General features: G+C 63.2%; 104 protein-coding genes and 2 tRNA genes (2 of these 106 cut by a window edge). 44 read left to right on the forward strand and 62 right to left on the reverse strand.

All coding sequences use genetic code 11. The features are described from left to right. The 3 genes in view from OX462_RS27090 to OX462_RS27100 are tightly spaced (at most 46 nt apart) and all read left to right on the forward strand, a layout consistent with a single transcriptional unit that may run on beyond the window. Window positions 1–415: the 3' portion of a hypothetical protein gene (locus OX462_RS27090; RefSeq protein ID WP_409027428.1), read on the forward strand. 410 nt of this gene lie to the left of the window's left edge; the window shows 415 of its 825 coding nt (coding positions 411–825); the start codon falls outside the window, past its left edge; it ends in the stop codon at window positions 413–415. 31 nt (window positions 416–446) lie between these two features. Then, entirely contained in the window at window positions 447–1178 is a 732-nt protein-coding gene (locus OX462_RS27095; protein ID WP_409027429.1) for a hypothetical protein, read from the forward strand. Window positions 1179–1224: 46 nt separating this feature from the next. Next, window positions 1225–2490 carry a DUF6445 family protein gene (locus OX462_RS27100; protein ID WP_409027430.1) on the forward strand — a complete coding sequence of 422 codons (1266 nt, stop codon included), beginning with the start codon at window positions 1225–1227 and terminating at the stop codon, window positions 2488–2490. Between the two features lie 115 nt (window positions 2491–2605). Here the strand turns inward: OX462_RS27100 and OX462_RS27105 are convergent, their stop codons facing one another. From OX462_RS27105 to OX462_RS27195, 19 genes are all read right to left on the reverse strand, one after another. Continuing rightward, window positions 2606–3547: a LysR family transcriptional regulator gene (locus OX462_RS27105; RefSeq protein ID WP_070219038.1), complete on the reverse strand. Its 942-nt coding sequence runs from the start codon at window positions 3545–3547 to the stop codon at window positions 2606–2608. Between the two features lie 93 nt (window positions 3548–3640). Next, window positions 3641–4612, reverse strand: coding sequence for a glycoside hydrolase family 43 protein (locus tag OX462_RS27110; RefSeq protein ID WP_409027431.1), 972 nt, complete (start codon window positions 4610–4612; stop codon window positions 3641–3643). A gap of 4 nt (window positions 4613–4616) precedes the next feature. Continuing rightward, window positions 4617–5591, reverse strand: a complete 975-nt coding sequence (gene yjfF / locus OX462_RS27115) for a galactofuranose ABC transporter, permease protein YjfF (protein ID WP_070289435.1) — start codon at window positions 5589–5591, stop codon at window positions 4617–4619. Next, complete coding sequence (locus OX462_RS27120; protein ID WP_409027432.1) at window positions 5588–6673, reverse strand: ABC transporter permease; 1086 nt, start codon at window positions 6671–6673, stop codon at window positions 5588–5590. The genes yjfF and OX462_RS27120 overlap by 4 nt, the downstream gene beginning before the upstream one ends. Beyond that, on the reverse strand, window positions 6670–8211 hold the full coding sequence (locus tag OX462_RS27125) for a sugar ABC transporter ATP-binding protein (protein ID WP_409027433.1): 1542 nt from the start codon (window positions 8209–8211) through the stop codon (window positions 6670–6672). Before OX462_RS27125 ends, OX462_RS27120 begins: the two co-directional genes overlap by 4 nt. Window positions 8212–8220: 9 nt before the next feature. Next, window positions 8221–9195, reverse strand: a complete 975-nt coding sequence (locus tag OX462_RS27130; RefSeq protein WP_409027434.1) for an ABC transporter substrate-binding protein — start codon at window positions 9193–9195, stop codon at window positions 8221–8223. A gap of 161 nt (window positions 9196–9356) precedes the next feature. Beyond that, on the reverse strand, window positions 9357–10382 hold the full coding sequence (locus OX462_RS27135) for an arabinan endo-1,5-alpha-L-arabinosidase (protein ID WP_409027435.1): 1026 nt from the start codon (window positions 10380–10382) through the stop codon (window positions 9357–9359). A 65-nt stretch (window positions 10383–10447) separates the two neighbouring features. Then, a complete protein-coding gene (locus OX462_RS27140) occupies window positions 10448–11998 on the reverse strand; it encodes an alpha-N-arabinofuranosidase (protein ID WP_070219032.1) in 1551 nt (516 codons plus the stop codon). Window positions 11999–12206: 208 nt separating this feature from the next. Then, window positions 12207–12974 carry an SDR family NAD(P)-dependent oxidoreductase gene (locus tag OX462_RS27145; protein WP_070219031.1) on the reverse strand — a complete coding sequence of 256 codons (768 nt, stop codon included), beginning with the start codon at window positions 12972–12974 and terminating at the stop codon, window positions 12207–12209. A gap of 75 nt (window positions 12975–13049) precedes the next feature. Then, on the reverse strand, window positions 13050–14627 hold the full coding sequence (locus OX462_RS27150) for an aldehyde dehydrogenase (NADP(+)) (RefSeq protein WP_070219030.1): 1578 nt from the start codon (window positions 14625–14627) through the stop codon (window positions 13050–13052). Beyond that, window positions 14624–15616: an AraD1 family protein gene (gene araD1 / locus OX462_RS27155; RefSeq protein WP_409027436.1), complete on the reverse strand. Its 993-nt coding sequence runs from the start codon at window positions 15614–15616 to the stop codon at window positions 14624–14626. The genes OX462_RS27150 and araD1 overlap by 4 nt, the downstream gene beginning before the upstream one ends. A 12-nt stretch (window positions 15617–15628) precedes the next feature. Next, window positions 15629–17371, reverse strand: coding sequence for an IlvD/Edd family dehydratase (locus OX462_RS27160; protein ID WP_070289427.1), 1743 nt, complete (start codon window positions 17369–17371; stop codon window positions 15629–15631). 200 nt (window positions 17372–17571) lie between these two features. Then, window positions 17572–18642 carry an aldose epimerase family protein gene (locus OX462_RS27165; RefSeq protein ID WP_409027437.1) on the reverse strand — a complete coding sequence of 357 codons (1071 nt, stop codon included), beginning with the start codon at window positions 18640–18642 and terminating at the stop codon, window positions 17572–17574. A gap of 18 nt (window positions 18643–18660) precedes the next feature. Then, window positions 18661–19608, reverse strand: coding sequence for a glycoside hydrolase family 43 protein (locus OX462_RS27170; protein WP_409027438.1), 948 nt, complete (start codon window positions 19606–19608; stop codon window positions 18661–18663). A 24-nt stretch (window positions 19609–19632) separates the two neighbouring features. Then, window positions 19633–20985 (reverse strand): MFS transporter, encoded by a 1353-nt coding sequence (locus OX462_RS27175; RefSeq protein WP_409027439.1) that lies wholly within the window; start codon window positions 20983–20985, stop codon window positions 19633–19635. Between the two features lie 109 nt (window positions 20986–21094). Next, window positions 21095–23752 carry a TonB-dependent receptor gene (locus OX462_RS27180; RefSeq protein ID WP_409027440.1) on the reverse strand — a complete coding sequence of 886 codons (2658 nt, stop codon included), beginning with the start codon at window positions 23750–23752 and terminating at the stop codon, window positions 21095–21097. A 294-nt stretch (window positions 23753–24046) separates the two neighbouring features. After that, complete coding sequence (locus tag OX462_RS27185) at window positions 24047–24625, reverse strand: PIN domain-containing protein (RefSeq protein ID WP_409027441.1); 579 nt, start codon at window positions 24623–24625, stop codon at window positions 24047–24049. Further along, on the reverse strand, window positions 24625–25089 hold the full coding sequence (locus tag OX462_RS27190; protein WP_083287649.1) for a helix-turn-helix domain-containing protein: 465 nt from the start codon (window positions 25087–25089) through the stop codon (window positions 24625–24627). Before OX462_RS27190 ends, OX462_RS27185 begins: the two co-directional genes overlap by 1 nt. Window positions 25090–25284: 195 nt before the next feature. After that, window positions 25285–25360 (reverse strand) — tRNA-Arg (locus OX462_RS27195). Between the two features lie 199 nt (window positions 25361–25559). Here OX462_RS27195 and OX462_RS27200 point away from each other — a divergent pair. Continuing rightward, window positions 25560–26123 carry a c-type cytochrome gene (locus OX462_RS27200; protein ID WP_099408100.1) on the forward strand — a complete coding sequence of 188 codons (564 nt, stop codon included), beginning with the start codon at window positions 25560–25562 and terminating at the stop codon, window positions 26121–26123. 307 nt (window positions 26124–26430) lie between these two features. Here OX462_RS27200 and OX462_RS27205 read toward each other — a convergent pair whose 3' ends face one another. The 3 genes from OX462_RS27205 to OX462_RS27215 form a co-directional block, all read right to left on the reverse strand. Then, complete coding sequence (locus OX462_RS27205) at window positions 26431–28506, reverse strand: M13 family metallopeptidase (RefSeq protein WP_409027442.1); 2076 nt, start codon at window positions 28504–28506, stop codon at window positions 26431–26433. A gap of 243 nt (window positions 28507–28749) precedes the next feature. Next, window positions 28750–30825: a M13 family metallopeptidase gene (locus OX462_RS27210; protein ID WP_409027443.1), complete on the reverse strand. Its 2076-nt coding sequence runs from the start codon at window positions 30823–30825 to the stop codon at window positions 28750–28752. A 176-nt stretch (window positions 30826–31001) separates the two neighbouring features. Beyond that, on the reverse strand, window positions 31002–31223 hold the full coding sequence (locus OX462_RS27215; RefSeq protein ID WP_409027444.1) for a hypothetical protein: 222 nt from the start codon (window positions 31221–31223) through the stop codon (window positions 31002–31004). Window positions 31224–31590: 367 nt separating this feature from the next. Between OX462_RS27215 and OX462_RS27220 the strand changes: the two genes are divergently transcribed. The 3 genes from OX462_RS27220 (at window position 31591) to ybaL (ending at window position 36271) form a co-directional block, all read left to right on the forward strand. Further along, window positions 31591–33033 carry a carboxyl-terminal processing protease CtpA gene (locus OX462_RS27220; RefSeq protein WP_070289417.1) on the forward strand — a complete coding sequence of 481 codons (1443 nt, stop codon included), beginning with the start codon at window positions 31591–31593 and terminating at the stop codon, window positions 33031–33033. Window positions 33034–33230: 197 nt separating this feature from the next. Further along, window positions 33231–34352, forward strand: coding sequence for a beta-ketoacyl-ACP synthase III (locus tag OX462_RS27225; RefSeq protein WP_409027445.1), 1122 nt, complete (start codon window positions 33231–33233; stop codon window positions 34350–34352). 209 nt (window positions 34353–34561) lie between these two features. After that, window positions 34562–36271 carry a cation:proton antiporter domain-containing protein gene (ybaL, locus tag OX462_RS27230; protein ID WP_409027446.1) on the forward strand — a complete coding sequence of 570 codons (1710 nt, stop codon included), beginning with the start codon at window positions 34562–34564 and terminating at the stop codon, window positions 36269–36271. An 81-nt stretch (window positions 36272–36352) separates the two neighbouring features. Here the strand turns inward: ybaL and OX462_RS27235 are convergent, their stop codons facing one another. Continuing rightward, complete coding sequence (locus OX462_RS27235) at window positions 36353–38398, reverse strand: oxidoreductase (RefSeq protein ID WP_409027447.1); 2046 nt, start codon at window positions 38396–38398, stop codon at window positions 36353–36355. Between the two features lie 159 nt (window positions 38399–38557). Between OX462_RS27235 and OX462_RS27240 the strand changes: the two genes are divergently transcribed. Beyond that, the gene (locus OX462_RS27240) at window positions 38558–39139 is read left to right on the forward strand and encodes an SRPBCC family protein (RefSeq protein ID WP_409027448.1); all 582 of its coding nucleotides are present in this window, start codon (window positions 38558–38560) and stop codon (window positions 39137–39139) included. A gap of 1 nt (window position 39140) precedes the next feature. On the opposite strand, the gene OX462_RS27245 is transcribed toward OX462_RS27240, so the two are convergent. The 4 genes from OX462_RS27245 to OX462_RS27260 all read right to left on the reverse strand — a co-directional run bounded on the left by OX462_RS27245 (window position 39141) and on the right by OX462_RS27260 (window position 41713). Further along, the gene (locus tag OX462_RS27245; protein WP_034752899.1) at window positions 39141–39596 is read right to left on the reverse strand and encodes a hypothetical protein; all 456 of its coding nucleotides are present in this window, start codon (window positions 39594–39596) and stop codon (window positions 39141–39143) included. A gap of 42 nt (window positions 39597–39638) precedes the next feature. Continuing rightward, on the reverse strand, window positions 39639–40079 hold the full coding sequence (locus OX462_RS27250) for a DUF2721 domain-containing protein (RefSeq protein WP_070219003.1): 441 nt from the start codon (window positions 40077–40079) through the stop codon (window positions 39639–39641). 112 nt (window positions 40080–40191) lie between these two features. Then, entirely contained in the window at window positions 40192–41148 is a 957-nt protein-coding gene (gene pip, locus OX462_RS27255; protein ID WP_070219002.1) for a prolyl aminopeptidase, read from the reverse strand. 82 nt (window positions 41149–41230) lie between these two features. After that, on the reverse strand, window positions 41231–41713 hold the full coding sequence (locus tag OX462_RS27260) for an Lrp/AsnC family transcriptional regulator (protein WP_034783718.1): 483 nt from the start codon (window positions 41711–41713) through the stop codon (window positions 41231–41233). A gap of 153 nt (window positions 41714–41866) precedes the next feature. Between OX462_RS27260 and OX462_RS27265 the strand changes: the two genes are divergently transcribed. After that, window positions 41867–42487, forward strand: coding sequence for a LysE family translocator (locus OX462_RS27265; protein ID WP_409027449.1), 621 nt, complete (start codon window positions 41867–41869; stop codon window positions 42485–42487). On the opposite strand, the gene OX462_RS27270 is transcribed toward OX462_RS27265, so the two are convergent. The 5 genes from OX462_RS27270 to OX462_RS27290 form a co-directional block, all read right to left on the reverse strand. After that, window positions 42424–43869, reverse strand: a complete 1446-nt coding sequence (locus OX462_RS27270) for a tetratricopeptide repeat protein (protein ID WP_409027450.1) — start codon at window positions 43867–43869, stop codon at window positions 42424–42426. The genes OX462_RS27265 and OX462_RS27270 overlap by 64 nt on opposite strands. Before the next feature lie 118 nt (window positions 43870–43987). Continuing rightward, window positions 43988–44728: an acetoacetyl-CoA reductase gene (gene phbB / locus OX462_RS27275; RefSeq protein ID WP_070219113.1), complete on the reverse strand. Its 741-nt coding sequence runs from the start codon at window positions 44726–44728 to the stop codon at window positions 43988–43990. 144 nt (window positions 44729–44872) lie between these two features. Next, window positions 44873–46051, reverse strand: coding sequence for an acetyl-CoA C-acetyltransferase (locus OX462_RS27280; protein ID WP_071325828.1), 1179 nt, complete (start codon window positions 46049–46051; stop codon window positions 44873–44875). 222 nt (window positions 46052–46273) lie between these two features. Then, the gene (locus OX462_RS27285; RefSeq protein ID WP_099408111.1) at window positions 46274–46759 is read right to left on the reverse strand and encodes a phasin family protein; all 486 of its coding nucleotides are present in this window, start codon (window positions 46757–46759) and stop codon (window positions 46274–46276) included. 129 nt (window positions 46760–46888) lie between these two features. Then, on the reverse strand, window positions 46889–47797 hold the full coding sequence (locus OX462_RS27290; protein WP_099408112.1) for a LysR family transcriptional regulator: 909 nt from the start codon (window positions 47795–47797) through the stop codon (window positions 46889–46891). Between the two features lie 118 nt (window positions 47798–47915). On the opposite strand from OX462_RS27290, the gene OX462_RS27295 reads away from it, so the two are divergent. The 4 genes from OX462_RS27295 (at window position 47916) to minE (ending at window position 52182) form a co-directional block, all read left to right on the forward strand. After that, on the forward strand, window positions 47916–50099 hold the full coding sequence (locus OX462_RS27295; protein ID WP_409027451.1) for a 5-methyltetrahydropteroyltriglutamate--homocysteine S-methyltransferase: 2184 nt from the start codon (window positions 47916–47918) through the stop codon (window positions 50097–50099). Between the two features lie 227 nt (window positions 50100–50326). Further along, a complete protein-coding gene (gene minC, locus OX462_RS27300; RefSeq protein ID WP_070289408.1) occupies window positions 50327–51076 on the forward strand; it encodes a septum site-determining protein MinC in 750 nt (249 codons plus the stop codon). Between the two features lie 37 nt (window positions 51077–51113). Next, entirely contained in the window at window positions 51114–51929 is an 816-nt protein-coding gene (minD, locus tag OX462_RS27305; RefSeq protein WP_034752889.1) for a septum site-determining protein MinD, read from the forward strand. A gap of 1 nt (window position 51930) precedes the next feature. Continuing rightward, window positions 51931–52182 carry a cell division topological specificity factor MinE gene (minE, locus tag OX462_RS27310; RefSeq protein WP_034752886.1) on the forward strand — a complete coding sequence of 84 codons (252 nt, stop codon included), beginning with the start codon at window positions 51931–51933 and terminating at the stop codon, window positions 52180–52182. 3 nt (window positions 52183–52185) lie between these two features. Here the strand turns inward: minE and OX462_RS27315 are convergent, their stop codons facing one another. After that, window positions 52186–52689 carry a hypothetical protein gene (locus OX462_RS27315; protein ID WP_070313088.1) on the reverse strand — a complete coding sequence of 168 codons (504 nt, stop codon included), beginning with the start codon at window positions 52687–52689 and terminating at the stop codon, window positions 52186–52188. Window positions 52690–52857: 168 nt separating this feature from the next. Between OX462_RS27315 and OX462_RS27320 the strand changes: the two genes are divergently transcribed. The 7 genes from OX462_RS27320 (at window position 52858) to OX462_RS27350 (ending at window position 60453) form a co-directional block, all read left to right on the forward strand. Then, window positions 52858–53547, forward strand: a complete 690-nt coding sequence (locus OX462_RS27320) for a response regulator transcription factor (protein ID WP_046681910.1) — start codon at window positions 52858–52860, stop codon at window positions 53545–53547. An 80-nt stretch (window positions 53548–53627) separates the two neighbouring features. Continuing rightward, window positions 53628–54902 (forward strand): glutamyl-tRNA reductase, encoded by a 1275-nt coding sequence (gene hemA / locus OX462_RS27325; RefSeq protein WP_070313089.1) that lies wholly within the window; start codon window positions 53628–53630, stop codon window positions 54900–54902. An 88-nt stretch (window positions 54903–54990) separates the two neighbouring features. After that, entirely contained in the window at window positions 54991–56067 is a 1077-nt protein-coding gene (gene prfA, locus OX462_RS27330) for a peptide chain release factor 1 (protein WP_070289405.1), read from the forward strand. A 136-nt stretch (window positions 56068–56203) separates the two neighbouring features. Then, window positions 56204–56722, forward strand: a complete 519-nt coding sequence (locus tag OX462_RS27335; protein WP_306798479.1) for a disulfide bond formation protein B — start codon at window positions 56204–56206, stop codon at window positions 56720–56722. 10 nt (window positions 56723–56732) lie between these two features. Further along, window positions 56733–57563 (forward strand): peptide chain release factor N(5)-glutamine methyltransferase, encoded by an 831-nt coding sequence (gene prmC, locus OX462_RS27340; RefSeq protein ID WP_409027452.1) that lies wholly within the window; start codon window positions 56733–56735, stop codon window positions 57561–57563. A gap of 216 nt (window positions 57564–57779) precedes the next feature. Next, window positions 57780–59381: a glutamate--cysteine ligase gene (gene gshA, locus OX462_RS27345; protein WP_409027453.1), complete on the forward strand. Its 1602-nt coding sequence runs from the start codon at window positions 57780–57782 to the stop codon at window positions 59379–59381. 28 nt (window positions 59382–59409) lie between these two features. Beyond that, window positions 59410–60453: a histone deacetylase family protein gene (locus OX462_RS27350; RefSeq protein ID WP_070218992.1), complete on the forward strand. Its 1044-nt coding sequence runs from the start codon at window positions 59410–59412 to the stop codon at window positions 60451–60453. 43 nt (window positions 60454–60496) lie between these two features. Here the strand turns inward: OX462_RS27350 and OX462_RS27355 are convergent, their stop codons facing one another. Further along, window positions 60497–61279, reverse strand: a complete 783-nt coding sequence (locus OX462_RS27355; RefSeq protein ID WP_409027454.1) for a LytR/AlgR family response regulator transcription factor — start codon at window positions 61277–61279, stop codon at window positions 60497–60499. Then, the gene (locus OX462_RS27360) at window positions 61266–62531 is read right to left on the reverse strand and encodes a histidine kinase (RefSeq protein ID WP_070218991.1); all 1266 of its coding nucleotides are present in this window, start codon (window positions 62529–62531) and stop codon (window positions 61266–61268) included. Before OX462_RS27360 ends, OX462_RS27355 begins: the two co-directional genes overlap by 14 nt. Before the next feature lie 399 nt (window positions 62532–62930). Here OX462_RS27360 and OX462_RS27365 point away from each other — a divergent pair, with 399 nt between their 5' ends. Next, window positions 62931–63356 carry an organic hydroperoxide resistance protein gene (locus OX462_RS27365; protein ID WP_070289401.1) on the forward strand — a complete coding sequence of 142 codons (426 nt, stop codon included), beginning with the start codon at window positions 62931–62933 and terminating at the stop codon, window positions 63354–63356. Between the two features lie 58 nt (window positions 63357–63414). Here OX462_RS27365 and OX462_RS27370 read toward each other — a convergent pair whose 3' ends face one another. Next, the gene (locus OX462_RS27370) at window positions 63415–64248 is read right to left on the reverse strand and encodes a type 1 glutamine amidotransferase domain-containing protein (protein ID WP_409027455.1); all 834 of its coding nucleotides are present in this window, start codon (window positions 64246–64248) and stop codon (window positions 63415–63417) included. A gap of 107 nt (window positions 64249–64355) precedes the next feature. On the opposite strand from OX462_RS27370, the gene OX462_RS27375 reads away from it, so the two are divergent. Genes OX462_RS27375 through OX462_RS27385 form a run of 3 tightly spaced genes read left to right on the forward strand, consistent with a single transcriptional unit; the run spans window position 64356 to window position 66440 of the window. Then, entirely contained in the window at window positions 64356–65264 is a 909-nt protein-coding gene (locus OX462_RS27375) for a LysR family transcriptional regulator (protein WP_121670821.1), read from the forward strand. A gap of 40 nt (window positions 65265–65304) precedes the next feature. Then, window positions 65305–65772, forward strand: a complete 468-nt coding sequence (locus tag OX462_RS27380; protein ID WP_070289398.1) for a GNAT family N-acetyltransferase — start codon at window positions 65305–65307, stop codon at window positions 65770–65772. After that, entirely contained in the window at window positions 65769–66440 is a 672-nt protein-coding gene (locus tag OX462_RS27385) for a Dph6-related ATP pyrophosphatase (protein ID WP_409027456.1), read from the forward strand. Before OX462_RS27380 ends, OX462_RS27385 begins: the two co-directional genes overlap by 4 nt. A 64-nt stretch (window positions 66441–66504) precedes the next feature. On the opposite strand, the gene OX462_RS27390 is transcribed toward OX462_RS27385, so the two are convergent. Further along, on the reverse strand, window positions 66505–66966 hold the full coding sequence (locus tag OX462_RS27390; RefSeq protein WP_070218985.1) for an FKBP-type peptidyl-prolyl cis-trans isomerase: 462 nt from the start codon (window positions 66964–66966) through the stop codon (window positions 66505–66507). Window positions 66967–67134: 168 nt separating this feature from the next. Further along, window positions 67135–69012: a potassium transporter Kup gene (locus OX462_RS27395; protein ID WP_070218984.1), complete on the reverse strand. Its 1878-nt coding sequence runs from the start codon at window positions 69010–69012 to the stop codon at window positions 67135–67137. 237 nt (window positions 69013–69249) lie between these two features. Between OX462_RS27395 and rarD the strand changes: the two genes are divergently transcribed. Further along, the gene (gene rarD / locus OX462_RS27400) at window positions 69250–70134 is read left to right on the forward strand and encodes an EamA family transporter RarD (protein ID WP_070218983.1); all 885 of its coding nucleotides are present in this window, start codon (window positions 69250–69252) and stop codon (window positions 70132–70134) included. An 87-nt stretch (window positions 70135–70221) separates the two neighbouring features. Further along, the gene (gene ettA, locus OX462_RS27405; RefSeq protein WP_034752850.1) at window positions 70222–71889 is read left to right on the forward strand and encodes an energy-dependent translational throttle protein EttA; all 1668 of its coding nucleotides are present in this window, start codon (window positions 70222–70224) and stop codon (window positions 71887–71889) included. Between the two features lie 72 nt (window positions 71890–71961). On the opposite strand, the gene OX462_RS27410 is transcribed toward ettA, so the two are convergent. After that, the gene (locus OX462_RS27410) at window positions 71962–72543 is read right to left on the reverse strand and encodes a porin family protein (RefSeq protein ID WP_070218982.1); all 582 of its coding nucleotides are present in this window, start codon (window positions 72541–72543) and stop codon (window positions 71962–71964) included. A gap of 225 nt (window positions 72544–72768) precedes the next feature. Here OX462_RS27410 and OX462_RS27415 point away from each other — a divergent pair, with 225 nt between their 5' ends. After that, a complete protein-coding gene (locus tag OX462_RS27415) occupies window positions 72769–73350 on the forward strand; it encodes a putative pterin-binding protein (protein ID WP_070218981.1) in 582 nt (193 codons plus the stop codon). A 142-nt stretch (window positions 73351–73492) separates the two neighbouring features. Here the strand turns inward: OX462_RS27415 and OX462_RS27420 are convergent, their stop codons facing one another. Next, entirely contained in the window at window positions 73493–73855 is a 363-nt protein-coding gene (locus OX462_RS27420; RefSeq protein WP_070218980.1) for a hypothetical protein, read from the reverse strand. 224 nt (window positions 73856–74079) lie between these two features. Here OX462_RS27420 and OX462_RS27425 point away from each other — a divergent pair, with 224 nt between their 5' ends. Continuing rightward, window positions 74080–75576, forward strand: a complete 1497-nt coding sequence (locus tag OX462_RS27425; protein ID WP_409027457.1) for a sensor domain-containing diguanylate cyclase — start codon at window positions 74080–74082, stop codon at window positions 75574–75576. Here OX462_RS27425 and OX462_RS27430 read toward each other — a convergent pair. From OX462_RS27430 to OX462_RS27460, 7 genes are read right to left on the reverse strand one after another with little or no spacing between them, the layout of a single operon-like run. Continuing rightward, the gene (locus OX462_RS27430) at window positions 75573–76400 is read right to left on the reverse strand and encodes a Rossmann-like and DUF2520 domain-containing protein (RefSeq protein WP_070289392.1); all 828 of its coding nucleotides are present in this window, start codon (window positions 76398–76400) and stop codon (window positions 75573–75575) included. The two genes, OX462_RS27425 and OX462_RS27430, sit on opposite strands and share 4 nt — an antisense overlap. A 9-nt stretch (window positions 76401–76409) precedes the next feature. Further along, on the reverse strand, window positions 76410–76997 hold the full coding sequence (locus tag OX462_RS27435) for a DUF924 family protein (protein ID WP_409027458.1): 588 nt from the start codon (window positions 76995–76997) through the stop codon (window positions 76410–76412). 5 nt (window positions 76998–77002) lie between these two features. Beyond that, a complete protein-coding gene (locus OX462_RS27440; RefSeq protein WP_070313099.1) occupies window positions 77003–77743 on the reverse strand; it encodes an MgtC/SapB family protein in 741 nt (246 codons plus the stop codon). Next, window positions 77744–77998: a hypothetical protein gene (locus OX462_RS27445; protein WP_046681889.1), complete on the reverse strand. Its 255-nt coding sequence runs from the start codon at window positions 77996–77998 to the stop codon at window positions 77744–77746. Continuing rightward, the gene (locus OX462_RS27450) at window positions 77998–79821 is read right to left on the reverse strand and encodes an aminopeptidase P family protein (RefSeq protein WP_070218975.1); all 1824 of its coding nucleotides are present in this window, start codon (window positions 79819–79821) and stop codon (window positions 77998–78000) included. Before OX462_RS27450 ends, OX462_RS27445 begins: the two co-directional genes overlap by 1 nt. A gap of 46 nt (window positions 79822–79867) precedes the next feature. Beyond that, window positions 79868–81931 (reverse strand): DUF4132 domain-containing protein, encoded by a 2064-nt coding sequence (locus tag OX462_RS27455; RefSeq protein ID WP_409027459.1) that lies wholly within the window; start codon window positions 81929–81931, stop codon window positions 79868–79870. Beyond that, window positions 81918–82616 carry a Crp/Fnr family transcriptional regulator gene (locus OX462_RS27460; protein WP_070289386.1) on the reverse strand — a complete coding sequence of 233 codons (699 nt, stop codon included), beginning with the start codon at window positions 82614–82616 and terminating at the stop codon, window positions 81918–81920. Before OX462_RS27460 ends, OX462_RS27455 begins: the two co-directional genes overlap by 14 nt. Window positions 82617–82796: 180 nt before the next feature. On the opposite strand from OX462_RS27460, the gene OX462_RS27465 reads away from it, so the two are divergent. From OX462_RS27465 to OX462_RS27500, 8 genes are all read left to right on the forward strand, one after another. Further along, a complete protein-coding gene (locus OX462_RS27465; protein ID WP_409027460.1) occupies window positions 82797–84728 on the forward strand; it encodes an AMP-binding protein in 1932 nt (643 codons plus the stop codon). Between the two features lie 14 nt (window positions 84729–84742). Then, window positions 84743–85558, forward strand: a complete 816-nt coding sequence (locus OX462_RS27470) for an ABC transporter ATP-binding protein (RefSeq protein WP_029496076.1) — start codon at window positions 84743–84745, stop codon at window positions 85556–85558. A 25-nt stretch (window positions 85559–85583) separates the two neighbouring features. Next, window positions 85584–86480: a branched-chain amino acid ABC transporter permease gene (locus OX462_RS27475; protein ID WP_175444778.1), complete on the forward strand. Its 897-nt coding sequence runs from the start codon at window positions 85584–85586 to the stop codon at window positions 86478–86480. A 78-nt stretch (window positions 86481–86558) separates the two neighbouring features. Further along, complete coding sequence (locus tag OX462_RS27480) at window positions 86559–87617, forward strand: branched-chain amino acid ABC transporter permease (protein WP_034752817.1); 1059 nt, start codon at window positions 86559–86561, stop codon at window positions 87615–87617. Window positions 87618–87675: 58 nt separating this feature from the next. Continuing rightward, window positions 87676–88995 (forward strand): ABC transporter substrate-binding protein, encoded by a 1320-nt coding sequence (locus OX462_RS27485; protein WP_070218969.1) that lies wholly within the window; start codon window positions 87676–87678, stop codon window positions 88993–88995. A 137-nt stretch (window positions 88996–89132) separates the two neighbouring features. Continuing rightward, window positions 89133–89972: an ABC transporter ATP-binding protein gene (locus OX462_RS27490; RefSeq protein ID WP_070218968.1), complete on the forward strand. Its 840-nt coding sequence runs from the start codon at window positions 89133–89135 to the stop codon at window positions 89970–89972. Between the two features lie 90 nt (window positions 89973–90062). Next, entirely contained in the window at window positions 90063–91319 is a 1257-nt protein-coding gene (locus tag OX462_RS27495; protein WP_409027461.1) for a phenylacetate--CoA ligase family protein, read from the forward strand. Window positions 91320–91382: 63 nt separating this feature from the next. Then, the gene (locus OX462_RS27500) at window positions 91383–91964 is read left to right on the forward strand and encodes a hypoxanthine-guanine phosphoribosyltransferase (protein WP_086137290.1); all 582 of its coding nucleotides are present in this window, start codon (window positions 91383–91385) and stop codon (window positions 91962–91964) included. Window positions 91965–92085: 121 nt separating this feature from the next. Here OX462_RS27500 and OX462_RS27505 read toward each other — a convergent pair whose 3' ends face one another. The 3 genes from OX462_RS27505 to OX462_RS27515 form a co-directional block, all read right to left on the reverse strand. Beyond that, a complete protein-coding gene (locus OX462_RS27505; RefSeq protein WP_070218965.1) occupies window positions 92086–93039 on the reverse strand; it encodes an NAD(P)H-dependent flavin oxidoreductase in 954 nt (317 codons plus the stop codon). A 100-nt stretch (window positions 93040–93139) separates the two neighbouring features. Next, complete coding sequence (locus tag OX462_RS27510; RefSeq protein WP_409027462.1) at window positions 93140–94063, reverse strand: MBL fold metallo-hydrolase; 924 nt, start codon at window positions 94061–94063, stop codon at window positions 93140–93142. Between the two features lie 7 nt (window positions 94064–94070). Next, on the reverse strand, window positions 94071–94454 hold the full coding sequence (locus OX462_RS27515) for a DUF1289 domain-containing protein (RefSeq protein WP_306798480.1): 384 nt from the start codon (window positions 94452–94454) through the stop codon (window positions 94071–94073). Between the two features lie 127 nt (window positions 94455–94581). Here OX462_RS27515 and OX462_RS27520 point away from each other — a divergent pair, with 127 nt between their 5' ends. Further along, window positions 94582–94995 (forward strand): ribbon-helix-helix domain-containing protein, encoded by a 414-nt coding sequence (locus OX462_RS27520; protein ID WP_034752801.1) that lies wholly within the window; start codon window positions 94582–94584, stop codon window positions 94993–94995. Between the two features lie 54 nt (window positions 94996–95049). Further along, on the forward strand, window positions 95050–96321 hold the full coding sequence (locus OX462_RS27525) for an extracellular catalytic domain type 1 short-chain-length polyhydroxyalkanoate depolymerase (protein WP_409027463.1): 1272 nt from the start codon (window positions 95050–95052) through the stop codon (window positions 96319–96321). On the opposite strand, the gene OX462_RS27530 is transcribed toward OX462_RS27525, so the two are convergent. From OX462_RS27530 to OX462_RS27540, 3 genes are all read right to left on the reverse strand, one after another. Continuing rightward, window positions 96314–97465 (reverse strand): response regulator, encoded by a 1152-nt coding sequence (locus OX462_RS27530; protein WP_070218963.1) that lies wholly within the window; start codon window positions 97463–97465, stop codon window positions 96314–96316. The genes OX462_RS27525 and OX462_RS27530 overlap by 8 nt on opposite strands. A gap of 31 nt (window positions 97466–97496) precedes the next feature. Next, the gene (locus tag OX462_RS27535) at window positions 97497–100553 is read right to left on the reverse strand and encodes a response regulator (RefSeq protein WP_409027464.1); all 3057 of its coding nucleotides are present in this window, start codon (window positions 100551–100553) and stop codon (window positions 97497–97499) included. A 98-nt stretch (window positions 100554–100651) separates the two neighbouring features. Continuing rightward, window positions 100652–100849, reverse strand: a complete 198-nt coding sequence (locus OX462_RS27540) for a cysteine-rich CWC family protein (protein WP_070289374.1) — start codon at window positions 100847–100849, stop codon at window positions 100652–100654. 231 nt (window positions 100850–101080) lie between these two features. Here OX462_RS27540 and argB point away from each other — a divergent pair, with 231 nt between their 5' ends. Together argB and OX462_RS27550 are read left to right on the forward strand one after the other, a co-directional pair. Next, window positions 101081–101974, forward strand: coding sequence for an acetylglutamate kinase (argB, locus tag OX462_RS27545; protein WP_010393729.1), 894 nt, complete (start codon window positions 101081–101083; stop codon window positions 101972–101974). 65 nt (window positions 101975–102039) lie between these two features. Then, a tRNA-Thr gene (locus OX462_RS27550) sits at window positions 102040–102114 on the forward strand. A 255-nt stretch (window positions 102115–102369) separates the two neighbouring features. Here OX462_RS27550 and OX462_RS27555 read toward each other — a convergent pair. Then, window positions 102370–103239 carry a TraB/GumN family protein gene (locus OX462_RS27555; protein WP_230504296.1) on the reverse strand — a complete coding sequence of 290 codons (870 nt, stop codon included), beginning with the start codon at window positions 103237–103239 and terminating at the stop codon, window positions 102370–102372. A 90-nt stretch (window positions 103240–103329) separates the two neighbouring features. Between OX462_RS27555 and OX462_RS27560 the strand changes: the two genes are divergently transcribed. The 3 genes from OX462_RS27560 to pabB all read left to right on the forward strand — a co-directional run bounded on the left by OX462_RS27560 (window position 103330) and on the right by pabB (window position 106608). Next, entirely contained in the window at window positions 103330–104064 is a 735-nt protein-coding gene (locus OX462_RS27560; RefSeq protein WP_409027465.1) for a pyrimidine 5'-nucleotidase, read from the forward strand. Between the two features lie 102 nt (window positions 104065–104166). Next, the gene (gene slmA / locus OX462_RS27565) at window positions 104167–104742 is read left to right on the forward strand and encodes a nucleoid occlusion factor SlmA (protein WP_070313104.1); all 576 of its coding nucleotides are present in this window, start codon (window positions 104167–104169) and stop codon (window positions 104740–104742) included. Between the two features lie 21 nt (window positions 104743–104763). Next, on the forward strand, window positions 104764–106608 hold the full coding sequence (pabB, locus tag OX462_RS27570; RefSeq protein ID WP_409027466.1) for an aminodeoxychorismate synthase component I: 1845 nt from the start codon (window positions 104764–104766) through the stop codon (window positions 106606–106608). A 164-nt stretch (window positions 106609–106772) separates the two neighbouring features. Here the strand turns inward: pabB and OX462_RS27575 are convergent, their stop codons facing one another. Both OX462_RS27575 and OX462_RS27580 read right to left on the reverse strand, forming a co-directional pair. Continuing rightward, window positions 106773–107132 (reverse strand): DUF1428 domain-containing protein, encoded by a 360-nt coding sequence (locus OX462_RS27575; protein WP_070313106.1) that lies wholly within the window; start codon window positions 107130–107132, stop codon window positions 106773–106775. 117 nt (window positions 107133–107249) lie between these two features. Beyond that, a complete protein-coding gene (locus OX462_RS27580) occupies window positions 107250–107843 on the reverse strand; it encodes a glutathione peroxidase (protein WP_070219106.1) in 594 nt (197 codons plus the stop codon). A gap of 175 nt (window positions 107844–108018) precedes the next feature. On the opposite strand from OX462_RS27580, the gene OX462_RS27585 reads away from it, so the two are divergent. Then, complete coding sequence (locus tag OX462_RS27585; RefSeq protein WP_070218956.1) at window positions 108019–109143, forward strand: extracellular catalytic domain type 2 short-chain-length polyhydroxyalkanoate depolymerase; 1125 nt, start codon at window positions 108019–108021, stop codon at window positions 109141–109143. Window positions 109144–109149: 6 nt separating this feature from the next. Here OX462_RS27585 and gabD read toward each other — a convergent pair whose 3' ends face one another. From gabD to araD, 6 genes are all read right to left on the reverse strand, one after another. Beyond that, window positions 109150–110604: an NADP-dependent succinate-semialdehyde dehydrogenase gene (gabD, locus tag OX462_RS27590; RefSeq protein WP_070218955.1), complete on the reverse strand. Its 1455-nt coding sequence runs from the start codon at window positions 110602–110604 to the stop codon at window positions 109150–109152. 80 nt (window positions 110605–110684) lie between these two features. Continuing rightward, window positions 110685–111527: a PPK2 family polyphosphate kinase gene (locus OX462_RS27595; protein WP_121670809.1), complete on the reverse strand. Its 843-nt coding sequence runs from the start codon at window positions 111525–111527 to the stop codon at window positions 110685–110687. After that, window positions 111524–111946, reverse strand: a complete 423-nt coding sequence (locus OX462_RS27600; RefSeq protein ID WP_409027467.1) for a CoA-binding protein — start codon at window positions 111944–111946, stop codon at window positions 111524–111526. Before OX462_RS27600 ends, OX462_RS27595 begins: the two co-directional genes overlap by 4 nt. 64 nt (window positions 111947–112010) lie before the next feature. Next, a complete protein-coding gene (locus tag OX462_RS27605) occupies window positions 112011–112664 on the reverse strand; it encodes a bifunctional 2-keto-4-hydroxyglutarate aldolase/2-keto-3-deoxy-6-phosphogluconate aldolase (RefSeq protein ID WP_409027468.1) in 654 nt (217 codons plus the stop codon). A gap of 13 nt (window positions 112665–112677) precedes the next feature. Then, entirely contained in the window at window positions 112678–113571 is an 894-nt protein-coding gene (locus tag OX462_RS27610) for an SMP-30/gluconolactonase/LRE family protein (RefSeq protein ID WP_070218952.1), read from the reverse strand. Window positions 113572–113585: 14 nt separating this feature from the next. Beyond that, window positions 113586–114774, reverse strand: partial view of an L-arabinonate dehydratase gene (gene araD, locus OX462_RS27615; protein ID WP_409027469.1) — the 3' portion only. 542 nt of this gene lie beyond the right edge of the window; only the last 1189 of its 1731 coding nucleotides appear in the window; its start codon lies beyond the right edge, outside the window; the stop codon is at window positions 113586–113588.

Raw genomic sequence — 114774 nt, forward strand, 5'->3', positions numbered from 1 at the left:
TTGGCAGCTGCTGGGCCTGTCCGCGGACAGCCTGGAAAGCTTTGCCCGCGATGGCGGCAGCGGTTTTACCTCGGCCCAATTCTTCTTCCTGCTGGCCATTACCGCCTGCTGCGCCACCATGGCCAGCAACCACCCGAAAGCGGCGCTGGGCAAGTGCGCGCCGCTGCTGTTCATCGTCCTCCACAGCAGCTTGCTGTTCATCAAGATCAAGAGCGCCGTCAGCGACGCGGGCAACGCCATGGGCGGCATCATGGGCAGCCGCGCGGCCCGCATGGCCGAGCAGATGGCCAGCGAAATGCTGGGCCAAGTGTGGCAGGGACTCTCGTTCGGCATCGGCTTTTACCTGGTGCTGGCGGCCAGCATTGTCCTGGCCGCTTACGGCATCGGCGAATACAAACGTAAAACCATCGGCTAAGTCACCTCACACATTCACTAAAGGAAATATCATGAACCGTACCCTGCCCGCCCTGCTCGCCATCGCCGTGATCCTGTCCGCCTGCGGCAAGACCGACACCGCCACACCGGCCGCCTCCGCCCCCGTCGCCGCGAATGTCGCCGACATGGCCGCCAAGGCGCAAGTCAAGGCGGCCGCCGCAAGCCTGCCGCAAGCGGATGCTGCCACGCCAAACGCCAGCTATATCGACATCACCAGCGGCAACCAGCTGATGTACAGCTACATCGCCCTGTCCGGCGTGCCGCCCGACTACGCGGCCGTGGCGCAGCGCATCTCGCGCGAATATGCGGGCAGCAACGACGCCTTCCGCAAGCAGGAAGTGCTCGACGCGCTGAAACCGCAGATCGACGCCAAGGTCAATGAAGCCAAGACGAAACGCTACCTGCGCTACCAGATCAACGGCCAGGGCGCGCTGTCGCCGTACGCCATGGACAAGGCCGCCTTCCCCGCCAAGTTCGCCGACGCGGGCACGTATTACTACATGTACGACAACGGCGACTACAAGCTGGCATTTACCAACGGCGACGGCTACGCGCTGCTGAAGGTGGACCAGGAGGCGGCGCGCAAGATCGAGGCGGCCCGCAGCGGCTACAAGGACTTCGCCATCATCGTGTATGCCTACGCCCAGGAAGCGGACATGGCCAGCAACCAGGTCAAGGCGCAGATCGTCAAGGTGGCGATCAAGCTGAACGGACAGGAAATTCCTGTCAGCCAGGCGCTGTAGAACGAGCTCGGTTACACTGTTCGCCACATTGCATCGGGATAGCGACATGGGCGAACAGACACTGGCGGAACAACAGCTGGCCAAGGGCCGGCAACTGCAGCAGCAAGGCAAGCTGATCGAAGCGATCAACGCTTACCAGGCTGCTTACAAGCAAGATCCGGCCCTGGCCGAAGCGCAGCATTTCCAGGGCCTGGCGATGCTGGAACTGGGCCAGGGCGCCTTCGGCCTGGGCCTGTTGAAACTGTCGCTCAGGCAGCAGCCGGAGAACCCTCTGTTCCACTACAACCTCGGCAACGTGCTGCGCGGCACGGACAGCGAGGCGGCGCTGGCCAGCTACGCCATGGCGGCGCGGCTGGCGCCGCACGAACACGATTTCGCCATCAGCCATGCCGAATTGCTGATGGGGAAACAGCGGCTGATGGAGACCATCGCGGAACTGGAACGGGCCCACGCCCTGCGCCCCCAGCGCTGGCAAACCCTGCAAGGCCTGGCCGAGCTGTATTACCGCACGGGACAGCAGGAACTGGCCTTGGCCCGCTATGCGCAAGCCCTGGCGCTGCATCCGGCGCTGGCGCAAACGTGCTGCATTGGCTTTGCCAGTCCGCAAGCGGAACAGGCAGAAACATTGACGCCGCTCAATGTCGCAGATGACATACACGATTTTTTCCGTGAAACCGACCTGCACATCCTCGACGATTTCCTGCCCGATCCGGCCGCCTGGCGCGCCCAGGCGCTCAATTTACCGTTCGAGCAGCAGCGCTATGCGGGACAGAATTATCCGGGCAGCCAGACGGCGGGCCAGCCCAGCCAAGCCATCATGGAGCGCATCGCCACGGCGCTGGGCCGCCCCATCCGTTTCATCTCGCCCGACAATGGCTCGTATCGCCTCAGCTATGCGGACGCGATGGCGCGCACGGATATCCACGTGGACAACGAGACGGGCAACAATTTCAATTTCTATGCGGGCGTGCTGTATCTGAACCCGCCCGAACAGTGCCAGGGCGGCACCACGTTCTGGCGCCACCAGCCCAGCGGCTGGTACCGGCGACTGCCCGAGGCGGACGTCAAGGCGGGCGGCTACGCCAGCTTCAAGGATTTCCAGAAACGCTGGCTGCCGAACAGTAAAGTACAGAAATTCAACGACTTACAGGAACAGCGCGACAGTTGGCAAGCCCTGCTGGAAGTGCCGATGCGCCACAACCGGTTGATCGTCTACAAGGGCCACTACTTTCACTCGATCAGCAATGTGTTTGGCGACACGCCGGAAAATGGACGATTGGTGCAGCTGTTTTTCTTTGAGGTGCCGGATTAGGCGTAACGGGCAATTGTCGGATTACGCCCTGCGGGCTAATCCGACCTACCAGTCACCGGACCATGCGTAGGTCGGATTAGCGGAACGCGTAATCCGACACAACCACCGCCTCGGGTCAATACATGTCGGCGGCCGTCGCCCGTACCGCTTTCAACAGCATATCCGCCCCCGGAGACAGCAAATGATCCTGCTGGCGGATGATGCCGAAGGCATCCATCTTGCACGGCAGTTCGATGGGCAGAATGCTCAGCACGTTCAGCGACTCATAGTAATGGGCGACTTCCGTCGGCATCACGTGCAGCGAGTCCGTCTGCTGCAGCAATGACGTGATCAGCAGCAAGGCCGTCGTGTCGACCACGTCGACGGGCGGCTCCAGGCTGGCGCGGCGGAACATCATGTCGAAACGGTGGCGCAGGATGCTGCCTTGCGGCGGCAATATCCACGGCTGGGCCGCCAGGTCCTTCAATTGCAGATTCTTGCGCGACAGCAGCGGATGGCCATTGCGCGCCACGGCGCTGGCCGGCTCTTCCGTCAATTCTTCATAGATGAGGCCGGCGCTGCTTTCCTTTTCCAGGATGCGCCCGATCATGAAATCCAGGGTACCGTGCTGCAGCATGTCCATCAGGGTATTGCTGTGCTCCAGGTGCACGCCGATGCGCATCAGCGGCGCCTGCTGCTTGATGCGGGCAATCGCGCGCGGCAGCAAGGCCATGGCCGGCGTCATGATGACGCCCACTTCCACCTGGCCCGTCAGGCCTGATTTCAGGGCGACGATGTCGTCATGCGCCAAGGATAGACTCGTCAGGGCCATGCGCGCGTGGCGTATCATCGTTTCGCCGTAGATGGTCGGCTCCATGCCGCGCGGCAAGCGGTCGAACAGGCGCACGTCCAGCATCTCTTCCAGGTCCTTGATTTGCTTGGACGCGGCCGGCTGCGTCATGTGCAATTCTTCCGCCGCGCGATGGATGTTGCGCTGCTCGTCAAGGGCGATCAACAGCAGCAATTGCCGCGTCTTCAGGCGGGCTCGCAAGAACCAGTTGGGGTTGAGGGTATCCATGAATAAATCATATCATGATCGATATCAATTTCTCACTGAGATCGATCTTATTGATATCGGTCTGTCTCCTTTTTGTGCGTGGTCAACGAGCGGTCACGATGCCTTGCAGGCGGCGCTCGGGTTGGAGGCCGGACCAGCCGTTTGCTGAATGAATTCGATCGTGCCGTCCGGCTTGTATTTCAGCTCTTCCACGGCCACGGAACGCCGGTATTCTCCGCCGCCGGGCAACTTGTCGTTGTGATAGAAGATGTAGGACTTGCCGTTGAACTCGATGATGGCCTGGTGGATGGTTTTCACGACGGCATTCTTGTCCATGATGGCGCCGCGGAAATGCCATGGGCCTGTGGGCGTGGGCCCCGTCGAATATGCCGTTTCTTCCGGGAAGTTGCGCGAGTACGACAGGTAATACGTGCCCGCATGCTTGTGCATATAGGCCGCTTCCGTAAACGCATCCATGCCGAAGGTCAAAATCGGGCCATCGAGCTCCGTCATGTTGGCTTTGAGCTTGGCGTATTTCAAGACCGTGTTGCCCCAATAAATGTAGGCCTGGCCATCCGTATCGATGAAGACGGCCGGGTCGATGTCGTCCCACGGGATCGCCGTCTGTTTCGTCATGTCGTTCGTGACCAGGGCGCTGCCGCGCGCGTCGACGAAGGGGCCGGTGGGGCTGTCGGACACGGCCACGCCGATGGCCTTGCCGGGGATGGTTTTATGGTCGACGGTCGAGTAAAAATAATACTTGCTGCCGCGCTTGACGATGTCGCCCGCCCACGCATCCTTGCCGGCCCAGGCAAAAGTGGAAAAGCGCACGGGCGAGCCGTGGTCGGTCCAATTGGCCATGTCGCACGAGGAATACACGCGCCACTCGTGCATCCGGTAATCCGTATCCGTGGCGCTCGCTTCATCGTGGCCCACGTACAAATATACCCGGCCATTGTCGACCAGCGCGGCCGGATCGCCCGTGTAGATATTTTTCACGATGGGGTTGGCCGCCTGCGCGCCGCATGCCGCACAGGCGAGCACCGCCGCCATGCCAATGGCGGCACGTGTGTGTTGCTTGAACATCAGATTAACTCCCGTTGGTATTTTTCTGGCCCATGGCCATCAGTCTTTGCACGACGCAGAAGACGAACAGCAGTCCGCCGATGACGATCTTGGTCCACCACGAGCTGAGCGTGCCGTCGAAGGCGATCAGGGTCTGGATGGTCCCCAGCACCAGCACGCCGGACAGGGCGCCCGCTACATAGCCGTAGCCGCCGCTGAGCAGGGTGCCGCCGATGACGACGGCGGCAATCGCGTCCAGTTCCGTGCCTTGCGCATGCAAGCCATAGCCGGACAGCATGTAGAACGAAAACAGCACGCCGCCGAGCGAAGCGCAAAAGCCGCTGAAGGCATAAATGAAGACCTTGGTGCGGCCCACGGGCAAGCCCATCATCAGGGCCGACTGCTCATTGCCGCCGATCGCATACACGGCGCGGCCGAACGGCGTGGCGTGCGCCAGCCAGATGGCCAGCAGCAGGGTCAGCACGGCGATGACGACGCCGGGCGACACAAAACCGCCGAGGAATCCCAGCTGGGTCTGCGACATGGCGACGAACAGCGGATCGTCGATGGTGATGGAATTGATGCTGATCAAATAGCACAATCCGCGCGCCAAAAACATGCCGGCCAGGGTGACGATGAAGGGCTGCAACTTGAAATAATGGATCAACGCGCCCATGCCGGCGCCAAACACGGTGCCCAGCGCCAGCACGGTGACGATCACCAGGAGCGGCGGCCAGTGCGCCACGTTCAGCAGCCAGGCGGCGATCATGGTCGACAGGGCCAACACGGAACCGACGGACAGGTCGATGCCGCCGGAAACGATGACGAAGGTCATGCCGACGGCGATCACCAGCAAAAAGGCGTTATCGATCAACAGGTTAAAGATCACTTGCGTCGACAGCAAGCCCGGATAGGCGGCGCCGCCCAGGCCCAGCATCACCACCAGCAGCAAGACCGTGACGAGCGAGGTGAAATACGGGGTGTGCAGCAAGCCCTTCATGCTTTTCTCCGATGCAGCAATTGCTTGAATTCCGACGATTGCGACAGGCAGACGAGGAAGACGACGACCGACTTGACGACCATGTTCACTTCGGGCGGCACGCCGAGCGAATAGATCGTGTACGTCAGGGTCTGGATGATGAGCGCGCCTATCATGCTGCCGACCAAGCTGAACTTGCCGCCGGCCAGGGACGTGCCGCCCAGGGTGACGGCCAGGATGGCGTCGAGTTCCAGCATCAGGCCCGCATTGTTCGCGTCCGCGCTCTTGATGTTCGAGCTGATCATCAAGCCCGACAAGCCCGCGCAGGCGGCGCAAAACACGTAGACAAAGAAAATCAATGTCGCCGTCCGAATGCCGGCCAGACGCGCGGCGACGGGGTTGATGCCGACGGCCTGGATGAACAGGCCCAGGGCGGTTTTGCGCATCAGCAGGGCCGTGATGATAAACACGGCCGCGACGAGGAACAGGGAAAAGGGCAAGCCGAACAGGTAGCCGCTGCCGATGAAAAAGAACGGCTGATAGTAGACGGTGACGATCTGGCCATCGGTCAGCAATTGCGCCAGGCCACGCCCCGCCACCATCAGGATCAGGGTGGCGACGATGGGCTGCAAGCCCAGGCCCGCCACCAGCACGCCATTCCAGGCGCCGCACAGCAGGGCCGCGCCCAGCGCCGCCGCCAAGGCCCAGCCCATGGGGATGTTGCTGACGTAAGTGGGCACGCCGTTGTCCATCACCATGGTGCCGCCGATCAGCATGGCGGCCACGGTGCCGGACAGGGCCACGACGGCGCCCACGGAAATGTCGATGCCGCGCGTGGCAATCACCAGGGTCATGCCCAGGGCCGCCAGCATCAAGGGCGCCGCGCGGTTGACGATATCGATCACGCTGCCGTACAAATGGCCATCGCGGATTTCCAGGTGGAAAAAGCCGGGGATGGCAAAGAAATCGACCAGCAGCAGCAAGCACAGCGCGGCCAGGGGCCGGCTCAGGGGGTGGTGTAAAACGGTATGCACAATGGAAGAATCCGTGGTGGCAGCCGCCCGCGCCGCAGGGGCGGCGGGCGACGGTGTGGTCATGCTCATGCTGTCTCTCCGGCAATCACCTGCAGCACGGAACTGTCATCGAGCTCGCCGCGCGCATAGTCGCCGCAAGCCTTGCGGTCGCGCATGACGACGATGCGGTCGCTGCAGCGCAGCACTTCCGGCAATTCGGACGAGATGAACAGAATCGCCATGCCCTTGCGGCACAGCTTGCTGACATAACTCATGATTTCCTGCTTGGCGCGCACGTCGATGCCGCGCGTCGGTTCGTCGAGAATCAGCATGGCGGGCGACGTCACCAGCCAGCGCGCCAACAAGGCCTTTTGTTGATTGCCGCCCGACAGGCTGCCGATCGGCGTTTCGATGCTGGCCGTCTTGATGCCGAGCGCCTTCACGTATTCGTCGGCCAGCGCCTGCTGGCGCTTGAACGGAATGGCGCGCAGCAAGCCCGTGCGGGCTTGCAAGGCCAAAATGATGTTTTCGCGCACGGACAGCGACAAAATTGCCCCCTCGTGCTTGCGGTCTTCCGAGCAAAAACCGATATCGCGGGCAATCGCGTCGCGCGGCACATTGAAGTGGCGCGGCTGGCCCTGCATGGTGATCGTGCCCGAGTCGGCCTTGTCGGCGCCGAACAGCAAGCGCGCCAGTTCCGTACGGCCAGAACCGAGCAAGCCGGCCAGGCCCAGCAATTCACCCTGGCGGATGTGGAAATCCATGGGCAGCAAGGCGCCCTTGCGGCCCAGTCCTGTTGCTTCCAGCACAGTCGGGCCGAAGCTGGCGGCGCCCGCTTCTTGCGCCAGATCCAGTTCTTGCGCCTGCGTATCGGCCGCCACGCCGATCATCTTGTTCACCAGCGCCAGGCGCGACAGTTCGCTGCACGCGTATTCGCCTTCGCGCTCGCCATTGCGCATGACCGTGATGCGGTCGGAAATGGCGTAGGTCTGGTCGAGGAAGTGCGTCACGAACAGGATCGCCATGCCCTGCTCGCGCAGGCGGCGCAGCACGGAAAACAGCAGATGGACCTCCGCCTCGTCCAGGCTGGACGTGGGTTCGTCGAGGATCAGCACGCGGGCAGAAATGTTCAGCGCGCGCGAAATAGCCACCATTTGCTGGATGGCCAGCGGAAAGCTGGACAATTGCGCGGTGACATCGATATCGATCTGCAATTGCTGCAGCAAGGCACGCGCCTGCTGCTGCATGGAACGCCAGTCGATGGCCCCGAAGCGGCGCGGGTAGCGGCCGATAAAGATGTTTTCCGCCACCGACAGGTTCGGACACAGATTGACTTCCTGGTACACGGTGCTGATGCCGAGCGCCTGCGCGTCCGAGGTGGAGGCGGGGGCGATGGGCTTGCCTTCAAACAGAATCTGGCCGCTGTCGGGCGTGTAGACGCCCGTCAGCACCTTGATCAGGGTCGACTTTCCTGCGCCGTTCTGCCCCATCAAGGTGTGCACTTCGCCCGGATACAGGCGCAGGGCAACGTCGCTGAGGGCTTTGACGCCAGGAAAGGACTTGCTGATGCCGCGCAACTCCAGCAAGGGAGCTGGCGCGGCGTTGTGTTGCGCTTGCGTATTCATCATGCGGCAAGCTTAGTACTTACGGTTCGGGAATTCCTTGGCGGCCACCTCGGCAGGGAACACGCCTTCCACCGTTGTGATGCGCGCCGGCACGGGCTTGCCGGCCACCACGTCGCGGGCGATGGACATCAGTTGCGGGCCCAGCAGCGGGCTGCATTCGACGGTGACGTTCAGCTTGCCGGCGATCATGGCCTCGAACGCGCCTTTGACGCCATCGATCGAGATGATGATGATGTCCTTGCCCGGCTTCATGCCCGCTTCTTCGATTGCCTGGATGGCGCCGATGGCCATGTCGTCATTGTGCGCGTACAGCACGTTGATCTTCTTGCCTTCCGCCTTGAGGAACGCTTCCATCACTTCCTTGCCCTTGGCGCGCGTAAAGTCGCCCGTTTGCGAACGGATGATCTTCATCTTGGGATTCTTGCCGATGACTTCCTGGAAGCCTTCCTTGCGGTCGATGGCCGGCGCGGAACCGACCGTGCCCTGCAGTTCGACGATGTTCAGTTGCGCGTCCGGGGTTTTCTTGGCGTGCTCGAGCAGCCATTGACCGGCGCGGCGGCCCTCTTCCACGAAATCGGAACCGATGAAGGTCACGTACAGCGATTTGTCGGCCACGTTGACGGCGCGGTCCGTCAGGATGACGGGAATCTTGGCGGCCTTGGCTTCGCGCAGCACCGTATCCCAGCCCGATTCCACGACCGGGGAGAAGGCGATCACGTCGACCTTTTGCGCGATGAACGAGCGCAGGGCCTTGACCTGGTTTTCCTGTTTTTGCTGCGCATCGGCAAATTTCAGAGTGACGCCATCTTTCTTGGCCGCCTCCTTGATGGAGACGGTATTGGCGGTGCGCCACTCGCTCTCGGCGCCTACCTGCGAAAAGCCCATGACGAGGGGCTTGGCGGCAAACGCGGACGAGGTAGCGAAGGTGGTGGCGGAAGCGGCCAGCAGCATGGCGCTGGCGAGGAGTGTACGGCGTGTCAATTTCATTCTTGTCTCCAGTTTTTTTTTGGAATACCATCACAGCCGGATGCCGGATGGGCGGTTTTTTATGAACCCATGGTAGGAGAAAGCAACATAGCCATCCAATCAATTCTTTTTCGCTTGCGATACCGATTTACGTATCACCTGCCGCCCATCACCTGGTCCGCTTACCGTTTGGCGGCCGGCAATTCGCGGCTCTGGTAGCGGTTCAAGTCGCGCGGATCCACCTGCGGCCAGCCGTCCTTGTCCCACGTCATGGGCAATATCTTGAGCTTCTGCAAATAGTTGTCCGCCGTTTCGTAGGCGTGCAGCACCAGGTAATCCTTGCCGTCAAAAGTGTAGGCGCTGTTGTGGCCCAGGCCCCGCCAATCCTTGTCGCCTTTCAAGACTACCGTGCCGCCCCCCTGCGCCATGTCGCGGCCATCCTTGTCCAGATACGGCCCCGTCACGCTCTTGGCACGGCCCACGGCCAGGTGATACGTGCTTTTTTCCTTCTGGCAGCACAAGCCCCAGGAGACGAACAGGAAGTATTCATTGCCGCGCTGGAAGATGAACGGCGCCTCGATTTCCTCGGGCGCGGGCTTGAATTCGCCCGCCCGTGGCGGCAGCGGCGCGCGGCGCGCCAGCGAATGCCACTCTTGCGGTTCCGCAATGGTTTTCCAGTCCGCGTTGAGTTTCACCAGCTTGATGCCGTTCCAGAACGAGCCGAAGGCCATCCACGGCGTGCCTTTGGCATCGGTGACGATGTTCGAGTCGATGGCATTCCACTCGTCGCGCTCGGGCACCGATTGCAGCAGCATGCCCTGGTCGACCCAGCGGTAATCGGGCGAGCGGGGATTCAGGGTGGTGTTGACGGTTACGCCGATGCCGGAGGTGTTCTTGCCGAAGCCGGACACCGAGTAGTACAGGTAATATTTGCCGTCATGGAACTGGACGTCGGGCGCCCAGATATGGTCGTCAAACGACGGTGCGGCCGTCTTGGCCCAGGTCGGCTGGCCCGCGAACACGCGCCCTTCCGGCTGCCAGTCGCGCATATTCTTCGAGCTGTAGAAGGTGATGCCGGGACCCGTGCTGTACAAATAATACGTGTCGCCTTCCTTGGCCATCACGGGGTCGTGCACGCTGACCTGGGCCGCCTGGACGGGGCTGAACGCAAGCATGGCCGCCAAGGCCATCATTGTCGAAAATTGCATCGTGTTCTCCACATGGCCAGCCGGCCCGTCATGCGGGCCGGCTGGATACCTCAAAATCGGCAGGTTTACTCGACCGCCACCACCACCACCGCCTTGGCGGGCACCGACACGGTCAGCTTGCCGCCCTGCGCCTGGGCATTGAACGCCACCGGCTGCACGGCTTGCGGTTGCGCAAAGCTGTTGACGGCATCCATCTTGCCTGCGGTCAGCACGCGGCCCGTGACCTTGGCCGCCGGCTTGCCGGCCAGCGCCACGCTCACGTCGACGGCCTTGTGCGGATTCGTGTTGACCAGCGACAGATACACCTTGCCATCCCTGGCGCGCGCGGCCGAGGCGCTCACTTCAGGAATGCTGACCTTGCCCAGGCTGTACTTGCCGTTGCCTTGAATAGCGACCGGCAGCGAGGTGGCGTCCTGGAACGGCACGTACATTTCAAACGCGTGATACGTAGGCGTAAGGAAATATTTATCCTTGTCCGTGATGATCATGGCCTGCAGCACGTTGACCATTTGCGCGATATTCGTCATGCGCACCCTGTCCGCGTGGGCATGGAAGATATTGAAGTTCAGGGCGGCGACCAGCGCATCGCGCAAGCTGTTTTGCTGGAACAGGAAACCCGTGTTGGTGCCCGGCTCCACGTCGTACCAGGTGCCCCATTCATCGACGTACAGGCCCGTCTTTTTCGACGGGTCGTTCTTGTCGATGGCGGCGAGATTGTTCTTGATCAAGCTATCGATGCGCAGGGTGCGGCTCAGGGTGGAAATCCACTCGTTTTCGCCAAAGCCCGTGGCGGCGCCCTTCTTTTCCCACACACCGGTCGGCACCGTGTAGTAGTGGAAACTGATGGCATCCATCATGTTCGGCTTGATCTCGCGGCTCAGGGTGCTGGACCAGCTGGTGTCGTCGTCATTGCCGCCGCTGGCGATGAATTTCGGGCGCGCGCTTTCCGGCGTCTTCATGAAGGTGTGATAGTGCTTGTACAGGTCGGCGTAGTACTGCGGGCGCATGTTGCCGCCGCAACCCCACGCTTCATTGCCGATGCCAAAGTAATCGACCTTGTACGGCTGGGCGCGGCCATTCTTGCGGCGCAACTCGGCCAGGGTCGATTTGCTGTCCGAGGTCATGTATTCGAGCCATTCGGACATTTCCTGCGGCGTGCCGGAACCGAGGTTGCCGTTGATATAGGTCTGCGCGCCCAGCAACTCGGCCAGGTCGAAGAATTCATGCGTGCCGACGGCGTTCGACTCTTCCACGCCGCCCCAGTTGGTGTTGACCTTGGTCGGGCGCTGGGCGCGCGCGCCGATGCCATCCTTCCAGTGGTATTCATCGGCAAAACAGCCGCCCGGCCAGCGCACCAGCGGCACGTGCAACTGTTTCAGCGCACCCAGCACGTCATTGCGCCAGCCCTTGGTGTTCGGAATGCTGGACTCCGGCCCCACCCACATGCCTTCGTAGATGCCGGTGCCCAGGTGTTCGGCGAACTGGCCATACACGTTCTTGTTGATCACGGGACCAGGCCTGGCCACGTCGATGGTGACGCTGACGGGCGCGGCAAAAGCGCTGCCGACGGCCATGGCCAGGCTGAGGGCTACGATGCTGGTATGGATGAATTTCATGCTGTCTCCTGTTTTTTAGTGAAAAGCAAGGGCCGGGATCAAGCCGGCATTGGATGTGGCGATGCCTCTCCGGCTACGGAGTGGGAGGCATACACGAATGGGGTAAGGCGGGAAGGCCCGCGGCCGACAAAACGTCCAGGGCTAGGCGCCTTGCCGAAGACAGTACGACAGTACGGCTAGGCAAGGCAACAACGCCCTGGACGTTTTGTCAGACCCAGCCGGCATCGACGATGAATTCCTGGGAGGAGCACATCGCGCCGTCGTCCGACGCAAGGAACAGCACCATGGCGGCGATGTCCTGCGGCATCAGTTTATTGGGCAGGCACTGGCTTTTCTTGATTTCCACTTCCGCCGCGTCGTCGACCCACAGCTCGATCTGGCGCTGCGTCATGACCCAGCCGGGCGTGACCGTGTTGACGCGGATATTGTGAGCGCCGTAATCGCGCGCCAGGCCCCGCGTGAGGCCCACGACGGCCGCCTTGGTGGTGGCATACACAGGGTAGCCGCCCGACTTCATGTGCCAGGAAATCGAGCTGACGTTGATGATGGAGCCGCCGCCCTTGCGCTTCATGCCCTCGAAGACGGCCTGGCAGGTGAAGAACATGGGACGTTGATTGATCGCAATGCGCTCGTTCCAGTATTCCAGGGTGACGTCCTGCGCCTGGTGGCGCTGGTCGTTGGCCGCGTTGTTGACGAGAATATCGAAGTCGCCCAGCTTCTGCGCCAGTTCCGCCATGACGACTTGCAAGGATGGAATATCCGTGATGTCGCAATAGCGGAACAGGGGCGCCGTCATGCCCGCTTCAGCCAGGCGGCGGCACAGGGCCTCGCTCGCTTCCACGGCGATGTCGACAAACGCCACCAGCGCGCCCTGGGCGGCAAACTCCGCCACCAGGGATTCGCCGATGCCGCTGCCGCCGCCCGTGATGAACACGCGCTTGCCCTGCAAGCTGCCATATTTCGCCAATTGCTTCATCTTGTCTCCACCTGTTTATTTTTATGTACACGTGCACCACAGCGTACCGCATTCGATATGCGGCTCGCCGTGTTGTTATTCCTTGCCCAACACGCCGTCCTTGCGGCGCCAGATACTGAGCGGATTATCATCGCGCAGCGACTCCGGCAGCAAGTCCTGCGGCAGGTTCTGGTAGGACACGGGGCGCAGGAAGCGGTTGATGGCCGCCGTGCCCACGGAGGTGCTGCGGCCGTCCGACGTGGCCGGGAACGGGCCGCCGTGCACCATCGCCGTCGACACTTCCACGCCCGTCGGGAAACCGTTGGACAGGATGCGGCCCACGCGGCGTTCCAGCACGGGCAGCAAACGGCGCGCGTCTTCCAGATCGCCCGCATCCATCTGCAAGGTGGCCGTCAGCTGGCCTTCCAGGCTTTCCGTGATCGCCAGCATTTGCTCCATGTCGCGGCACGCCACCAGCAGGGAGGCGGGACCGAACACTTCGTCGCGCAGATCGTGCCTGGCCAGGAAGGCCTCGCCCGAGGTCACGAACAGGGCGGCGGCGCCCTTGCCTTCGTCGCCCGTGTTTTGCACCAGCGGCGTCACGTCCGCGTGCTGCGCCAGCGCGGCCACGCCCTTGGCATAGCTGCTGGCGATGCCAGCCGTCAGCATGGTGGCGGCAGGGGCCGGCGCCAGCGCTTCGGCGGCGGCGGCGGCAAACGCCGTAAAGTCCGGACCTTCCAGGCCCAGCACGAGGCCGGGATTGGTGCAGAACTGGCCCACGCCCATCGTCAGCGACGCGGCAAAACCGCTGGCAATCGCCGCGCCACGGGCGGCCAGGGCTTGCGGCAGCACAAACACGGGGTTGATGCTGCTCATTTCCGCATAGACGGGGATCGGCTGCGGACGTTCCGCCGCCACCTTCATCAGGGCGATGCCGCCCGAACGCGAACCCGTGAAACCGACAGCCTGGATGGCCGGATGGGCGACCAAGGCCTGGCCGATACCGTTGCCCGTGCCCGTCAGCAAGGCGAACACGCCTGCCGGCAGCTTGCAGATGGCAATCGCTTTCACAATCGCGCGCGCCACCAGCTCGGATGTGCCCGGATGGGCCGAATGGGCTTTCAGGACGACGGGGCAGCCGGCAGCCAGGGCCGAGGCCGTATCGCCGCCGGCCACGGAGAAGGCCAGCGGGAAGTTACTGGCCGCAAACACGGCGACGGGGCCCAGGCCGATCATGCGCAAGCGCAAGTCAGGACGGGGCGGCACGCGGTCCGGCAGCGGGCTGTCGATACGCGCATCGGTCCACGAGCCTTCGCGCAGCAAGCCGGCGAACAGTTTTAATTGACCGACGGTGCGGCCGCGTTCGCCTTCCAGGCGCGCGCGAGGCAAGCCGCTTTCCGTCATGGCGCGCACGATCAAGTCATCGCCCAGTTCGCCGATTTGCGCGGCGATGGTGTCGAGGAAGTCGGCGCGCTGCGCATCGCTGGTGGCGCGGAACGGGTCGAACGCGGCTTGCGCCAGACGGCAGGCTTCGTCGATTTGCGCTACGTCAACCATGTGGAAGGCGGGCGCGATGTGTGCGCGCGCGGCCGGGTCCCACGCTTCGAAGGAGCCGCCATTGCCCTTGACGGCGACGCCGCCGATCAATGCATCACCGGTGATATTGAAACTCATAATGTGCTCACTTTCGCAAATTCGGTTGGGAAGACGTCGAGGCGGTTGCGCAAGGCAGGGCCAAAGGCCGGCGCTTCGATTTCAAAGGTTTCGCCCGGCGCCACGCTCACGCCATCGGCAAAGCTCAGGGTGGCCGTGCCGAAGAAGTGCACGTGCACGTCGCCAGGGCGCTTGAACAGCGGATACTTGAAGTGATGGTGCTCGAGGTTGGCGATCGTGTGCGACATATTGTCTTCGCCGCTGACGAACGCTTTTTCCCAGCGCACATTGCCGGCCGTATCGAGCACGCGCGAGGTGCCGGCTATATGCGCGGGCAATTCGCCCACCAGCAGGGCCGGGCCCACGCTGCAGACGCGCAGCTTCGAGTGGGCCAGGTACAGATAGTTCTGGCGTTCCGTCACGTGGTCCGAGAATTCATTGCCGATGGCGTAGCCGACCCGGTAGGGCTGGCCGTCATCGCCGATCACGTACAGGCCGGCGATTTCCGGCTCTTCGCCGCCATCGAGGGCAAAGTCCGGCATGCGCAGGGGCTGGCCGCCAGCGCGCACGATGGAGCCGTCGCCCTTGTAGAACCACTCGGGCTGGGCGCCGGCCGTGCCGTCGGCCGGCTTGCCGCCTTCCACGCCCAGGCGGAACATTTTCATCGAGTCGCTCAGCGATTCGGCGTCGCCGCCGATCTTCTTGTGCATGGCGTCGCGCGCGCCGGCGCTGCCCAAATGGGTCAGGCCCGTGCCCGTCACGTAGCAGTGCGCCTCGTCCGCATGGTCGAGCGGCGCCAGCAGGCGGCCGCTGGCGGCCACGTCCGCATACGCATGCGTGGCGTTGCCGACGCTGGCGTTCACGAGTTCCGCCAGGTTGACCTTTTTGCGGATGGCGTCTTGCGCCAGCGCATAGGTCGTGTTGTAGCCTTCGATGACGCGGATGACGTCATCTTGCAGCAGGCCGACGAGGCGGCCGCCATGTTCATTCGTAAATTGCAGCAACAGCATGGGATTCTCCGCTTAGTGTGAGTGGCGCGGCACGGCGGAACCGCGATTGCCGACCAGGAAGTCGAAATCGCAGCCTTCATCGGCCTGCAACACGTGTTCGATGTACAGCTGCTGGTAGCCGCTCTTCGGTCCGGGCGCGCTGCCCAGCTCGCGGGCCGCCAGGCGCTCGGCGATTTCCGCGTCGCTGATGTCGATATTCAGGCTGCCGGCGTGGCAGTCAAGGGCGATCATGTCGCCGTCCCTGACGATGCCCAGCGGGCCGCCCGCCATGGCTTCCGGCGCCACGTGCAGCACGACGGTGCCATAGGCCGTGCCGCTCATGCGCGCATCCGAGATGCGCACCATGTCGGTGATGCCTTGCGCCAGCAGTTTCGGCGGCAAGCCCATGTTGCCCACTTCGGCCATGCCCGGATAGCCTTTCGGGCCGCAATTTTTCATCACCAGCACCGAGTTCGCGTCGACGTCGAGGTCCGGATCGAGGATGCGCGATTTATAGTGCTCGAAATCCTCGAACACGACGGCCTTGCCCCGGTGCTGCATCAAATGCGGCGAGGCGGCCGATGGTTTCAGCACGGCGCCGCGCGGTGCCAGGTTGCCGCGCAGCACGCAAATGCCGCCATCGGCCAGCAATGGATTGTCCAGGGTGCGCACGACTTCGTCGTTGTAGATCGGCGCTTCGACGCAGTTGTCCCAGATCGACTTGCCGTTGACGGTCAGCGCATTCTTGTGCGGCAGCAAGTCGCCCTCGCCCAGGCGGCGTATGACGGCCGGCAAGCCGCCCGCGTAGTAAAACTCTTCCATCAGGAAACGGCCCGACGGCAGCAAGTCGACGATGGTCGGCGTGCCGCGGCCCGTTTTCGTCCAGTCTTCCAGCTCCAGGGGCACGCCGATGCGTCCGGCAATCGCCTTCAGGTGGATCACGGCATTGGTCGAGCCGCCGATGGCCGCGTTGACCTTGATGGCGTTTTCAAATGCCTCGCGCGTCAGCACTTTCGACAGGCGCAGGTCTTCGTGCACCATTTCAACGATGCGGATGCCCGACATGTGCGCCAGCACGTAGCGGCGCGAATCGACGGCTGGGATGGCCGCGTTGTGCGGCAAGGACGTGCCCAGCGCTTCGGCCATGCTGGCCATCGTCGAGGCCGTGCCCATGGTGTTGCAGGTACCGGCCGAGCGCGACATGCCCGATTCGGCCGACATGAACTGGTGCAAGGTGATCGATCCCGCCTTCATTTGCTCGTGCAACTGCCACACGGCCGTGCCGGAACCGATGTCCTTGCCATTGAGTTTGCCGTTCAGCATGGGGCCGCCGCTGACGACGATGGTGGGAATGTCGACGCTGGCCGCGCCCATCAGCAATGCCGGTGTCGTCTTGTCGCAGCCGACCAGCAGCACGACGGCGTCCATCGGGTTGCCGCGGATCGATTCTTCCACGTCCATCGAGGCCAGGTTGCGCGTCAGCATGGCTGTCGGGCGCAGATTCGATTCGCCGTTCGAGAAGACGGGGAATTCCACTGGGAAACCGCCCGCTTCCAGGATGCCGCGCTTGACGTGTTCGGCCAGCTGGCGGAAATGCGCGTTGCAGGGGGTCAGTTCGGACCAGGTATTGCAGATGCCGATGATGGGCTTGCCGTGAAATTCGTGGTCAGGTATGCCCTGGTTCTTCATCCAGCTGCGGTACATGAAGCCGTTCTTGTCCTGCGAGCCGAACCACTCGGCCGAGCGCAGGGCTACCTTCTTTTTTGTCTCAGACATGCCATTCTCCTGGTTGTGCCATGCCGGATCTAAGGTCGTCGGCCCGGGCAGCGATGTTGGAATACTAAAGAATCCTGCCATGCCTTTCCAATCAATTTTTAATGCGTTCCGATATCGAAAACGATATCGGCATGCCCCAATGAAAACGCCCTGCGGGCGCATGGCGGCAGGGCGTGGAAGGTTTTTGGGGTCTGCGACGATTATTCTGCGGAAAACCGATAGACCGTTTCCGTCTGATACACCTCGCCCGGGCGCAAAATGGTGTTCGGGAAATGCGACTGGTTCGGCGAATCCGGGAAATGCTGGGTTTCCAGGCACAGCGCGCCGCGGTAAAGGATGGGGCCCTGCTTGCCGTGCTGGCTGCCGTCGAGGAAGTTACCGGAATAAAACTGGATGCCCGGCTCCTGCGTGTACACCTGCATCACCCGCCCCGATTGCGGCTCGCGCACGCTGGCGGCCAGGTTCAGCAACTGCCCCGGCTTTTGATTCAGCACGAAGTTATGGTCGTAGCCGCGGCCGATGCGCAGCTGTTCATGCGGCAAGGCGATGCTGTCGCCGATGACAGTGGGCTGGCGCAAGTCGAACGGCGTGCCGGCCACGTCCGCCAGTTCCCCCGTGGGGATAGACCCCGCATCGACGGGCAGGTAGCGGTCCGCGTTGACGGACAGCGCGTGGCCGAGGATAGTGCCCTGCCCCGCCAGATTGAAATAGCTGTGGTTAGTCAAGTTGATGGGCGTGGCCTGGTCCGTGACGGCGTGGTAGCGCAGGCTCAGCGCATTGTCGTTGTCCAGTGCATAGGTCAAGGTGACGTCGAGCTTTCCCGGGTAGCCGTCTTCGCCGTCCGGGCTGCTGCGCGTGAACGTGATACCGACGGCGTCGTCCCTGGTGAACGGCGCGGCTTGCCACATGGCCTGGTGAAAGCCCTGGTTGCCGCCATGCAAGTGATTGGGCGGGTTATTCACGGCCAGCTGATATTCCTTGCCGTCGAGGCTGAAACGGCCCTCGGCGATGCGGTTGCCGTAACGGCCGATGACGGCGCCCAGGAAAGCGCTGTTGTGCAAATACGGTTCGAGGCGATCGAAACCGAGCACCACGTCGGCAAAGCGGCCGTCGCGGTCAGGCACGTGGATTTCGCTGATGATGGCGCCAAAGTCGAGCACTTTCACCTGCATGCCCTGGCGGTTCGTCAGGGTAAAGGCCGTCACTTGTTGGCCATCGGGCAGGATGCCGAACGGCGCTTGCGTCACTGAAACAGAATCAACTGGGGTCATGGCGTCGGGTCCGGAACGTTACAGGGTCGATGAGCGGCCAAACACGGGCATGCCTTGCGCATCCCAGCGCAGCGGCTTCACAAAGGTGTGACGATCCGGGTTCCACAGCGGGTCGCCGACGATTTCCGTGTACGTGCGGGCATGGTACACCAGCAACACGCCATCGCCATCGGCGGCCGTCGTGAAACTGTTGTGGCCGGGGCCATAGATACCGTGCTCGTAGCAGGTGGCAAACACGGGATCAGGCGACTTGGTCCAGGAAAACGGGTCGAGCAAGTCGGCGGACTCGTCAGCCCACAGCAGGCCCATCGCATAGTTTTCATCGGTGGCGCTGGCCGAGTAGCTGATGAAGATCTTGCCATTGCGTTTCAGCACGGACGGTCCCTCGTTAACCCAGAAGCCGCGGATTTCCCAGTCGAATTCCGGCTTGCTCAACATCACGGGCGGGCCGGCCAGCTGCCACGGCGTGGCCATCGGTGCGATGTAGAGGTTCGAGTTGCCTTCGATGGCCACATCCTTCTGCGCCCACAGGTAGTACAGCACGCCGTCGTGTTCGAACGTGGTGGCGTCCAGGCAGAAGGTGTCGATGCCCGTGTCGATCGATCCCATGAATTCCCATTCGCCTTCCAAGGGGTTGGCGTTGGCATTGCGGATCGCATACATGCGGTGCTGGAACAGCTTATGCTTGATTTCGCGGCTCGGCGCGGCGGCGAAATACACATACCAGGCGCCCTGGTTGAAATGCAGCTCGGGCGCCCATACCAGCTCGCTGTACGGTCCCGTGTCCGGCTTGTGCCACACGTCAACTTTTTGCGCATCGGCCAGGCCCGCGATGCTGGCGGCGCGGCGCAATTCGATGCGGTCGTACTGGGGCACCGAGGCCGTAAAATAATAATAGCCGTCGCTGTGGCGGTAGATATGCGGGTCTGCGCGCTGTTCGATCAGCGGTTTCAAGATGTCTGCCATGTTGCTTGCTCCATTCAATTATTCTTACGCGGAGACAAAACCGCGCTTGTGCATTTCCGACTTCACGCCCGTGTAATAACTGTCGCTGATGCGGTACTTGAACATCAGCAAGCCCATCAACAGGTGGAAGAAGCCGGGGATGATCGACAGCATCAGGGCGATGCCGTTCAGGGCGAATTGCGTTTGTTCATGGTTGGGCTGGTAGTCGAAATACGCGAGCAGCACGCCCACCAGGCCGCCCGCCACCGCCATGCCTGCCTTCTGGCAGACGGAAATGCCGCCAAAGGCGAAGCCGGAGACGCGCTTGCCCGTCTTGACTTGACCGTAATCGATGGTTTCCGCGATGGCCGACCAGAACACGGGCGCGTGCAAGTCCACGACAAAGGAGAGCAGGAAATACAGGGCGAAGGCCAGCACGGTGTCGCTCGGCTTCACGAAGAAATAGATCGCCAGGCTGATCAGTGCGACGCCGATCTGCGTGTAGCGGAACAGCTTGACCTTGCAGTAAAACTTGGTGATCCAGGTCGAGGCGATCATGGCCAGGATGGCGGCCACCACGCCCGTCGTGAGGAAGGCGGCCACCGTTTCCGTGCTGCCGCCCAGATAGTATTTCGCGTAATAGATGGCAACGGAGCCGCGCACCACGTAGCCGATGGTGCCCGTGACGCACACACCGCACAGCACCAGCCACTGGTCGTTCTGCAGCAGCACTTTCAACTGCGCCAGCAACGATTGCTTTTCCACCACGTGCACCACGCGCTCGGTGGTGGAGAAATAGCAGAACAGGAACAGGGCCACGCCCATGACGGCCATCACGGCCATGGCCGCCTGGTAGCCGACGGCCGGGTTGCCGCCGCCCCAGCGCTGCGACAGGATAGGCACGACGATGGTCACCATGAAGGCGCCGATCTTGGCGAAGAACAGGCGGTAGCCGTTGGCCGACAGGCGGTCCTGGGGGTCGCTGGTCAGGCCGCTGATCAGGGAAATGTAGGGAATGCCCACGCCAGCCGTCATGATGGTCATCAAAATATACGTCGAATATGCCCAGATCAGCTTGGCGTCATACTGCCACTCGGGCGTGCTGAAGACGAAGAAGACGCTGACGCCGTACGGCACGGCCAGCCACAGCAGATACGGGCGGTAGCGGCCCGAGGCAAAGCTGTAGCGGTCGGTGATCTGGCCCATGACCAGGTCGGCGATGGCGCCGATGACTTTCACGGCCACGAACAGCAGGGCAAGATCCGTGGTTTTCAAGCCATAGATATCGGTATAGAAAAAGGTGATGATCAGCATCATCGACGAGATGACGACATTGAGCGCCATGTCGCCGGCGCCGAAGCCGACCTTTTCAACGGTGGATAATTTTTGCGTCTCCATGCTTTCCGTCCATTCTTTTGATGATGAATCGTGCGTGACTGCCCAACTGACACGGGCGCTGCCGGCCGAAACCATGGCAACGCCCTTGATTTTTTACGATGTGATCAACTTACATTTTCCAGCGCAGTGATACGCCAACGGTCCGGTCATAGCGCCGCGTATCGCGCGCATACACGCCCGGCTCGTTCCAGTAATCCTTGAACTTGGTGTCGAGCAAGTTATTGCCATCGAGAGTCACGGTGAACTGCTCGTTGATCTTGTACGACAGCGAACCGTCGAGCTGGGCCGTCGGCGCCACTTTCAAGTCCAGGCCGGGACCGCCCTGGTTGTAGCTGTCGATGAATTTCGAGCGCCAGTTGTAGGCCAGGCGGCCCGACCAGGCATCCTTTTCGTACAGCACCACCAGGTTGTAGGCATAGCGCGACACGCCCGTGATGGCATGGCTGCCCGTCTCGTCGTCGGTGGTGCCGCTCATGTAGGTGCCGTTCGCCTGCAGGCCCAGGCCGCTCAGGATACCGGGCAAGCCGTCATAAAACTGCTGGTAGCCGATTTCCAGGCCTTGCAGCTTGCCGGCGGCCGTGTTGTACGGGCGGTCCACGTCGTAGGCCTTGCCACCGATGGTTTCGCTGGCAATGCGTTGCTGGATATAGCCGTCGAACTTATGGTGGAACACGGTGGCCGTGACGGAACCGGCCGGCGCGAAATACCATTCCAAGGCCGCATCGACATTGTCGCCCGTCACCGGTTTCAAATTCGGATTACCGCCCGCGCCCGTCGCCTTCACCGTTTCCGTCGAGTTGACAAGGGCCACGCCCGGGTTCAACTGTGCAAAGCCGGGACGGCTGATGGTGCGGCCCGCAGCGAAGCGGCCGACCAGGTCGGAGCGCAGCTTGATTTTCAGGGCCACGCTCGGCAGCACGTCGGTGCTGGCCGTGTCGCTGATGACGGACGTGTAGACGCCATCCTGCGAACTGTTGCCTTGCAGGCTTTGCTCCGTGCGCACCACGCGCACGCCCACGGTGCCATCGACGGGGTAGACGCCCAGCTTGAAGGCGACCTTCGCCTTGGTATAGATCGAATACGTCTTTTCCGTATCCTTGAAGAACGAACCCGGGTCCATGGCGCGCGCCGCGCTGCTGCCCGTGACGGCCTGGCGCACGGTGCCCGTGTTATTGAGCAGGAAGCTGGCGCACGGCGTGTACCACTGCTTCAAGCCATAGTCGGGGCCGCCGCCGGACATCGATTCCGACAGGCAATTGAGGCCCGGGATCGAGGTCACGTTCTGGCGACCGAACGGAAATGCGGCGCCGGACACGTCCGGTGCTTCCGCATTGCCCTCGAAACTCTTGATCGATTCGGCTTCGCGCTTGACGCCGCGCACGCCGACGCTGATTTCCTTGAAGATGCCGCCGGCGCTCGGCGTGTACGCCAGGTCGGCGCGCACATCGTTCGAGCTGCCCTGGTCCTTGCCGTAGCGGTCGAAAAAGCCCTTCAGATAGTAGTTCGACGGGTCTTGCAGATCGATGCCCGTGTAGTCGACGTGCAGGGTGCCGTTCTGGTTGGTATTGATGGTGGCGTTCGGCACGACGGTGATGGCGTCGAGAATCGGATTGCGCCAGTTATAAGTGCTTTTGGTGCTGGCCACTTCCGACGTGAAACGCCATTCCGGGTTGATATCCCACAAGCCGCCCACGGCAAACTGGTGCGTCTTCGTCTGGTTCTTGTTCGCCTGCGTCGACATGATGGTGTTGACGTTGGTCGAGGTCAGGGTTTGCAGCTGGTTGCTGCCGGGAATCTTGGTCGCCGACACGGGTGTGCCCCACCACGGCAAGCCGACAAAGTAATCGGACTCGGCGTCGAGCAGGAAGCGCGTCGCCATGCCTTCGGCATACAGTTCGACGTCGGCGTTCGGACGCCATTGCAGCACGGCATTGGCGGTCGTGCGGCGGCGGTCGCCCTTGATCGGCAACAAACCCACCTGGTCCGGCCCCGTCAAGCCCGGCGACAGGAAACTCTTATCCACCGGCGTGGTACTGAACGCGCGTTCCTCATGGTAACGATGCTGCTGCTGCGACAGACCCAGCAGCGCACCCACTTCGCCGATGCCCGTCTTCCAGCGGTTCGCCACCATGCCGCTGATGTTCGGGTCCGTGGCTTTCGATTTGTCGCTGTAGACGGCGCGCGTGTTGACGCTGGCCGTGAAATCCTTGAAGTCGAACGGGCGATTCGTACGCACGTCGATGATGCCGGCCACACCGCCTTCGACCTGGTCGGCGCCCTGCGACTTGTACACGTCCACGCGCTGCAGCATGGTGGCGGGAATGTCGGCCAGGTTGACATAGCGGCCCGTGGTGGTGAACAGCTCGCGGCCGTTGAGCAGGGTCGTGACATCGCGCAAGCCGCGGATCATGACGGCGCTGGCTTCGCCCGAATCGCGGCGGATCTGGATGCCGGAAATGCGCGCCAGGGTCTCGGCCACGTTGTTATCGGGGAATTTACCGATGTCGTCGGCGACGATGGAATCGATGACCTGGTCCGAGCGCATCTTGATCTGCTGCGAGTTCTGCGCCGAGCGGCGCACGCCGCTGACGGTCACGACAGCCACTTCCGCGGCAGGCTCGGCACTGGCATCGGCCGCCACCGCCTCCTGCGCCCACACCGAAGCCGTGCTCAGCAAGCCGATACCGGCCAATGCCGCAACGGCTGCCTTCAACATGAATGGACGAGGGAAAGTGGCCGCGAGCGGGCCGGTGGCGTTGCGCATCATGAATCTCCAGATATTGTATTGATATTTTTTGTGCTGCTTGCATGTCGTTCGCATGCTCGGCGTTTATCTTAGGGGCTGGGCGATAATCTCTCCAATCAATTTTTCCACTGTTTCGATATCAATTTTGATATCGATGGCTGGGTGACTTTGGAGGTTGTAATGCGACAACGGCAGGGGCGCCAGGGACATTTCAGGCGTGATCACGCCTAAAAAAACGGCAGTACACGATCCTGGACAACGGAGGCATGTCTTTCAAGCGGGGGAGCAACTCTTGCCCGGTTGCCGAAGCAGACGCTAGGGCAAGGCAATTGCGGAATGCAGCAACTTCCCCAGTTGCGGCAAGCCTTGCGCTTCGTAGGTGGCAATCAATTCGGCAGCGGATCTGGGCGGTTTGCGCAATCGCGCCCGGTTTTCCTTGACGACACTGAGCATGCGTATCGGGGCCAGTTCATACTGCGCCACCAGAAAATCATCGGGATGCAAGACTTCAATGTTGTGCCCTCGCATGATCGCGTCCGGGAAGTCTTTAAGATTGAACGTGACGATGGCGTCCGCATGCCCCACGATGGCTGCCGCCAGCACGTGCCGGTCGTCGGCATCGGGCAAGACCAAGGCATCAATCAGGTATTCATACGACTCGATCACGCCGTCTTCGACCGCCTCGGCCATCAGCGCGCTGGTGCGCGCCAATGCCGAAGGATCGAGATCAGGCCGCTTGAGTAGCAAATTGCGTTGCCACTCTTCCTGTATCCGTGCTGTCCAGCGTGCGCTGAAAATACCGTCCGCCGCCAAACTCAGCAATAGATCGCGCAAGGGGGCCGGATACAACACACAGGCATCGAGGACGGCAGTGTAACGGTAGTATCCAGCCATCAGTACCCCAGTTCAAGCTCCTGCGCCTGATCTGCCAAAGCCTGCAAGGCCTGTTGCGAACGCCGTTTGCGCTCATCCTTGTACTGCACCACATCCTCAAAGCGCAGCCGCCTGTGCGTACCCACCTTATGATGGGGAATCTTCCCTGCCTCAAGCAGGCGCACCAGGTAGGGACGTGACATGTTCAGGTACATGGCCGCTTCCTGTGTCGTCACGTCATGTTCCTTCGGCATGACTGTCACGGCCTTACCTTGGGCCAAGGTACCTAAGACATCGGCAAACAGGCGCAACACATTCGGCGGCAAACGCAGCAAGGGTGCATCACCCAAGTCCTGCGCGCCCTCTTCCAGAACGGCAATCTGCACGGCACGAGAATGATCAAGCGCACTCACCAGGCAGCGCTGCGCCGCCTTCGCCAGTTCCAGGTCTTCTTTATTGTCCAGACGATCAAGCACATTCGACATGGCATCCTCCCTACTTTCCATTGAAGCTTACGAAGCAAACGCAATAAACGCAACCAAATTAGTATAACAATTTGTGCAAGGACAAGTACGACACGACGTTTTAACGGCAAGGCGAACAGATACAGGCCGACAGAAAGCCAGTGCCATCAACCGCGACATGGTGGAGAAATGATCTGGAAACGATGAGGAAAATCTTGGTGCGGCTGGCGGGGATCGAACCCACGACCCTTGGCTTCGGAGGCCAATACTCTATCCACTGAGCTACAGCCGCGTAGGGGGAATTTCTGAAGTGATGCGAAGGATACCGTTTTTCTTTACCTACGTCTACGGAAACTGTCGTATCGCTGGCAATTGCATGTCACTGCTCAATTTTTGTGCCTATAATTGTGGGTTTCATAAAGGTTTACATACAAGCATGTAAAAATGCTACCTTACACGGCCATCAGTTTCAAATCTGGACTAAGGACATCATGAGCGACGCACATAACGAACAACAATCAGCGATCAAAACGCCTAAACAATTGCTTGCCGCCGTAGCGGGCTTCTTCCTCATCACCGTCATCGGCATCATCCTGCTGGTGCAGTTCGTCACGGCGCAAAAACTGACGGGCGCCGGGACGGACAGCCAGTCGCCGGAAGCCATCGATGCCCGCTTGAGCCCGGTGGCCAATGAAGGCTTTACCTTCAAGGATGCCAGCGGCCCGAAAGTGCTGCAAAGCGGTGAAGCCGTCTACACGGCCACCTGCGTGGCTTGCCATGGCGCCGGCGTGGCCGGTGCACCGAAATTTGGCGATGCGGGCAGCTGGTCGGCACGCCTGGCCCAGGGCTACGATACGGTCCTGAAACACGCGATCGAAGGCTTGCGCGCGATGCCGGCCAAGGGCGGCAATCCCGACCTCGACGATGTGGAAGTGGCGCGCGCCGTGGTCTATATCGCCAACGCGTCGGGCGGCAAGTTCAAGGAACCGGAAGTGCCGGCACCGGCCGCAGCCGCTGACGGCGCCAGCGCACCAGCCGCCGAGCCTGCCAAGTAAGCAGCGCAGCACCCGTATCGAGGAACCGCCCGCAAGGGCGGTTTTTTTTTACCCGCCGTTGCGTTACATCCGGCCGTAAAAAAGCCGCCCGGCTTGCGCGGGGCGGCTGGCAACTTATGCCTTGAACTAAGTAACCCCCAATAAATTATTGTGATTTCTGACTTCTATAACCGGCGCTCTGCAAGGTGGCCGACGAGGCTTGCTCGCTGCTAGCAGTGCTCGCGCTGCGTCGCAGCGAGCGCCTTGCATAGCATCCGGTTCTATTCGTCATAAATTCACACTAATTTCCCGAGGATTACTTAGCGTCTTACCACATGATGACGCGGTCTTTCGGCGGCAGATACATCTTGTCGCCCGGTTTCACGTCGAAGGCTTGATAGAAACCTGGCTGGTTGCGCATGGTGCCGTTGGCGCGGAACTGGCCTGGCGAGTGCGGATCCGTTTTCAGCAAGACCAGTTGCTGCGCTTCACGCATCTTCATGCGCCATACCTGGGCAAAGCCCGCGTAGAAGCGCTGTTCGCCCGTGAAACCATCGATGACGGGGGCTTGCTTGCCGTTCAGCGACAATTTATACGCTTTGTAGGCAATTGCCACGCCGGAATTGTCGGCGATGTTCTCGCCCAGGGTCAGCTCGCCGTTGACGAAGTGGCCTTTCACCGGACTGAAGCTGTTGTACTGCGCCACCAGCTGCTTGGTCTTCTTGGCGAAGTTTTTATGGTCGGCCTTGGTCCACCAGTCGCGCAGATTGCCGTCGCCGTCGTACTGGGCGCCCTGGTCGTCGAAGCCGTGGCTGATTTCATGGCCGATCACGCCGCCGATGGCGCCGTAGTTGACGGCGTCGTCCGCCTTGGCGTCAAAGAACGGTGCCTGCAAAATGGCGGCCGGGAAGACGATTTCGTTCAGTTCCGGGTTGTAATAGGCGTTCACGGTCTGCGGCGTCATGCCCCACTCGTCGCGGTCGATAGGCTGGCCCAGCTTGTTCAATTCGCGGTTGTAATTGAGCAGGTGCGAACGCTGGATGTTGCCGATCAAATCATCGGGCGCCACCGTCAGGCCCGAGTAATCGCGCCATTTGTTCGGGTAGCCGATCTTGGTGGTGAACTTGGCCAGCTTGATTTGCGCCTGTTTCTTGGTGACAGGGCTCATCCAGTCGAGCTTGTCGATGCTTTGCTTGTAGGCCGTCATCAGGTTTTTCACCAGCGCTTCCATGCGCACCTTGCGCTCGGCCGGGAAATACTGCTCGACGTACAGCTGGCCCACGGCTTCGCCCAGCGCGCCTTCGACGGCGCCCACGCCGCGTTTCCAGCGCGGACGCATTTCCGTCACGCCCGTCAGGGTGGTGCCATAGAAGGCGAAGTTTTCATCGACATACGCTTTCGGCAGGTAGCCGGCGTTGGCGTGCAGCAAGTGCCATTGGAAGTATGCTTTCCACGTTTCCAGCGGCGTCTTGTTGGCGATCTCGGCGAAACCCTTCAGGTAGCTGGGCTGGCTGACGATCACATAATTGACCTTGCCGGCGATGCCCGTGTCCTTCAGGTAGCGGGCCCAGTCGTAGCCGGGCGCCACGGCGGCCAGTTTCACCAGTTCCACCTTGTTGTAGGTCTTGACGGGATCGCGGTTCTGCACATTGCTCCATTGCGCCTTGGCCAGCTCCGTTTCCAGCGCGAGGATGGCTTTCGCATTCGCGGCCGCGTTCGCGTCGCCGGCCAAACTGAGCATTTTTTCCACGTGGGCCAGGTATTTGGCGCGCGTATCGGCCTTGCCCTCTTCCAGGTAGTAATCGCGGTCAGGCAGGCCCAGGCCGCTTTGCACGATGTCCGCCACGTATTTGGTGGAATCCTTGGCGTCCTGGTGGATGCCGAAGTCGTACGGCGAGGTCACGCCCAGCTTGCTGAAGTGGGCGATCACGGCAGGCAACTCCGCCTTGTCCTGCAGCGCGGCGATCTTCGCCAGTTCCGCGTTCAGGGGCGTCAGGCCCAGGCTTTCCAGCTTGGCTTCATCCATGAAGCTGTTATAGAAATCACCGATTTTCTGCGCATTCGAACCGGCCGCGCGGGCCTTGTCGGCGGCAGCGCCTTCGACGATGCCGCGCAGCTGCGTTTGCGTATCGTCGGCCAGCTTGGCAAAGCTGCCCCAGCTCGACTTGTCAGCAGGAATCACGGTTTCCGCCAGCCATTTGCCGTTCAGGTGCTGGAACAAATCGTCCTGCGCGCGCACGGCAGGGTCGACGTATTCGATGGCGATGCCGGAGGTCAGCGCGGCCGATGCGGCGGCCGTGGCGGGCGCGGCAGCAGCTTTCTTGGCCGCATCAGCGGCGCCAGCCATGCCGGACACGCCAGCCAGCAAACTCAGGGTCAATGCACTTAACAAATAACGATTCACGGTTGTCCTCTATATTGTATTGTGTGAAATATAAGGGTCAGAAGGCCCTAGGCTTCTGGCCCGGTTTTTGACTGTAGCATACCGGCTGAAATGACAGAAAGAACTTTGACAGAAATACAAAAGAGACCACGCGCGGTGGTCTCTTTTGTTGTGACAAGATAACGTTTACATGACGTAGGTCGGCTTAGCCCGGAGGGCGTAAGCCGACAACATGGTGAGCGCCATCGGTATGTCGGATGACACTTACCAGATGATCACGCGATTTTCCGGGGCGACATACATCTTGTCGCCCGGTTGCACGCCAAACGCTTCATAGAAGCCAGGCTGGTTGACCATGGTGCCGTTCGCGCGGTACTGGCCCGGCGAATGGGGGTCGGTCTTGATCTGCACGATCTGCTGCGCTTCGCGCATCTTGCTGCGCCACACCTGGCCAAAGCCCATGTAGAAGCGCTGGTCGCCCGTCAGGCCGTCCAGCACGGGCGCCGGCTTGCCGCCCAGCGAGATCTTGTACGCTTTATAGGCGATCGCCACGCCCGAGTTGTCGGCGATGTTTTCGCCCAGGGTCAGCGCGCCGTTGACGTGATAGCCCGGCAATGGGCTGTAACCATCGTACTGCTTGGTCAGCGCGTCGGCCTTGGCGGCGAAGTTCTTGCGGTCGGCCGGGGTCCACCAGTCGCGCAGGTTGCCGTCGCCATCAGACTGGCTGCCCTTGTCGTCGAAACCGTGGCTGATTTCATGACCGATGACGGCGCCGATGGCGCCATAGTTGACGGCATCGTCCGCGTTGGCGTCAAAAAACGGCGGCTGCAGGATGGAGGCCGGGAAGACGATTTCATTCATCGTCGAGCTGTAATAGGCGTTCACCGTTTGCGGCGTCATGCCCCACTCTTCGCGGTCGATCGGTTTGCCGAGCTTGGCCACCTGGCGCGCGGAACCGAAGTTGGCGGCGCGCATCATGTTGCCCACCAGGTCGCCCTGGACGATTTGCAGCTTCGTGTAATCGCGCCATTTGTTCGGATACGCGATCTTCGGCGTGAACTTGGCCAGCTTGGCTTGCGCTTCCTTCTTGGTCTCCGGGCTCATCCAGTCCAGGGTGTCGATGCTGTCCTTGTAGGCGGCCAGCACGTTTTTCACCAGGTCCTGCATGTGCGCCTTGCGCTCGGCCGGGAAATATTGCGCGACATACAGCTTACCGACGGCTTCACCCAGCACGCCTTCGACGGCGCCCACGCCACGCTTCCAGCGCGGCTGGTTTTCCGTCACGCCGCTCAGTACCGTGCCGTAGAAGGCAAAGCTCTCGTCGACGAAGTTTTTCGACAGGTAGCTGGCATAGCTGCGCAGCAACTGCCATTCGAAATACGCTTTCAGGGTGTCCAGGTCGGTGGCGGCCAGCACCTTGTCGTAGCCGGCCAGGTAGCTCGGCTGGTTGACGATGACGTAATCGACCTTGTTGGCGATGCCCAAGGCGGCCAGGCCCGACTTCAGGTCGTAGCCCGGGGTCAGGTCGTTCAGTTTATTGATGTCGGTCTTGTTGTAGCGTTTCACAGGGTCGCGGTTCTCGACCTTGGTCCATTGCACTTCGGCCAGAGCCGTTTCCAGGGCAACGACGGCCTTGGCGCGGGCGGCGGCGTTCTTGTCGCCCGCCATGGCCAGCATTTTTTCCACGTGCGCCTGGTATTTTTCCTTCACGCCAGCCTGCTTGGCTTCCAGGTAATAGTCGCGGTCGGGCATGCCCAGGCCGCTTTGGCTCACATACGCCGCATATTTGGTCGAGGCACGCGCATCCTGGCCCACATACACGGCATACGGGGTCGACACACCCGTCTGGCTCAGGTGGGCGATCAGGGCGGGCACGCCCTTCTTGTCGCGCAGCGAGCGGATGCGGTTCAGTTCGCCGGCCAGCGGCTTCGTGCCCAGCGCTTCGAGCTTGGCTTCATCCATGTAGCTGGCGTACAGGTCGGCAATCTTCTGCGCTTCGGAACCGGCCTTCTTGTTCTTGTCCTGTTGCGTGGACTCGATGATGCCGCGCAACTGCGGCGTCGTGTCGTCGCGCAGCTTGGCGAACGAACCCCAGCTCGATTTGTCGGCAGGAATCTCGGTCGTGGCCAGCCACTTGCCGTTCAAATGGGTGAAGAAGTCATCCTGCACGCGCACGGCGGGGTCGATGTACTGCACATCGATGCCGGAAACGACGCCGGCGGCGGCAGGCGCGGCGCTCGGGGCTACGGTCGGCGCGGCCACGGCGGATACGGGTTCGGCGGCATGGGCAAACGCAGCCAACAGGGTCAGGGTCAGACTGCTTAAGAGATAGCGATTCACGAATTGTCCTTATGGGGCATGTCAAAAAGACCGGGCAGATAGCTGCGGGCGGATAGCCCGTCGCGCCGGGCGCTATGGGAATGTAGCACGCGGCCATGCCATTTGACCATCCTTGCCCCGGGAACTGCCCGGGAATCGCCGCTCAGTTCGGCCAGGCTCAAGGTATATTCACACGTTTATCCATACAGATACAGCAAGTCGTCGATCAGCGCCCGCTCCTGTTGCGTGAACTGCGTGTCGTTGAACTGTCCGATATCTTCGAGCACACCCCGAATCGGCACTTGCCGTGACGGATCCTGAACGATGTCGATCAGCAGGCCGGCATCGGGATACCGCCCCCGCAGATACTTTTCAATCAGCGCTGTGAGCGCGGCACGTGCCTGCAAATCAGTTAACATTTTTTATCCGCTGCCAAGGAAGAAGCGCCAGTCTAAATGAGCTTGAACCCGCCGACAAAAAAAAGCCTGCGTCCGCGGACGCAGGCAAAACCACTTCGGGTCGAGAATGCGAGTCCACTATAGGGCCGCCGCACACGCTTTTTTTCGACTCTTACAAATGCTTACTCCCCTCAAGACCCCCTATACATCGCATACAAAACCGCAACATATGGCAAGCTGACAGCCCCGTTTTCGCGCGTAGACTGGGCCAAGGCATGCTTTTTCCGCGGCCGGCCCGCGCCGGCAGAGATTCAGGTCTATACTTTCAACAAAGCGCCGCTCCACGGGGACTGGCGCTTGTGCAAGACACGCTAGCTGCAAAGGTGCAATGATGGGCAAACTCAAAAATACCGGCTTGATCGGCCTGGGCGTGGTGGCCGGCGTCGCCGTGTCGCTGCAATTTTCCGCCATGGCGCAAAAAACCGTCGAGCCGCCCCTGCCGCTGGAAGAGCTGCGCCAGCTGGCCGACGTGTTTGGCCTGATCAAGTCCGATTACGTCGAGCCGGTGGAAGACAAAAAACTGCTGGAAGACGCCATTGCCGGCATGGTCGCCTCGCTCGACCCCCATTCCGCCTACCTGGACAAGAAAGCCTATGCCGAGCTGCGCGAAGGCTCCGAAGGCAAGTTCGTCGGCCTGGGCATCGAAATCGGCCTGAGCGAAGATGGCTACATCAGGATCGTCTCGCCCATCGAGGATTCGCCCGCCTACCGCGCCGGCATCAAGGCCGGCGATTTGATCACCCGCCTCGATGGCCAGCCCGTGAAAGGCGTCAGCCTGGACGATAACGTCAAGCGCATGCGCGGCGAACCGGGCACCAAGGTGTCGCTGACCATTGCCCGCAAGGATGAACCGCAGCCGCTGGCGTTCACCATCACGCGCGAGGAAATCCATCAAAAGAGCGTGAAGGCGAAGATGGTCGAACCCGGCTACGCCTGGCTGCGCGTATCGCAATTCCAGGAACCGACCGTCGACGACATGGCCGCGCAGATCACAGCGCTATACCAGCAAGACCCGAACATCAAGGGCATGGTGCTGGACCTGCGCAACGATCCGGGCGGCGTGCTGCAGGGCGCCATCGGCGTCTCGGCCGCCTTCCTGCCGAAGGACGCGGCCATCGTCTCGACCAACGGCCAGTTGCCGGACTCGAAACAGGTGTTCTACGGCCGCGCCGAATACTATACCTTCCGCTCGGAAGGCGACGCGCTGGCGAAATTGCCGGCCGCCATCAAGAAAGTACCGCTGGTGGTGCTCGTCAACACGGGGTCGGCCTCGGCCTCGGAAATCGTCGCCGGCGCCCTGCAGGATTACAAGCGCGCCACCATCATCGGCACGCAAACCTTCGGCAAGGGTTCCGTGCAAACCATCCGCCAGCTGACGGCCGACACGGCCGTCAAGCTGACGACGGCCCGCTACTACACGCCGAACGGCCGCTCGATCCAGGCCAAGGGCATCGTGCCCGACCTGCTGGTCGATGAGAATGCGGACGGCGACGGCTTGAACGGCTTGCGCATCCGCGAAGCGGACCTGACCAAGCACCTGAGCAACGACCGCGACCAAGAAAGTGCCAAGGCGGCGCCCGTCAACGACGAGATGGAAGAGCAATTGCGCATCATCGCCCTGGAAAAGACCCGCAAGCCACTGGAATTTGGCAGCCAGGACGATTTTCAATTGCACCAGGCGCTGAACCACCTGAAGGGCTTGCCGGTGCAGCTGGCCAAGGCCGAACCGGTGGTGGTGCAGGCCGACGTCAAGAAAGAACAGAAAAAGTAGGCAGTTTGGGGTCAGACCCGCCGGGTCTGACCCCATCACACGCAATACCCCCAGCACCCGTCCACGCGACAAAAATCAATCTTCCGCCACACTTCCCCCTCCCCCGCAACACGAAACTCTCTACAGTCGAGCCCGTTTGTGTAAAATTTGCTTCACTTATCGGCGCCGCGCCGATTGCCAAATTTGAAAGTTTAACCATGAAACAAGTCGTCATCAGCGGTACCGGACTGTATACGCCGCCCTTTTCGATCTCCAACGAAGAGCTGGTCACCTGCTTCAATGCCTACGCGGAAAAGTTCAATGCCGATAACGCCGACGCGATCGCCGCGGGCGAGGTGACGGCGCTGGAACTGTCGAGCGTGGCCTTCATCGAAAAGGCGTCCGGCATCAAGTCGCGCTTCGTGATGGAAAAGGAAGGCATCCTCGACCCGGCCCGCATGGTCTCGCGCATTGCGGAACGGGGCGATGACGAACTGTCCTTGCAGGCGGAAATGGCCGTCGCCGCCGCCAAAGACGCCCTGGCTCGCGCCGGCCGCACGCCGGCCGACATCGACATGGTGCTGGTGGCCTGCAGCAACATGCAGCGCGCCTACCCGGCCATGGCCGTGGAAGTGCAGGATGCGCTCGGCATCGACGGCTATGGTTTTGACATGAACGTGGCGTGCTCGTCCGCCACCTTCGGCATCCAGCAAGCCGTGGCCGCCGTGCAAAGCGGCCAGGCGCGCGCCGTGCTGGTGTTGAATCCGGAAATCACCAGCGGCCACCTGAACTGGCGCGACCGCGACAGCCATTTCATTTTCGGCGACGCCTGCACCGCCATCATCGTCGAAGCGAAGGACACGGCCGTCTCGCAGCACCAGTTCGAGATCATCGGCACGGAACTGAAAACGCGCTTCTCTAACGCCATCCGCAACAATTTCGGCTTCCTCAACCGTTTTGACGAGTCCGGCGTGGGCAAGGCCGACAAATTGTTCCGCCAGCAAGGGCGCAAGGTCTTCAAGGAAGTGTGCCCGATGGCGGCCGAGATGATCAAGGCGACCCTGGCCAAGGCCGGCGTGGAAGTGGCGCAAGTCTCCCGCTACTGGCTGCACCAGGCCAACCTGAACATGAACCTGCTGATCGCGCGCCTGATCCTGGGCCGCGACGCGCAAGAGAACGAAGCGCCCGTGATCCTCGACACCTACGCGAATACCTCGTCGGCCGGTTCCATCATCGCCTTCCATAAATATCAGGATGACATGGCGGCAGGCAGCACCGGCGTCATCTGCTCGTTCGGCGCCGGCTATTCCATCGGCTGCGTGGTCGTGCGCAAGCTCTGAGCGCATGGGTGTAACATCGCCTGACTGCTGAATTAGGCGATGTTCGTGACGGATAGGCATGCGTTCGCGGCCACCTGGACGAAGATATAGCACAGGTTTTTTGCGATAAAGCCGCAGGAACATTCCGGCAAGGGCTTTGATGCGTTTATACTTGGCCGCTGAGCAACATCTTTTTCTACCCGCACGTCCCCATAAGGAACCCCACACGCATGCCCCATGACATCAGCCTGATCACCACCATCGCCGCCGCCCTCGGGTTTGGCCTCATCTTCGGCTTCATCGCCGCGCGCCTGAAACTGCCGGCACTGGTCGGCTATCTGGCCGCCGGCATTATCATCGGACCGGCCACGCCCGGTTTTGTGGCGGACGCGGAAATAGCGGGACAATTGGCGGAAATCGGGGTGATGCTGATGATGTTCGGTGTCGGCCTGCACTTTTCCATCGAAGATTTGTGGGACGTGCGCAAGATCGCGCTGCCCGGCGCCATCCTGCAGATCGGCGTCGCCACGGCGATGGGCATGGGCCTGGCCCACTGGTGGGGCTGGACCCTCGGTGGCGGGCTGATCTTTGGCCTGGCCCTGTCCGTGGCCAGTACCGTGGTGCTGCTGCGCGCGCTGGAAGAACGGGGCATCCTCGACTCGCTCAATGGCCGCATCGCCGTCGGCTGGCTGGTGGTGGAAGATCTGGTCACCGTCTTGGTCCTCGTGCTGCTGCCGGCGTTCGCCAGTGTGCTCGGCGGCAAGGTCGCGCCCAATGCCGAAGCCGTCAGCCTGTGGCAAACCCTGGCCGTGACCCTGGGTCAAGTGGCCGGCTTCATCATCTTCATGCTGGTCGTCGGCCGCAAGCTGTTCCCGTGGATACTGTGGCAAGTGGCGCGCACCGGTTCGCGCGAACTGTTCACCCTGTGCGTGATCGCCGCCGCCGTCGGCATCGCCTACGCCTCGACCAAGCTGTTCGGCGTGTCGTTCGCGCTGGGCGCCTTCTTCGCCGGCATGGTACTGCGCGAATCGGAACTCAGTCACCGCGCCGCGGAAGAGTCCCTGCCCTTGCGCGACGCGTTCGCCGTGCTGTTCTTCGTGTCCGTCGGCATGCTGTTCGAGCCGACCATCCTCATCGACAAGCCCCTGCAAGTGCTGGCCGTGTGCGCGATCATTATCTTCGGCAAGTCGATCGCCGCCTTCCTGCTCGTGATGGCGCTGCGCTATCCGCCGAAAACGGCCATCATCGTCTCGGCCAGCCTGGCGCAGATCGGCGAATTCTCGTTCATCCTGGCCGCCCTGGGCCTGTCCCTGGGCCTGATGCCGCAGGAAGGGCAAAGCCTGATCCTGGCCGGCGCCATCCTGTCGATCGCCCTTAACCCGCTCGTCTTCAGCATGGCCAAGCCGCTGCTGCGCGTGATCGGCAACAGCGATTTCGCGCGCAAGTTCGAACGCACCACGGACCCGCTGGCCGAGCTGCCGATGACGGTGCCGCAGGAAAAACTGTCGGGCCAGATCGTGCTGGTCGGCTATGGCCGCGTGGGCCGGCGCATCGCCGCCGCCCTGATGGAGCGGGGCATCCACTTTGTCGTGGCAGAGGAAAACCGTGAGATCGTCGATCAGCTGCGCAAACAGGGCATCCCGGCCGTGGCCGGCAATGCGGGCGAACCGGCCGTACTGATCCAGGCGCACATCACGCACGCCACCATGCTCGTCATCGCCACGCCGGACACCTTCCACGTGCGCGCCATGATCGAGACGGCGCGCGCGCTGAACCCGCACATCCTGACGGTGGTGCGCACGCACAGCGAGGAAGAGGCGGAATTGCTGCGCGCGGAAAACGCGGGCAAGGTGTTCATCGGCGAGCACGAACTGGCCAATGGCATGGCCGAGCACGTGCTGCAGAGTTTTGAGACGGCCAGCAAGGGACATGGCCATTAAGGCTCTTTGATGCCGAATCTGTGACCCATGCAAATGCCGGGGTCGGACCCTGAGGGTCCGACCCCAGTTTTTTTTTCAGAGTTACAAACGCGCCGCCAGCTCCGCCCCTTCCCGTATCGCCCGCTTGGCGTCGAGTTCCGCCGCCAGCGCGGCGCCGCCGATTTTATGAAAACGGGGGCCGCCCGCGAGCAGCGGCTTGCCATCCTTGTCCGTTTCCGGCATGAGTTCCGTCAAACTGTCCTGGCCCGCGCAGATGATGACGTTGTCCACCGCCAGCAGGCGCTGCTCGCCGCCCACGGTGATGTGCAAGCCTTGCCCGTCGATCTTGTCGTAAGTCACGCCGGCCAGCATGGCCACGCCGTTGCGCGCCAGCGCCGCGCGGTGCACCCAGCCCGAGGTCTTGCCCAGCCCCGCGCCCACTTTCGACGTCTTGCGCTGCAACAGGAAGATCTGCCGCACGGGATGGGGCGCTGCGGGCGGCACCAGGCCGCCGCCCGTCGCCGCATTCAAGTCCACGCCCCACTCGCCCGCCCAGGTCGATACAGGCTGCGGCAGCGGGTGCGCCGGGTCGTGCAGCAAATACTCGCCCACGTCGAAACCGATGCCGCCCGCGCCGATGATGGCCACGCGCGCGCCCACGGGCTTTTTGGCTTGCAGCACATCCAGGTAGGACAGCACTGTCGGATGGTCGATGCCGGGAATGGCAGGCAGGCGTACCTTGATGCCGGTGGCGATGATGACGTCGTCATAACCGCCGGCCAGCAATTGCTCGCGCGTGACGCGCTGGCCCAGGCGCAGCTTGATAGTCGACAAGGCGATGCGGCGGGCAAAATAGCGGATGGTTTCCGTAAATTCTTCCTTGCCCGGTATCTGCATGGCCACCTTGAACTGGCCACCCACGCTGTCGCTGCTGTCGAACAGGGTCACCTCGTGCCCGCATTCGGCCGCCACGGTGGCGGCCGACAAGCCGGCCGGCCCGGCGCCGACGACGGCCACGCGGCGCGGCACGGCTTTTTTCGCATAGACCAGTTCCGTTTCATGGCAGGCGCGCGGGTTGACCAGGCAGCTGGCGCGCTTGTTGGCAAAGGTGTGGTCGAGGCAGGCCTGGTTGCAGCCGATGCAGGTGTTGATCTCGTCCGCGCGGCCCGCGGCCGCCTTGGCGACAAAATCAGGGTCGGCCAGGAAGGGGCGCGCCATCGACACCAGGTCGCAGTCGCCCCGCTCGAGGATGGCATTCGCCTCGTGCGGCATGTTGATGCGGTTCGACGCCACCACGGGAATGGTGACTTCGCGGCGCAGCCGGCCCGCCACGCTGGCAAACGCGGCGCGCGGCACCGAGGTGACGATGGTGGGGACTCTTGCCTCATGCCAGCCGAAGCCGGTATTCAGAATCGTTACGCCCGCCTGTTCCAGCGCCTTGGCCACCGTCACCACATCGTCCCAGGTATTGCCGCCCTCGACCAGGTCGAGCAGGGAATGGCGGTACATGATGATGAAGTTGGGGCCGACGGCGGCGCGGATGCGGCGCACGATCTCCACGGGCAGGCGCATGCGGTTCTCGATCGTGCCGCCCCAGCGGTCCTGGCGCAGATTCGTGCGCGCGCACAGGAACTGGTTCAGCAGATAGCCTTCGCTGCCCATCACTTCGATGCCGTCGTAGCCCGCCTTTTGCGCCAGGCGCGCGCAGCGCACGTAGTCGCAGATGGTGCGCTCGATACCCCGTTCCGTCAGGGGACGGGGGCGGAACGGCGAGATCGGCGATTTTTTGGCCGACGCCGAGACGACGAACGGCTGGTAGCCGTAACGGCCCGCATGCAGGATCTGCATGACGATCTTGCCGCCCTCCTCGTGCACGGCGCGCGTGACCTTGCGGTGGTTGGGCACGTCGCCAAGGAAATTCAAGGTGCCGCCGAACGGCAGCAGCCAGCCTTGCCGGTTCGGCGAGATGCCGCCCGTGACGATCAGGCCCACGCCGCCGCGTGCCCGTTCGCGGTAAAACGCGGCAAGCTTGCCATAATGATAAAAGCGGTCTTCCAGGCCCGTGTGCATGGACCCCATGATGACGCGGTTGCGCAAGGTGGTAAAACCCAGGTCGAGCGGGGCCAGCAGATGGGGGTAGGCAGTCATGGTGATCGGTCCGGTAAGGTGGTTGCAGGCCGTACGGTAGCAAGCATTGCCGCTCGCCGCAGCGACTTTCTCTAGACCGGGAGTTCTAAATCGCCCGGCGCGCCCGCCGGCGATGCGTACAGCTTGTGCCGGGCGGTACTTTCCCGTAGGCTAGGTGGCATGAAGCGACTCTTCCTCTGCCTGTTGATGCTGTGCGCCGTCCCCGCTACCGCGCCGGCACAGGCGATACGCCTGGACAAGCTGAAGGTCGAGGTCAAGCGCATCGAGGTCGACGGGCAGCGCATGTATGAAGTCGATGCCAGCGGCAGCGTGCAGGCGCCGCCGGCCTCCGTGTGGAAGACCCTGACCACCTACGAGCGCATGAGCGAATTCGTGCCCGACCTCAGTTCCTGCCGCGTGCTGTCGCGCAACGGCAATGAAGTCATCATCGAGCAGCAGGGCATGGCGCGCTTCCTGTTCATGAACCACCCCATCCACCTGGTGGTGCGGGCCACGGAAACGCCGTTGACGGCCATCGACATCGCCCTGATCTCGGGCGACATGCGGCATTACGAATCGCGCTGGAATCTGTATCCCGTGCCCGAGACGGGCGGCACGCGCATCGTCTTTTCCAGCCGGCTGATGCCGGGCTTCTATGTGCCCGGCATGCTGGGCACGACCATGATACGCGGCGATATCGAACGCATGATGGCGGCCGTACTCACCCGCATCGACAGCCAGTACGCGGAAAAGGCAGGTTAAATCAAGCCAGATAGGTATCGCGGTCGCGGATTTCCGCGAAGTTTTCCAGGCTGCCCAGTTTTACGGTGACGGGGTTGAGGCTCGCTTGCGGCTGCATCGAGCGCCAGGCGAACAGCCATTCCTGTTCGGGCGCTTCGGCACGCGTCTTGGTGAAGGCGGCGCCCAGGGCTGCGCGCTGGCCGTATTCGACCAGGCCATCGATGCCGGCCCAGCTGGGCAAGGTGCGCTGCACGGCGCGGTGCAGGCGTTCGCCGAATTCTTCCGTATTGTGGATGATCAAACAAGCGTCGGCCGGGGCAAACAGGTCGAACAGTTGCTTGTCCCACACTTGCGAAAAACTCAGGGTCAAACAATTGCCCGCTGGCGCCAGGCGGAACTGGCCCAGGCTCAGCGCCAGCTCGAGTTCGCTGCGCTGGCCGTAGCGGTGCAGGGTGGGGGGACGTTTGTAATCGTGCATGCTGGACTCGTTCTTCAATAGTAGGGTAAACCGGCGCGCCGCCTAGCGGGGCGGGCGGATATGGCGCCGGATGCGCTGGGCCCTGGCAGCCAGGTAAATTTCGCGCAGTAAATAAATAAAACAGCCGATCAGGCAAATCACGGCCAGCACAAAGAAGGCCGCGATGTATTTGTCCAGGGTCAGGTTCAGAATATCGCCCAAAAACAGCATGGCGATGATGACGCAGACGAAGAAACCGCACGCCGTGCTCAGCGAAATCGAATAATTGATCAGATGGGTACGCCGATACAGGGTATCTAGCTCATCCATATAGAAATCGTTGTAGCCGATGTCGAGCCGGTCTTCCAGCACGCGCGTGCGGTCGATGATGCGGCCCAGGCGGTTGGTCAGTACCACCAGCATGGTGCCGATACCGGTCAACAGGAAAACCGGCGCAATCGCCAGCTGGATGATATGGCCGATGTCGCCGATCTGTATGTTCATGGATAAAAAGTCGTGGGTTCACACCGGCGCCCGACCCTGGCGCCAGCACAGGCCATAGTGTAGCAGGTGGCGCACGCCGGCTGGCCGCTTTGCCAACCGGCGTGTTGCAAGGTCATGCGAAGCCGCGCCCCGGCACAAAGCGCTCGGTGGCGCGCACCAGCGCCGAAGCGATGCCGTGCTCGAGCGCGCCATGGCCCGCGTCGGGAATCATTTCCAGCTGGGAACCAGGCCAGGCTTGCTGCAGGCGGTAGGCCGACAGCGGCGGGCAGATGGCGTCGTAGCGTCCCTGCACGATGACGGCCGGCAAATGCGCGATGCGTCCCATGTTGCGGATCAGCTGGTCTTCCTCGAAGAAACCGAGATTGGCCATGTAATGCGATTCGAGCCGGCCCACGCCCAGGTCCAGCGCATCGTTCGGCGCGTCTTCCGGCTGCGGCATCAGGTACACGCGGCGGCCTTCGAAGCGGCTCCAGGCGCGCGCGGCCGGCCAGTACACGGCCGGGTCGCTGCTGAGGATGCGTTGCACGTAGGCCGCCAGCAGGTCGCCCCGCTCCTCGAGCGGAATGGGGGCGGCGAATTCCTCGTACAGTTCCGGATAAAACCAGCGCACGCCTTCGATGAACCAGTCGATTTCCGCCTGCGTACACAGGAAAATACCGCGCAGCACGAAACCGAGACAGGCCGCCGGATGCGCCTGGCCATATGCCAGCGCCAGGGTCGAACCCCAGGAGCCGCCAAACACCAGCCATTGGGCGATGCCGAACTGGGCGCGCAGGCGTTCGATGTCCTCGATCAGCAGCTGCGTCGTGTTGTTGCGCCATTCGCCCAGCGGCGTGGACTTGCCGGCGCCGCGCTGGTCGAACAGGATCACGCGGTAGCGCTGCGGGTCAAAAAAGCGGCGGTGCTGCGGCGACAGGCCCGCGCCCGGGCCGCCATGCAGGAACAGCACGGGAATGCCGTCGGGGTTACCGCACTCTTCCCAATAAATGGTATGGATGTCATCAACGGCCAGCATGCCGTGCCGGTTCGGCGTCAGGGCGGGAAACAGGGGTGACAAAGAATCGGGCATGGCGAGCGGTCCTTGGAATGGCGGTCAGGGCGCCAGGCATGAGGCCTGGCAACTGTTCCAATTATAGTGCGCCGCCGCCGGCTCAGGCCAGCAGCAAGGGCAGGCGGTTCGACGACTTGATTTCGCGCATCGACAGGCTGGACTGGATTTCCGCCACGCCAGGCAGGCGGCGCAGCACGGTCGAGACGAATTCGCCATACGCTTCCAGGTCGCGCGCCACCACTTGCAGGAAATAATCGGCTTCGCCCGCCACATTGTGGCATGACAGAATTTCGGGAATCGTCGCGATCGCTTGCTCGAACTGCGACGGCTGCTCACCGCCATGGTTGGCAAACACGACGCGTACGAACGCCACCAGGCCGATGCCCAGCTTCTTGCGGTTGAGCAAAGCCTGGTAGCCGGTAATAAACCCTTCCTCTTCCAGGCGGCGCAGACGGCGCCAGACGGGGGTTTCGCTCAGCTTCAAGCGCTCGGCCAGGCGCGCATTCGACAGCCGTCCTTCATCCTGCAACAGCCTGAGTATCTGCAAATCGGTGGCGTCGAGGCTAACTTCTGGAATTTTCATCTAATTTTTGTTTTGATACGAGTGGAATCTACCCGAATACTAGGGCATGCAGGGCAGGAAAAGCAAGCACATTTCATCGCGTCAAGAACATAATGGGGCCCGGCGAGCAGGCTGCAGCGTGCGCATGCTCCCGCTTTTCTTTTCGACTGAGCCATGTCCGATTCTACCTTCCTGATGTACCTGCTGGCACTGGCCGGCGCCTTTTTATTGCCGGGCCCCGACATGGCGCTGGTGCTGGCGACGGGCGCCGCGCGCGGCGTGGCCACGGCGCTGGTGACGGCACTGGGTATCGCCGGCGCGCGCGCCGTGCACGTGGCGCTGTCGGGCGCGGGCCTGGCGGCGCTGATGGTCACGCATCCGCAAGCCTTGCAGTGGGTCAAATGGGCGGGCGCCGCCTACCTGCTGTACCTGGCGCTGCGCCTGCTGCAGTCAGCCCTGTCGGCCAAAACAACGGAGGAAAAAGCCGCCCCCGCCACGGCGCACAGCGCCCGTGCCAGCCTGGTGCGCGGCTTCCTGACGAATCTGCTCAATCCGAAGGCACTGCTGTTTTGCAGCATGTTCCTGCCGCAATTCGTCATGGGCAGCGACAGCGTGGGCCTGCAATACCTGCGCCTGGGCGCCATCCTGGTGCTGGTGGGATTACTGTTCGATGCCATGTACGCCGTGCTGGCCGCGCGCCTGGCGCGCCGCCTGCGCGGCAAACCTTCGCCTTACGGCAAGTTCGTACTGCCCACCGTCTTCGTCTTGCTGGCCGGGCGGCTGGTGCTGGGCTGAACTGTCGGCGGCAGCGGCGCCCCGCCGGCAAAGAAGGCGGGGTAATCGTTCAGCAGGCTGCGCTCGAGGTCGTTGACCTTGCGAAATTGCCGCAGCGCCGGCGCCATCGCCCGGCCCGCATCCCAGCTGCGCCATGCATTCGGCGCATCGAACTGCGCCAGCAAGGCGTCGCCCAGGTCCTGGTACACGGCCGCCATCTGCGGTTTTGCCTGCAGCACTTGCAGATACAAGGCCGTCGCTTGCGGCCATTGCCCCAGCTTGGCGCGCAAATTCCCCTCGAACAAGGCCAGCACGGGCTGCGCCATCCCCGTTTGCGTCCTTAACTCTTGCACGGTGGCCAGCGCGGCTGCGATGCCTTCATGGTCCTTGGCAAGCAATCCCCGCGTCAAATCGTGGATGGGCTGGCATTCCTGCATGGCCTGCTGCTGCCGGGGCGTGAGCTTTTCCACCAGCGCGCCCGTGGAAAAATGGTCTTCCAGCATGGTCAAGAAAGCTTCGAAAGGCTGGTCGGCGGCAAACAGTTTTTCCGCTTCGGCCCGCAGCGCAGGGTGTGCCTGAGGCGCCTGGGGTCCCGGCGGCGGCAACAGCGCCGCCTGCGCCAGCACGCGCTCGAGCGGGGGCGCATCGGCCGCCAGCGGACGGGGCCGGTAGGCGGACAAGGTATAGGTGGCCGGTGCGCCCGCCGTCATGGCGCTGATGCGGAACCGCCGCGTCACCGTGCCGCCCACCTCCTGGTAGTGCAAGGTGAAGTCGGCGGGAACGCGCTTGCCATCGGCCAGCATCTTCAGCAGCAGCGGGTGGCCACCCCAGGTGTAGCGCAGGTACTGGGCAAAGGCCGTGGCGTCGTCGCCGCTGACGGGGCTGCCCGCGATGCCCAGGCGCAGCAGGGGCTGCCCGTCGAGCGACCACAGCACGGCGCCGTCGAGCACTTGCGGCTGCAGAGCGCCGCGCCGCTTGTTGTCCAGCACCGACAAAGCCTGCTCCTCATACACGCGAGGCGTTGCGTGCTGCTCCAGGCCGCCCGCCTTCAGCATGCCGCCAAGCCCCTGCCGGTGGCGCAGCTCGGCGGCGCGAAAGCCCACCACGTCGAACAGCGAATACGTGTCGTAGGTGGACGCCGCCGTATCGATGACGTGGCGGCGGCGCGTGGCAAAGTCGAAGACGGACAGAATGCGGCCATCGCGTACGCTCAGGTAATGCGGTCCCAGCACGACATCGCTGTCCTGCGTCTCGCGCGCGGGCAGGCTGGTTTTTACGCCGGGCTGGTTGACGCGCTCGGTAACCACCGTGATGTGGAACGCGACGCTGGCCTGGGCCGCGGAAGTACCCAGAAGAAGGATGGCGGCCACGCTGGCGCGGCGCAAGGCGGGAACAAGGGTCATGGAGATGATGCAGTGGAGAAATACTGATTCTAAGGCAAATCCGGCGATCTCCTTGTTTTGCTGGCAAGCATAAAAAAAGACAGCCGCAGCTGTCTTTTCTGTTTTACCTCAATACCGATTACGACATGTGCTGGCCGCCGTTGATCGAGATATTCGCGCCCGTGACGAACGCTGCCTCATCGGAAGCCAGGTAGGCCACCAGGCCGGCCACTTCTTCCGGCTTGCCCAGGCGCGCCATCGGAATTTGCGGGATGATTTTGCTGTCGAGCACTTCCTGCGGAATCGCCATGACCATCTTGGTGCCGATGTAGCCTGGCGAAATGGTGTTGACGGTGACGTTCTTGCGCGCCACTTCCAGCGCCAGCGACTTGGTGAAGCCATGCATGCCCGCTTTCGCGGCCGCATAGTTGGTCTGGCCGAAAGCGCCCTTCTGGCCGTTCACGGACGAGATATTGATGATGCGGCCCCAGCCGCGTTCCACCATGCCGTCGCAGACGGGCTTGGTCATGTTGAAGACGGAATCGAGGTTGGTGCTCATCACGGCATCCCAGTTCGTCTTGTCCATCTTCTTGAACGTCATGTCGCGCGTGATGCCGGCGTTATTCACCAGCACATCGACAGGACCGATTTCCGCTTCCACTGCCGCCACGCAGGCAGCGGCCGAATCGTAGTCGGCCACGTCGCACGGATATGCCTTGAAGTCGTAGCCCATGTCCTTGGTCGTCGCCAGCCATTCCTCGACCTTCGGATTGCCTGGGGAATATGTGGTCACCACGCGATAGCCAAGCGCCGCCAGCTTGAAACACACCGCTTCGCCCAGACCACCCATGCCACCAGTTACCAATGCAACTCTTGCCATTTTCATCCCCTCAGTGTCGTTCTATTGCCAAAAAGTTAATTATTTAGTGAAAGCAACCCAGTTCCGCCGAGAATTACAGCGGCGTACCGCCGCGAACCCCGCCGTCACGCACTGCGCGCGACGGCGGGGTTCGGTGCCAGCTACTTAATCGCGCTCGATCGCTAAAGCGACACCCATGCCGCCACCGATGCACAGCGCTGCCAGGCCTTTCTTGGCGTCGCGGCGTATCATTTCGTGGATCAGGGTGACCAGGATGCGCGCGCCCGAGGCGCCGATCGGGTGGCCGATGGCAATCGCGCCGCCGTTCACGTTGATCTTGCTGGTATCCCAGCCCATTTCCTTGTTCACGGCAATCGCTTGCGCGGCAAACGCTTCGTTGATTTCCATCAGGTCCAGCTCTTCATGCGTCCAGCCGGCTTTTTTCAGGCACAGACGCGATGCGGAGACGGGGCCCATGCCCATGACAGCCGGGTCCAGGCCCGACGAGGCATAAGCCTTGATGCGCGCCAGCGGCTTCAAGCCCAGTTCCTTCGCTTGCGAAGCGGACATCATGATCACGGCGGCGGCGCCGTCGTTCAGGCCCGATGCATTGCCGGCCGTGACGGTGCCGTCCTTGGCGAACGCAGGGCGCAGGCCGGCCAGCGAATCCAGGGTCGAGCCGGGCTTGATGTATTCGTCGCTGTCGAAGACGACCGTGCCTTTTTTGTTGGCGATTTCCAGCGGCAAGATTTCATCCTTGAACTTGCCCGCTTTTTGCGCCGCTTCCGCCTTCAGCTGCGACTGCAGCGCGAATTCATCCTGCTCGGCGCGCGTCACTTCGTATTTCTTGGCGACGTTTTCCGCCGTGATGCCCATGTGGTACTGGTTGTACACGTCCCACAGACCATCGACGATCATGGTGTCGATCATCTTGAAGTCGCCCATGCGGAAACCGTCGCGCGAACCGTTCATCGCGTGCGGCGAGGCGCTCATGTTTTCCTGGCCGCCGGCGATGATGATGTTGGCGTCGCCGCACTTGATCGCTTGCGCCGCCAGGTGCGTGGCCTTCAGGCCGCTGCCGCAGACCTTGTTGATGGTGAATGCCGGGATGGAACTGGGCAGGCCAGCCTTGATGACGGCCTGGCGCGCGGCGTTCTGGCCGACGGCGGCCGTCAGCACCTGGCCCAGGATGGCTTCGCCGATCAGGTTCGGGTCGATGCCGGTTTGTGCCAGCAAGCCCTTGATTACATGCGCGCCCAGTTCGGACGCAGGAATCTTGGCCAGACTGCCACCGAATTTGCCGACTGCGGTACGGCCGGCGGCCACGATTACGACATCATCCATTTATTTCTCCGATATGCTGGCCACGAGGGCCAAGGTCAAGGTGCTAATAGAATCCAATTGGAATCCAGTGAATCCGGGAAGACACAGCAAGCTGCGTTTCATTCTAGCGCGGCATGCGCCGCAGTTCCAGCGCCGCACCGCTGGCGGCGGCGATGACAGCCTGCTTGCGGTGGCGGCGGGCAACCTGGCGCGGCGGATAGCCGCTGCCGGGCCGCAAAACGCTTAGGCCTGGCGAGCAGGACGCGTGTTTTTATTTTTATCATACCCTTCATCGGCACCGCCGAAAGTGGTTTTTAGAAAATTATTGAAGGGAATAATCAGGGGCACGGGTGTTTGCTTTACCACCTGCAACAGCTCGCCAAATTTTTGACGCGATGCAGCAAACTCACCCTTTGTCACAGTCTCAAATTTCTCCTGGGTTTCTTGAGCAACATCCTTTGCCTGGCGGCCATATGCACCGATGCGTTCGATGGCCAGTTGCGACTGGGTGCGCGACAGTTGCAGCAGCGCTTGCGTATCCTTCACGGACAGCAGCTGATTGCCCGCCACCGTAGCGGCAGCCAGGGCCTCGCGGGCCGCATCGAGCTGCAACTCCAGCACGCTGGCGCCGCTGTCGACGGCAGCCTGGGCATACGCTTGCGCGCTGATCAATTGCGCTTCCACCACGGCCTTGCCGGCCAGTGCCCATTGTTCGGAAAATGAAAACATGTCGTTCCTCCCCAAAGAGTAGGCGACGCCATGTTGCGCCGCACAGTACTCAACTGTAAGCGGTGGTTCATTGCTGAACCTTGATATTTATCAAGCTTTGCTGTTGGTTTGTTTCCAACTCAACGTTGATCAGGACAACAACTTGATACCGTCGAGCGTAGCCGCGCACTGTTCGCGTATCACGCTGACGAAATCGCGCACATAGGCCTTGTCCTGCAACGGCTCCGGCACGGACACATACAAATCGCTCCACAAGCCGTGCTCGCCCACCGGGCGCGCCACCACATAATCGTAATCGACGTAATTCTTGATGGCCCAGTTCGGCAAGGCGGCGATGCCGCGCCGGCTCGCCACCAGTTGCAGCACGGCCACCGTCAATTCGGCCGTGCGGCGTTCAAACTGGATGCCGGCCGGCCGCAGCACTTCACGGATCAGGTCGATGCGCTCTTCCGGCACGGGATAGGTAATCAAAGTCTCCCCCGTAAAGTCGCTCGCCGCAAGGCGGCGCTGCGCCTGCAACCGGTGCTTCTGCGCCATCACCACCAGCATTTCAAAGCGGAACAGGGGAAACACGGTGAAATCGGGGCCATACGGCGAGCCAATGACCAGATCGGCCTCGCCCGAGCGCAGCAAGTCGGCCGGTTCGCTGTGAAAGCCGGAGACAAGATCGATCTCCACTTCCGGCCAGCGCTGGCGGAACGCATCCATCACGGGCATGAGCCAGTCGAAACAGGTATGGCATTCGAGCGCCACCCGCAACTGCCCCTTGTCGCCCTGCGACAAACGCGCCACGTCGCGCTCGGCCAGTTCGATCTCGGGCAACAGCTTGTCGGCCAGCTCGAGCAGCCGGCTGCCCGTGGCCGTGAACGCGATCGGCATCGACTTGCGCTCGAACAAGGGCGCCTTGTAGCGCTCTTCCAGCAAACGGATCTGGTGCGACAGGGCCGACTGGGTCAGGTTGAGCAGCTGCGCGGCGCGCACCAGGCTGCCGGAGGAACGCAGGGCACTCAGGGTGCGCAGGTGGCGAATTTCTAGCATCGGGGAAATGACGTCTGCAGGTGAATTATTTTCATGTTATTCGGCAAAATGTTTCGTTTTGATTATAGACCAAGTTGCCGCACACTCTAGCGCATTCACATTAAATCTCGATGACATCATGCCCATTCGTACGCACATCCTTGGCTTTCCCCGTATCGGCGCCACGCGCGAACTGACACTGGCGCTGGAAAGCCACTGGCGCGGCGAGCTGTCCGAGGCGGCGCTGGAAGCGACGGGCCAGCAATTGCGCGCGCGCCACTGGGCCGTGCAAAGGGACGCGGGCCTGGCCTACGTCACCGTGGGCGACTTCGCCTTCTACGACCACGTGGCCAGCCATATCCAGCTGCTGGGCTGCGAGCCGGCGCGTTTTGATTTCGGCGCGGAACAATCGCCGCTGTCGCGCTATTTCACCATGGCGCGCGGCGGTACCAGCCAAGCGGAGCATTCCGGCTGCCGCCACGGCAATGCGCTGGAAGTGAGCAAGTGGTTTGACACCCATTACCATTACCTGGTGCCCGAATTGTCGCCGCACACCCGCTTTTCGCTGGCGTGCGAGCGCCTGCTGGCGGAGGTGGCCGAGGCGCAGGCGCTCGGTCACCAGGTCAAGGCGGCCCTGATCGGCCCCCTCACCTTCCTGTGGCTGGGCAAGGAAAAGACACCGGGCTTCGAGCGCCTGGCGCTGCTGGAACAATTGCTGCCCGTCTACGGCGCCCTGCTCGACCGCCTGAAGCAGCAAGGCGTGACATGGGTGCAGCTCGACGAACCGATCCTGGGCCTGGACTTGCCCCATGCCTGGCGCAACGCCTTCGAGAGTGCCTACTGGCAGCTGAACCAGGTGGGGGTGGACATCCTGCTGGCCACGTATTTCTCGCCGCTGGAAGAAAACCTCAGTCTGGCATGCCGCCTGCCCGTGGCCGGCCTGCACGTGGACGGCATCCGCGCGCCGCATGAATTGATCAGTGTCACGGACTGGCTGCCCGCGCATAAAGTCTTGTCGATCGGTATAGTCGATGGCCGCAATATCTGGCGTACCGACCTCGACGCTGCCCTGGCCGTGCTGCAGCCGCTGGCCGCCAAGCGCAAGGGGCACCTGTGGCTGGCGCCGTCGTGCTCGCTGCTGCACGTACCGTTCAGCCTGGAAGCGGAGACGGACCTCGATGGCGACATCAAGAGCTGGCTGGCGTTTGCCACGGAAAAACTCACGGAACTTGCGCTGCTGAAAGACGCACTGGAAGGCCATCCCGACGATACCGCGCTGGCGAGGTCCCGCCGGGCCATCGCCAGCCGCCGCGCCAGCCCCCGCGTGCACCGTGCGGCGGTCGCGCAGCGCCTGCAGACGCTCACGCCCACGGTCGACCGCCGCGATTCCGGCTTCCCGTTGCGCCAGGCCGCGCAGCATGCACGCCTGCGCCTGCCCGACTTCCCGACGACGACCATTGGCGCCTTCCCGCAGACGCCGGCCATCCGCGCCGAAATCGCCCACGCCGTGGGCCGCCAGGAAGCGCTGGGCCTGGACGTGCTCGTGCATGGCGAAGCGGAACGCAAGGACATGGTCGACTACTTCGGTGAGCAACTCGACGGTTTTATCTTCACGCGCCACGGCTGGGTGCAATCGTACGGCTCGCGCTGCGTCAAGCCGCCCATCATCTACGGCGACGTGCAGCGTCCGGCCCCCATGACGGTCGCATGGACGGTCCATGCGCAAAGCCTGACGAGCAAACCGATGAAGGGCATGCTGACGGGCCCGGTGACGCTCTTGCAATGGTCGTTCGTGCGCGACGACCAGCCGCGCGCCGCCACGGCGCTGCAGCTGGCCCTGGCCATCCGCGACGAAGTGCAGGACCTGGAAACGGCCGGCATCGGCATCATCCAGATCGACGAGCCGGCCATCCGCGAAGGCTTGCCGCTGCGCCGCTGCCAGCGGGACGCCTATCTGGACTGGGCCACGCGCGCCTTTCGCATCGCCGCGTCCGTCGTCAGCGACACGACGCAGATCCATACCCACATGTGCTATGCCGAGTTCAACGACATCCTGCCGCAGATCGCCGCCATGGATGCCGACGTCATCACGATAGAGACGAGCCGCTCGGACATGGAACCGCTGACGGGCTCAGGCCAGTTCCAATACTCGAACGAAATCGGCCCCGGCGTGTACGGCATCCACTCGCCGCGCATCCCCACCGCCGTCGACATGGTGACGTTACTGCAAAAAGCCAGCGGCTTGAAGACACGTGGCTGGGTGGAAACGGAAACAGCGTTGCGTCATATGGTCGAGGCGGCACGGCAGATGCGCGCGGCGTAATCGGACATGGCGCCTGAGGGCGCATGGGCGGCGGCTTTCGGGGCGGCGCACCGGTTTTCCGGGGCGCCGCCCGTTTTTTTTGACATGAAGTAGGTATTGCCCTGCGGAATAGCATGCGCCAGGCCCCTGACGCTGATTTTTTTGCAGTAGAATGCAAGAAATTTACTGCTCCCATTGTTGCCGTACGGAACATCTGGCCTGCCGCAGTTTCACTTTGATAAATGTTTATGTCCAAAAGCCCGTCGCAGAAGCCTATCGAAATCAAGATTTCCACCGTCGTTGCTGTCTCCGCCATTCTGCATAGCGCCGATACGCAGGCACTCGATGCCGCCTTGCGCGACATGACGGGAGGCGTGGCGGACTTTTTCGAGGACGACCTGGCCGTGCTGGACGTGGCGGCCTTACCGCCCGGCAGCGTGCCCATCGACTGGGCCGCCCTCGTGGCCCTGCTGAAAAAATACCGTTTGAATGCCGTGGCCGTGCGCAATGCGCCGGCCGACATGCATGACGCCATCCTGGCGCAAGGCTTGAGCCTCGACAGCGGCAAGACGCGCGACGATGCGCCGCCCAAGGATGGTCCCAAGGATACACCCACGGCGGCGGCCCAGTCGGGCGCCGACGCCCAGGTGATGGTGATCGACACGCCCGTGCGGGCCGGCCAGCGCATCTATGCGCGCGGCTGCGACCTGATCATCACCGCCGTCGTCAACAATGGCGCCGAAATCATCGCCGACGGCAGCATCCACGTGTATTCCTCGCTGTACGGCCGCGCGCTGGCCGGCGCCTCGGGCAATCCCCAGGCGCGCATCTTCGCGCTGGCCATGGAACCGGAACTGGTCTCGATCGCGGGCGTGTACCGCACGTTCGAGGATGGTTTCCCTGCAGAAATGGCGCGCGGACCCGCGCAAATTCGTTTGGCTGGAGACAGAATCGATATACACTCTGTCAATCCGGTCACTCCCGTGAACCGCTCTTAAGCTGCACAATTCAAGAGATATCTGAAAAGGATTATTTGTGGCAAGAATTATTGTTGTGACGTCCGGCAAGGGCGGTGTCGGCAAGACGACCTCTAGCGCCAGTTTTTCCACTGGCCTGGCCATGCGCGGCCACAAGACAGCCGTGCTCGATTTCGACGTGGGCCTGCGCAACCTCGACCTGATCATGGGTTGCGAGCGCCGCGTCGTGTATGACTTGATCAATGTGATCAATAAAGAAGCAACCCTGAACCAGGCCCTGATCAAGGACAAGCACTGCGACAACCTGTTCATCCTGCCCGCCTCGCAGACGCGCGACAAGGATGCCTTGTCGGAAGAAGGCGTGGAACGCGTGTTGAACGACCTGATCAACATGGGTTTCGAGTTCATCATCTGCGATTCGCCGGCCGGCATCGAGCATGGCGCGCTGATGGCGCTGACGTTCGCCGACGAAGCCATCATCGTCACCAATCCGGAAGTGTCGTCGGTGCGCGATTCGGACCGCATCCTCGGCATCCTGCAAGCCAAGTCGCGCCGTGCGCAGACGGGCGGCGAACCGGTCAAGGAACATTTGCTGATCACCCGCTACTCGCCGAAACGCGTGGAATCGGATGAAATGCTGTCCTATCAGGACGTGCAGGAAATCCTGCGCATCCCGCTGGTGGGCATCATCCCGGAATCGGAGCAAGTGCTGGCCGCCTCGAACCAGGGCAATCCGGCCATCCATTTCACGGGCACGGACGTGGCGCAAGCCTATGAAGACGTGGTCTCGCGTTTCCTCGGCGAAGAGGTCGAGTTGCGCTTTACCAACTATGAAAAGCCTGGATTACTCCAGCGCATTTTTGGGGCGAAGTGATATGGCCTTGCTTTCTTTCCTCTTCCCCCCCAAGCCGAAGACGGCCACCGCGGCCAAGGAACGCCTGCAGATCATCATCGCCCGCGAACGCAGCGGACGCGATGGTCCGGACTTCCTGCCCGCCCTGCACAAGGAATTGATCGCTGTCATTTCCAAGTACACCAAGGTGAATGCCGACGACATCAAGATCTCGCTGGACCGCCAGGGCAACCTGGAAGTGCTCGACGTCAACGTGGTGCTGCCGGACGCGTAAGGTTTACTCCGGCCTGACCGTGAGCAATTCCTGCGCCACCGCGGCGCAGGCGTTCACGTGCTGGTTGCCGATCTGGCGGAACACGGCGTAGCCGATGGCTGCCGCCACCGCTTGGCCGGCGAACGGCACGAAGCGCGCCACCTGCTTGGTGGCAATCTTGACGCCACTGCGCTTGAGCAGGTGGAGGATCAGTTCGCGCGACACCAGCTTTCCTACCAGCATGCCTCCCATGCCCACCGCCGCGCGGTAGGCCATCATCTTGAACTGCGGGTTCAGGCGCTCGATCTGCTCGGGCGTCAGGCCGAATTCGTGGTTGATATCGTTGATCAACATGGAAAACAGACCCACGTCGGACATCAGGTCGATGCCGGGAATGGGGATGGCCGAGGCGCCCGCCGACATCATGGCGCGCCGCTGCACCAGGCGCCGGCAACGCTCGCGCACTTGCTCGATTTCGGCACGACTGGCCGGTATCAGTGTCCAATCGGTAGTGCTCTTGTCTGGCATGGCCGCTTCTCCGCTAGTAGGGGTAGATGAACAAGTGTAACGTAAAGGATCTGCCCTCCGATTTCACTGGACACAGTTGCAATCTCTGTTATATTTCACTTGAGCATTCCTTAACATTACGATAAGCAGAGCAGGTCGTCTGTTTGTTGCTACACACTCCAGCCAATTATGCGAATTGCCGTACTCGATAGCGACCATAGCCAGGCAGAACTGATATGCCAGGTGCTCACCGCCGCCGGCCACGCTTGCCACGAGTTTCAGAGTGGCAAGGAAATGCTGGGGCAGCTGCGCAAGGACAGTTGCGACATGCTCATCCTCGACTGGCATGTGAGCGATCTGGACGGTGCGGAAGTCTTGCGCCGTGCCCGGGAAAAACTGGCGCCGAAGGCGCCCGTGTTGTTTATGACCAACAGTTCCGGCGAAGACGACGTGGTGGCGGGCATGACGGCAGGTGCCGACGACTACATGATCAAGCCCCTGCGGCGCAGCGAACTGACCTTGCGCACCCAGGCGCTGCTGCGCGTGGCGTACCCGGCCCAGAATGGCGCCGAGTACTTGCAATTTGGTCATTACACGTTTGAAACCCGTCCCGGCCGCCTGTTGCGCGATGGCGAAGTGCTGGATGTGACGCACAAGGAATTCGCCCTGGCGCTGCTGTTTTTCCGCAACCTGGGCCGTCCCCTGTCGCGCGCCTACATCCACGAAGCCGTGTGGCAGCGCGACACGGCCCTGCCCTCGCGCACCATGGATACCCACGTCTCGCGCGTGCGCAACAAGCTGCAGCTGAAACCGGAACACGGCTACAGGCTCGTGCCCGTCTACAGCTACGGTTATCGCCTGGAAAAACTGGGCGGCTGAACGGCGGCAAACGGCTGACCTGCTCAAAGCGCGGGCACAAAGCGTTATAATGTCGCCATAAGTCATCCAACAGCCCTGAAATGCAACTGCTCGCCGTCGGCCTCAACCATACCACCGCCCCAGTGTCGCTCCGCGAACAGCTGGCGTTTGCGCCTGAGCACTTGGGCCAGGCGGTGATGGCGGCGCGCACCTGGTTCCAGCGCATCGACTTGCGCGACAACGACGAAGCGGCCATCCTGTCGACCTGCAACCGCACCGAGCTGTATGCGGCCAGCCATGTGCCGAACCCGCTCGACGCGGGTGCGCATTTCCTGGCCGACTACCACCAGCTCAACTACAGCGAGCTGCGCCCCCACTTGTATATGCTGCCGCAGCACGATGCCGTGCGCCACACCTTCCGCGTCGCCTCCGGGCTCGATTCGATGGTGCTGGGCGAAACGCAAATCCTGGGGCAGATCAAGGACGCCATCCGCACGGCCGACGAGGCGGGCGGCCTGGGCACCTATCTGCACCAGTTGTTCCAGCGCAGCTTTTCGGTGGCCAAGGAAGTGCGCAGCAGCACGGAAATCGGCGCCCACAGCGTATCCATGGCGGCGGCCGCCGTGCGCCTGTCGCAGCGCATCTTCGACAAGATCGCCGAGCAGAACGTGCTGTTCATCGGCGCCGGCGAAATGATCGAATTGTGCGCCACGCACTTTGCCGCGCAAAACCCGAAAAGCATCACCATTGCCAACCGCACCATGGAACGGGGCGAGGAACTCGCGCACCGTTTCAACGGCAAGGCGATCCGCCTGGCGGATTTGCCCGAGCAGCTGCACCAGTTCGACATCGTCATCTCGTGCACGGCATCGTCCTTGCCGCTGCTGGGCCTGGGCCTGGTCGAGCGCGCCATCAAGGCGCGCCGCCACAAGCCCATGTTCATGGTCGACCTGGCCGTGCCGCGCGACATCGAAGCGGAAGTGGGCCGTTTGAACGACGTCTTCCTGTACACGGTCGACGACCTGGGCAAGGTCGTGCAGACGGGCCTGGAAAGCCGGCAGGCGGCCGTGGCGCAAGCCGAAGCCATCATCGAGACGCGCGTGCAATCGTTCATGAGCTGGGTCGACGACCGCGCCATGGTGCCCGTCATCCAGCATCTGCATGAAAACAGCGAAACCTTGCGCCTGCTGGAAGTGGAACGGGCGCGCAAGATGCTGGCCAAGGGCGCCGACATCGACGCCGTGCTCGAAGCGCTGTCGAAAGGCTTGACGGCCAAGTTCCTGCACGGCCCGCAGCAAGCGCTGCACCACGCGCAGGGCGACGAGCGCAAGCAGCTGGTCACCCTGCTGCCGAAACTGTTCCGCCCCCGCCGTTAGCGCAGCCCCGCTGGCCGCCCGCGCGCGGCCCCCCCCTGCCCGCCTGCCGGGCTTGCATCATTCCTACACTCTTTTACCGCGAATCGCTATGAAACCATCCATGCTGGCCAAACTCGATCAACTGGCGAACCGCCTGGTCGAACTCGACGAACTGCTGATGCATCCGGACGCCACGTCGAACATGGACAGCTACCGCAAGATGACGCGCGAGCACGCCGAGCTGGGCCCGCTGGTGGCCCTGTACCGCTCCTACCAGGAAGCGGGCAACGACATCGCCACGGCGCAAGAGATGCTGGCGGACCCGGACATGAAGGAATTCGCCCAGGAAGAGATCGAGGCGGCCAAGGCCACCATGGCGCGGCTCGAGCGCGAACTGCAGACCATGCTGCTGCCGAAGGACGTCAACGATGAGCGCAATATCTTCCTGGAAATTCGCGCCGGCACGGGCGGCGATGAATCGGCCCTGTTCGCCGGCGACCTGCTGCGCATGTACACGCGTTTTGCCGAACGCAACCGCTGGCAGGTGGAGCTGGTGTCCTCGTCCGATTCCGACCTGGGCGGCTACCGCGAGGTGATCGTGCGCGTGGTCGGCAATGGCGCGTATTCGAAGCTGAAATTCGAGTCGGGCGGCCACCGCGTGCAGCGCGTGCCGGCCACGGAAACGCAGGGCCGCATCCACACCTCGGCCTGCACGGTGGCCGTGATGCCGGAAGCGGACGAGGTGGAAGACGTCAACATCAACCCGGCCGACCTGCGCATCGACACCTACCGCGCCTCGGGCGCGGGCGGACAGCACATCAACAAGACGGATTCGGCCGTGCGCATCACCCACTTGCCGACCGGCATCGTCGTCGAGTGCCAGGATGACCGCAGCCAGCACAAGAACAAGGCGCAGGCGATGAAAGTGCTGGCCGCGCGCATCAAGGACGTGCAATTGCGCGAGCAGCAGTCGAAGGAAGCGGCCACGCGCAAGAGCCTGATCGGCTCGGGCGACCGCAGCGAGCGCATCCGCACCTATAATTTCCCGCAGGGCCGCCTGACGGATCACCGCATCAATCTGACCTTGTACAAGCTTGACTTCATCATGGATGGGGATTTGACGGAGCTGACGAATGCGCTGGCGGCGGAGCACCAGGCGGAACTGCTGGCTGCTTTAGGCGACTAAACGCTGGCTCCGTTGTGTCGGCTTACGCTGCGCTAAGCCGACCTACGCCGACCTACGCCGCAATTTGTAGGTCGGCTTGGCGCGCAGCGCGTAAGCCGACAGCTTTAAGTAGCGGCTAAGCAATAAAAATCGGCCCTTGTGCGAAAATGACCAGCTCGATTCCATCCACCTCACCGTGTCGCCCATGAAAAATTCACGCACCGTCCTCCTGTTGACCGCCGCCCTGTGTTTCCTGATGCTGGGCGTGGCCATGTATTTGCAGCATGCCATGAACATGGCGCCGTGCCCGCTGTGCGTGATCCAGCGCTACCTGTTCCTCGCCATCGGCATCGCCTGCCTGGCGGGCGCCGCAGCCAACCGTCCGAAGATCGGCGCCGGCGTCGGCTTGCTGGCGGCCTTGGGCGGCATGGGCGTGGGCGCCAAGCATTTGTACGTGCTGGCCAATCCCGGCTTCTCGTGCGGCATCGATCCGGTGGAAACGGCGCTGAACAAGGTCTTCACGGCCGAACTCATGCCCTTCATGTTTGAATCGTATGGCGCCTGCGAAAATGCCGGCGAGCCGTTTTTCGGCCTGTCGATTCCGCAATGGGCATTCATCTGGTTCGCCATCTTCGCCATCACCATGTTGTGGACTTTGCTGCGCCGCAAACAATAATCAATTATCTATGCCAGAAACACTGATCCCCGCCGGCAGCACTGTCGGCGCCCTGCAAATCCGTCCGCTGCTCGACCCGCTCGACAACCGCATCCTGCTGGGCCATGCGCTGGGCCTGTCGCGCGTCAGCTTGATCACGCAATCGCAGCGAGTCCTTACTCCTGATGAAACCGAGCGGTTATCGGGCTTGCTGGCGCGCCGTCTGCAAGGCGAACCGATCGCCTACATCGTCGGCCAGCGTGAATTCTTCGGCTTGCCGTTCGAAGTGAACGAGGCCGTGCTGATTCCCCGCCCCGACACGGAAGTGCTGGTGGAACTGGCGCTCGAGCGCCTGCCGCCCGGCGGACGGGTGCTCGACATGGGCACGGGCAGCGGCGCCATCGCCGTCGCGCTGGCGCATACGCGGCCCGACGCCGTCGTCACGGCCCTGGACGTGAGCAGCACGGCGCTGGCCGTGGCGCGCCGCAACGCCAGCGCCAACGGCGTCAACATCACCTTCATGGCCAGCGACTGGTTCGAAGCGCTGGGCACGGAAAAGTTCGACCTGATCGTCTCCAATCCCCCCTACATCGCCAGCGGCGACCGCCACCTGGCCGAAGGCGATCTGCGCTTCGAGCCGGCGGGCGCGCTGACCGACCATGCGGACGGCCTGTCGGCCCTGCGCACCATCGTTGCCGGCGCCGCGCGCCACCTGGCGTCGGGCGCCTGGCTGCTGATGGAACACGGCTACGACCAGGCGGCATCCGTGCGCGAGCTGCTGGCCGCTGCCGGCTACAACAAGGTGCAAAGCTGGCGCGACCTGGCCGGCATCGAACGGGTCAGCGGCGCCCGCCTGGGCTGACCGTTGCCACCTGTGCAAAGCTTGACCCGGCGGCGCGCCAGATCCCCCCGCAGTTTGTTAAAATATCAAGCGAATTCCTGACCGAAGCGCCGTCCCCGTTGCCCGGGGCGGACGCTGGCGACGCGGCGTTTTTTGGGCCGGCGCCGACGCATTTGCCAAAATTCGGTTAATCTCAGCACAAATTATTTATATGCTGCACAAGAAAGGAAGCTCAAATTGCCCAACCTGTTGACTCGCCGCCTGGCATTGCTGACCGAAGATGCCAACCGCGCGCTGCTGGGCGGCTTGCGCGGCATCGAGCGCGAAACCCTGCGCGTCGACCACGCCGGCCATCTGGCTTCCACGCCCCACCCCGCCGTCTTGGGCTCGGCGCTGACGCACCCTGAAATCACCACCGACTACGCCGAAGCGCTGCTCGAATTCATCACCCCGGCCGAAGCCGACATCGCCGTCACGCTCGACAAGCTCGATACCGTGCACCGCCATGCCTACAGCCGCATCGGCGACGAGTTGCTGTGGAGCCAGTCGATGCCCTGCCAGCTGCCGCCCGAAGCGGACATCGAGATCGCCAACTACGGCACGTCGAACATGGGCATGCTCAAGCACGTCTACCGGCGCGGCCTGGCATTGCGCTACGGCAAGGCCATGCAATGCATCGCCGGCATCCATTACAACTATTCGCTCGACGAGCAGCTGTGGCAAGTGCTGGCCAGCCATCCGGACACCAGCGCCAGCCCCACGCACGCAGCCGCGACGCCAAAAGACGTGCAGTCGGAAAGCTACCTGGCGACGATCCGCAATTTCCGCCGCTACAGCTGGCTGTTGATGTACCTGTTCGGCGCCTCGCCGGCCCTGTCCGCCGGATTCCTGCGCGGCCGCGCGCACAAGCTCGACACCTTGTCCGACGATACCCTGTTCCTGCCGTACGCGACCAGCCTGCGCATGAGCGACCTCGGCTACCAGAACGACGCCCAGTCCGGCCTGCGCCCGCACGAAAACAGCCTCGATGATTACGTCAACGCGCTCACGCACGCCGTCAACGACCCGTATCCGCCGTACGCGGCGTTGGGCACGAAAAAGGATGGCGAGTGGATACAGTTGTCCACCAACGTGCTGCAGATCGAAAATGAATACTATTCGACCATCCGCCCGAAACGCGTGATCCGCACGGGCGAGCGCCCCATCCAGGCCCTGTGCCTGCGCGGCGTGCAATACATCGAAGTGCGCTGCATGGATGTCGACCCGTTCGAACCGGTGGGCATCAGCCTGGAAACGGGCCGCTTCCTCGACGCGTTTTTGCTGTTCTGCGCGCTCGACGACAGCGCGCCGATTTCTGCCGAGCAAAGCGCCTGCTACACGAACAATTTCGCCCGCACCGTCAAGGAAGGCCGCAAGCCGGGCCTGAGCCTGCGCCGCGATGGCGAAGACATCACCCTGCAAGCCTGGGGCGAGGAATTGCTGGCGCGTATCGCGCCCGTCGCGGCCCTGCTCGACGCGCGCCAGGGCGGCACGCAGCACGCGGACAGCCTGGCCGCGCAAGCCCGTAAACTGGCCGACCCGGACACGACGCCATCGGCCAAGGTCTTGGCCGAACTGCGCGCCAACGGCGGCTCGTTTGCCGCCTTCGGCCTGCGCCAGAGCGAACGCCACGCTGCCTGGTTCCGCGCGCAGCCGCCCCCCCCCGGGCAAAGCGCGTATTTCGACGAGATGGCCGCCAGCTCGCTGGCCGAGCAGCGTGCCATGGAAGCGGCGCCGGCCGGCAGCTTCGACGATTTCGTCGCCGCCTACCGCGCCAGCACCCTGTGTTCGCACACCTGATCCTGCCTGACTTTTTGCCTGGCGCCCGATGCTGACCTTCTACAATGAATTGCACGGCCAGCACCGGGGCCGCTTCGAGATGTTTCGCGGCACCATGGTGCCCTGCTTCGAGACACCGGAGCGGGCCGACATGGTGGTGGCCGAGCTGGGGCGGCGCAACCTGGGCCGCATCGTCACGCCGCACGGCGTGCCGCTGACCTCCTTGGAGCGCATCCACACGCCCCGCTACCTGCATTTCCTGCGCCATGCCTGGCACGACTGGCTGGCGCTCGACCCCGACAACGGGGGCAAGGATGCCTTGCCGTCCGTGTGGCCCGTGCGCACCTTGCGCAGCGATATCGAACCGGACGACTTCACGGCCAAGCTGGGCCTGTATTCGATGGACAATGGCACGCCGCTGACGGCCGGCACCTGGACGGCGGCCAAGACGGGCGCCGACTGCGCCGTCAATGCGGCGCACGCATTGCGCCTGGGCGAACGGGCCACATTCGCCCTCACGCGCCCGCCGGGCCACCATGCGGGCAGCGATTTCTTTGGCGGCTACTGTTTTCTGAACAACGCGGCCCTAGCCGCGCAGCACCTGCTCGACGACGGCGCGCGCAAGGTCGCCATCCTCGACATCGATTACCACCACGGCAACGGCACGCAGAGCATTTTTTACGGACGCGACGACGTGCTGTTCGCCTCCATCCACGCCGACCCGCGCAGCGAATATCCGTTTTACCTCGGTCACGCCGACGAAACGGGCAGCGGCGCGGGGCTCGGCTACAACGTCAATCTGCCGCTGCCGGCCGGCACGTCCACGGCCAGCTGGTTCGCCGCGCTGGAAACGGCTTGCCTGCGCATCAATATGTATGCGCCCGACGCGCTGGTGGTCTCGCTCGGTGTCGACACCTTCGTGGGCGACCCGCTGTCGCATTTCTCGCTGCAAAGCGGCGACTACCTGCGCGTGGGCGAACGCCTCGCGCATCTGAACCTGCCCACCGCCTTCATCCTCGAAGGCGGTTATGCGGTCAAGGAAATCGGCATCAATGTGGTGAACGTGCTGGAAGGTTTTGAGACGGCGGAGTAGGCCGGTGGTGATGTCGGCTTACGCCCTCGCGGGCTAAGCCGACCTACATATTCCGAAACAAACTCATGAACGGCTGGCTCACGGCCAGGGTTTCCGGCCGCGTCTTCAGGCGCAGGGCGCCGCGTCCCACCTCGTCGCGCGTCACCGACGCCACCATCTTCATGTTGACGATGGTGGAGCGGTGGATCTGTTTGAAAATGGCCGAATCGAGCACGTCGAGCAGTTCGCGGATCGGCTTGCGCAGCAGCGCCTCGCCGTCGGCCGTCATGACGGCCGTGTACTTGGTGTCGGATTGAAAATAGGCGATGTCTTCCACCATGATCAGACGCGTATCCTTGCCGCTGCTGGCCGTCAGCCACACCAGCGGCGGCGACTTGGCTGCCGCCGGCAAGGCGCTGCTCAATTGCTGCAGCAGGCCGGCCAGCGCGCCGTCGTCCGCCCGGGCCTTGCCGGCCCGTGCCCGCACGCGCTGCAGGGTCGCCTGCAGGCGCTCGCGTCCGATCGGTTTCAATAGATAATCGACGGCGCCCTTGTCGAAGGCATCGATGGCGTACTGGTCGTAGGCCGTGACGAACACCACCTGCGTGCCGGGACTCGCTGCGAGCGCGCCGGCCGCCACTTCCAGCCCCGTCAGGCCCGGCATGCGGATATCGAGAAAGGCGACGTCGGGCTTGTGCGTGGCGATGGCCTCGAGCGCCGTGCCGCCGTCGTCGCAGGCGGCGACGATGCGCAGTGCCGGCCACTCTTCGGCCAGCAGGGCCACGAGCGCATCGCGCAGCAGGGTTTCATCTTCGGCGACGACGCAAGTCATTTCAGGCGGATGCATACGACACTCCTTGCGCCGTGCTGTCCGGCACCGTGATGGTGGCCGTCACGCCATCGGGGAAGTTGGCGACGATGGCAAACGCGGCGGCATTGCCGTAGGTCAGGCGCAGGCGCTCGCGCACATTGCGCAGGCCGATGCCCGTGCCGGCGCCGTCGTCGCTGAAACCCTTGCCGTCGTCGGCCACCGTGACGATCACCGTGCCATTGCCGCTGCGCGCCATGATCCAGATGGTACCGCCGCCGCTTTTCGGCTCCAGGCCATGCTTGATGGCGTTTTCCACCAGCGTTTGCAGCATCATCGGCGGCAGCTCCACCTGGCGCAGGTATTGCGGTACCTCGATCTGCAGGTTCAGGCGCTCGCCCATGCGGATTTTCAGGATGTCGAGGTAGGCGCGCGCCCGTTCCAGCTCCGTGCCCAGGGTCGACATGGCTTGCTCCGTGCGCGGCAGCGAGTGGCGCAGGTACAGGATCAGGTTGCCCAGCATCGCGTCGGCGCGCACGGGGTCGCTGCGCGTGAGGAGCTGCGCGCTGGCCAGCGTGTTGTACAGGAAGTGCGGCTCGACCTGCGCATGCAGCAGGCTCAGTTTGGCCACCGTCAGTTCCTTTTCCGTCACCGTCTGGCGCGCCTCGGCCTGCTCGCCGCGGCGGCGCTGCGCCACCCGGCGCGTGATGGCCCGCGTCACCGCCTCCGCGTTTTCCAGGTTGCTGCCATGGTCGACGAGGAACCAGTCGGTCCACGCATTGCGCGCCGGCTCGCAGATCAGGGTCACGCTGCCCGCCTCGCCATTCGGCGTGACGGTGGCGAGGATCTGATTCGGCCGCGGCTCGAGGAAACCCAGCACGCGCATGCGGGGCAAGCCCGTATGCGTGTACGGCGCCGCGCGGCGCACGCGCGCCTGCACCTGCAGGCTGTCGCGCGCGCTTTCCACCACTTCGCTGCCCGGCAGTTCGCGGATGGCCGCATCGACCATGTCGAACGCCTCGCCCGCCTCGAACGGAATCTCGATCTGGCGCCGCTGGCGGCTCGACAGGGTGGCGGCATTGACGGCGCCGGCGATCAGGCGCACGCGGCGCACGTGCGAAAACGCATTCGTGACGACGGTGCAGGCCAGCAAGGCGCCGATGATGACAAAGAAGCCTTCCGTATTCCCAAAGAGATAGCGCAGAAAGTTCTCGACCAGGATCGCCGTGGCGATGATGTACGTGAGCATCGCGGCCAGGGTGAGGCGCAGGATAAAGAAAAGGCTGGTCATGATTTTTCCTTGGGTATTGAAGTGAGGCCAGCATAATCATCGGCCCCGGCAGCGGTGGCCATTATGCGATGGAAGCCCGGTAGTGGCGACAAAGGCATCAAAATAAAGGTTCAAGACACCTGACCAAACCTGCTGCGCGTCGGTACAGGTGGCCTGCGATGCTCACCGTACTCAAAGTACGGTTCCGCGTCTCGACCACCTCTCCCTTCCGCTCGCAACGGTTTTGTCAGGTGTCGTGACTTCATGAATAAAATCGCTTGCAATTAAATAGCGCACGATATATATTGCACACATGGACGCCGGATTTACTTCTTCAGACGGGCATCCTGGGGCCACGGCCCGCGAAACAAGTAGCACACTATTTAGTAGTCACCTATTTATCTACCTAAAGGAACCATCATGTCGATCAAACAAGTCCTGTACCGCGCGCAAGCCACCGCCACCGGAGGCCGCGAAGGCCGTGCCGTGTCATCCGACAATGTGCTCGACGTCAAGCTGACGACGCCGAAAGAACTGGGCGGCAATGGCGCCGTGGGCACCAATCCGGAACAACTGTTCGCCGCCGGCTACTCGGCCTGCTTCATCGGCGCCATGAAATTCGTCGGCGGCCGCGACAAGATCGCCGTGCCGGCGGACCTGTCGATCGAAGGCAACGTCGGCATCGGCGCCATCGAGACGGGCTTCGGCATCGAAGTGGAACTGAAAATCTCGCTGCCGGGCATGGACCGCGCCGCCGCCGAAGCGCTGGTCGCCGCCGCCCACATCGTGTGCCCCTACTCGAACGCCACGCGCGGCAACATCGACGTCACGCTGACGATCGTGTAATCCACGCTGCACGCACTGTAACTCCCCGGCCGCGCCTTGGCGCCGCCGGGGCTTTTTTTTAGCGCAGCGCCTGCAGCAGCTTGTCTGCCAGGGCCGGCGCCGAGGCGGGATTCTGTCCCGTGATCAACTCGCGGTCGACCACCACATTGCTGGTCCACGGCGCCTGGTTCTGCACATATTGCGCGCCGGCCGCCTGCAAGCCCGACTGCGGATAGAACTTCATCAATCCGCCCTTCAGCGCACCCTGCGCCGCCAGCTCCTCCTCATTGCTGATCACCGTCATGCGGTAGCCCTTGTAGATCCAGTCAGCCGGCGTGGGCGGCGTCCGGCCCGCTTCCAGCGCGGCCGTAAACTGGGCCGCCTGCGGCAGGGCCGACAACAGGGCGATGGGGCCATGGCACAGCAGCGCCGTCGGCTTGCCGTCCGCGTGGAACTGGCGCAGCAAGGCGCCCAGGCTGGCGTCCTTCAATAAGTCCTGCATGGGCGCATGGCCGCCCGGCACCAGCACGGCCGCGTAGTGGGCATAGCCGATCTGTTCCACCCGTTTCAGGCTGATCACGGGCGAGCGGCCCGGCACCGTCAGCGCCAGCTGCTCGAGCAAGGCCTTGTGCGCCGCATGGGCCACCACGTCGCCGCCAAAATACGCGTCCGTATCGGAGCTGGCGTCCAGGGCCGGCGCCTGGCCCTGCGGCGTGGCGAACGTCACCGTGTGGCCCGCGTCGAGCAGCTTTTTCACGGGCTGCATCAATTCGTTCAGATAGAAACCGGTCGAAAAGACCTTACCGTCGCGCAAGTCGAGATGATTCGCATCCGACAGCACGACGAGGACGTCGGCCGCCTGGGCGGTGGAAAAGGCGGCGAGCAACAGGCTGCTGATGAGTAATTTTTTCATGGTGTGGCCTTTCTGTAGAGAGGACACCAGCATATTCCGAATCAAAATACGGAAAAATGATGAATAATGCATAGCACTGATGCGGAATACGACTGAATGGAGCGGGGATGGATAAATTGCAGGCGATGCAGCTGTTTCGCCGCGTGGCCGAGCTGGGCAGCTTTCGCCGCGCGGCCGATGAACTGGACTTGTCGGCCTCGTACGTGAGCCGGCGCATCGGCCAGCTGGAGCAGGAACTGGGCGGGCGCCTGATGACGCGCACCACGCGCCAGCTGGCCCTGACGGAAACGGGCGCCGCCTATCTCGAGCACTGCCGCAAGCTGCTCGATGAGCTGGCGCAGGCGGAGGACATGGTGGCCCATTCCACGGCGCACGTGACGGGCCGCCTGCGCATCAACGCGCCGCTGACATTGGGCGTGGGCGAGCTGGCCGAGGGCCTGGCCGATTTCATGGCCGACTGGCCCGCGCTGCGCCTGGACGTCGACCTGAAGGATGAATATGTCGACCTGGCGGCCGCCAATTACGACCTGGGCTTTCGCGTCACCACCGCGCTCACCGATTCGAGCTATGTGGCGCGCCACATCCACGACTACCGCCTGCACATCTGCTGCGCGCCCGCCTACCTGGAACGCCACGGCCCCTTGGCCGAACCCACGGACCTGACGCGCCAGCGCTGCTTCATCTACAGCCACGCCCTGTTCGGCAGCCGCTGGCCACTGCGCCATGCGGGGCCGCACAGCGATATCGAAGTGCCGAACTGGGTGCGCACCAACAACACGCTGTTCATGCGCAGCCTGATCCTGCGCGGCCTGGGCATCGGCATCCTGCCCACCTTTGTCTGCCGCGAGGAACTGGCCAGCGGCGCCCTGGTCGAGCTGTTTCCGGAAATCGAGCGCCCCAGCCTGGCGCTGTTCGCCATCTACCCGTCGCGCCAGCTGGTGGCGCCCCGCGTGACGCGCTGCATCGAGCACCTGAAGCAGTGGTATGCGCAGCGCTATCCCACGCCGGGGGCGTGAAGCCGGTAAAATCACGGCCACTCTCAATCAAGGATGAACCATGATCAGCTGGCAATGGAACACGTTCGACGAACTCGGCCCCCACGATTTGTACCAGGTGCTGGCCTTGCGCCAGCGCGTGTTCGTCATCGAACAGCAGTGCATTTATCCGGACCTGGACGGCCATGACCAGCAGGCGATGCACTTGCTGGGCTGGCAAACGGCCGATGGCCAGCGCCGGCTGGCCGCCTACCTGCGCGTGCTGGCGCCGGGCGCCAAGTATGTGGAAATGTCGCTGGGCCGCGTGCTGACGGCGCCCGAGGCGCGCAGCAGCGGCGCCGGCAAGCAGTTGTTGCTTGAGGGCATCGCGCGGGCCGAGCGCCAGCATCCGGGCCACGCCATCCGCATCGGCGCACAGCACTATCTGGAACGCTTTTATCAATCGTTCGGCTTTGTCACCGTCAGCGCGCCGTATGACGAAGACGGCATCCAGCACGTCGACATGCTGCGCGCGGAGCCAGCGGCATGACGACGGCCTTGATTTCCTGGAGCGGCGGCAAGGATTCCTGCCTAGCCCTGTGGCGCGCCCGCAACGCCGGCATGGACGTGCCGCTGTTGATCACGGCCATGGATGAAGATGGCCGCAAGTCGCGCTCGCACGGCGTGCCGCCCGAGTTGCTCGAAGCGCAGGCGGCCAGCCTGGGCGCGCGCCTGCAGCGCTATCACGCCAGCTGGGCCAGCTATGAAGAACAGTTCGTCGCCACGCTGCGCGCGGCCAAGGCCGAGGGCATCGAGCACGCCATCTTCGGCGACATCGACCTGCAGCCGCACCGCGACTGGGAAGAAAAAGTCTGCGCGGTCGCCGGCCTGACGGCGCACCTGCCGCTGTGGGGCGAAGCGCGGCGCGCGCTGGTCGACGAATTTCTCGCCGCCGGCTTCAAGGCTATCGTCGTGTGCATCAATGGCCAGCATCTGCCACGCGAATTCTGCGGGCGCGAGTTCGACGCCGCCTTCCTGGCCGACCTGCCGCCCGGCGTCGATGCCTGCGGCGAAAACGGCGAATTCCACACCTTCGTCTACGACGGCCCCGCCTTCAGCGCCCCCGTGGCGCTGCGCCGCACGCAAGTGCTGCAATATGACGCGCCGGCCAAGCTGGGCGGCGCCACGTATTACTTCCAGGAGCTGGCGCCCGTTTAAACCGGCCAGCAAAGCAAAAAGGGCGATTCCGTGGAATCGCCCTTTTCATGTGCCCTGCGCGTGCTTATTTTTTCGTCACGCTCACCAGCTTGATCTCGAACAGCAAGCCGGCGTAGCCAGGAATCTTCGGCGCGCTGCCGGCCTTGCCATAACCGAGGTCATACGGAATGGCCAGGGTGCGCGTGCCGCCGACCTGCATGCCGACCAGGCCGCGGTCCCAGCCCAGGATGACCCGGCCGACACCCAGAGGGAAAGTAAAACCGCTGCCTGCCGGGCTCGCATCGAACTGCACGCCCTTGTTGCCCGGCTTGCTTGCGTCATACAGCCAGCCCGTGTAAGTCACCAGCAAGGTGTCGCCCGCTGCCGCCGCCGTGCCGGTGCCGGTCACCGTATCGGTAATGGTCAGTTCTTTCACTTGCGTATTCGGGTCGAGCACGACCGGTTTCTCGGTGTTGGCAGCGGCACCGCAAGCGGTCAGGGCCACGGCGCAAGCGAGGGTGGCGATCATTTGAAATACCGATTTCATGGTTTCCCTTTAAATATTGGTGTGTGGCTCAGCCCGTACGGTGCGGACCAGTGCGAGCAGCAGTTTAACAGGAGTCGCGCAGCCAATTTGTAAGCAGACGTAAGCAGGGCGGAAGATTGCGCAACAATACAACATTGTCACAACAACCATTCCGCCGCACTGTCGCGTCTAGATTTCCACCTGCGTGCCCAGTTCGATTACCCGGTTGCTCGGGATCTGATAGTAGTCGGCCGCCGTGCGCGCATTGCGCGACATGGTGACGAACAGGTGCTCGCGCCACGGCATCATGCCGGCGCCCGGCGTCGAGATGATGGTCTGGCGCGCGATAAAGAACGACGTTTCCATCATCTCGAAGTCCAGTCCCTGCTGCGCGCACTGCGCCAGCGCAGCCGGAATGTCCGGTTCATCCTTGAAGCCGTAATGCACGTTGACCTGGTAGCACTGGTGGCCCAGCTCCACCACGCGCACGCGCTCCGATGGCGCCACCCACGGCTCTTCATGCATGAAGACGGTGAGGAAAATCACGCGCTCGTGCAGAACCTTGTTATGCAGCAAGTTATGCAGCAGCGCATGCGGCACGCCATCCGTTTCGCCACGCAGGAAGATGGCCGTGCCGGGGACGCGCAGCGGCGGCGCGATGAACAGCGACGAAAGGAAATCGTTGAGCGGAATCGCATGCTTTTCCAGGTTCTGGAACACCAGCTGGCGGCCCCGTTTCCAGGTCAGCATGACGATGAACAAGATCGAACCCAGCAGCAGCGGGAACCAGCCGCCGTGGAACAGTTTCAAGGCGGTCGCCGACACCAGGTTGATGTCGATGATCAGGAAAAAGCCCGTGGCGGCCCAGCACAGGGCCAGGTTCATCTTCCAGCGGTAACGGATGACGAAGAAGGTCAGGATGGTGGTCGACAGCATCGTGGCCGTGACCGCAATGCCGTAGGCGGCGGCCAGGTTTTCCGAGGAGCCGAAGCCGACGACGGCCAGCAGCACGACGGCCAGCTGCAGCCAGTTCACGGCGGGGATGTAGATCTGCCCGATTTCGCTTTCCGACGTGTGGCGCACGCGCATGCGCGGCAGGAAACCCAGCGCGATCGCTTGCTTGGTCATCGAGAAGGTGCCGGAAATGGTGGCCTGCGACGCGATCACGGTAGCCATGGTCGACAAAATCACCAGCGGATACACGCTCCACGCGCCCAGCTGCTGGTAAAACGGATTCGAGACGGCTTCGGGATGGGCCAGCAGCAAGCCACCCTGGCCCAGGTAGTTCAGCGCCAGCGCGGGGAAGGCGATCAGGAACCAGGCCAGGCGGATCGGTTTCTTGCCGAAGTGGCCCATGTCGGCGTACAGCGCCTCGGCACCCGTCAGCGCCAGCACCACGGCGCCCAGGGCGACGAAGGCAACGAAGCCGTTATTCATCAGGAAGGTCGCCGCGTGCAGGGGATTGAGTGCGGCCAGGACGGCGGGCGACTTGATGATGTTGACCACGCCCATGCCGGCCAGCGCGGCAAACCACAGCACCATGACGGGGGCAAAATAGCGGCCGATGCCGGCCGTGCCGTGCGACTGCACGGAATACAGGCCCACCAGCACGGCGATGGTCAGCGGCACCACGTAGGGACTGAAGGCGGGCGTGGCCACTTCCAGGCCTTCGATCGCCGACAGCACGGAAATGGCCGGCGTGATCACGCTGTCGCCATAGAACAGGGTGGCGCCAAAGACGCCGATCACCATCAGCGGAAAATGCCAGCGCGACAGGCGGCTGACGGACGACAGCACCAGCGCCATCAGGGCCATGATGCCGCCCTCGCCGCGGTTGTCGGCGCGCAGCACCAGGGTCACGTACTTGAGCGAGACGATCAGCGTCAGGCCCCAGAAGATCAGCGAAACGATGCCCAGCAAATTCTCGGGCGAGAGCGCCAGGCCGTGGGCCGGGTCGAAGACCGTCTTCAGGGTGTACAGCGGGCTGGTGCCGATATCGCCGTAAACGATCCCGACGGCCGCCAGCGTCAAGCCGGCCAGGCCGCTTTTTTTATGTTCCGACGTCAAGATTGCACCCGTTTTTGTTTTGTTGCATCGCACAATATGATAGGTATTAGCAAATAGCAAGAGTATTTTTGCATGGTTACGGGCTGCCCCAAAGTCGTGGTTTTGTGCCGCTCCGCCTTGCTGCGCGGGCTTGCGGCCATTGATTTGTTGCCATTCTACGCTTCGCCAGCGGCGCCGGGCAGCCCCCGATGTTTTCAGCCATAATGACAGACTGTCTACTCTCCAGCGAAGCCCATCATGAATCCAGGCATGCTCTACGCCTCCCTCGCCTTCCTGTGCTGGGGCCTGTTTCCCCTGTATTTCCACGCCATCGGCGAGATTGCACCACAGGAAATCCTGGCGCACCGCATGGTCTGGTCGCTGTTGTTTCTAGGCATCGTACTGACCGTGCGCCGCCAGTGGAGCTGGCTGGGCGCCCTGAAAGGCCAGCCGCAGGTGGTGGCCAGCTTCGTCGCCAGCGCGTTTTTGCTGTCCGCCAACTGGTTCATCTATATCTGGGCCGTCAACAACGGCCACGTGGTCGACGCCAGCCTCGGCTACTTTATTACGCCCCTGATCAATGTCATGCTGGGCTTTTTGCTGCTGCACGAACGCCTGCGCCGCCTGCAGTGGCTGGCCATCGGCCTGGCCGCCTGCGGCGTGGCCTGGCTCACTTGGCAGGCGGGGCAAGTACCATGGATCGCCCTGCTGCTGGCCGCCACCTTCGGCGGCTATGGCTTGCTGCGCAAGACGGCCGCGCTGGGCGCGCTGGAAGGCTTGTCGTTCGAAACCCTGATTTTATTTCCCCTGGCGCTGGCCTACATGCTGTGGCTGGCCTGGCATGGCCAGAGCGGCTTCGTCAATACGGATTCCACCGCCACGCGCGCGCTGCTGCTGGCGTCCGGCCCCATCACGGCCATTCCCCTGCTGCTGTTCGCCGCCGGCGCGCGCCGCCTGCCGCTGGCCGTGCTGGGGCTATTGCAATACATCGCCCCCACGGGCCAGCTGCTGATCGGCGTATGGGTCTTCCACGAATCGTTCACGCCCGAACGCATGCTGGGCTTCCTCGTCATCTGGACGGCGCTGGGCCTGTATGCGGCCGAAGGCCTGTGGAGCAGCCGCCGCGCGCGCCTGGCCGCCTGATCGGTCCGTCCCGGCAGCGCACAGCGCTGGCCGGAAGCGGGCGTTTACCGTATCCTGTCCGTCTTTGTATATCACCCGAGATTTCTAATGGCAAATTACGTCTACACCATGAATCGCGTGGGCAAAATCGTCCCGCCCAAGCGCCAGATTCTGAAAGATATTTCCCTCTCCTTCTTCCCAGGCGCGAAGATCGGCGTGCTGGGCCTGAACGGCTCCGGCAAATCGACCCTGCTGAAAATCATGGCAGGCATCGACACCGACATCCAGGGCGAAGCCGTGCCGATGCCGGGCCTGAACATCGGCTACCTGCCGCAGGAACCGCAGCTGGACCCGGCAAAAACCGTGCGCCAGGAAGTCGAGTCGGGCCTGGGCGAAGTGTTTGAAGCGCAAGCCAAGCTGGAAGCCGTGTACGCCGCATATGCCGAGGAAGACGCCGATTTCGACGCCCTGGCCACGGAACAGGCACGCCTGGAAGCGATCATCTCGACCTCCGACGGCGGCAATCTGAATCTGCAGCTGGAAATGGCCGCCGACGCGCTGCGCCTGCCGCCGTGGGACGCCACCATCGGCGTGCTGTCCGGCGGTGAAAAGCGCCGCGTGGCGCTGTGCAAGCTGCTGCTGTCGAAACCGGACATGCTGCTGCTCGACGAGCCGACCAACCATCTGGATGCGGAATCGGTCGACTGGCTGGAACAATTCCTGCTGCGCTTCCCCGGCACCGTGGTAGCCATCACCCATGACCGCTACTTCCTCGACAACGCGGCCGAGTGGATCCTGGAGCTGGACCGCGGCCACGGCATTCCATGGAAGGGCAACTACTCGACCTGGCTGGACCAGAAGCAAGCCCGCCTGAAGCAGGAAGAAGCGACGGAATCGGCGCGCCAGAAAGCGCTGCAGAAGGAATTGGAATGGTCGCGCCAGAACCCGAAAGCGCGTCAGGCCAAGTCGAAAGCCCGTCTGGCCCGCTTCAACGAGCTGTCCGAGCACGAATACCAGAAGCGCAACGAAACGCAGGAGATCTTCATTCCCGTGGCAGAGCGCCTGGGCAATGAAGTCATCGAGTTCAAGAACGTGTCGAAAGCGTTCGGCGACCGTTTGCTGATCGATAACCTGAGCTTTACCGTGCCGCCAGGCGCCATCGTCGGCATCATCGGCCCCAACGGCGCCGGTAAGTCGACCCTGTTCAAGATGATCACCGGCAAGGAAACACCGGACAGCGGCGAAGTGGCCATCGGCCAGACGGCGCGCGTGTCCATCGTCGACCAGAACCGCGACAGTCTCGCTGACAACAAATCCGTGTTCGAAGACGTCTCCGGCGGCGCCGACATGCTGACGGTCGGCCGCTTCGAAATGCCGTCGCGCGCCTACCTGGGCCGCTTCAACTTCAAGGGCTCGGACCAGCAAAAGCAAGTGGGCAACCTGTCCGGCGGTGAACGCGGCCGTCTGCACCTGGCGAAAACCCTGCTGATGGGCGGCAACGTCCTGCTGCTCGATGAACCGTCGAACGATCTGGACGTGGAAACCTTGCGCGCACTGGAAGACGCCCTGCTGGAATTTGCCGGCAGCGTCATGGTCATTTCCCATGATCGCTGGTTCCTCGACCGTATCGCCACGCACATCCTGGCGTTCGAAGGCAATTCGCAGGTCACCTTCTTTGACGGCAACTATCAGGAATACGAAGCCGACAAGAAGAAACGCCTGGGCGAAGAAGGCGCGAAACCGAAGCGTATCCGCTACAAGCCATTGACGACGTAATTTATCTCTGACAATGCAAAAAGGCAGTTACCTCGCGGTAACTGCCTTTTTTTTCAGCACATTTCTAAGCGATTAGAAATTGTAGCGTGCGCCTAAAGCCAAGCCTGTCGCCTTGCGGCCCTGGTCGGCGCTCTTGCCGAAGTGTTCCACTTCCGCCGTCAGCGAGACTTTCTCGTTGATCGCGTACTGGGCACCGACGGAAGCGTACACGCCCGTCTTGTCATTGCCGCTGATGCCGGTCGACAGGCCCGTGCCGCTCAAGCTGTTCTTGACCTTGGCCACGCCGAGCTTGCCGAACACGCCGACTTTGTCGCTCACGGGCATGGTGGCCTTGCCGGCCAGGTAGTAGCCGTGCGAATCGCTTTTCACGGAACCGTTGCCGGCGCCGGTGACATAGCTGTAATCCTTGCTGCCGAAATCGGCGTAGCCGCCCTCGACCGCCCAGGTTTTATCGAAATCGTAACCGGCGAAGATCTTCGCGCCGGCCTTGTAGCCGCTGTGATTATCGGCGCTGGTGGCGCCAGGAATATCAAAATTGTAGCGGTTGCCCGTGACACCGGCGCCCACATAGGCGCCTTCGGCGTGCGCGGCGCTCATGCCGGTCAGTGCAGTAACGGAAGCGATCATTGCAAACAGGATTTTCTTCTTCATCATGTTCTCTCTCTTAATTAGTGAATGGTGCCTGGATTCGCAGTTCAGCGAAGTGCGATGAGTACACAATAGCAGCCGAAAAAAGCTACGTCTTTCTCCATTGCGTAAGAACTGTGACAAGATGTAAGCGGAGATTGCAAACTGACAATAACCGTAAAATGCGCACCGTTGAACGAACTTAAGCTAGACTTAAGTACATTAACGATTTTCAGTCCGAAGGAGCAGTGCATGCACAAACGCCAGTTTCTCGCCGCCGCCATGGCGGCGGCCACCCTGCCGGCCATCGGCCGGGCGGCGCCCGCCGGCCTGCGGGGCCCTGCCCTGCTGACCGTCACGGGCAGCGTCGACAAGCCGAACCGGGGCCCGTTCGACGCCGTGCGCGACCAGATGATGCACAAGCAGAAAATCAGTTTTGAGCGGGCGCGGGCATTCGACTTTGCGGCGCTGACGAACTTGCCGGCACACACGATTCGCCCCACCCTGGAATACGACGGCAAGGCGCATGCGCTGCGCGGTCCGCTGCTGGTCGATGTCTTGAAGGCGGCGGGCGCCCCCGAGGAAGGCGAGGTCCGCCTGCTGCTGCGCGCCGTGGATGGCTATGCGGCGGCGCTGACCATGGCGCAGGCGCGCGCACAGCGTTTTATTGTCGCCACCCACCTCGATGGGCAACCGATGGCGCTGGGCGGCCTGGGGCCGCTATGGGCGATCCACGACGCGGACCGCATCGCGGCCGTGGCGGCCCTACCCCTGGCCGAGCGCTTCGCCAGCTGCCCGTGGGCGCTGTATCACATCGGCGTGGAGGCGGGTTGAGCTGACTTGCGACGCCAGACAAACCGTAGCGAGCGGCGGTGATTTGTGGCCGAGAAGCGCAGCCGTGCTTGAGCACGGGGGCGCCGAGCCGGTGAGCATCGCCGGCCGCAAAGCGCGACGCGCAGCAGGTTTTGACAAGCGTTTAGGCGTAGGCTTCGGCCATCGACATGACACGTGGCGCGATGGTAATGCCGTGCTCTTCGAACAGGGCAGTGATGGCCGCCAGGTTGTGCGTGCACTCCTCGGTTTTCCAGCCCTTGAAGATATCCGTGCCATCCTTCTGGAAATGCAGGTCCAGCACCTTGCCCGAATCCTTGTGCAGGTAGGGCGAACTATAGGTGTTCTCGAAACCGAGCGCCTTCAATTGCTCCAGCAAGGCCAGCGGCGGATGGTCGGGATCGGTGGCAAGAAAAATGCCGAAGGTCTTGCCTGGCGGCTTGGCGGCGATGTCGACCTCGTAGATGCCGGGGGCCTTGCTAACGGACGTACTCTTTAAAAATAACATGCAACACTCCCTGCGCGGAATGTCCCGCGCCTGAAACGGGCGGCAAGACAGGGGCGATGCGCAATGATTCCCCTCATCAAATCTTATTGCTAATTTGCATCTTTGTCGACAAATCGGCACTTTTATTTGGTAAGTCGTGGTTATCTTGTCGCGTTCGCCAGCATAAATTGTCAATAAAACCAGTTATCATTGCGCCAATATCCGCCCTGCTGCATACTTTTAGCTTGCCTCACCATGGCCTTCCCGCCTGCCACTACCTCGTCTCCATGCGTCTTCTGTCGATCAAATACCGCCTGCTCATCCTCCTGACCCTGATCCTGGGGGCGGGCTTCATGGCCACCAGCCTGGCCAGCTACCTGGCTTCGCGCCAGGCCATCGAGCACGGCATCGCAGACCAGACCCTGCCGCTGACGGGCGACAATATTTACTCGGAAATCCAGAAGGACATGCTGCGCCCCGTCTTCATCTCCTCGCTGATGGCGCACGACACCTTCGTGCGCGACTGGATACTGGCCGGCGAAAACAAGCCGGAACAGATCGTGCGCTACCTGGCCGAAGTCAAGAAAAAGTACGGCGCCATCACCAGCTTTCTCGTCTCGGACAAGAGCAGCAAATATTATTACGCGGAAGGCACCTTGAAATCCGTCAGTCCGGAGGCGACGCGCGACATCTGGTACTACCGCGTGCGCGCCATGGACAAGACCGACTATGAAACGAATGTCGACGTGGACATGGCCAACCGCGACAGCATGACCATCTTCATCAACCACCGCGTGGTCGATTACGATGGCCAGTTCATCGGCGCCACCGGCATCGGCCTGACCCTGGCCACCATGAGCCACATCATCGACCGCTACCAGGCGCGCTTCCACCGCAACATCTATTTTGTCGATGCCGCCGGCTCCCTGGTGCTGGCAGGCAAGAGCGTGCGCAACGGGCACGGCAACATCCGCAGCCTGCCCGGCGTGAACGCCATTGCCGAGCAGATCATCAACCACCGCAGCGAGCCGACGCATTTGTCGTACCAGCTGGGCCGCGCGCAAATCCTCGTCAACTCGCGTTTCATTCCCGAACTGGGCTGGTACCTGGTGGTCGAGCAAAACGTCAGCGACGAAGTCCAGTCGCTGCAGCGCGTGTTCATCTTCAACCTGGCCATCAGCTTTGGCGTCACCCTGCTGGTACTGCTGCTGACCCTGCTGACGGTGAACCGCTACCAGCGCCGCATCGAGCGCATCGCCTCGACGGATGCGCTGACCGGGCTATTGAACCGCCAATCGCTGGAATTGCTGTTCCAGCGCGCGATGTTATTGTCCAAACGCAATGAGCAGCCGATGTCGGCCATCCTCTTCGACATCGATTTCTTCAAGCGCGTCAACGATACCCACGGCCACCTGTGGGGCGACAAGGTCATCCGTGGCGTGGCGGACGTGGCGCGCGCCACCGTGCGCGAAAGCGATGTCATCACGCGCTGGGGCGGCGAGGAATACCTGGTGCTGCTGAATGACTGCAGCCTGGCCAAAGCGGCGGAAGTGGCGGAAAGCCTGCGCGCCGCCATCGAACGCCACGATTTCGGCCTGCCCGAACCGCGCGTCCCCGTGACGATCAGCCTGGGCGTGACCGAGTACCGGCCGGAGGAAAGCGAATCGGCCTTCTTTTCACGCGCCGACAGCGCCTTGTACCAGGCCAAGGAGCAGGGCCGCAACCGCCTGCGCGCCGCTTAAAGCGCGGACTTGCGCCGGGCCAGATCCTGCGTGGGCGCCACCAGCGCCCGGTACAACTCGCCCGTGGCCGCATCCCAGCTTTGCACGGCCAGCTGCTGGCGTTGCACGGTGGCCGAATCGCCGCGCGCGATGGGGCCGGACAGCGCGGGCGCGGCGCCCAGGCGAAACACGTTCGCCACCGCTTCCGTCACCAGCGGCTGCGCCAGTTCGCGCGCCACCGGTTCGGGAATGCCGGCCGCCTGGTAGGCGCGCAAGGCCGCGTCGAGCACCGTCACCAGGTAATTGCTGGCGAAGACGGCAGCGGCGTGATACAGGGTCTTGGCGGCCGGATCGATGGGCACGGGGCGCGCGCCAATGGCGATCAAGGCCGGCGTGAGGAAAACCAGCGCCAGCGGGTCGCCTTCGACGCCGCAAAACGTGCCGTCGAAGGTGGCGGCCACCTGCTGCGGGTCGGCAAAGCTGCGGATCGGGTGGGCGCTGGCGACAAAGGCACCGGCCTGCGTGGCCGCCAGCAGCACGTTCGAGGCCAGCGCACCGCTGCAGTGAAACACGATGGCGCCCGCCTGGCGTCCCTCGGCCACCAGCGCCGCGCAGGCCGGGCCGATCTGGTCGTCCGACACGGCCAGCATGGTGACGTCGGCGTGGCGCAAGGCCGCATAACTGTCGACGGGGGTGCCGGCGCCGATGAAGTCCACGGCCGTCTGCGCCGACGCCATCGAGCGCGTCAGCACGTCCTGCACCGCAATCCCGTCCACGCCGGCGAACAGACGGCCCAGCACCTTGCCCACGTGGCCGGCGCCGATGATATTCAATGTCACGTTCATGATGATTGTCTAAAAGCTCGATCCCGGCTGGCGCAAAAATTCCACTTCTTCCGGGGTCGAGGGGCGACCGAGGATGGCGTTGCGGTGCGGGAAGCGGCCGAAGCGGGCGATCACTTCCTGGTGGCGCTCGGCGTAGTCGAGCATGCTGTCAAAACCGGGCTGCGCCTGCGACAAGCGCTGGAACAGCTCGACGGCGCGCGCCTGCATGGCCAGGTCTTCCGCGTGTTCGAACGGTAAATACACGAAGGCGCGCAGCATCGGCGGCAGTTGCTGGTCCAGCCCCTGCTGCGTCATGGCGACGGCCAGCGCCAGCGCCCAGGCGTCGCCGGCAAAGGCGCGCGGCGTGCCGCGGTACACATTGCGCGTGAACTGATCGAGCACGATGAGGCGCGCCAGCGCGCCATGCGGCGTCGCATCCCATTCGCCCAAGCCGCCGGCTATGGCGGCATCGGTCAGCGCGCCGAAACGCGCGCGTATCAGCAAATCGAAACCGTCATCCTTGCGGAACCATTCCATGCGCGCCTGGCCGTGGCCGGGGTGATCCGGCGGCAGGAACCAGAAATCGAGTACTTTTTGAGCCTGGGGGTCCATGTCCATCCTTTTCAGTTGCGTGCATGCGACAGCTGGAAGCCGGCGATGCCGTCGAAGGCGGCCAGTTCGGCCGACATGGCCGACAGGCTGGCGCCCGTGTTCTTGCCATGCGCGATGGCGACAAAGCGCCATTCCTGCATGCCGTCCGTGCTGCCGATGGTCAGCGAGCCGCCCGCGATGTCGTAGCCGCGCTTGGCGGCCATGCGCCGCAGCGCATCCTCGCGCGGAATGAAGCCTTGCTTGAAGCGCATGGTGATGGCCACCGCATGGCGCGACGGCAGCCAGTTCTCCAATTTTGACAGAAAAATCATCGCCATCGCGCACAGAAAGGCCAGGCCCATGGCCGACAGATAAAAGCCGATGCCCACCATGATGCCGATCACGGACGAAGCCCAGATCGAGGCGGCCGTCGTCAGGCCGCTGATATTGAAGCCCTCGCGCATGATGACGCCGGCGCCCAGAAAACCCACGCCCGTGACGATGCCCTGGATGACGCGCGTGGGATCGCTGCCGACGATGGCGCCATGGCCGCCGTACCAGAACTCGGGATAGCCGCCCAGCACGGTCAGCGCGGCCGAGGCCATGCACACGAGGCTGTAGGTACGCATGCCGGCCGCGCGCCCGTGATACGAACGCTCATACCCCACCAGCAAGCCCAGCAGCAGCGCGCCCAGCAGGTTCAGCAGGATCACGCCATTCGTCGCCAGCTCGGCCGGCGACCAGTAGGCGCGCAGGAAGTCGATGGTCGGCATTTAATCCTGGGGTTTTTTGGTCAGCTGCTTTTCAAACGCCACGTCGAGCTTGCTGACGCGGCGCGCCTTTTGCGGTCCCAGGCCATTGACGAAGGCGACGAAGGCGTCGAGTTCCAGCGGCGGGCACAGGGGCGGCAAGCCGGGGCCTTCCGTGAGGAAGAACAGTTCATCGCCCGTGCGCGCCATCGTGTAGAGGCGGTTGCCGGTGCGTTCCTTGAGCCGCTCGATGGCGGACGTGGCGCGGGTCGAGCGCATCAGATGGCTCCCGTGCGCTGTTCCAGCCACGCCAGCGCAGGCGCATCGGCCGGCGCCGCCAGGTGCGGCGCCAGGCGCGCGCGCACGGTGGCGTGATAGTCGTTGAGCCAGGCCGCCTCGTCGTCGCGCAACAGCGAGCGTTCCACACAGCGCGTGTCGATCGGGCACAGGGTCAATGTCTCGAAGCGCAGGAATTCGCCGAAGGGCGTCGTCCCTGCGGGAATGTTGAGCACCAGGTTCTCGATGCGGATGCCCCACTGGCCCGGTCGGTAGATCCCCGGCTCGATGGAGGTGATCATGCCCGGTTCCATCGCCGTCTGCGGCTCCGGCATGGCGGACTGCGAAATCGATTGCGGCCCTTCGTGCACGTTCAGGAAGAAACCCACGCCATGGCCCGTGCCGTGGCCAAAGTCGATGCCTTCGGCCCACAGGGGCGCGCGGGCAATCGAGTCGAGCATGGGCGACTTCACGCCGCGCGGGAACTGCGCGCGCGACAGGGCGATCATGCTGCGCAAGACGAGGGTGAAATCGCGCCGGTGTTCTGCCGTGATCGTGCCGACGGGGACCACGCGCGTGATGTCCGTGGTACCGCCCCAATACTGGCCGCCCGAGTCGATCAGCAGCAGGCCGTCGCCTTCGATGGTGGCCTCGCTGCCCGCATGGGCGTGGTAATGCATGATGGCGCCATGCGCATTGAAGCCGGCGATGGTGCCGAAACTGGGGCTGACAAAACCGGCGCGGCGGGCGCGGGCGGCCGTCAGGTGTTCGTCGACACCGATTTCCGTCAACGGCGCGCGTTGCGGGTCGGCCAGGGTGGCGTCCAACCAGCTGAAAAATTCGCACAGGGCGGCGCCGTCCTGCTCCATGGCGGCGCGCACGTGCGCCGCTTCAGCGTCCGTCTTGCGCGACTTGGCCAGGGTGGTCGGGTTGATCGACTCGACCACGCGCACGCCGTCGGCCACGGCCTGGCGCGTGCCGAACGTGATGCGGCGCGGATCGAGCAGCAGGGTGGCGCCGGCCGGCAGGGCGGCCAGCGCGGCGGCCGCGCGGTCATACGCGGCCACGTCCACGCCTTCGCTCTCCAGCGTGGCGCGCAGGGCGGCGGGCAGCTTGCCGTCGGCGACGAACAGGGTGGCGCGCTCGGGGCCCACCAGCGCATGGGCGAGGAAGACGGGGTTGTAGTTGACGTCGGCGCCGCGCAGGTTGAACAAATACGCGATATCGTCGAGGGTGGAAATGACGTGGTGGCTGGCGCCGTGCGCCGCCATGCCGGCACGCAGGGCTGCCAGTTTTTCCATGCGCGACAGCGTTGGATACGCGGCCGCATGCTCGTACACCGGCGCGGCGGGCATGGCCGGGCGCTGCGGCCACACGGCTTGCAGCACATCGGTATCCGTGCGCAGAGTCACTTGCGCGCCCAGCGCCTGCTGCAGCAGGCGCGCATTGGCCAGGCCCAGCACGGCGCCGTCGACGGCCACCGTCTGCCCCGGCCGCATGGTCTCGCCCAGCCAGTCGATATACAGCACGCTGGCGCCGGACGGGATTTTCTTCAGGACGATGCCGCTGCCGGCCAGTTCGTCTTCCGCCTGCTCCCAGTAGCGGCCATCGGTCCACACGCCGGCGAAATCCTGCGTCACGACCAAGGTGCCGACGGAACCCGTAAAACCCGACAGCCACTCGCGGCCCTGCCAGCGGGCCGGCAGGTACTCGGACAAATGCGGGTCGGCCGACGGCACGATCAGGGCATCGATGTGCTGCGCGCGCATGGCGCCGCGCAGCTGCGACAAACGGGAGGCGGGAGTGGATTGGTCTGGTGTCTGCATGGGAGCGAAAATGGAGCGGTGCTGGGAAGCGTCTATGATACCGCGATTAGCAGCCGGGCTGCACTCGCTGCAACGCCAGCAGCGCCCCGGCGGCGGCGGCGATTTTTTCCAGCAGCGCCTCGTCGTAGGGCAGCCACGGCACGGCGCCCAGCTTGTTCCCCTGCGCTACCGCCTCGATCACCGCCTCGGCGCCATCCTTCGTGACCCTGCCGGTGGTCAGGTGGATCGCATGCCGGCCCACCATCAGGTGGCGCGCTTCGAGCGTCATCCGGCCCTCCTCGATCTGGTCCGCGAATACCTGTTCCAGCACGGCGCGCCGCATGCCCGCCATCGGCCCCGGTGCCAGGTTGGCCAGGTAAAACAGGCGCTGTTCGCGCTCCACGCTTTGCTCTTCCTCCACCAGCGCCAAGGCGCTGGCGCTGACCAGCAGGTCCACCGCGCGGCACGCTTCCGAATACGCCACCGGCGCCATCGGCATCATCTGCGCGGGCGCCAGCCCGTTTGACGTGCAGGCACCGCCCGCCCCCGGATACACGCGTCCCTCGATGCGCAGCGACACGCGCCAGGCACCGAACTGGCGCGACAGGCCTTCATCGTGGTCCAGGCGCCAGCCTTCGCGGCGCGCCAGTCCCAGCAAGGTGGGCAGCGACAGCTGGTAGCCGGAAAATGGGGCGCCGCCGTCGCCGGGCGGTGCATATATTTCGCGATAAACCTGGCGCAGCGGCTGGCGCAGGCGCCGCCGCGCGAGCAGCGCTTGCCAGGCGGCGCGCTCTTCCCCGCTGCCATGCAAGGGGTGCCACAGGCCGATCTCGCCTTGCTCCGGCACATCCACCGGCTGCCCCTGCGCGTCGATGGCGCCCTTCCCGTCGAGCATGAAGGCCAGCCCATCGCCCGTGCGCCAGACCAGCGCGCGCGCCACCGCGTCGATATCGGCATCGTCGCGCAGGCCACGCCATTGGTCCAGGCCAAACCACACCTCGCTGGCGTAGCCCGCTTCCAGGCGGCGCGCCAGCATGGTCTGGCGCCGCTTGCCCATGGGACCCGGCATGCCGATCCTCCAGGCGATATCGGGCCGTTCGGCCAGCGCCCGTTCGGCCGGTTTCAGATTGCGTTCCAGTTTCTTGCGGATGCCCGCATGGCGCACCTGGGCCAGCGCCGCGCGCAGGGCCTGCAGGCTTTCGGGCGTGGGAATGGTTTCCACCGCATGGCCCAGCGCCATCGCCAACGACTGCGACGGCGCGCTCTTGGCCGCGCCGGGCGCCACGCATGCCAACGGCAGCAGGATGGTGATCACGGGCCCGAACCAGGCGTCATCGCGATAGGACGCCACCCGCGCGGCGCGCGCCAGCACCGGAGAATCTGCCGTGGCAAAGGCGGCATCGGCAGCATACGGCACGCTGCCGTCATGGATGGCGGCGATATGGCGCGCCGCCTGCTCCAGTATCGTGCGCGCAAAATCGACATACACCGCATCGTCGGCCAGCACGTCGGCGGGATCGGCCTCGCCGATGCTGTCGCGGTTCCAGTGGCCGCTGTAGCGCGAGCCGGCCAGCGCCAGCAGCGACGTTTTCGCCAGCTGCGGCAGCACGGTGAGTTCCTGCAAGGTCAAGGGCATCGGGTAGCGCGCATGGCGCTCCTCCATCATCTGCCCGAACCGGGTTAGGGCGTCGCCGCCGGCCAGCTGCGCCAGCAGCCAGGCGGCAAAATGCTGTTCGCCCCAATGCTTCGGTTCATCGAGGATGCGCAGCGCCAGCTGCGCGCTGCCTTCCGGTGGCGCGCCGCGCAGGCAAGCCAGGCAGCCGATTGCGTAGTCCCAGTCGTGCACGCGGGCCGCGTCCAGCGCATCGAGGAACATCTCGCCTGCCAGCGCCGGTGCCAGGTTCATGCTGCTCGCTTGCGCCAATAGCGCCAGCGCCAGTTCGCGCCGAGCATAATCGTCATGGCCGAAGCCCGCGGCGCGGTGCAGCGCACCCCAGACGGCGCCCAGTTCTTCGGGCGTCCAGTCGCTGAAATCGACCGGCGGCCCCGCGAAACGCGCATGCTCGACGGCAGCGCCCTCGAGGCGTGCACGCAGCGCTGCGGCACGGCTGGAGATCTCAGTCTCCATCATCGGCCTCGTAGCGGCGCAAGCCTTCCAGGTCCAGCACGCGGATGCCGCCGTAATCGAGGCGCAATAAACCCTTTTTTTCCAGCACCTGCAAGGCCTGGTTGGCGCGCTGGCGCGAGGAACCGGACAGCAGGCCGATTTCTTCCTGCGACAGCTGCACCAGGGTGTCCACGCTCGGGTACAGGTGCGAGTGGAACATCGAGGCCAGGCAGCGTGCCACGCGCGTGTTCAGGTCGAGCAGGCGCTCGTTTTCCATCATGCCGATGAACTGGCCCAGGCGCTCGTTGAGCTGCATCAGCAGGAAGCGCGTGAATGGCAGGCTCGTTTCCAGCAGCCAGTGGAAGGTGGTGGCGGGCAGGCGCGCCACGCGCGTATCGCGCACGGCGATGGTGTCGTATTTGCGCATCTCGCGCTTGAGCAGCGAACCTTCCCCAAACCAGCTGCCCGGTGACAAGCCCGTAAACGTCATGGCCTTGCCGGAAGCGGAAAAATTATTCATCTTGACCATGCCGCTGATGACGCCGATCCAGTTGTCCACCGGCTCGCCCTTGCGGCAGACAAAGCCGCCTTTCGGCACGAAAGTCTCGAACACATCGGCCTCGACCCGGGCCATTTGCACAGGGTCGAGCAGCTGCGCCCAGTGGGCCGCGCGCACGGCATCCTTGAGGCTGATATCAGGATTGATCATTGTGCGATGCACCATCGAAAAGTGGGTAAATGTCCCCGAAAAGACAACTTGGCAAACTAACGCAGGCTACTATCATTGCACAAACGCCTTACACATAAAAAACACAGAGCGCCATCCAACGAGGTGGGGCCTGAGACAAGCAACAGGGAGACACTGGTGCAAACGAATACCACAGCAGCAATGCCGACTTTTCCGCGGCGCTTATTGCAACACGGGACAGTACGATCCGACAAGCCCGCATTTCGCGAAAAACACCTGGGCATCTGGCAAACCTGGACCTGGTCCGAGGTGAACGAGGAAGTGCGCGCGCTGGCCTGCGGCCTGGCCGCCATCGGCTTCCAGCGCGGCATGAACCTGGCCATCATCGGCGACAACCGTCCCCGCCTGTACTGGGCCATGCTGGCCGCGCAAAGCCTGGGCGGCGTGCCCGTGCCACTCTACCAGGACGCGCCGGCCGCCGACATGGCCTACGTGCTGCAGGATGCGGAAATCCGCTACGCCATCGTCGAAGACCAGGAGCAGGTCGACAAGCTGCTCGAACTCAAGGCCCTGTATCCGCACGTCGCCCACATCGCCTATGACGATGAACGCGGCATGCGCCATTACCGCCAGCCGGAGCTGACGTCCTTTGCCGCCCTGCAGACGCTGGGCCGCGCCTACGACCGCGAACACCCGGGCTTTTTCGACGCCGCCGTGGCAGCGGGCCAGGGCAGCGACTCGGCCGTGATCCTCTACACCTCGGGCACCACGGGCAAACCGAAGGGCGTGTGCCAGAGCCATACGGCGCTGCTGGCAGCCGGCGAAGGCGGCGTCGCCTTCGACCAGCTCACCGACAATGAAGACATCCTGTCCTACCTGCCCATGGCGTGGGTCGGCGACTGCCTGTTCTCGCTGGCGCAGGCCATGGTGGCCGGCTTTACCGTCAACTGCCCGGAGTCGGGCGACACGGTGATGATCGACATGCGCGAAATCGGTCCCACCTGCTACTTTGCGCCGCCGCGCGTGTTCGAGAACATGCTCACCAGCGTGATGATACGCATGGAAGACGCGAGCAGCATCAAGCGCCGCATGTTCAGCCATTTCATGGACGTGGCCAAGCGCTGCGGCGCGCAGATCTTGGACGGCAAACCAGTCTCACTGGCGGACCGCCTCAGCTACAAGCTGGGCGAGCTGCTCGTCTACGGCCCCCTGAAAAACGTGCTGGGACTGTCGCGCGTGCGCGTCGCCTACACGGCCGGCGCCGCCATCGGCCCCGACCTGTTCCGCTTCTACCGCTCCATCGGCGTCAACCTCAAGCAGCTGTACGGCTCGACCGAAACCTGCGCCTACGTCTGTCTGCAACCGGACGGCAATATCAAGTTCGACAGCGTGGGCTTGCCCGCGCCGGGCGTGGAAGTCAAGCTGGCGGCCAATGGCGAAGTGCTGGTCAAGTCGCCCGCCACCATGAGCGGCTACTTCAAGCGTCCCGACGCCACGGCCGAAGTGATCGACAACGACGGCTACTTCCATACGGGCGACGCGGGCGTGTTCGACAGCGAAGGCCATTTGAAAATCATCGACCGCGCGGCCGACGTGGGCAAGATGAATTGCGGCGCCATGTTCGCGCCCAACTACATCGAAAACAAGCTCAAGTTCTTCCCCTTCATCAAGGAAGTGGTGGCCTTCGGCCACGCGCGCGACCAGGTCTGCGCCTTCATCAATATCGACATCGAGGCGGTGGGCAACTGGTCCGAGCGGCGCGGCATCGCCTATTCCGGCTACACGGACCTGGCGGCGCGCGCCGAGACCTATGGCCTGATCCGCGACTGCATCGAGCAAGTCAACGCGGAACTGGCGGCCGACCCGCTGATGGACCGCACGCAGGTGCACCGCTTCCTCGTGCTGCACAAGGAACTCGACCCCGATGACGACGAGCTGACGCGCACGCGCAAGGTGCGCCGCAAATTCATCGCCGAAAAATACTCGGTGCTCATTTCCGCCCTGTACGAGGGCAAGGCAACGCAATACATCGAGACCCAGGTGAAATTCGAGGATGGCCGCACCGGTTCCACTAGCGCCAACCTGCAGATCTGGGACAGCAAAACGTACCGGCCCCAGGGCCTGGCCGCATGATGGAGCACAGCACGATGCAAATGAACGAACCCGACGCCCATTTCGGCACGGCCCGCAAGACGGGTCCCGTGATCCTCGACCTGAAGAACATCTCGCTGTCGTTCGGCGGCGTGAAAGCGCTGACCGACATCTCGTTCGACGTGAAGCAGCATGAAATCCGCGCCATCATCGGTCCGAACGGCGCGGGCAAAAGCTCGATGCTGAACGTGATCAATGGCGTGTACCGCCCGCAGCAGGGCGAGATCATCTACCGCGGCGAGCACCGGCGCGGCATGGATTGCTACGCGGCCGCCAAGTCCGGCATCGCGCGCACCTTCCAGAACATCGCCCTGTTCAAGGGCATGACGGTGCTGGACAACATCATGACGGGGCGCAACCTCAAAATGAAGTCGAATTTCCTGCTGCAGGCCCTGTACTGGGGACCGGCGCGGCGCGAGGAAATCGAGCACCGCAAGAAGGCCGAGGAGATCATCGACTTCCTGGAAATCCAGGCCATCCGCAAGACGCCCGTGGGACGCCTGCCCTACGGCCTGCAAAAGCGCGTGGAACTGGGCCGCGCCCTCGTGGCCGAACCGGAGATTTTGCTGCTCGATGAACCGATGGCCGGCATGAACGTGGAAGAAAAGCAGGACATGTGCCGCTTCATCCTCGACGTCAACGACCAGCTGGGTACGACCATCGTGCTGATCGAGCACGACATGGGCGTGGTGATGGATATCTCCGACCGCGTGGTGGTGCTCGACTACGGCAAGAAGATCGGCGACGGCACGCCCGACGAGGTGCGCAGCAACCAGGATGTCATCAACGCGTATTTGGGTGTCGCGCACTAGCTCCAGACAAGGAATAGCAATGAATATCAATTTTTTCTTTGAAGTGCTGATCGGCGGCCTGCTGTCGGGCGTCATGTACGCGCTGGTGGCGATCGGCTTCGTTCTGATCTACAAGGCCTCGGGCGTGTTCAACTTCGCGCAGGGCGCGATGGTGTTCTTCGCCGCCCTCACCTGCGTCGGCATCATGGACAAGTTCGGCCTGTCCTTGTGGCTGGCCATCCCGCTGACGATGCTCACCATGATCGTGCTGGGCATGGCGATTGAAAGGGTGGTCTTGCGGCCGCTCGTCAACCAGCCGGAAATCACGCTCTTCATGGCCACCATCGGCCTGACTTTTTTCATCGAAGGCCTGGCGCAGCTGATGTGGGGCTCGCAGGTGCACAAGCTGGACCTGCCCATCGAAGACGTGCCGATGCCCTTCCTGATGGACCATTTCAACATCATCGTTTCGCAGTTCGACGTGGTGGCGGCCGGCATCTGCGCGCTGCTGGTGATTTGCCTGGCCCTGCTGTTCTCGAAAACCAAGGTGGGCCGCGCCCTGCGCGCCGTCGCCGACGACCACCAGGCGGCGCTGGCCGTGGGCATTCCGCTGCAGCGCATCTGGGCCGTGGTGTGGGGCGTGGCGGGCCTGGTGGCGATGGTGGCCGGCTTGCTGTGGGGCGCACGCAACGGAGTGCAGTTCGCCCTCACCTTCATCGCCCTGAAAGCGCTGCCCGTGCTGATCCTCGGCGGCTTTACCTCGGTGCCCGGTGCCATCGTCGGCGGCCTGATCATCGGCGCGTCGGAAAAGCTGGCCGAAGTCTACCTCGGCCCCATGGTGGGCGGCGGCATCGAAGGCTGGTTCCCGTATGTGCTGGCCCTGCTGTTCCTGCTCGTGCGCCCGGAAGGCCTGTTCGGCGAGAAGATCATCCGTCGAATATAAGGCCCCAAGAGCATCGTAGGTCGGATTAGCCGAAGGCGTAATCCGACAAACACCCCAACAGTGAGCAAAGGACACGCCATGATTTACCGTGAAGCAGGACAATTCAAGACCAGCTACCAGGCTGACAACCAGATTTTCCCGATCCGGCAAGACCGCCTGGCGCTGACGGCCACGCTGCTCGTCGCCGTCTTCCTCCTGCCGTATTTCGCCTCGCCCTACATGCTGTCGGCGATCCTGATCCCGTTCCTGATCTTCGCCCTGGCGGCGCTGGGCCTGAACATCCTGACCGGTTACGCGGGCCAGCTGTCGCTGGGCACGGCCGCCTTCATGGCCGTGGGCGCGTTTGCCTCGTATAACTTCATGGCGCGCCTGCCCGGCCTGCCGCTGCTGGTGTCGTTCATCCTGGGCGGCCTGTGCGCGGCCATGGTGGGCATCGCCTTCGGCCTGCCCTCCCTGCGCATCCGCGGCTTTTACCTGGCCGCCTCCACCCTGGCGACGCAGTTCTTCGTCGTCTGGTGCCTGACCAAGATCCCGTACCTGACCAACTACAGTTCCTCGGGCGTGATCACGGTGCAGAAGATGACCATCCTCGGCTACCAGTTCGACACGCCGCAAAGCAAATACCTGCTGGTGCTGGCGATCGTCGCCGGCATGGCGCTGCTGGCCAAGAACATGATCCGCTCGAACGTGGGCCGCTCGTGGATGGCCGTGCGCGACATGGACATGGCGGCCGAAGTCATCGGTTTCAGATTGATGCGCACCAAGCTGCTGGCGTTTGCCGTCAGCTCGTTCTATTGCGGCGTGGCCGGCGCCCTGTATGCGTACGCCTACCTGGGCACGGTGGAGCCGGAAGCGTACAACCTGGACCTGTCCTTCCGCATCCTGTTCATGATCATCATCGGCGGCGTCGGCTCGATTCTCGGCTCCTTCCTGGGCGCGGCCTTCATCGTGCTGCTGCCCGTCTTCCTGAATACCATCGCGCATGGCCTGGCGTTGCCAACCAGCGTGGCCTCGAACCTGGAACTGATGGTGTTCGGCGCGCTGATCATCTTCTTCCTGATCGTCGAGCCGCACGGCCTGGCCAGGCTGTGGCAGATCGCCAAGGAAAAGTTGCGACTCTGGCCCTTCCCCCATTAAGTTTTTGCAGTCGATGTCGGTTCACTTGAATACCAAATAAAACAAGAGGAGACACACAATGAAACACATCAAATCGCTCATGCTGGCCGCCGCCATCGCCAGTGCCGCACTCACCATGGCCGGCAGCGCGCAGGCGCAGGACAAGGAACAGTACATCGCCCTGCCCTCGTACCGCGTGGGACCGTACGCGGCCGGCGGCTCCGGTTTCTACGGCGGCATCATCGATTACTTCAACCTGGTCAACCAGGCCGGCGGCGTCAATGGCGTGAAAATCAGCTGGGAAGAATGCGAAACCGAATACAACCCGTCGCGCGGCGTCGAATGCTATGAACGCCTGAAAACCAAGCAGGGCGGCGCCACCCTGGTCGAAACCCTGTCCACGGGCGTCGCCTACGGCATCCTCGACCGCGTGGCGCAGGACAAGATCCCCATGACGATGATCGGCTACGGCCGCTCGGACGCCGCCAACGGCAAGGTCTTCCCGTATGTGTATCCGCTGATTTCCAGCTACTGGAGCCAGGCCGCCGCCATGATCAAATATTTGGGCGACAAGGATGGTGGCATGGACAAGCTGAAAGGGAAAAAAATCGTCCACCTGTACCACGACTCGGCTTTCGGCAAGGAGCCGCTGCCGGTACTGGAAGCGCTGTCGAAACAGTACGGCTTCGAGCTGATCAAGATTCCCGTCGCGCCGCCCGGCAGCGAACAGCAATCGCAATGGCTGCAAATCCGCCAGGCCAAACCGGACCACGTAATCCTGTGGGGCTGGGGCGTGATGAACTCCGTTGCCATCAAGACGGCGCAGCGCAACGGCTTCCCGCGCGACAAAATGCTGGGCGTCTGGTGGGCCGGCTCCGAGGAAGACACGATTCCATCGGGCGACGCGGCCAAGGGCTACACGGCGATGACGTTCAATACGCCGGGCAACTACCCCGTGCTCGACGACATCCGCAAAAAACTCTACGCCACAGGCAAGGGCAACCTGTCCGACCAGTCGCGCATCGGCTCCGTCTACCACATGCGCGGCGTGACGGCCGGCATCCTGTGGGTCGAAGCGATCCGCACGGCGCAGGAAAAATTCGGCAAGGGCAAGCCGATCACGGGCGAGCAGATGCGCTGGGGCCTGGAAAACCTGAACGTCGACGATGCGCGCCAGAAGGCCGTGGGCGCGCTGGGCATGTTCCCCACCGTGAAAACCAGCTGCGACGACCATGAAGGCTCGGGCGCCGTGAAGGTGCAGCAGTGGGACGGCAAGAAGTGGACCGCCATCACGCCGAAATGGATCGTCGGCGACAAGGCCCTGGTGCGCAAGCTGGTCGAGGAATCGTCGGGCAAGTACGCCGAAGAGAAAAAGATCACGCCGGCGTGCATGAAGTAAGCGGCTCTCGACGTGGCGTCGGGTTACGCGCTACGCGCTAACCCGACCTACGCCGACCAACACCGCATCGCGTAGGTCGGATTAGGCCGCAGGCCGTAATCCGACAAGCACCAACACCCTATGAAAACGAAGCAGCCATGACACCCACTGCCACGCAAACACCAGACACCGCGCCGCCGCCCTACCTGTCGGTCAACAATATCGAAGTCATCTACGACCACGTGATCCTGGTCCTGAAGGGCGTGTCGCTGCAAGTCCCGCAAGGCAAGATCGTGGCGCTGCTGGGCGCCAACGGCGCCGGCAAGTCGACCACCCTGAAAACCATCTCGACCCTGCTGCGCGGCGAACGCGGCGACGTCACCAAGGGCGAAGTCCAGTTCAAGGGCGAGCGCGTGGATCAGTTGACGCCGAATGAGCTGGTCAAGCGGGGCCTGTCGCAAGTGATGGAGGGCCGTCACTGTTTCGGCCACCTCACCATCGAGGAAAACCTGCTGACGGGCGCCTACACGCGCAGCCTGTCGCGCGGCGAGCTGAAAGACGCGCTGGACAAGGTCTATCACTATTTCCCGCGCCTGAAAACGCGGCGCAGCAGCCAGGCCGGCTATACCTCGGGCGGCGAACAGCAGATGTGCGCCATCGGCCGCGCGCTGATGGCCAAGCCCTCGATGATCTTATTGGACGAACCCTCGATGGGCATCGCGCCGCAGATCGTCGAAGAGATCTTCGGCATCGTCAAGGATTTGAACCACAAGGAAAACGTGTCTTTCCTGCTGGCAGAACAGAACACCAACGTGGCGCTGCGCTACGCCGACTTCGGCTACATCCTGGAAAACGGCCGCGTCGTGATGGAAGGGCAAGCGCAGGAACTGGCCAGCAACGAAGACGTCAAAGAGTTTTACCTGGGCGTGTCCAGCGCCGGGCGCAAGAGCTTCCGCGACATGAAGTTCTACCGCCGCCGCAAGCGCTGGCTGGCGTGATCCATCAAAAACCTTGGCTGCAACGCGCCCGGCGGTCCTGATGGCCAGGCGTGCGAATCAACATGCAATGACAATTGGAGAATGACTGACATGACCGATACGCTCGACAGTCTGGAAGCACGCGCCCCCGAAGCGCGCGAACGCGAATTGATGGCCGGCCTGCCGCAGCTGATCGCGCGCGCGCAACAGGCGCCGGGCTGGGCCCGCATCCTCGACGGCGTCGATGCGGCCGGCATCACCAGCCGCGCCGCGCTGGCGCAGCTGCCCGTGACGCGCAAGTCCGACCTCAAGCAATTGCAGCACGCGCAGCTGCCGTTCGGCGGCTTGAACACGACACCGAAAAACGCCCTGTCGCGCGTGTTCGTCTCGCCCGGTCCCATCTTCGATCCGGAAGGCCGCGGCCCCGACTGGTGGCGCTTTGCGCGGCCCATGTATGCGGCCGGCGTGCGCGCCGGCGGCTTGCTGCAGAACTGCTTTTCGTATCACTTCACGCCGGCCGCCTTCATGGTCGAAGGGGGCGCCGCGCGCATCGGCTGCACCGTCATCCCGGCCGGCATCGGCCAGACGGAAATGCAGGTACAGGCGATGGCCGACCTGAAGCCGGACACGTATATCGGCACGCCGTCGTTCCTGAAACTGATCATCGAGAAGGCGCGCGAAATGGGCGCCGACATCAGCAGCGTCACCAAGGCCCTGATGGGCGCGGAAGCCTTGCCCGAATCCTTGCGCAGCTGGTTTGCCGAGAACGGCGTGCCGCACGTGTTCCAGACCTATGCCTCGGCCGATATCGGCAGCATCGCCTATGAAACGGCCAGCCATGGCAAGCTCAATCCCGGCATGGTCGTCGACGAAAACGTGCTGCTCGAGATCGTCCATCCGGGCAGCGGCATTCCCGTCGCGCCGGGCGAGGTGGGCGAAGTCGTCGTCACCGTCTTCAATGCCGACTACCCGCTGATCCGCTTTGCCACCGGCGATCTGTCGGCCGTGCTGATGGACGCGCCGCAGTCGCCGTGCGGGCGCACGAATACGCGCATCAAAGGCTGGATGGGGCGCGCCGATCAAACCACCAAGGTGCGCGCCATGTTCGTGCATCCGTCGCAGGTGCATGAAATCGCGCGCCGCCACCCGCAAATCAGGAAGGCGCGGCTGGTGGTGTCGGGGCGCATGGCCAACGACGAGATGGCCTTGCATTGCGAAGTCGACGATCCGCATGACGCCAGCGGCGTGGAAGCCATCATCGGTTCGATCCGCGAACTGACCAAGTTGCGCGGCGACGTGGTGCTGGTGGCGGTGGGCAGTCTGGCCCAGGATGGGAAAATCATCGACGACATGCGCGATTACAAATAAGGCCGATTTGCGGGATAATACCGGCATTGACCATCAGCCCCTTTCATCGCCATGCAAGAGTCCATGCAAGAATTTCATCACAACCGTGCCCGTGACCTGATCAAGAACGCGGAACTGCTGTTCGACCAGGAGGCCGTGCAGGCGTCGATCACGCGCATGGCCGATGTGCTCAACACGCGCTTCAACGCCGAGGATTCGAAAGAGTTCCCGCTGGTGCTGGGCGTGATGGGCGGCGCCGTCGTGTTTACGGGCAGCCTGCTGCCGCAACTGAGCTTCCCGCTCGAATTCGACTACATCCATGTGAGCCGCTACGGCGACGACGACAAGGGTGGCGAAGTGGTGTGGAAAGTCATCCCCCGCTCGAACGTGGCGGGCCGCACCGTCATCGTGCTCGACGATATTCTCGACGAAGGCGAAACCCTGGCGCACGTCAAGCAGCGCTTGCTGGACATGGGCGCCTCCGAAGTCATCCTGGCCGTGTTCGCCGACAAGGCCATCGGCAAGAAAAAGCCTGTACAAGCCGACATCGTCGGCCTGGTGATCCCGAACCGCTTCGTCGTCGGCTTCGGCATGGATGCGTACGGCTACTGGCGCAACCTGCCGGGTTTGTGGGCCATCAAGCCTGAGGATTTGAAACAGGAGTGATTGTGGTGCTGTCGGATTACGCGCTGCGCGCTAATCCGACCTACGCCACCAGGTTCGAGTAGGTCGGATTAGCGGCGGTACGCCGCGTAATCCGACACCACCACCACCGTCACAACAACGATTACAGCTTCAACCGCGCGCGCGCCGCATCGTATTCGGCCTTCAGGCGCGCCACCATCTCTGCCACGCTCGGCACGTCATCCATCAAGCCCACGCCCTGGCCCGCGCCCCAGATGTCGCGCCAGGCCTTGGCGCTGCCGGAGCCGAAATTCATCGCGCTCTTGTCCGCTTCGGGCAAGGCTTCCGGATCGAGCCCGGCCGCTTCGATCGATTTCTTCAGGTAATTGCCGTGCACGCCCGTAAACAGGTTCGTGTAGACGATGTCCGCCGCGGCAGACTCCACAATGGCCTCGCGGTAGCCGTCGCTGACGTTCGATTCCTTGGTCGCCAGCCAGCGCGAGCCGATGTAGGCAAAGTCGGCGCCCATCGCTTGCGCGGCCAGCACGGCGTCGCCCGTGGCGATGGAGCCCGACAGCGCCAGCGGGCCGTCGAAGAATTTGCGCACTTCGCCCACCAGCGCGAACGGCGACAGGGTGCCCGCGTGGCCGCCGGCGCCGCTGGCCACCAGGATCAAGCCATCGACGCCCGCTTCCAGCGCCTTTTTCGCGTGGCGGATCGAAATCACGTCATGCAGCACGATGCCGCCATAGCTGTGGATGGCGTCGAGCATTTCCTTGGGCGGCGCGCGCAGCGAGGAAATGATGATGGGGACCTGGTGTTTCACGCACACTTCCACGTCATGCGCGAGACGGTCGTTCGACTGGTGCACGATCTGGTTGACGGCGATCGGCCCGACTTTTTTATCGGGATGGGCGGCCTGGAAGGCGGCCAGCTCGGCCTGCAGGTCGGTCAGCCACGTGTCGAGCAATTCGGCGGGACGCGCGTTCAGGGCAGGGAAGGAACCGACGATGCCGGCCTTGCACTGCGCCGCGACGAGGGCCGGGCCGCTGGCGATGAACATCGGCGAAGCGATAACGGGTAAGGAGAGGTTTTGCAACGCAACAGGCAATGCCATGGCGGACTCGCTGGAAAGTTGATCGGACGTGAAAGACACACTGAACGCTGATTATAGTGCAGAAAAAGTACGATCGTGCTGAATTTATCGCAAGGCCGGTTCAACCCTCGTTGAGCAAGTACTCACCCTCGACTCGCGCCGCTGCCGCCCTGCATAGTTGCGACACGGCCCACTCGGCCAGCGCGGCCGACTCCTGGCGCAGGAAGCGCCGGTTGGCCTCTTCGAAGACGGGCATGCCGCGCAGCAGGGCCGGTATCCCGGTCAGGGCGATGCGCTGGCGCTCGAGCAGCAAAAATTTCAGCAGCACTTTGACCGCATTCTGCGCATTGCGCACGGGGTCGGACGCCAGGTAATCGAGGCGCGAATACGCACGCTGCAGGGCGCCGGCGGCATCCGTAAATGGCCGCCCGTGGCCGGGAATGACGACGCGCACGTCCAGGCTGGCGATCAGGTCCAGCGTGGCGCGCGCTTCCAGAAAGCCGGAGCCGCCATCGAGTTCGGGGAAGATCACGCCAAAGCCGTTTTCCCACAGGGCGTCGGCGGAAATCAGGATGCCCTCGCCGGCGCAGTAAAAAATCAGCGAGTGCGGGTCGTGGCCCGGCGCGCCCAGCGCCTGCCAGGCCATGCCGGCCAAAGTCAAGGTGTCGCCGGGCGAGACGGTGGCGTCAAAGCGGAAGCGCGGGCATTGCTGGCCCGTGGCCTGGAAGCTGAGGGCATCGACATCCCATGCGCGCACCTTGTCCGCTTCCGCCACGGGAATGGCCGTATGGCAGCCGTATGCGGCTTGCAGCAGCGCGTTGCCGCCGCAATGGTCGGAGTGCAGGTGGGTGTTGAACAGGCGGTCCAGCGGCCGGCCGGCCAGGCTGTGGCGCAGCAGGGCCAGGGTTTGCGGCGCATGCGTGACATAGCCGCTGTCGATCAGGGCCGTGTCATCCTGCCCCTGGAACAGGATGTTGTTCGACGACAGCCAGCCGCGTTCGAACACCTGCATGGCATCGGGGAACAGCGCTGGCGATCGCGGCATGGCTTCCTCAGTAGTCGGGCTCGAAATCGAGCAAAGATTCGCGGCCCGGCAATTCGGCCCACACGGCGCGCTTGAAGTCGTCGTCGGCCTTGCTCCAGGCGATGATTTCGTCGAGCGTGCGCAGGCAGCCTTCGCACAAGCCGCTGTTGCGGTTCATCTTGCACAGGCTGACGCAGGGCGACGGCACCGGCGACGGCAAAGAAAGCGGAACGGCTGGCGGAGGTGGGGGAGCGACCATCATGGAGCGGCATCGGTAAACGTGAAGACTTTCATTATGCCGCGAAACGGCGCCGGCGAGGCGATGACATCGCCCTGCAATGTTTCCGTGAATATATTTTCCAGCGAAACAATGCTCAACAACCGCTGTTCCGGAAATATATTTTTCACACATTCTCACTCTGCGGGTGCCCGTCCTACAACACGATCAGCCCAGATCCTGCTTGACTTGAGTCATTTCAGAACTATACTACCATCCATACAGATGGCAAATGGATGCCACGTGGAGTTTATGGAGAGATATGGCCAAGCAAGACAGCAAGCCCAAAATTGGGGAATCCGAGAAAATCACGATCAACCTCGGCTTGATTGACCTGGGGCAGATCGATCTGCTGGTCCAGGAGGGATTTTATTCCAACCGTACGGATCTGATCCGTACGGCCATACGCAACCAGCTGGGCACCCACGCCGACGTGGTGAAACAGACCGTCGCCCGTAAAAGCCTGGTATTGGGCATGCAGCATTACTCGCGCGCCGACCTGGAAGCGATCCAGGCAGCCGGCCAGCGCCTGCAGATACAGGTGCTGGGACTGGCCAGCATCGCCAGCGACGTTTCGGTGGAACTGGCACTGGCCACCATCGAGTCGATTTTCGTATTAGGTGCCCTGCACGCCAGCACCGTCGTCAAGACGGCGCTCGCAGGGCGAATTCACTAGCGTATTGGTTCGCGGCGATGACCCGGCCGATGCGCGGCACCGTTAAGGATGGTCATGAAACTACCTCTCAACATGTTGGCGCAGATGCGCACAGCGACCCGTAATCTGATGGGCAGCGGCCCCGCCGCCGCCACCGAAGCGATCCAGCAGGCGCTGTCTGCGGCCGGACTGACGCCGCAAGCGGCCGCCACGCAAGCGCCGCCACCGCAGCCGATGCGTGATATCAATCCGCCACCTGCGCCAGCGCAGGCCCGGACCCAGCAGCCGCAAGCTGACGCCGCGCCGGAAGCGGCATCGGTGCCGCCCACGCCCGCGCAGGCGGCGCAGGACTTCGCGCAGGATTTCATGGCGCGCCTGGGCGTGCCGGCCGGTCTGGGCCAGCACAGCTTCGACATGCCCAGTTTCGAACTGCCGAATTTCCACCCGCCCGGATTCAACGCGCCGGCCGCCACGCCGGTGGAAATCCCCGCCGGCGCGCAGTTCATCGATGGCGTGTACCGCAACCATGCGGGTACGCGTTCGTACAAGCTGTATATCCCCAGCAGCTACCACGGCCAGGCCATGCCGCTGATCGTCATGCTGCACGGCTGCACGCAAAATCCCGACGATTTCGCCGCCGGCACGCAGATGAATGCGCTGGCCGAAGAAAAGGAGTGTTTTGTCGTCTACCCGGCGCAGACGCAGGGCGCCAACAGTTCGCGCTGCTGGAACTGGTTCAACGCCATCGACCAGCAGCGCGACCAGGGCGAACCGTCGCTGATCGCCGGCATCGCCCAGCAAGTCATCGACGACTACCCGGTCAACGAGCGTGAAGTGTTCGTCGCCGGCCTGTCGGCGGGCGGCGCCATGGCCGTCATCGTCGGTACCCTGTACCCCGACCTGTTTGCCGCCGTCGGCGTGCATTCCGGCCTGCCCTTCGGCTCGGCGCAGGACTTGCCGTCGGCGCTGGCAGCCATGAAGGGCGGCGCCATGCCCAATGCCCAGCGCAAGGCGCCAGCCGGCGGCGTGCCCATCATCGTTTTTCACGGCGACCGCGACACCACCGTCAACCCGCGCAATGGCGATGAACTGATCGCGCAGGGCGTGCGCAGCCAGGCGGGCGGCAAGGCGGCCAAGGCCGCATCCGTCGACGGCAGCGTACCGAACGGCCACCGCTACACGCGCACCACGCACAGCCAGGCCGACGGCTCGCCGCTGGGCGAACACTGGGTCATCCACGGCGCCGGCCACGCGTGGTCCGGCGGCAGCGATAACGGCAGTTATACGGACGGCAAAGGGCCGGACGCCAGCCGGGAAATGCTGCGCTTCTTCAAGACCGTCAGCTGATATTCTCGGTGTAGGGCGCGATCTGCCGCTGCTTGTCGGCGATCTCGCATACGCCGTCGGCATAACGGTTGGAGATGGCGATGAACTGGTCCTGGATTTGCAGGAAGGCGTCGACGATCTCGGCGTCGAAGTGCGAACCGCGTCCCTCGACGATGATCTGCACGGCCTGCGCGTGGTCCATGCCCTGCTTGTAGATGCGCCGGCTGATCAGGGCGTCATACACGTCGGCCAGCGCCATCAGGCGCGCCGAAATCGGGATGGCTTCGCCCGCCAGGCCTTGCGGGTAGCCGCTGCCATCCCATTTTTCATGGTGGCTGTAGGCGATCTCTTTCGCATACTTGAGGAAATCGACTTCGATGCCCAGTTCGTGCTCGGCCGCCAGGATGGCGTCGCGTCCCAAGGTGGTGTGCGTCTTCATGATCGCCATTTCATGCGGCTCGAAACGCCCCGGCTTGAGCAGGATATGGTCGGGGATGCCCACCTTGCCGATGTCGTGCAGCGGCGCCGTCTTGAACAGCAGTTCGATATTCTTGTCCGTCAAAAAATCGCGGAAACGCGGCAAGTTGCGCACCTTCTCGGCCAGCGCCTTCAGGTAGTGCGAGGTGCGGCGGATATGGTTGCCCGTCTCGCTGTCGCGCGTCTCGGCCAGCGAGGCCATGGCGTGGATGGTGACGTCCTGCAGCGCCGCCACTTCCTGCACGCGGCGCTCCACTTCCGTTTCCAGGTACTGGTTCTGGTCGCGCAGGAAATCCTGCATCTGCTTCATCGCCAGCTGCGTCTTGATGCGCGCCAGCACGATGGGCGCCGAAATCGGCTTGGTGATGTAATCGACGGCGCCCAGGGCCAGGCCCAGCTGCTCGTCGGCCACTTCGCTCATGGCGGTCACGAAAATCACGGGGATGCCTGCCGTGGCGGCATCGGCCTTCAGCGCGCGGCATACATCGTAGCCGCTCATGCCCGGCATCATGATGTCGAGCAGGATCAGGTCGGGCTGGTCGCTGCCGGCGGCGATCTTCAGGGCGCGCTCGCCATTGACGGCGATCTTGGTGCGGTAATCGTCTTCCAGCACCGCGCGCAGCAGATCGATATTGTCTGGCGTGTCGTCGACCACCAGGATGGTTGGCTTGCTTGCCGGCGCTCTCATACCCGTCCTTCGTTCTGCATAGTTATCCTTCTCACAGTGTCAACTCCAGCGCATCGGCCACCTCGCCCAGCTGCGCCAGCGCACCTTCGAAATCGTATTGTCCCAGCATGCGCTTCAACTGGCGCGCATGTTCCGCCTGCCCCGCCGCGACCAGCACGGGACCGATGCCGTCAAGGTGCTTGACGGCCTGCGCATCGTCCTGCTGCAGCAGCTGCGACAATTCGCGCAAGCCCGCTTCCAGGTATGCCCGGTCCACCGGCGCCACGTGCGCCACCGCCGCGCCGCCCGCTTCGACCGTATTGCCGCGCGACTGCATGGCCAGCACAATCTTCGGCACCAGTTCGTCGAGCGCCAGGGTGCAGGCGGCCAGCGCCTGCGGCAAACCGTCGTGCGAACCCAGGCTGAGCAAGTGCTCGACCCGCGCGGCGCTGTCGGCCAGGCCGCCGGCGCCGATATTGCCGGCCAGGCCCTTCAGGGTATGCGCTTCGCGGATCGCCGTCTCGAGCTGGTTGTTCTCGATGGCGGCAACGATGCGCTGCATGGCGTCGAACTGGGTTTCCACAAAACGGTCCAGCAATTTTCGCATCAAAGCGGCATTGCCGCCCACGCGGCGCATGGCGTCCGTCATTTTCAGGCCGGCGATCACGGGCAGCTCCGCTTCCGGCTGCGCCGCTACCGACGTCATTGCCTGTGGCGCGGCCGGCGCGATCCAGCGCGCCAGGGTGCCGAACAGCTGCGCCACGTCGATCGGCTTGGCGATGAAATCGTTCATGCCGGCGTCCAGGCATTTTTCCTTGTCGCCGACCATGGCATTGGCCGTCATGGCGATCACGGGCAAATTCGAATAACGGGGGTCCTGGCGCAGCTTGCGCGTCGCCTGGTAGCCATCCATCACCGGCATCTGGCAATCCATCAGTACGCCGTCATAGGCGTTTTCCTCGATCTTCGCCAGCGCGATGGCGCCATTGCCCGCGATGTCGACGCGGATGCCGGCGTCGTTGAGAATATGCTGCGCCACTTCCTGGTTCACTTCATTATCCTCGACCAGCAGCAGCCAGGCGCCGCGCAGGGCGCGCTCGTCGTCGCGGTAGCTGCTCTGGCGCTGCGTCTTGCGGCTCTGTCCCGTCACACCGCCAAACACGAACGATATCTGGTCGAGCAGGGTCGAGGCGCTGACCGGCTTGTTCAATATCCCGTCGAGCGGCAAATCGCGCTGACGCGCCGCCTCCAGCAGCGCTTCGCGATGGAAGGCCGTGACCATGATGCAGGCCGGCGTCGCATCGATGCCGGCGGCATCGGCACGGATGCCGGCCAGGGTATCGAGGCCGTTCATGCCCGGCATTTTCCAGTCCATCAGCACGAGGCCATACGGGCGCCCCTCGGCGCGCGCCTGCGCCACGGCACCGATGGCCAGCACGCCGCCAGACACGGCACGCGCCTCGAAGCCCAGCGCCGCCAGCATGCTGACGAAGATTTCACGCGCGCTGGGGTTGTCGTCGACCACCAGCACGCGCAGGCCCTGGAACTGCTGTTGATGTTGCAACTGCGGCAGATTATCGCGTGGCACGGCGGCCAGGCCGAAGCGGGCCGTGAAGAAAAAGGTGCTGCCCACGCCCGCTTCGCTGACCAGGTCGATCTCGCCTTCCATCATTTCCACCAGGCGTTTGCTGATGGTCAGCCCCAGGCCGGTGCCGCCATGGTGGCGCGTGGTGGAGGTGTCGGCCTGGGTAAAGGCCTGGAACAATTTGCTGCGCTGGGGCGGCGTCAGGCCGATGCCCGTGTCGCGCACGTCGACGCGCAGCACGGCCGCATGCTCTTCCAGCTGCTGCAGGCGGATGGTGACGACGATCTCGCCCTTGTCCGTAAATTTGATCGCGTTGTTGGTCAGGTTGATCAGCACCTGGCCCAGGCGCAGCGGGTCGCCCTGCAAGGCGTTCGGCACGTCGGGGGCGATGTCGAACAGCAGTTCAAGCCCCTTGTCCTGCGCGCGCATCACGGACAGGTCGGCGATCTGCGCCAGCACGTCCTCAAGGAAAAAATCGACTTTTTCAAAGGCCATCTTGCCCGCCTCGATCTTCGAGAAATCGAGGATGTCGTCGATGATGGCCAGCAGGTTCTTCGAAGCCGATTCCACCTTCTCCAGGTAGTTGCGCTGGGTCGACGTGAGCTCCGTCTGCAGCGCCAGATGGGTCATGCCGATGATGCCGTTCATCGGCGTGCGGATCTCGTGCGACATATTGGCCAGGAAGTCCGACTTCATCTTGGTCGCATCCTCGGCCACTTCGACGGCGTGACGCAGGTCCTGCTCGACGGCCAGGCTGGTGCTCATGTTCTTGAGCGCCTGCAGCAATTCGCCCGTCTCGTCGCGCGACGTCACCTCGATGACGGAACTGAAGTCGCCATTGGCCACGCGCGTGGCGATCGCCACCGCCTCGCCCAGCGGACGCGTGATCGAGCGCGCCGACCAGGCAAAGGCCAGGCCCGTCAGCAGGGCCGCCAGGCCGATGCCGCCCATCAGCAGCAGCGAAGTGTCGATGTCGTTGCGTATCCTGGCCGCGCTGTCGCGGATCAGCTGTTGCTGCAAATCGTCGAGCTGGCCCACGTACAGCAGCACTTTTTCCAGCATCGGCAAGGTCTGCGTCTGCATGGCCTGCTCGGCGCGGGCATCCTCGCCGCGCTCGACCAGTTCGAACATCGTCTTGAGCGAGCCGTAGTACTCGGCGCGCGCCAGGTGCATCTGTTCCAGCAGGCGCCGTTCCTCGGGCCGCGCATCGAGACCGTCGAGAATGCGCACCTGCTCATCGATGCCTTGCTTGATCGCTTCCAGGCGCGCCTGGTTCGCCTGGCGCAGCGCCCGCTCGTGCTGGTTCGGCAGATTGCCGATGCGCGTGGCCGCCTCGCGCGCCAGCCCGTGGATCTTGCTGGTGGCCTTGGCGGCGACCCAGTCGCGCTGCAGGATATCGTCGGTCTCGGCGCGGATGGCGTAGATGCGGCTGCCGGAAAGGACGATGACGACCAGCATCAGCACGATCAACATGGCATAACCGGCATTGATGCGCACGCCGATACTGATATCCCTGAAGCGCATAACTTTCCTATAAGAAATTCTTGAAAATCGAAGTCTGAACGTATTCCCCTACGAAATGCAAGGTTTATTGCAAAGCAATTGCATGCTGAAGCACTTATTTAGCCGACGTTAGGCTTGACAGGAGGTGCCAGGGTGGCGATATGGGCTTGCAGGCAGGCGGGGCACCAGCAGCCCACGGCGGCGCTGCCGGGCACGGGCATGGCGGGCGGCAGGGCCGTGCACCAGCACGGTCCGCTGGCCTGCGGGTCGGTCTGGCCGCATTGGAAGGTGGCGCCGCACAGGCTGCACTGGCTCATGGCTGTGTTTGAATTGGCAAGTGTGTGTCATGCTGCGCCGGGACGCGACGCAGATGTAACGGGCAGTAAAAGGGCTGGCTGGGGGACATATCGGGCCAGACTATAGGATCATCAGGGAAAATACAACAAGATCGCCCTATAATGCCTCCAGGATTTTCTTCTTCCCTGTAAAATCGCACAAATCTATTTTCCGGACTCGCCATGAATCAACTAGCTAACTTGAACCTGGACATGAATGACGACTTGACGGCGGTGTCGCCGCAAATCAAGGCGCAGATTCTGGCCGAGGCCCTCCCTTACATCCGCAATTTCCACGGCAAGACCATCGTCATCAAATACGGTGGCAACGCCATGACGGACGAACGCCTGAAGCACGGCTTCGCGCGCGACGTCATCCTGCTCAAGCTGGTCGGCATGAACCCGGTCGTGGTGCACGGCGGCGGACCGCAGATCGACAACGCGCTGAAAAAAATCGGCAAGCAAGGCACCTTCGTGCAAGGCATGCGCATCACCGATGAAGAAACCATGGAAGTGGTGGAGTGGGTGCTGGGCGGCGAAGTGCAGCAGGATATCGTCATGCTGATCAACCATTACGGCGGCCAGGCTGTCGGCCTGACGGGCAAGGATGGCGGCTTGATCCGCGCGCGCAAGATGCAGATGCCGGACCGCGAACATCCGGGCGAATTCCTCGACATCGGCTTTGTGGGCGAGATCGACGCGATCAACCCGGCCGTCGTCAAGGCGCTGCAGGACGACGCCTTCATTCCCATCATCTCGCCGATCGGTTTCGGCCAGGATGGCCAGGCCTACAATATCAACGCCGATGTGGTGGCGGGCAAGATCGCCGAAATCCTGAAAGCGGAAAAGCTGATCATGATGACCAACATCGCCGGCGTCCAGGACAAGCAGGGCAACCTGGTGACCGACCTGTCCGCGCGTGAAATCGACGAGATGTTCGCCGATGGCACGATCTCGGGCGGCATGCTGCCGAAGATCTCGTCCGCGCTCGACGCCGCCAAGTCCGGCGTGAACACGGTGCACATCATCGACGGCCGCATCGAACACTCATTATTGCTGGAAGTGTTGACCGAGCAGGCTTTTGGTACTATGATCCGTTCGCACTAAAAAAATCGCAACGCATCACAGCGAGTAGTTTGGCGGCGCAGATCACCTGGCGCCGCTTTTAATTTGCCCTTGTAGCTCAGTGGTAGAGCACTCCCTTGGTAAGGGAGAGGCCACGTGTTCGATCCACGTCAAGGGCACCAATTTTATATCCCCGCAGCTGAAAAACTGTCCATGGCGGCGTTGTCCTTCCTCGCCGTACATGCGTACTGTCTTCGTCAGTCCGCCTTGCCCTGAACATTTTTCCATCTGCTCTGCCGTCATCTCCTCATAGTAAAAAATGCCCATGGCGGCGTTGTCCTTCCTCGCCGTACATTCGTACTGTCTTCGTCAGTCCGCCTTGCCCTGAACATTTTTCCATCTGCTCTGCTATCCGTCGCCCGCATCTCCTCCGCGTTTCAATACACCCGCTCGACCTTCAAGCCCTTCTGACGCAGTAAATCCGGCACGCTTTTTTCTCCGACCAGGTGCAGCACGCCGATGGCGGCCAGGCTGTGCTTTTCGCGCGCCAGGAGTTTGGCGATGCCGTCGGCCAGGGCCGGGTTGCGGCCGTCCAGCAACACCTTTTGCACGAACTGCGCGGCGAACGAGGGGTCTGTCGCTGCCTTGGCCGCCAGCTTGTCGAAGGCGGCCGCGTCGGCGTTGCGCCAGGCGTCGGCGATCTCGCGCGCTTCCTGGCTTTGTTCCTGATCCTCGATCGACGCCACGCCGTCTTCCAGGAAGCGGCACTGCTCAAACGGCGACATCGCGCCAAACAGCGCCATCTGGCCTTCCATCGATTCGAGTTCCACCACGGGGATCTTGCGCGCCTTGGCCTGCTGCGACAGATAATTGTCGACGGCCAGGTCGGAGCGGTAACCGAGGGTGGAAAATTCGCCGATGGCCAGCACGCTGGCGAGCATCCATGGCTTCATCGGCGCCACCGATTCGGCCGGAATGCCGTATTTTTGCAACAGCGGCGCCAGGCGCGGGGCCAGGGTCTGGCGGCAGTCGGCCGGCACTTTGCTGCCCGGAGCCTCCATGCCGTATTTCAGCACGGCGCTCACAGCCTTGCGCGGATCGGCGCCGGGGTCGATCTCCAGCGCCAGCGCCCCGGCCCGGTGCAGCGCCTGCGTTACTGTCGGCTCGAGCGGGTAAAAATCGGGCGCGCCGACATGGATGGTGCCGAACAGATACAGGGTGTGGACCGCGTCCTGCACCTTGAACAGCGCGCCGCGGTTTTGCGCCACGGGCGGCGCTTCGGCGAAGGCCGCCTGCAACGGCAGCAAGAATAATCCGCAAAACATCACTATAATCTGGCGTCGCATGGTTTTCCTGATTGTTGAATTTTTCATCTTCTCTCGCTAGCAAAGACTCTCGTGCCTGTGTCCCATCTTAACCGCTCGTCGCCGGTCTGGCTGTTTGACCTCGACAACACGCTGCACAATGCCTCGCACGCCATCTTCCCCATCATCACGGCCAATATGAACACGTATATTGCCCGGGTGCTGGGCGACGGCGTGACGCCGGCCGACGACGCCATCGTCAATGCGGCGCGCGCGGCCTACTGGCGCCGCTATGGCGCCACCTTGCTGGGCATGGTCAAGCACCATCAGGTGCAGGCCGCGCATTTTTTGCACGAGACGCACGCCTTCGACGATTTGCGCGCCATGATACGCGCCGAGCGGGGACTGGGGGCTTTACTCAAACGCCTGCCTGGCCGTAAAATTTTACTCACCAACGCGCCGCTGCGCTATTCGAGCGACGTGATGCGCCATCTGGGACTGCGCCGGCACTTTTCACACCACGTCGCCATCGAAGCGATGCAGGTGCACCGCCAGCTGCGGCCCAAGCCATCGACGCTGATGCTGCGCAAACTGATGCGCAAGCACCAGATCCGCCCTGGCCGCTGCATCCTGGTGGAAGACACCCTCGCCAACCTGAAGGGCGCAAAAAGACTGGGCCTGCGCACGGCCTGGGTCACGCAATACCTGAAAATGGTCGACCCGATCGGCGTGGCGAAGTTGCCCAAGGCGTTAAATCGCCCCGCTTACGTCGATGTCAAAGTAAAATCTGTCCGGCATTTGGCACGCCGCCTTCACCGTCTGCGTTGAAGGGGACTCCTGGACTTCCGGCTGACGCCGGAAGCTGCACCGCTAGCGGCGGTGACGGACTTCCCCATCAAGGCAGCATTTTTTTTAACGACAAGAGAAAATATGGCAAGCACACCGCCGGGCCAACGCAGGCTACAAATTCTTCAGGCCCTCGCCGCAATGCTGGAGCAGCCGAAAGGCGAAAAGATCACCACCGCCGCACTGGCGGCCAGACTGGCCGTCTCGGAAGCGGCCCTGTACCGCCATTTCGCCAGCAAGGCGCAAATGTTCGAAGGGCTGATCGAATTCATCGAGTCAAGCGTCTTCGGCCTGATCAACCAGATCGCGGAAAAGCACAGCGACGGCATGACGCAGACGCGCGACATCATCGGCATGCTGCTCAATTTCGCCATCAGCAATCCGGGCATGACGCGCGTACTGATCGGCGATGCGCTGGTCAATGAGGACGAGCGCCTGCAAGTGCGCATGAACCAGTTCTACGACCGCGTGGAGCTGGCGCTCAAGCAGGCCTTGCGCGTGGCCGCCGCCGAAGGCCATGGCAAGGAAAGCGAAGTGGCGGCGCGCGCCACCCTGATCGTCAGCTTCGTCATCGGACGCTGGCACCGCTACGCCAAGAGCGGCTTCAAGATCAATCCCTCCCAGGAAGCGGCGCTGCAAATCGCCATGCTGCTGGGGTAAGTCACCGCCGCGGCTGTCCCCATGCATACCGACTGTTTCGCCCTGCTCGACGACGCCAGCACGCCCGGCGCCGCATCGCGCCTGTACACGGGCCTGACGGCGGCCTTGCGGTGCAGCGAGGGGGAACAGTGGCCGGCCCTGCTCGAAGGGCTGCAAGCGGCCTTGGAACGCGGCCAGTATGCCGTCAGCGTGTGCAGCTACGAGCTGGGCGCGCACTTGCTGGCCATGCCGCCGCGCGCGGCGGATCCCGGCGCGCCGCCGCTGGCGCAGGTGCTCGTCTTCGAACATTGCACCCAGCTGTCGCAGGACGAGGTGCTGCAGTGGCTGGCCGCTCGTACGCCGGCGGCGCAAACGCCGGCCGGCATCGCCGGCATCCGCGCCAACGTGGATCAGGCCGAATTCACGCGCGCGCTGGGGCGCATCCACGACTACATCGTGGCCGGCGACACCTATCAGGTCAACTATACGTATCGGCTGCGCTTCGACGCCTTCGGCTCGCCTCTGGCCCTGTATGCGCGGCTGCGCGCCCGCCAGCTCGTGCCGTATGGCGCGCTGGTGATGCTGCCCGATGGCGGCGCCCTGCTGTCGCTGTCGCCGGAACTGTTCGTGCGCCATGCGCAGGGCGAGCTGACGGCGCGCCCCATGAAAGGCACGGCGCCGGCCGCCCCGCCTGAACAAACGGACGAGAACGCGCGCCGCGCGGCCGTCCTGGCCAGCGACCCGAAGAACCGCGCGGAAAACCTGATGATCGTCGACCTGCTGCGCAACGACATCGGCCGCATCGCCGCCACGGGCTCCGTCAAGGTGCCGGCCCTGTTCCAGGTGACGCGCTACAGCAGCGTGCTGCAGATGACGTCCACCGTGCAGGCGCGTTTGCGCGACGATGCCAGCCTGGCCGACATCTTCCAGGCCTTGTATCCGTGCGGCTCGATCACGGGCGCGCCCAAGCGCCGCACCATGGAGATCATCGCCGAACTGGAGCCGGCGCCGCGCGGCATCTACACGGGCGCCATCGGCTGGTTCGATCCGCCAAGCGCCGGTAGTGCTCACGCCGTGGGCGACTTCTGCATGTCCGTGCCGATCCGCACCCTGGCCCTGCAGCCGGCTGGCCCTGGCGGCCTGCGGCGCGGCGAAATGGGCGTGGGCGCCGGCATCGTCCTGGACAGCGACCCGCACGAGGAATTTGCGGAATGCCAGCTCAAGGCCCGCTTCCTGACGGGGCTGAGCAACGACTTCGAACTGTTCGAGACCCTGCACGCGAGCCGCGCCGGCGGCTGCCGCCAGCAGGAGCGCCACCTGGCGCGCCTGGCCGCCTCCTGCGCCTACTTCGGTTTTGCCTGGGATGCGGACGCGGCCCGCGCCGCGCTGCAGGCCGCCTGCGCCGCGCGGCCCGACGATGCGCCCTTCCGCCTGCGCCTGGCGCTGCGCCAGGACGGCCAGTTTACGACGCAAAGCGGTGCCCTGTCGCCCTTGCCGGAGACGGTCAACATCCTGCTGGCGCCCGACGCCACGAATGCCGACGACCTGTTCCTGCGCCACAAGAGCAGCGTGCGCGCGCCCTATGACGCAGCGTGGCGCGCGGCCGAGGCGCAAGGGGGCTTCGACATGCTGTTCTTTAACGAGCGGGGCGAGCTGACGGAGGGCGGACGCAGCAATGTCTTCGTCCTGCTCGATGGCCGCTGGCATACGCCGCCCCTGTCCTGCGGCCTGCTGCCCGGCGTGCAGCGCGCAGCCATGCTGGCCGATCCCGCCTGGAACGCGCAGGAAACCATCATCACGCGGGCCATGCTGGCGCGGGCCGAGGCCATCGTCGTGTGCAATGCGCTGCGCGGGGCGATGCCGGCACATCTTATCGCTAGCGCCTGAAACCGTTCAGGGCAAGGCGCATTGCCGAAGGCAGTGCAACTGCACGACGAGGCATTGCAACGCCGCCATGGACTCCTGAAACAGTTCAGGGCAAGGCGCATTGCCGAAGGCAGTGCGAACTGCACGACGAGGCACTGCAACGCCGCCATGGACTGTTTCAGCCGCTAGAGGTCAACCTGCATCTCGTAGCCGCCGTAGATCATCCGCTTGCCATCGAACGGCAGCTTGGCCGGGTCCATCATCTCGGCCAGGCGCGGGTCTTTCATGACCTTGTCGTTGATTTCATCGCGCTTGGCGCGCGACTCATACACGATCCATGAAAACACCACCACTTCGCCATCCTGCAAGTCCACCGCCTGCGGGAACGAAGTCAGCTTGCCCGGCTTGACATCGTCACCCACGCACTCGCGAAATTCCAGCGCGCCATATTCGCGCCAGACGGCGCCGCAACTGCGCGACATGGCCAGGTAAGCATCGAGCTTGGCTTTCGGTACGGGCACCACAAATCCATCGACATATGCCATGATGATCTCCTTTGTTGTGACAAACGCGAACAACCAGCTTAGGATAATGATGGCAAGACGACAAGCACGGCATTAAAAAAAAAAGCAGGCGTTCAAGCCTGCTTGTGTATCTGCAATTTACATCGCCAGCGCTTTTTCCACCGCGCCAACGAGTTTCTTGTCGTCCGGCGTCACCTTGCTGGGGAAGCTTTCCACCACTTTACCGTGGCGGTCGATCAGGTATTTGTGGAAATTCCAGGCCGGGGTCTTGCCCGTCTGCTTGATCAGGTCCACATACAGCGGGTTCGGATTGGGGCCGGAGACGACGGACTTCGAAAACATGGGGAACTTCACGCCATAGGTGTTGTAGCAGAAATCGGCGATTTCCTTGCTGTTGCCCGGCTCCTGCTTGCCGAAATCGTTCGACGGGAAACCCAGCACCACCAGGCCCTTGCTGCCGTACTTGGCGTACAGCGCCTCAAGCCCTTCATATTGATTGGTAAAACCGCAATAACTGGCCGTATTGACCACCAGCACGACCTTGCCTGCGTACTGGCACAGGTTTTGCGGCGCTTCATCCTGCAGGCGGTTGAAGGTCTGCTTGAGGATGGCGGGGCAGGCGGCCGGAGCTATGGCAGCTGGCGCGGTTTCGGCGGCATGGGCCGGCATGGCCAGGCTGGCGCCGGCGGCAAGGGTGGTGAGCGCAAACAGCTGGGCAAGGGTCTTGGACATGAGGGGCACCATGGTTGAACGAAAAAAAACCATTCTATGTCAAACGCCGCGCGCGCGTACAAGACGGACAACAACAGCGATAGCTTGAGCGACATCAACGACGGTGCAGTACTTGCCCAGCGCACAGTTTTTTTACCTATGCTCGGCCTTCCTGTCCCTGCCTTGTGGAGTTGCCATGCCCTACCCGCACCTGACCGCATTACCCACCGCCCTGCTCGCCGCCAGCCTGCTCATCCTGGCGCCAGCCAGCACGCACGCCGCCACGACGGCCAAAGCCGTCAAACCCGCCGCAACAAAGGACGCCCCCGCCCTGCCCGGCTACCAGGCCGATCTGAGCCAGACCACAGTGTCCGGCCTGTCTTCGGGCGGCTTCATGGCGGCGCAGTTTGCCGTCGCCTACTCGGCCACCGTCGCCGGCGCCGGCATCATCGCGGGCGGCCCGTATTTCTGCTCGGGCCAGCCGGGCCGCTTCCCGTATATTCCCTACCTGACGAATGCCCTGACCACCTGCATGAATCCGGGCAGCGCGCAAGTGGCGCCGCCCGTCGCCAGCGAATTGCTGCGCGCGGCGAACGATTTTGCGCGCGAACGTCTCATCGATGACACGGCCAACCTGAAACGCCAGCGCGTGTATCTGTTCAGCGGAACGAAAGACCAGACCGTGACGCGGCCGGTGGTGGAACAGGTGGGGAAATTCTATCAACTGGCAGGCACGCCGGCGGCGCAGATCCGCTTCGTCGACACGCTAGGCGCGGGCCACGCCATCTTGACCGACAGCAATCAGGACAAGCCGTGCGCCGTGACGGAGTCGCCGTTCATCAACGACTGCGACTACGTCCAGGCGCGCGACATCCTGCAGCACCTGTACCCGGACCTGCAACCGTCGTCGACCACCCTGACGGGCAAGCTGATCGCCTTCAACCAGCGCAGCTTCATCCAGAACGCGTATTCGAGCATGAACAATACGGGCTACGCCTACATCCCGAAAGCGTGCGACAGCGAGAGCTGCCGCGTGCACGTGGTGTTCCACGGCTGCCTGCAAACGACGCAGGCGATCGGCGACCGTTTCTATACCAGCACCGGCTACAACCAGGTGGCGGACGCCAACAAGATCATCGTGCTGTATCCGCAGGCCGAACCGAGCCCCGTCTATCCGTACAACCCGAAAGGCTGCTGGGATTTCTGGGGCTACACCAGCATCAACCCGATCGACCCGGATTTCTACCGCAAGAGCGGCACGCAGATGGAAGCGGTCAAGGGCATGCTGGACCGCCTCGCCGCGCGCCGCGGCTCGCGTTAAGCGGCCTTAGATCCCGCCCATGCAGATGTATTTGATAACGAGATAGTCTTCGATACCGTAGGTCGATCCTTCACGGCCCAGGCCCGATTGCTTGACGCCGCCGAAGGGGGCGATCTCGTTCGAGATCAGGCCCGTGTTGACGCCGACCATGCCCGTTTCCAGGCCTTCTGCCACGCGCCAGATGCGGCCGATGTCGCGCGAATAGAAGTAGGCGGCCAGGCCGAATTCCGTGTTGTTGGCCAGGGCGATGACTTCATCGTCCGTCTTGAAGCGGAACAGGGGCGCCAGCGGGCCGAAGGTTTCCTCGGTGGCCACGCGCATGTCATTCGTCACGTCGGCGATGATGGTCGGCTCGAAGAAGCCGTTGCCCAGCGCATGGCGCTTGCCGCCGGCCAACAGGCGGCCGCCCTTGCCCAGCGCGTCGGCCACGTGCTCTTCCACCTTGGCGACGGCCTTGGCATCGATCAGCGGGCCTTGCGTGACGCCCGCCTCGATGCCATTGCCGACTTTCAGCTTGGCCACGGCGGCCACCAGCTTGTCGGCAAACGCGTCATACACGCTGTCCTGCACGTACAGGCGGTTGGCGCACACGCAGGTCTGGCCCGCATTGCGGTATTTCGAGGCGATGGCGCCTTCCACTGCCGCATCCAGGTCGGCGTCGTCGAAGACGATGAACGGCGCATTGCCGCCCAGTTCCAGCGACAGTTTCTTGATCGTCGGCGCGCACTGTTCCGCCAGCAAACGGCCCACTTGCGTGGAACCCGTAAACGTCAGCTTGCGCACGATGGGGTTCGACGTCATTTCGCCGCCGATGTCTTTCGGCGCGCCCGTGACGATGCTGAACACGCCCGCAGGCACGCCCGCGCGCTCAGCCAGCACCGCCAGCGCCAGCGCGGAAAACGGCGTCGCTTCGGCCGGTTTCAAGACCATCGGGCAGCCGGCGGCCAGGGCCGGGCCGACCTTGCGGGTGATCATGGCGGCGGGGAAATTCCACGGCGTGATGGCGGCGCACACGCCGATCGGCTCCTTGGTGATGACCAGGCGGCGGTCCGGCCACGGCGATTGCAGGGTATCGCCTGCAACGCGCTTGCCTTCTTCGGCAAACCACTCGATGAACGAGGCGCCGAACTGCACTTCGCCCTTCGCTTCCGGCAAGGGCTTGCCCTGCTCGGTGGTCATGATCAGCGCCAGGTCGTCGGCGTTTTCCAGGATCAGGTCATGCCAGCGGCGCAGCACGGCCGCGCGCTCCTTGGCCGTCTTCTTGCGCCAGGCGGGCCAGGCGGCATTGGCCGCCTCGATGGCGCGGCGCGTCTCGGCTGCGCCCATCAGGGGCACCGTGCCGATATGCTCGCCGGTGGCGGGATTGCTCACATTAATCGTCTGGCCACCATCGGCATCCGCCCAGGCTCCATTCACGTAAGCCTGGTGACGCAACAAGGTAGGATCTTTCAACTGCAGCATATGGATCTCCGGTCTGGTTTGAATTATCGACGAGGGATACTATGCCACAGCGCGGCCGATTCCGCAGGCGATGGGCGGAACTACTCGACCTTGAAAGACGACAGTTTCGGGTCCGGCGCCGGGTATTCGAGCTTCATGGCCTGCAGCGTTTCCAGCAGCAGGGACGCCACCACCAGGTTGCGCTGCGTCTTGGAATTCGACGGCACCACATACCACGGCGCGTGGTCGGCATCGGTCTCGCGGATTGCCGTTTCATAGGCGCGCTGGTAGCCATCCCACTTCTTGCGCTGGGCGATATCGTTGGGATCGAACTTCCACTGGCGGTCGGGATCGTCGAGCCGCTCCTGCAGCCGTCCCCGCTGCTCGTCTTTCGAAATATGCAGGAAGACTTTCAGGATGACGGTGCCCGTCTCGCTCAGCATGCGCTCGAAATCGCGGATCTGCGCGTAGCGGCGCTGGCATTCGGCCTTGTCGATCATGTCCTGCACGCGCGTGATCAGCACATCCTCGTAATGGCTGCGGTTGAAGATGGCGATCTCGCCCTTGACGGGCACGTGCTGGTGCACGCGCCACAGGTAGTCGTGCGCCAGTTCGATATCGGTGGGGCCCTTGAACGCCACGGCGCGGATGCCCATCGGGTTGATATTGCTGAAGATGGCCTTCACCGTGCCATCCTTGCCCGAGGTGTCCATGCCCTGCAGGACCAGCAGCACCTTCTTCTTGTGCTGCGCGTACAGCATGCTCTGGCACTCGGCGATCTGCGCCGTCAACGCCACGGTTTCCTCGCGGTCCAGGGCCTTGCACTGGGCTGGGGTCAGCTTCTTGTTGGCCGCCTTGGTGGCCGCGCCCAGCAGGCGCTTGCCGGCGAATTCCTCGTTCAGATCAAAACCTTTGCCGGCCCGGAATTGCGTGCGCGCCTTCATACCGCCACCGCCAGCTTGCGGTGCTCGATTTTTGTGCAATGGTCCATCACCACGTCCAGGCCCGCCGCCCGCGCCAGCTGCGCCGCCTCCTCATTGATGACGTCGAGCTGCAGCCACAGGCAGCCCGCCTTGACGGCGATGGCTTCCTCGGCGATGGGCAGGATATCTGCCGGCTTGCGGAAGCAGTCGACGATGTCGATGCGCGCCGGCGCGACGGCAGCCGCCGCCTGCGTCAAGGTGGCGTAAGCGCGCTGGCCCAGCACGTCGCGCCCGGCCAGGGCCGGATTGACGGGCAATACGCGATAGCCATGCCGCAGCAGGTAGTCGGCCACTTCGTGGCTGGCGCGTTCGGGCTTGTCGGACATGCCGACGATGGCGATGATGCGGCTGTCTTGCAGGATGCGGGCGATGTTGGACATATTCTGGTCTATGAGGCGTGCGACATTGCCCGCCTAGCGTAGCAGATTCCCGTCCCGCCGGGAGCTAGCCAGAAGACTTAGCCATACGCACGACCGCCATCTGCGCGACAAAAGCCTGCGCGCGCGCCGTCACGGCCGCGTAATCTCCCGTGGCGCCCGGGCCACTGAGGCTGCTGCCGATGCCCACGGCCACGGCGCCGCTGGCAAACCATTCCGGCAGGTTCTCCACCGTCACGCCGCCCGTCGGCATCAGCGGCGCTTGCGGCAACGGGGCGCGCAGGGCCTTGATATAGGCGGGGCCGAACATCTCGGCGGGGAAGACCTTGACGATGTCGGCGCCCGCCTGCAGGGCCGTGACGATCTCCGTCGGCGTCATCGCCCCCGGCATGGACAGCACCTGGTAGCGCTGGCACAGCGTAATCGTCTCCACGTTCACGCCGGGCGAGATGATGAACTGCGCGCCGGCCAGGATGGCGGCGCGCGCCGTCTCCGTATCGAGCACCGTGCCCGCGCCCAACAGCACGTCAGGACCATGGCGTTCGCGCAAGGTGCGCAGCACGCCCAGGGTATCGGGCGTGGTGAACGCCACTTCCAGCGCCGTGATGCCGCCGGCGATGCACGCCTCGGCGATCTGCACGGCCGCCTGCGCCGAATTGGCGCGCACGATGCCGACCATGCCCCGCCCGAGGATGCCATTGAAAACCATGTGCTTTTGCATCGGCTCTCTCCTGTCAGGCCGGCAGGGCGCCAAAGCGCACTTCCGGCAAACCGCGCACGCCCACCTGGCGCGCATGAAACAATCCGCCGGCCAGCGGTTCGCCCGCCAGCTGGACCGGGGTCAAGCTTTCCTGCGCCGTCGTGACGAACAATTCATCGTAATGCGGGCCGCCCAGGCTGACGCAGCTGGGCTGCGAGACGGGCAAGGCTATCGCCCGTTCGACGCTGCCGTCCGGCGCGAAGCGCAAGACCCTGCCCGCGCCCCACTGCGCGCTCCACAAGTGGTCATCCGCATCGATGGTGGCGCCGTCGGCGGCGCCCGGCCCCGGATCGAGCACGGCAAACACACGTACCCGGCTGGCGTCGCCGCCCAGGTAATCATCCCAGCGGTAGATCGCCTTCTTCATCGAATCGCAAAAATACATGGCCGTGCCATCGACGCTGAAGCAGATGCTGTTCGAGATGGCGATCTGCGGCAGCGGCAGCCGTTCCAGGCTCAAGTCCAGGTTGAGGCGGTAGAAGCTGGCGATCGCATCGCGGCACGGGCGCTCATCGAGCGTGCCGAAGACAAAGCGTCCCTGGCGGTCGCAGCGGCCATCGTTCAGGCGCGTCATGGGCAGGTCGCCCTCCACCGTATGCAAGGGCGTGACGGCCCCGCTGCACGCGTCAAACCACGCCAGGCGCGAGGCCAGTCCCAGCAGCAGGATGTCGTCGCGGTCCGTCAGCGCGAAACAGGCCAGGCGCTCGGGCATGTCCCAGCGCTGGCGCTCCCCCGTGGCCAGCACCAGCGCATGCAGCTGGCAGCCTTCGATATTCGTCCAGAAAACGCGGCCGCTGCGTTCGCACCAGCGCACACCCTCGCCCAGGAAATTCTGCGCATCGACCAGTAATTGGGCCTGTGTCCCCATGTCTGTTCCTTCTTTCAGTGAGATTCGCGTGGTACTGCCGAACCACGGCAGCCGACGAGGAAGTCCAGATCCGCGCCTTCGTCGGCCTGCGTCACGTGCTTGATGTACATGGACTGGTAGCCGCCCTTCATGGCCGGCTCGGGGGCGCGCCATTCTGCGCGCCGGCGCGCCAGCTCGGCCTCGTCGACGTCCAGGTGCAAGCGCCGTCCCGCCACGTCCAGCTCGATCATGTCGCCGTCGCGCACCAGGGCCAGCGGCCCGCCCACGGCCGCTTCCGGCGCCACGTGCAGCACCACCGTGCCGTAGGCCGTGCCGCTCATGCGCGCGTCCGAGATGCGCACCATGTCGCGCACGCCCTGCTCCAGCAGTTTTTTCGGCAATCCCATATTGCCCACCTCGGCCATGCCAGGGTAGCCCTGCGGGCCGCAATTTTGCAGCACCATCACGCAGCTGGCATCGATATCGAGCGCGGGATCGTCGACGCGCTTTTTGTAATGCTCGATGCTGTTGAAGACGACGGCGCGGCCACGGTGCTGCATCAGCTCGGGCGACGCGGCCGAGGGCTTGATGACGGCCCCGCGCGGGGCCAGGTTGCCCTGCAGGACGGCGATGCCGCCTTCGTCCTTGAATGGCTGCGCCAGCGGCGTGATCACTTCGGGATTGAAATTTTCCGCCTCGGCCACGTTGACGGCCATGCTGGCGCCCGTGACGGTGAGCGCCCCGCCATGCAATTTGCCCAGCAGGTCGCGGATGATCACGGGCAGGCCGCCCGCATAGTAAAAGTCTTCCATCAGGTACTGGCCCGACGGCATCAGGTTGAGCAAACAGGGAATGTCGCGGCCCAGGCGGTCCCAGTCGCCCAGGCGCATGTCCACGCCGATGCGCCCGGCAATGGCCAGCAAATGGATCACGGCATTGGTCGAGCCGCCGATGGCGCCGTTGACCATGATGGCGTTTTCAAACGCTTCGCGCGTGAGGATCTGCGACAGTTTCAGGTCTTCATGCACCATGTCGACGATGCGCCGGCCCGTCAGCTGCGCCTGCAGCTTGCGGCGCGCATCGACGGCGGGAATGGCCGCGTTGCCGGGCAAGGTCACGCCCAGCGCCTCGACCATGCTGGCCATGGTCGATGCCGTGCCCATGGTCATGCAGTGGCCGGCGGAGCGCGACATGCACGATTCGGCCTGCTTGAATTCGTTTGAG

Origin of the sequence: Janthinobacterium aestuarii (genome assembly GCF_046113285.1) — a bacterium.
GTDB lineage: Bacteria > Pseudomonadota > Gammaproteobacteria > Burkholderiales > Burkholderiaceae_D > Janthinobacterium.

Excerpts from the sequence above, each read along its gene's own strand:
- OX462_RS27095 (WP_409027429.1), top strand. The coding sequence starts at position 447 with ATGAACCGTACCCTGCCCGCCCTGCTCGCCATCGCCGTGATCCTGTCC.
- OX462_RS27100 (WP_409027430.1), top strand. The coding sequence starts at position 1,225 with ATGGGCGAACAGACACTGGCGGAACAACAGCTGGCCAAGGGCCGGCAA.
- OX462_RS27105 (WP_070219038.1), bottom strand. The coding sequence starts at position 3,547 with ATGGATACCCTCAACCCCAACTGGTTCTTGCGAGCCCGCCTGAAGACG.
- OX462_RS27110 (WP_409027431.1), bottom strand. The coding sequence starts at position 4,612 with ATGTTCAAGCAACACACACGTGCCGCCATTGGCATGGCGGCGGTGCTC.
- yjfF (WP_070289435.1), bottom strand. The coding sequence starts at position 5,591 with ATGAAGGGCTTGCTGCACACCCCGTATTTCACCTCGCTCGTCACGGTC.
- OX462_RS27120 (WP_409027432.1), bottom strand. The coding sequence starts at position 6,673 with ATGAGCATGACCACACCGTCGCCCGCCGCCCCTGCGGCGCGGGCGGCT.
- OX462_RS27125 (WP_409027433.1), bottom strand. The coding sequence starts at position 8,211 with ATGATGAATACGCAAGCGCAACACAACGCCGCGCCAGCTCCCTTGCTG.
- OX462_RS27130 (WP_409027434.1), bottom strand. The coding sequence starts at position 9,195 with ATGAAATTGACACGCCGTACACTCCTCGCCAGCGCCATGCTGCTGGCC.
- OX462_RS27135 (WP_409027435.1), bottom strand. The coding sequence starts at position 10,382 with ATGCAATTTTCGACAATGATGGCCTTGGCGGCCATGCTTGCGTTCAGC.
- OX462_RS27140 (WP_070219032.1), bottom strand. The coding sequence starts at position 11,998 with ATGAAATTCATCCATACCAGCATCGTAGCCCTCAGCCTGGCCATGGCC.
- OX462_RS27145 (WP_070219031.1), bottom strand. The coding sequence starts at position 12,974 with ATGAAGCAATTGGCGAAATATGGCAGCTTGCAGGGCAAGCGCGTGTTC.
- OX462_RS27150 (WP_070219030.1), bottom strand. The coding sequence starts at position 14,627 with ATGAGTTTCAATATCACCGGTGATGCATTGATCGGCGGCGTCGCCGTC.
- araD1 (WP_409027436.1), bottom strand. The coding sequence starts at position 15,616 with ATGCTGTTGCTGCAATTTACGAATGAACATGGCGGCCGCCTCGTCGGC.
- OX462_RS27160 (WP_070289427.1), bottom strand. The coding sequence starts at position 17,371 with ATGTCTGAGACAAAAAAGAAGGTAGCCCTGCGCTCGGCCGAGTGGTTC.
- OX462_RS27165 (WP_409027437.1), bottom strand. The coding sequence starts at position 18,642 with ATGACCCCAGTTGATTCTGTTTCAGTGACGCAAGCGCCGTTCGGCATC.
- OX462_RS27170 (WP_409027438.1), bottom strand. The coding sequence starts at position 19,608 with ATGGCAGACATCTTGAAACCGCTGATCGAACAGCGCGCAGACCCGCAT.
- OX462_RS27175 (WP_409027439.1), bottom strand. The coding sequence starts at position 20,985 with ATGGAGACGCAAAAATTATCCACCGTTGAAAAGGTCGGCTTCGGCGCC.
- OX462_RS27180 (WP_409027440.1), bottom strand. The coding sequence starts at position 23,752 with ATGATGCGCAACGCCACCGGCCCGCTCGCGGCCACTTTCCCTCGTCCA.
- OX462_RS27185 (WP_409027441.1), bottom strand. The coding sequence starts at position 24,625 with ATGGCTGGATACTACCGTTACACTGCCGTCCTCGATGCCTGTGTGTTG.
- OX462_RS27190 (WP_083287649.1), bottom strand. The coding sequence starts at position 25,089 with ATGTCGAATGTGCTTGATCGTCTGGACAATAAAGAAGACCTGGAACTG.
- OX462_RS27200 (WP_099408100.1), top strand. The coding sequence starts at position 25,560 with ATGAGCGACGCACATAACGAACAACAATCAGCGATCAAAACGCCTAAA.
- OX462_RS27215 (WP_409027444.1), bottom strand. The coding sequence starts at position 31,223 with ATGTTAACTGATTTGCAGGCACGTGCCGCGCTCACAGCGCTGATTGAA.
- OX462_RS27220 (WP_070289417.1), top strand. The coding sequence starts at position 31,591 with ATGATGGGCAAACTCAAAAATACCGGCTTGATCGGCCTGGGCGTGGTG.
- OX462_RS27225 (WP_409027445.1), top strand. The coding sequence starts at position 33,231 with ATGAAACAAGTCGTCATCAGCGGTACCGGACTGTATACGCCGCCCTTT.
- ybaL (WP_409027446.1), top strand. The coding sequence starts at position 34,562 with ATGCCCCATGACATCAGCCTGATCACCACCATCGCCGCCGCCCTCGGG.
- OX462_RS27235 (WP_409027447.1), bottom strand. The coding sequence starts at position 38,398 with ATGACTGCCTACCCCCATCTGCTGGCCCCGCTCGACCTGGGTTTTACC.
- OX462_RS27240 (WP_409027448.1), top strand. The coding sequence starts at position 38,558 with ATGAAGCGACTCTTCCTCTGCCTGTTGATGCTGTGCGCCGTCCCCGCT.
- OX462_RS27245 (WP_034752899.1), bottom strand. The coding sequence starts at position 39,596 with ATGCACGATTACAAACGTCCCCCCACCCTGCACCGCTACGGCCAGCGC.
- OX462_RS27250 (WP_070219003.1), bottom strand. The coding sequence starts at position 40,079 with ATGAACATACAGATCGGCGACATCGGCCATATCATCCAGCTGGCGATT.
- pip (WP_070219002.1), bottom strand. The coding sequence starts at position 41,148 with ATGCCCGATTCTTTGTCACCCCTGTTTCCCGCCCTGACGCCGAACCGG.
- OX462_RS27260 (WP_034783718.1), bottom strand. The coding sequence starts at position 41,713 with ATGAAAATTCCAGAAGTTAGCCTCGACGCCACCGATTTGCAGATACTC.
- OX462_RS27265 (WP_409027449.1), top strand. The coding sequence starts at position 41,867 with ATGTCCGATTCTACCTTCCTGATGTACCTGCTGGCACTGGCCGGCGCC.
- OX462_RS27270 (WP_409027450.1), bottom strand. The coding sequence starts at position 43,869 with ATGACCCTTGTTCCCGCCTTGCGCCGCGCCAGCGTGGCCGCCATCCTT.
- phbB (WP_070219113.1), bottom strand. The coding sequence starts at position 44,728 with ATGGCAAGAGTTGCATTGGTAACTGGTGGCATGGGTGGTCTGGGCGAA.
- OX462_RS27280 (WP_071325828.1), bottom strand. The coding sequence starts at position 46,051 with ATGGATGATGTCGTAATCGTGGCCGCCGGCCGTACCGCAGTCGGCAAA.
- OX462_RS27285 (WP_099408111.1), bottom strand. The coding sequence starts at position 46,759 with ATGTTTTCATTTTCCGAACAATGGGCACTGGCCGGCAAGGCCGTGGTG.
- OX462_RS27290 (WP_099408112.1), bottom strand. The coding sequence starts at position 47,797 with ATGCTAGAAATTCGCCACCTGCGCACCCTGAGTGCCCTGCGTTCCTCC.
- OX462_RS27295 (WP_409027451.1), top strand. The coding sequence starts at position 47,916 with ATGCCCATTCGTACGCACATCCTTGGCTTTCCCCGTATCGGCGCCACG.
- minC (WP_070289408.1), top strand. The coding sequence starts at position 50,327 with ATGTCCAAAAGCCCGTCGCAGAAGCCTATCGAAATCAAGATTTCCACC.
- minE (WP_034752886.1), top strand. The coding sequence starts at position 51,931 with ATGGCCTTGCTTTCTTTCCTCTTCCCCCCCAAGCCGAAGACGGCCACC.
- OX462_RS27315 (WP_070313088.1), bottom strand. The coding sequence starts at position 52,689 with ATGCCAGACAAGAGCACTACCGATTGGACACTGATACCGGCCAGTCGT.
- OX462_RS27320 (WP_046681910.1), top strand. The coding sequence starts at position 52,858 with ATGCGAATTGCCGTACTCGATAGCGACCATAGCCAGGCAGAACTGATA.
- hemA (WP_070313089.1), top strand. The coding sequence starts at position 53,628 with ATGCAACTGCTCGCCGTCGGCCTCAACCATACCACCGCCCCAGTGTCG.
- prfA (WP_070289405.1), top strand. The coding sequence starts at position 54,991 with ATGAAACCATCCATGCTGGCCAAACTCGATCAACTGGCGAACCGCCTG.
- prmC (WP_409027452.1), top strand. The coding sequence starts at position 56,733 with ATGCCAGAAACACTGATCCCCGCCGGCAGCACTGTCGGCGCCCTGCAA.
- OX462_RS27350 (WP_070218992.1), top strand. The coding sequence starts at position 59,410 with ATGCTGACCTTCTACAATGAATTGCACGGCCAGCACCGGGGCCGCTTC.
- OX462_RS27355 (WP_409027454.1), bottom strand. The coding sequence starts at position 61,279 with ATGCATCCGCCTGAAATGACTTGCGTCGTCGCCGAAGATGAAACCCTG.
- OX462_RS27360 (WP_070218991.1), bottom strand. The coding sequence starts at position 62,531 with ATGACCAGCCTTTTCTTTATCCTGCGCCTCACCCTGGCCGCGATGCTC.
- OX462_RS27365 (WP_070289401.1), top strand. The coding sequence starts at position 62,931 with ATGTCGATCAAACAAGTCCTGTACCGCGCGCAAGCCACCGCCACCGGA.
- OX462_RS27370 (WP_409027455.1), bottom strand. The coding sequence starts at position 64,248 with ATGAAAAAATTACTCATCAGCAGCCTGTTGCTCGCCGCCTTTTCCACC.
- OX462_RS27375 (WP_121670821.1), top strand. The coding sequence starts at position 64,356 with ATGGATAAATTGCAGGCGATGCAGCTGTTTCGCCGCGTGGCCGAGCTG.
- OX462_RS27380 (WP_070289398.1), top strand. The coding sequence starts at position 65,305 with ATGATCAGCTGGCAATGGAACACGTTCGACGAACTCGGCCCCCACGAT.
- OX462_RS27385 (WP_409027456.1), top strand. The coding sequence starts at position 65,769 with ATGACGACGGCCTTGATTTCCTGGAGCGGCGGCAAGGATTCCTGCCTA.
- OX462_RS27390 (WP_070218985.1), bottom strand. The coding sequence starts at position 66,966 with ATGAAATCGGTATTTCAAATGATCGCCACCCTCGCTTGCGCCGTGGCC.
- rarD (WP_070218983.1), top strand. The coding sequence starts at position 69,250 with ATGAATCCAGGCATGCTCTACGCCTCCCTCGCCTTCCTGTGCTGGGGC.
- ettA (WP_034752850.1), top strand. The coding sequence starts at position 70,222 with ATGGCAAATTACGTCTACACCATGAATCGCGTGGGCAAAATCGTCCCG.
- OX462_RS27410 (WP_070218982.1), bottom strand. The coding sequence starts at position 72,543 with ATGATGAAGAAGAAAATCCTGTTTGCAATGATCGCTTCCGTTACTGCA.
- OX462_RS27415 (WP_070218981.1), top strand. The coding sequence starts at position 72,769 with ATGCACAAACGCCAGTTTCTCGCCGCCGCCATGGCGGCGGCCACCCTG.
- OX462_RS27420 (WP_070218980.1), bottom strand. The coding sequence starts at position 73,855 with ATGTTATTTTTAAAGAGTACGTCCGTTAGCAAGGCCCCCGGCATCTAC.
- OX462_RS27430 (WP_070289392.1), bottom strand. The coding sequence starts at position 76,400 with ATGAACGTGACATTGAATATCATCGGCGCCGGCCACGTGGGCAAGGTG.
- OX462_RS27435 (WP_409027458.1), bottom strand. The coding sequence starts at position 76,997 with ATGGACATGGACCCCCAGGCTCAAAAAGTACTCGATTTCTGGTTCCTG.
- OX462_RS27440 (WP_070313099.1), bottom strand. The coding sequence starts at position 77,743 with ATGCCGACCATCGACTTCCTGCGCGCCTACTGGTCGCCGGCCGAGCTG.
- OX462_RS27445 (WP_046681889.1), bottom strand. The coding sequence starts at position 77,998 with ATGCGCTCGACCCGCGCCACGTCCGCCATCGAGCGGCTCAAGGAACGC.
- OX462_RS27450 (WP_070218975.1), bottom strand. The coding sequence starts at position 79,821 with ATGCAGACACCAGACCAATCCACTCCCGCCTCCCGTTTGTCGCAGCTG.
- OX462_RS27455 (WP_409027459.1), bottom strand. The coding sequence starts at position 81,931 with ATGATGGAGACTGAGATCTCCAGCCGTGCCGCAGCGCTGCGTGCACGC.
- OX462_RS27460 (WP_070289386.1), bottom strand. The coding sequence starts at position 82,616 with ATGATCAATCCTGATATCAGCCTCAAGGATGCCGTGCGCGCGGCCCAC.
- OX462_RS27465 (WP_409027460.1), top strand. The coding sequence starts at position 82,797 with ATGCCGACTTTTCCGCGGCGCTTATTGCAACACGGGACAGTACGATCC.
- OX462_RS27470 (WP_029496076.1), top strand. The coding sequence starts at position 84,743 with ATGCAAATGAACGAACCCGACGCCCATTTCGGCACGGCCCGCAAGACG.
- OX462_RS27480 (WP_034752817.1), top strand. The coding sequence starts at position 86,559 with ATGATTTACCGTGAAGCAGGACAATTCAAGACCAGCTACCAGGCTGAC.
- OX462_RS27485 (WP_070218969.1), top strand. The coding sequence starts at position 87,676 with ATGAAACACATCAAATCGCTCATGCTGGCCGCCGCCATCGCCAGTGCC.
- OX462_RS27490 (WP_070218968.1), top strand. The coding sequence starts at position 89,133 with ATGACACCCACTGCCACGCAAACACCAGACACCGCGCCGCCGCCCTAC.
- OX462_RS27495 (WP_409027461.1), top strand. The coding sequence starts at position 90,063 with ATGACCGATACGCTCGACAGTCTGGAAGCACGCGCCCCCGAAGCGCGC.
- OX462_RS27500 (WP_086137290.1), top strand. The coding sequence starts at position 91,383 with ATGCAAGAATTTCATCACAACCGTGCCCGTGACCTGATCAAGAACGCG.
- OX462_RS27505 (WP_070218965.1), bottom strand. The coding sequence starts at position 93,039 with ATGGCATTGCCTGTTGCGTTGCAAAACCTCTCCTTACCCGTTATCGCT.
- OX462_RS27510 (WP_409027462.1), bottom strand. The coding sequence starts at position 94,063 with ATGCCGCGATCGCCAGCGCTGTTCCCCGATGCCATGCAGGTGTTCGAA.
- OX462_RS27515 (WP_306798480.1), bottom strand. The coding sequence starts at position 94,454 with ATGTGTGAAAAATATATTTCCGGAACAGCGGTTGTTGAGCATTGTTTC.
- OX462_RS27520 (WP_034752801.1), top strand. The coding sequence starts at position 94,582 with ATGGCCAAGCAAGACAGCAAGCCCAAAATTGGGGAATCCGAGAAAATC.
- OX462_RS27525 (WP_409027463.1), top strand. The coding sequence starts at position 95,050 with ATGAAACTACCTCTCAACATGTTGGCGCAGATGCGCACAGCGACCCGT.
- OX462_RS27530 (WP_070218963.1), bottom strand. The coding sequence starts at position 97,465 with ATGAGAGCGCCGGCAAGCAAGCCAACCATCCTGGTGGTCGACGACACG.
- OX462_RS27535 (WP_409027464.1), bottom strand. The coding sequence starts at position 100,553 with ATGCGCTTCAGGGATATCAGTATCGGCGTGCGCATCAATGCCGGTTAT.
- OX462_RS27540 (WP_070289374.1), bottom strand. The coding sequence starts at position 100,849 with ATGAGCCAGTGCAGCCTGTGCGGCGCCACCTTCCAATGCGGCCAGACC.
- argB (WP_010393729.1), top strand. The coding sequence starts at position 101,081 with ATGAATGACGACTTGACGGCGGTGTCGCCGCAAATCAAGGCGCAGATT.
- slmA (WP_070313104.1), top strand. The coding sequence starts at position 104,167 with ATGGCAAGCACACCGCCGGGCCAACGCAGGCTACAAATTCTTCAGGCC.
- pabB (WP_409027466.1), top strand. The coding sequence starts at position 104,764 with ATGCATACCGACTGTTTCGCCCTGCTCGACGACGCCAGCACGCCCGGC.
- OX462_RS27575 (WP_070313106.1), bottom strand. The coding sequence starts at position 107,132 with ATGGCATATGTCGATGGATTTGTGGTGCCCGTACCGAAAGCCAAGCTC.
- OX462_RS27580 (WP_070219106.1), bottom strand. The coding sequence starts at position 107,843 with ATGTCCAAGACCCTTGCCCAGCTGTTTGCGCTCACCACCCTTGCCGCC.
- OX462_RS27585 (WP_070218956.1), top strand. The coding sequence starts at position 108,019 with ATGCCCTACCCGCACCTGACCGCATTACCCACCGCCCTGCTCGCCGCC.
- gabD (WP_070218955.1), bottom strand. The coding sequence starts at position 110,604 with ATGCTGCAGTTGAAAGATCCTACCTTGTTGCGTCACCAGGCTTACGTG.
- OX462_RS27595 (WP_121670809.1), bottom strand. The coding sequence starts at position 111,527 with ATGAAGGCGCGCACGCAATTCCGGGCCGGCAAAGGTTTTGATCTGAAC.
- OX462_RS27600 (WP_409027467.1), bottom strand. The coding sequence starts at position 111,946 with ATGTCCAACATCGCCCGCATCCTGCAAGACAGCCGCATCATCGCCATC.
- OX462_RS27605 (WP_409027468.1), bottom strand. The coding sequence starts at position 112,664 with ATGCAAAAGCACATGGTTTTCAATGGCATCCTCGGGCGGGGCATGGTC.
- OX462_RS27610 (WP_070218952.1), bottom strand. The coding sequence starts at position 113,571 with ATGGGGACACAGGCCCAATTACTGGTCGATGCGCAGAATTTCCTGGGC.